Genomic DNA, 115,343 nt, shown 5'->3' with positions numbered 1-115,343 from the left:
TGTGGCTGAGGCTGTTCAAAAGCCTGCGCGCCTGGCCCGCGCGTGCCGGGTCACGAAGCGCTTCCAGGTCACTGAGCACTGCAAGCTCTTTGGCACGGGCACTCATGTCGAAGTCGAGACGGTCCACCATTAAATAAGCGGACTCGGTGAGCTGCAGCCCCGTTTGCTCCTTCAGGCTGGAAATCGAGGATTCACCGATGACAGAGCCAAATATGCAGCTAAGGACAAGCACAAGGATTGCCACGACGATCGCGACCTGCGCCCGCAAGCTATGGAGAGAAGCAAGAATCATCGCGTTTACACCGTGCCGGAGATCGGAAAAGCCGCCGTCCTTAGGTAGTGTTCCACACAAATATCGGCTGAACACCGGGTTTCTGGAGGGGTGGAGGTACGGGCTGATCGCCACGCCCATCGGTCGCGCATCTGCATACACCGTGCAATCAGCCCATTCGCGGTCTGTTCGGGTGATGCCGCGTGGTATTTCGGGTTGCGTTGATAAAGTGCGATTACACTCTCGAAACCAGCTGAATTAGGCAAGCACCTGATCAATGACAGACATAACAGATTCAACCGTCGGCAAGGCTCATGAAACGCTGAGCGATCAACTGACCGAGCCAGGCCACGCGGCCAATCACCTTCCCCTCCCTGAACCCGCAGCCGTGGACCACAAGCACAGCGAGCCGGCCACCGCTTCGGGCAGCCATCCGGCGCAGCAGCGCCAGCGTGCGATTCATCTGTCGCAGGCGGTGCGGCACGAGTTGCAAAAAGCGGTCATCGGCCAGGACGCCGTCATCGATGATGTCCTGACGGCCCTGATCGGCGGTGGCCATGTGCTGCTGGAAGGCGTGCCCGGGCTGGGCAAGACGCTGCTGGTGCGGGCGCTGGCCCGGTGTTTCGGCGGCGAGTTCGCGCGCATTCAGTTCACCCCTGACCTGATGCCCAGCGATGTCACCGGCCATGCCGTGTACGACATGCAAAGCGAGCAGTTCAAGCTGCGCAAGGGGCCGTTGTTTACCCATCTGCTGCTCGCGGACGAGATCAACCGAGCACCGGCCAAGACTCAGGCCGCGTTGCTTGAGGCGATGCAGGAACGTCAGGTCACGCTGGAAGGCCGCGCGCTGCCGGTGCCACAACCGTTCATGGTGCTCGCGACGCAGAACCCGATCGAGCAGGAAGGCACTTACCCACTGCCCGAAGCCGAGCTCGACCGCTTCATGCTCAAAGTGCGCATGGATTATCCCCAGGCTGATCAAGAGCTGGAGATGGTCCGCCAGGTCACCCGTTCGACGCGCTCCGACATGCTCGACATCCAGCCCCTGCGCACCTTGATGCAGGCAAAAGACGTGCTGGCACTACAACGCATCGCCAGTGATCTGCCGGTGGATGAACAGGTCCTTGATTACGCCGTGCGGCTGGCCCGTGCCACTCGCACGTGGCCGGGCCTGACGCTGGGTGCAGGGCCACGGGCGTCCATCGCGCTGATTCGGGGAGCCCGCGCGCGTGCGCTGTTGCGTGGCGGCGAGTTCGTGGTGCCCGACGACGTCAAAGGCTGTGCCCTGGCGGTGCTGCGGCATAGAGTAAGGCTTGCGCCGGAGCTGGACATCGAAGGGTTGTCGGTGGATCACGTGCTCAAGCAATTGCTGGATCAGGTGGCAGCGCCGCGTCGATGAAGCAACTGCTCAAGCCGTCGACACGGATGCTCTGGTGGCTGGCCGTTCTGCTCGGCGTGTCGGTGCTGCTCGGTATTCTGCAGGCATTGGGACGAGGTCCCGTTGCGCGGCTGGACGGCTTTTTCTGGACTTTGCTGTGGGGAATGGCTGCCGTGGCAGGGCTGGATGCGGCATGGCTCTCGCGCACGCCCTCCCCTCGGGTCAAGCGGCATTTGACCGGCAGTCTGGGAATGGGACGCTGGAGCGAGGTGCGGATCGATCTGGAACACGATTCATCCCGTGCGCTGCACATGACCCTCTTTGATCATGGCCCCTCAGAGCCGGACGCTCGCTACGAAACCGAGAATCTCCCCCAGGACGTCGTGCTGCGCCCGCAACGCACGGCCCGGTTGACCTATCGACTGCGCCCGGCCAGTCGGGGGGATTTCACCTTCGAACGGACCGAGATCCTCATGGGCAGCCCGTTGCGCCTGTGGTCATCCCGGCGTTATGTGCCCAACCATGACGTCGTGCGGGTGTACCCCGATTTCGCCCGGTTGCAGAACGGGCAACTGCTGGGCGTCGAGAACTGGCTCAGGCAGATCGGCATTCGCCAGCAACCGCGTCGGGGACTGGGCCTGGAATTTCATCAACTGCGGGAATTTCGTGAAGGCGACAGCCTGCGTCAAATCGACTGGAAAGCCACGGCCCGGCATCGCGCGCCCATTGCGCGGGAATATCAGGATGAGCGCGACCAGCAGATCCTGTTCATGCTCGACTGTGGCCGACGCATGCGCAGCCAGGACGGCGAGCTGACGCATTTTGACCACGGGCTGAACGCCTGCCTGCTGCTGAGCTATGTGGCCTTGCGTCAGGGCGATGCCGTCGGTCTTTCTACCTTCGCGGGCGAACAGGACCGGCATCTGCCGCCCGCCAAAGGCGCCAGTCAGCTGAACGTGCTGCTGAATCACCTCTACAACGTCAACCCCACCCAGCGCCCCGCCGATTATGCGGTGGCGATGGGAACCATCCTCGCGCGGCAGAAACGCCGGGCGTTGGTGGTCTTGATCACCAACCTGCGGGACGAGGATGACGAGCAATTACTCCAAGCGGTGAAACAGCTGAGTCGCCATCACCGTGTGCTGATCGCCAGCCTGCGCGAGGCAGTGCTGGACGATCTTCGTCAAAGGCCGGTACAGACCTGGCAACAGGCCGTTGACTATTGCGGGACAGTCGACCTGCTCAACGCACGCAGCGGACTGCATGAGCGTCTGATCGCCCATGGAATCCCTGTGCTGGATGTGCGCCCCAGTGAGCTGGGGCCCGAGTTGGTGAGTCGATACATGCGCTGGAAAAAAGCCGGCGCTCTGTAAGGCGCCTGGCTTCAGGCGGACGCTTCCAGCGGATAGAAACTGAAGTAGCGCTGCAAGGCCTGAATGAGAACGAAGTATTCCGCCGGCGCCGCTTGCAGGCGAAAACCGGAATCGAATATGCGCGGGGTCTCGTCTTCATGACACCACAGGCAGCTGGCGTCGATATCGATGTTGTACAGGCCGTTCTTGCCATCGGGCACTTTGAGGCGCAGCTGAAAATCGGCCCCTACCAGAATGGGCAGATCGCTGATCAGCATCAGGCCCTGCTCTGACACGTTCCCCAGGCAACCCAACGGTTTATCGGTGTACCGGTTGAACACTTGCAGGTAGTAAGGCAGTTGGTGACGCTCTATTCGTCGTTCATTAAGCATTCGGACACTCGCCCTGAGATGACCATTGAGCATGGCCGCGCTAGTGCTTTGAGATTCGGTTGCACAGAACTGCCAGACCCGTAAAGCCAGAACCCTTCGATGGATAAGCTCATCACGACATCTGACTCATTCGGTACTGGCAAAAGTCACTGACTCCCATGGCTGATCGGCGTTAAACACCCCTATCGAGCTCGCTTTCGGATCAGTGGCACTGCCACCTTCTTCAAAACACTTAGGTCCCTACTCATCGCAGCCTAGCTCAGGTTTGGGCGATATCCACTCGCAACGTGACCGTATATCCACTCGGGTGTAACTAGCGTGAAGCAGCGCGCGGTGTGGCGGGCGGCGCCAGGTTGTCATGGCCCAGCTGATGCAGGGTGTCCAGGCGGGCCTTGGCACGGAACGCATACTCGCTTTCCGGGAACTGAGTGATGATGTACTGGTAGGTCTGCACCGCATCCATGTAGAACTTCTGGCGTTCCAGGCACTGGCCACGCAACATCGACACTTCAGGCTGTACGTAGCGCCGCGAACGGCTTTCCCGATCGACTTTCGACAGGTTGTACATCACCGCGTCACAGTCGCCCTGGGCGTAGGCGCGGTTGGCATTGTTCAAATGGCTGTTCATTGCCCAGCGGGTGCAGCCACCCAAGGCAAGCAGCGCCACTAATATCATCACGATTCGCATGAGAGTCTCCTGTGCTCAGCCCTTGTATCGGCGTATTCCGGGATTTCTTCAAGGCCGATTTGAGCCCCGCCGGCCTGCCGATTGCCCAGCGATCAGGGGGTCAGGTAGTGCAAAGGAACAATGACTACAGAGCAATACAGTAGTAGCCTCTCGCTGCGCTTCATTTAAGGAGTTTGTGCATGACCGTTCGCCGCACCAAAATCGTAGCCACACTGGGCCCTGCCAGTAATTCGCCAGAAGTCATCGAGAAGCTGATTCTTGCTGGCCTGGACGTCGCCCGCCTGAACTTCTCCCACGGCACGCCCGACGAGCACAAGGCTCGCGCGAAGCTGATCCGCGACATCGCCGCCAAGAACGGCCGGTTCGTCGCGTTGCTGGGTGACCTTCAAGGCCCGAAAATCCGCATCGCCAAATTCGTCAACAAGAAGATCGAGCTGAAGGTAGGTGACAAGTTCATCTTCTCCACCAGCCATCCTCTGACCGACGGCAACCAGGACATCGTCGGTATCGATTACCCCGATCTGGTCAAGGACTGCGGCGTCGGCGACGAGCTGCTGCTGGACGATGGGCGCGTGGTCATGCGCGTCGACACGCAAACCGCCGATGCACTGCACTGCACCGTGACCATCGGCGGCCCGCTGTCGGATCACAAAGGCATCAATCGTCGCGGTGGCGGTCTCACAGCTCCGGCGCTGACCGAGAAAGACAAGCAGGACATCAAACTCGCGGCCGAAATGGACCTGGATTACCTGGCCGTTTCGTTCCCGCGTGATGCGGCCGACATGGAATACGCGCGCAAGCTGCGTGACGAGTCCGGCGGAACGGCCTGGCTGGTGGCGAAGATCGAACGCGCCGAAGCCGTTGCCGACGACGAAACCCTCGATGCGCTGATCCGCGCCAGTGACGCGGTCATGGTTGCCCGTGGCGACCTGGGCGTGGAAATCGGCGACGCCGAACTGGTGGGCGTCCAGAAGAAAATCATCCTGCACGCACGTCGCCATAACAAGGCGGTGATCGTTGCCACGCAGATGATGGAATCGATGATTTCCAGCCCGATGCCAACCCGCGCCGAAGTGTCCGACGTGGCCAACGCCGTGCTCGACTACACCGACGCCGTGATGCTGTCCGCTGAAAGTGCCGCCGGTTCTTATCCGGTCGAAGCCGTTGAAGCGATGGCGCGCATCTGCGTCGGCGCCGAGCGTCATCCGACCGGCAAAACCTCCAGCCACCGCGTCGGTCACTCGTTCACCCGATGTGACGAAAGCATCGCGCTGGCCGCCATGTACACCGCCAACCACTTCCCGGGCGTGAAAGCGATCATCGCGTTGACTGAGAGCGGCTACACCCCGCTGATCATGTCGCGCATTCGCTCTTCGGTGCCGATCTACGCGTTCTCCCCGCACCGTGGCACCCAGGCGCGCGCAGCGATGTTCCGTGGCGTTTACACCATTCCGTTCGACCCGGCGGCGCTGCCGGCCGGTCAGGTCAGCCAGTCCGCTGTGGACGAACTGGTCAAACGCGGTCTGGTTGAGCAAGGCGACTGGGTCATCCTGACCAAGGGCGACAGCTACCACACCATCGGCGGCACCAACGGCATGAAGATCCTGCACGTCGGCGACCCAATGGTTTAAGCAAAACCGCAACCCCAAAAAGCCCCGCCTCGTGAGAGTGCGGGGCTTTTTTATTCCCTCTGTCCCGCCCTGACTGCGGTGGGGATAGATGCAGGCCGACTATCACAGTCTGTCTGAGAAAAAGTCAGTTCAGACACGCGCTTTCGACTGTCATTTATGCCAGTAGATTCGGCACAGGCACAGGCCTAGAGTCAAGTTTTCAAAACGCCATCGGAAGGGGAAATCAAATGAACAAGGACGCATTTGTCAGTGGAGGGCCGGATCCGGACTTTGGTACCGATGGACTGGCTAACTTACCGGCTTCCATGGGATATGCCGGCAAGTTGACTTGGGCGCAGGGGAATACCTCATTGGTTGCGGGCTCTTCAAGTAGTCAAGAAGAGAAGTTTCTTGTAACGCGATTGCTGAAGAATGGCACCGTTGACGCCAGCTTCGGCAAAAACGGCGTTATTCAGGATGAGGTCATGGAGCAACAGAGATCTGTGGCAATCGGCGCTTTCGAGGTCGAAGAGGATAAGACGTTAATTGTGGTGACCACCACGACCCTAAGTGCCCCGATCATTCCCTGTGCAACCCGATACTCACGAGACGGCACGCGGGACCAGATTTATGGACAAGGCGGCATATTGCAGCTCCCTTATCCTGACACCCTGAGCAATGACCGACTTCCGGATAACGACCCTCTGCCGGATGTTGAAGCCCAAAGTTATTCACGCCCGTCACCCATGCGAACCGGATTAACACCCACCGGCAAACTCGTAGTCGGCTGGTGGTACTCCCTCGAGAAAAGGACGGTGATTTACCGGATTGATGACACTGGCCAACTGGACACTTCCTTCAATAAGGTGGGCTACGTGACTTACCCTGAGGCGCTGGGGACCAGTTCGCTGAGTGCGCTATTAATGCTGGCGTCGGGGAAGGTCCTTGCCGTTGGCGAGCATAGAGGCGAATCTGGCCACTTCTATCCGTTTTTGGTCCGGTACGATGAGACGGGTGCGCTGGATAAAGAATTTGGAAATGAAGGAAGCGGCTTCGTAGAACTTCGATCGGAACAATATGCCGGTTATATATTGACTGCCTGTATTGAAACCGCAGCGGGCAACCTGATCATTTTTGGTCGGGACTCTGAAGGCAATGCCCGGCTTATCGGTCTTGAGGGCAAAGGCAATATTGATCAGTCGTTTAACCCCGAGGACGTCCCCGACGTTTACCAATGGCTCAGTGCGTCTTACGACGGCAGCAGACTCGTCGCTGCAGGACATACGTCTAACCCCCGCTACCTCATTGTCGCCCGCTACAACACGGATGGCTCTCTCGATCGTGCGTTCGGGACCGATTCAGGCTGGGTACGCCTCGACTACCCCGGCATACCCGAGTCTTCAACTCCGTATGACGTAAAAGCCGTCGATGAAAGGATTCTGGTAGCCGGCGGCAGCTTCGTCACGCGTATTCTCGCCTGAGCGAATGGTGTGAGGAGCAGGCAAAGGGTTGGCGGACCTCAGCCCCTCTCGACAAACTCGTCAGAGAGCACCTGACCTCGGGGCAACCCCGTGATAAACAGCCGCTTCGAAAACGCCTCGACGCTGGTGGGTGATCCGCACACCAGCGCGATGGTCTGCCGGGATGTCACGCGCAATCCGCTCAGCACAGCCGCAAAGGCCGACAGTTCGATCGGCTCCACGGAAATATTTGAGTGCCGGGCCGCCAGCTCGCTCAATGGGCCCGTCAGGTAATGCTCCTGAGCATCGCGCGCCAGATGCAGCACGCGGATGTCTCCCTGATGATCCTGCCGCAACGCTTCGCGCAGCACTCCCCACAACGGTGCTAATCCGGTACCCGCCGCCAGCAGCCATAACGGCCGGTCCTGCCAGTCGGGGTCGTAACGCAGCGAGCCGCCCTGCAATTCGCCGAGGCGGACCGGATCGCCGTTTTTCAGCGTGCGCGCCACATCAGCGAAAGCGCCCGGACGCTGGCAATCGACATGAAACTCCAAAAAGGGATCATCCCCTGGCACGCTCGCCAACGAGTAAGGCCGCGCTACGCCGCTTTCGGTCCACAACACCAAATGCTGGCCGACGCGATAGCGCAACGGTCGTTCGGGGTCTAGTCGCAGGCGTAGCACCGACGGGCTCAGCCAGTCTGCACCGACGACGGTTGCTGGCAGGCCATCGCGCACCGGGTCGAAGACTTCCACCGTCAGATCGTCAACCACCCGACACTGGCACGATAGCCGCCAGCCCTGGCCGCGCCTCGTCGAGTCCAGTGCTTCAGGTTCTGCATCCAGAGGCTCACCGCTGACGCAGCGCACCATGCAGGCATGGCAACTGCCGGCACGGCAGCTGTAGGGGACGGACAGACCGGCGTCGTTCAAGGCGTCAAGCAGATTGGTACCGGGTGCAACCGACCATCTCCGGTCGCCGACCTGCAAATCAGGCATCGGCGTAATCCCAGGCGCCGTGGCAGCGATTGCGGCCCTGGTGCTTGGCGCGATACAGCGACTGATCGGCACGCTGTAAAGCGCGGTCCATGCGGTCACCGCGCTCAATGATGGCCATGCCGATCGACAGGCTTAAATCCAGCTCTGGAAATTCGGGCAGCGTGACGTGGGTAAAGGCCAGGCGGATACGTTCGCAGCATTCGACCAACTGAGCGCGGGTACAGCGCGGAATGAGCAACACGAATTCTTCACCGCCATAGCGGGCCAGGATGTCATCGGCCCGCAGGCACTGAGCGGCGGTTTGGCCAAAGATCTGCAGCACCCGGTCGCCCGCAGCATGACCATGGAGATCGTTGACTCGCTTGAAGTGGTCAAGGTCAATCAGCGCCAGGCCTGCGGTGTAATTGCCGTTCATAAGCTCGAGTTCGCGGGTGGCGATGCGCAGGAAGTGACGGCGGTTATAGAGGTTGGTGAGCTCGTCGGTGGACGCCAGCTCTTCGAGCTGCAACATCATGCCGCGCAAGGTTTCCTGATGCGCCTGCAGAGTGATCCGACGCTGGTGCATGCGGTTGCGCGAGTTCTGGACGAAGCGCGCGAACAGGCACAGCCAGGAGAAGATGATAAACAGCGCGCAGGTCTGCAGCGCGGCGAGCCCCGGATCGTCGAGCTGGTCATGCGCCGCATCCCACAGGTTCAGCCCTATGAAGCCCAGCAAGGCGAGCACTGAGCAGCGAAGGAAGACTTTGGGCCTCAGGTGAAAGAGACCGAACAGCAACACCAGCACATAGAACACCAGAAAAGTGCCACGGGCCGAATCCATATGAGCGAGCACGAACGTCTGCCAGCCCAGCCCCATGAGCACTTGAAATTCGGTCAGGCTCGGATCCTTGAAACGCTGGTTGTAGCCGCCGAAGAACACCAGGCTCAGCACGCCCTGCATCAGAAGCACAGAGACGCTGGCGAGCCAGACGCCAAAAAAAGTCGCGTGGTAGTAGCCGGTGCAATACGCAACCATGACGAGCACGATCAGTAACACGTAGGTGCCGGTTGCCAGGCCAAAACGCTTTAGCCGCAAGCGCTGGATAGATCCGTCTAAAAGAGGCTGGTTGGTCATCGTGTAGGGTTTCGTCCTGTCCGGCCACAGGGGCCTGCTTCGCGCCGCTGGTCGAAGATGTAAGCGAACGCTTCGATCATCCGGGAAGAGTGCCAATGTAGAGGAAACGGCGCGTTTCGCCAACGCGTCCATCGTCCGACGCGAAGATACTGCCGTCTGGGTGTAAGGAATCTGGTACGACTCAACGCGACAGTGGCCGATTCAGGGCGACGTGCCCATGAAACATCGCGTTAAACCTGGTGGCGCACTCTATATATATTTATCCCGGCCTGGACGACTCAAACGCGTAACCTCAGCCCGCACTCAACAACCACGGAAGGTTACCCATGCGAATCGAATTCAAAGATGACGCCAAATGGCTGAGCAAATTCAAGATTGACGTCACGTCCAGCTCGAACAAGCTTTACAACAATGGCAATCAGCAAGTCAAAGTCACGGTCAGCCTGACACCCATCAAAGGACAGGAAATTACCGACCAGCAGATGGACAGCATCTGGATCTTCCTGATAAAGGACGGCAGCGACTATCGCGATCTGGGCGGTGGCTTCGGCCAAGGTGCCGGGCGTTCAGAATGGGCGAATAACAATAACGCCGAGCCGGAAGATTTTTTCAGGGTATCGCTCAAAAAGAATACACAGTTTGAATACTACGCTGCGTCGGGATTTGCCCCTCACAATCTGCTTGAATCCGCAGCGCGGAGCCGGGATTTTTATATCTCCACACTTGCCCATGGTGGCGAACGTTACAAAATCCATGCGGCAATAATGAAAGAAGAAGGCGTTCAATACGCTACCAGCACGTCACGTTTCAACTCACACGTAGAACTGGAGACCCTCAGCTCCCCGCGCCGCAGACGCACCGACTTTACGCTGGAGCGAGTCCATGCTTTCGAAGGCTCCACCGACAACGAGAAGACCGCCGTAGACATTGACGTCTATTACCTGCAGTTTGCCGAGCGGACGTTGCGGATTGTCCACGCCGTCCCGCTGGATGGCGACCAGAGCACTTATTATTACGAAGACTGGAAAAGCGCCGACCCGCTTTTGTCACTCACCGGCATCCACTACAACGAAACCCAGTTTCACTACGGATTCAAACCTGGAGCTGCACGAGACTTCAGCTATCAAAATGTTTCTGTCGCAATAAACAATCGTCCCGGGGCGATGAGCTTTTTACGCATGGAGCTCATCGGCCCGGCTGGTTTGGCGCCCAATGCCCCGGCGTACGGTCCAAAGCGCTGGATAGTGTTTGATCAGTATGGTAATTGGCACGGCATTGAAATGACCCAAAAGAATTCGGGCAACGAGATCGATTTCATCATGCATGACGTGTAAGTCGAAATGGCGCCGGGGCGTCATATCGACCCTCTTATGACGCGCTTTTTTCACTTAATGGCCTACCACTAAAGAGAACTCGCATGTCCTGCATTCATACCCAAGCCAGTAATTTCATGGACTGTATCAAGACCGGCGTTGATGCCCGCACCGGACAGTTCACCATCGCTTTCAAACTGCCTCTACTGCCTGCCAACCATCTGGCCGGCCCCGCTCTTACTCCCACCCTCACTTTCGGTGTACTTGGCTCGACCCGCAACAAAGGGTTCGGACTGGGCTGGTCGCTGGACTTGAGCGAACTCGACCTGCATCAGGATGCGCCGTCGTTGCGCCTGTCGTCAGGTGAGCAGTTCGCCGTCGACCTGGACGACGTCACCTTCACGCCGGGCAGTGAACTCAAGCTGTTCGACGCCAAACTCAAATCGATGGTGGTGACGTGCGAGCAGGAAGATGTGTTCCGAGTGGATCACAAAAACGGTCAGACCGAAATCCTCACCCGACAGCACGACAGCGCGCGCTACCTGACCACCGAGTTGCGCACTCCGGAAGGCAATCGCGTAATCGTCGAATGGGCGCCTCATGGCAATGGCGATTTCATCCTTGAAACGATCCGCGATGAATCCCGGGTCTTGCTCGAGGTGAAAACCGATGGCGCCGAAGTCGTATTCTCGGTGCCGGGACGCGAGGACGAGACGGTGCGCCTGCAACTGGCCAACGACAAACTGAGTGACGTCTACCTGCCTGGAATCGAGACGCCCTTCTCCATCGTCTACGACCATCATGCCCTCGACGCTCAGAACGACCTGCTGCTGCCAACCCGCCTTTCCAGCCCGTTGGGCGCGACCGATTCAGTGATCTGGGCCACCGGCGAAGAAGGCCATCGACTGCCACCCGGTGCACCCTTCGAGATATTGCCCCGGGTTCTGGAGTGGACGCATTCAGCGGGAACGGACGCTACCGCGCTCACCCGCTCCTACGAATGGTCCGGCGCTCACAACTTCCTGGGGTTCGGCAGCGAACAGGCATTCGACTGGCAGCAGGGGCGCGACAACCTCTATCAGGTCGATCAGGATTACGAGTACGAAGTCGTCGAAACCCTGGCCGGCCCTGACGGTGACACACTGTCGACCATCACCCGGACGTGGAACCGCTTCCATTTAATGACCCGCGAAGTGACACGCCGGGGCAGCGCCGAAAACCGCACCGAAACCACCTTCGGCCTTGACCCCGCCGCCGATTGGGATGACCAGCCCGCGTGGTACCAGCTGCCACACCAACAGACGGTCACCTACATCGACCATGGCCGCGCAGGTCTGCAACGCAGCGAGCAAACCGACTATCGCTACGACGTGTCGGGCAACCTCATCTTCACCCGATCGCCCGCCGGTGTAGAAGAGCACAGCGAGTATTACCCTGCCGAAGGCATGCCCGCTTCTGCCGATGGCACCGGTTGTCCGCCCAACGCACTGGGCATGGTCCGGCATCTGAAGAAAAAGACCATCAAACCGGCGCGTCTCGATGACGGCACTTACGGCGGCGCGCCCGTCATCTCCACCACCTACACCTACCAGGCGCTGGCCTCAAAGCTTGAAGGCGGACCGGCGTTCATTGTGGTGAACGGCGAGAACGCTCGGGACGAGAGCAATGGTCGCCTGCTGGAAACCACCACTCAGACCTACGTGACTGAACCGGGACCGCACTATGGGCGCCTCGACAGCAAAGTTACGACACTCAATGGCAAAGCCACCACGACGAGCTTCCGCTATGAGCTGAGTGAGGACGAGCTGAGCACTCATACCACCCTCACCGGTTTCGAGAACACCGAACTTGTGCGCGCGACTCAAAGCTGCGCCCGATCCCTGCTTACGGGAAGGCTTACACGGGAACGCAATCAGGCTGGCGTCGTCTCGCGTTACGTCTACGATGCTCTCGGTCGCATTACGCTTGCGGTGACCGCCGATGACAGCCGCTACGAAGCCCGGCGTACTTCCACCTACCATGTGAACGATCTGAAAGCGCACGATTGCAGGACCGGAAACGAGAATCCGGTGATGGTCGAGCATCATCATTCAACGGGTCAGCGCCGCCGCCAATGGCTCGATGGCGAGGGTCGCACTGTGCGCGTGGAGCTCGAAGATATCGACCACGCCCCTGACGTGTTCCGCGAGATTGCCTGCTGCGTATTCGACGCCGAAGGCCGCACTGTCAGCGAAACGCAACAGGACTGGCTGCGCGATCCAGAGAACCCGGCCACCGTGACCGCACTCAGACTGACGACCCGGACGCACTACCATGACTGGGGCCAGGCGAGCCTGAGCGTTACCCCCGATGGTGTCGAAAGCCATATTGAGCACGATCCGGTGAACCTGACCGTCAATAGCTGGCAACAGAATGGCTCACTCAAGGGGCCAAGTACGCTCACGCAACACAACGCGGCTGGCAGCGCGATCAAGGAACAGCTGTACGACGCCGACGGTGTATTGATTCGGACCAAGGAATGGCAGCGCGACGGACTGGACCGTATTACCCGAACAACCCTCCGGGTACCTGGCGAGGCAGATCGCGTGACGTCCGTTGAGCTGGATGCATACGGACGCATCGTCGAGCAGCGGCTGGCTGACGACACGGTCGTGAACTGGACTTTCGCCGCTCACAGCGACGACAACCACCCCGAAACCATCGCCGTCACCGCGCCCCTTGTCACCCGGGCGCCTTGAGCACGGCGTCCGAGCACCCGAAGTCATGAACGGAAAGCCTGTGGCAAACCGCAGGCTTTCCAATGGATGCGACATTTCGAAGGATCGAAAACATGAACAACTCCACGATAATCGGTCGTCAGACCTTCGACGGCCTGGGTCGTCAGCTTTCGGTGAGCGTCGGAGGCCATACCTCCCGCTTCCAATACCGCGCCGGGCAGCTGCCGCCCTCCTCGACCACGCTCGCCGACGGCAAGGAGGTCCGGTTCACGTATGAGAAGGACCTGAACAACCAATTGCTCAGGGTCGAAGCCGATGGGGACGCCCCGACGGCAATAACCCGGCACGCACAATTCGGGCACCCTTCGACGATCGTCGGTGAACTGGGCAGCCAAGCCTTTGCATTCAGCCCGGGAGGCCAGGAGACCGAAGACCGCTGGACCGTCGACGGGCAGACCCACACCACCGCATGGCGCTACTCGTTCAGCGGCCTGCTGCAGGGCTTTCACGATGCCAAGGGTGTTGCTCATCGGCGCCAGTTCGACGCATCTGGTCGAGTGAGCGCTACCCGCGTTGGCGAGGTGGACACCACCTATGCCTATGACGCCCTGTCTCGACCGGCGACTGTCAGCGTCAGTGTCCCGGAAAGCGGCAGAACCCTGATGACCGCAATCACCTACGACACCCTTGGACGTGAGCACACGCGCACCTTCACCATCACGCAAACGGGCGAAGACGGAAAAGCCGACGTTCGAACCATCACCCAGACCCTTGCGTACACGGGGCTGGACCAGATCGCTTCTCGAACCTGGGCCGAAGGCGCAGCATTCAGCGAGGAGCGCTTCGAATACGATGTGCGCGACAGACTGGTGCGTTACATCGCGGATGAGCACGCGGCGTCACCCGATCCGTACGGCAACCTCATCGTCGAGCAGGTGTTCACCTTCAATGCCTATAACGGCCATGAGAAGGTGGTGAGCACCTACGCTGACGGGAGCCGCGACGAAGCCCGCTTCAGTTATGCCGTCAACGATCCGACTCGTCTGGTGAAAGTCACCCACACCCATCCGTCCTGGCCAGCAGAGGTCACGCTTGGTTACGACGAGTGCGGGCGCGTGATCAGCGACAGCCTTGGCCGCCACATGCACTGGAACGCCCAGGGACGACTGATTGAAATCAGTTCACCGTCAGGCACCTGCAAGTACCGTTACGACCCCAGCGGGCAACTCACTGACCGTGAAGTGGACGGCATCCTGACCCGCGATTTCTACAGCGCCGATCAACTCACCCATCAATGTCGTGACGAAGACAGCATCGAACTCATCGGCGACCTGAGCGCGTTGTTTGCCGTGAACAAAGTGACAGGGGGCATTCGCCAGACCCTCCTGCTGGGTACTGACGCACAGGGCAGCGTGCGCCTTGAGGCCGGCAGAACAGTGCGCACACGACGCTACACCGCCCACGGCGCACAGGCTTCAGACGTTGGCGACCTTGCATTCGGCTATGCGGGCGAGCAGCTCGAACCCGTGTCCGGCCTTTGCATTCCGGGCGGCAATCGACCTTATGATCCGATACTGATGTGCTTTCTCGCACCTGACACCGACAGTCCGTTCGGGCCGGGCGGCATCAATCCATACGCCTGGTGTGGCGGGGATCCGGTCAATCGTGTGGACCCCGACGGCCATAGCTGGGTGAACTACGCCATCGCAGGGGCCGGCCTGGCATTGGGGCTTGTCGCGATGATTCCCGCGGTAATCGCTGCCTTGCCCGTGGCAGCTGCGTTGATCAGTTCCGGGGCGGGCCTGCTGACGACCGGGCAAATAGCGGGGCTTGTCGGTGTGGCGCTGGACATCATCGGCATGGCTACGGGCGTTGCCAGCCTGGCCCTGGAAGCGACCGGCACTGACGGCGCCGCATCCGGCATTTTAGGCGGCGTTTCCATGGTCGCCAGCCTTGCCGGGGCAGGAATCGGCCTGAAGCTGTTTACGCTGAAGAATGCAGGGAGCAGGCTCAAGGCAATGGACATCAAGCAGGGCTGGACCTCGCCCAAACCTGGTCGTCTTGGCAGTGGAGAGCTGCTTGCGCAACACACATCCCGGGGAGTGGACGTCGGTTTCATCGATACCTACCTGGGCTCCAATCGCGCCGCCCTCCTGACACACGGAGATCTGAAACGCGCGCTGCTGATGGGGCCTGATGGTAAAACAATGCGGGCAGCCGACGTCGCAAGAGAGGTCATAGCCCCCCGGCTCCAAGGGCTTGGCGCCGGGGCTGATGAGACGTTCGTGTTGCTGTCGTGCTGGGGCGGGAAGAACGGTGCTGCGCTGGAGATCGCCAAGGAGCTGGGCCGCCCCGTTCAAGGATTCACGGGGAAGGTCTTCGTCAAAGGCTTCGCCAACCTCCAGGTGAACCCGAACGCGGCAAACATACCCACCCAGGCCACCTCCTACCTGGAACGGATGCGTGCGACGGGCAACCCTTTCAAAGCACTGAAAACCACCTACAAGCCGGCGAAATCCAATATTTATCACCCTGACGGCACAGTAGTCGCAGTTTGAATCGTCGACAGACTTGTCTGACATTATCTCGAGGGATTGGAACCATGACCGCACTCTCATCATCGGTCGTCAGACCTTCACTTACAATTCGCTCAACGGTCATGAAAAGGTGGTGACCACCTACGCCGACACACGTGCAGCGGTTCCATGACTGAAGCAGCGCCGACACCCTGCCATTCAGCGCTCCCTGCCGCTAATACCAACGTTTACCCTGCGTCAGGGTGTCGCGCCGGCGGTCAGGCGCTATACTGCCGCGCCTTTTCCTGCCACGGCGCCTGATGGGCAGCCGGGCCGAAGGCCGTTCGCATGAGTGTCCATCACACCCAGCGCGAACAGCCCTATTCAAAGTTCCCGCCTGAGAGAGGAGAACGCCCATGACCGTGATCAAGCAGGATGACCTGATCCAGAGCGTCGCTGACGCGCTGCAGTTCATCTCCTATTACCACCCCGTCGATTTCATTCAGGCCATGCACGAGGCCTACCTGCGTGAAGAATCCCCTGCCGCACGGGATTCCATGGCGCAGATTCTGATCAACTCGCGCATGTGTGCCACCGGCCATCGGCCGATCTGCCAGGACACCGGTATCGTCACCGTGTTCGTCCGCGTCGGCATGGACGTGCGCTGGGATGGCGCCACCATGGGCCTGGACGACATGATCAACGAGGGCGTGCGTCGCGCCTACAACCTGCCGGAAAACGTCCTGCGCGCCTCGATCCTCGCCGACCCGGCCGGCGCTCGCAAAAACACCAAGGACAACACCCCGGCGGTCATCCACTACTCCATCGTTCCGGGCAACACCGTGGAAGTGGACGTGGCGGCCAAGGGTGGTGGCTCGGAAAACAAATCCAAGATGGCGATGCTCAACCCGTCCGACTCGATCGTCGACTGGGTGCTCAAAACCGTGCCGACCATGGGCGCTGGCTGGTGCCCACCGGGCATGCTCGGCATCGGCATCGGCGGTACCGCCGAGAAAGCTGCAGTCATGGCCAAGGAAGTCTTGATGGAGTCCATCGACATCCACGAGCTCAAGGCCCGCGGCCCGTCGAACCGTCTGGAAGAAATGCGTCTGGAGCTGTTCGAGAAGGTCAACCAGCTGGGCATCGGCGCCCAAGGCCTTGGCGGTCTGACCACCGTGCTCGACGTCAAGATCATGGATTACCCGACCCACGCCGCATCGCTACCGGTGTGCATGATCCCCAACTGTGCCGCCACCCGTCACGCCCACTTCGTACTCGACGGCTCCGGCCCGGCTTCGCTGGAAGCACCCCCGCTGGACGCCTACCCCGAGATCGTCTGGGAAGCCGGTCCGTCGGCGCGGCGCGTCAACCTCGACACGCTGACGCCCGAAGACGTGCAGAGCTGGAAGCCGGGCGAAACCGTTCTGCTCAACGGCAAGATGCTCACCGGTCGCGACGCGGCGCACAAGCGCATGGTCGAGATGCTCAACAAGGGCGAAACCCTGCCGGTGGACCTGAAGGGTCGCTTTATCTATTACGTCGGCCCGGTCGATCCGGTCGGTGACGAAGTGGTGGGACCTGCCGGTCCGACCACCGCGACGCGGATGGACAAATTCACCCGCCAGATTCTCGAGCAGACCGGCCTGTTGGGCATGATCGGCAAATCCGAGCGCGGCCCGACCGCCATCGAAGCGATCAAAGACAACAAGGCCGTTTACCTGATGGCCGTGGGCGGCGCTGCCTACCTGGTTGCTCAGGCGATCAAGAAGTCGCAAGTGCTGGCCTTTCCTGAACTGGGCATGGAAGCGATCTACGAGTTCGAGGTCAAGGACATGCCGGTCACGGTTGCGGTAGACAGCAAGGGCGAGTCGGTTCACATCACCGGTCCCGCCATCTGGCAGAAGAAGATCAGTGAAAGCCTGGCGGTAGAAGTGCAGTAAGCGTTTCAATCGCTAAAACGAAAAAGCCCGACCTGCGTGTCGGGCTTTTTTGTGGGCGATGCGTCGCCGTAAAACAATTAACTAGATTAATTTGCGATGGGTGTTATCGCGATTACGCCTACCCCATAACGTGGCGCGATTAGAGGACAACCATTCACTCTATTTTTGCGCAGTCTTATTGCGACGCGCTTTAACGCTCTCCTTGTCTCCAAGCACATCAATATATAGCCCCCGGCATTGAGTTCCATGAACCTGAAATGCGGGCCGCGGCTCAAAATGCCTCCATGCAAAGACTGCTAAGGTTTATCTAACCACCGTGCTGGCACAAGGAAACAGTCATGAGCACACGCAATCCTTCCAAAGCAAAAAAATCAGAAGTCGGCGAATGGCTTAGCACGTTTAAAATCGAATTCACTTCAAACAGCCCCTCTTTGTATGGGAACGGACGACAACAAGTTGAAGTAACTTTGTTAGTGGAAGGCGCGAGGGGCAGTGGCATTACTCAGGAACAGTTGAACACTCTCACGATCGTGCATCGTAACGACCAAGGTGAGTACGCGCCGCTCCCTGATACACAGAGTGAAGATTTAGACTGGTTTGCCAGCCTGACGCGAGACGAACGCTTCGATTACTACGAAGGCTCGGTCCACGGCCACTTCGCCGCACCAGACACCGATGCGGTCCTATCGAAAAGGTTTTACGTGAGCACGGTGGCTTCCGGGGGAAGTGTCATCGAGTTGCACGCCCAAATTGAAATGGCGCCCGACGCGATATTTGTGACCGAGGACACGAATGATTCGAGCATCAAGCTGAGCGCCGTGACACTGCCGAGCTACATCTTTCCCGACCATTACACGTGGGCCAAGACCTGGCAGCAAGGCGATTCCAACGCATCCGCTTTTATCCAGGAGTGGTCGCTGGCCGCGAATCAACCTGCTTTTTCGTGTGCGGAGGAGCGCGCCGGGAATCCCAACGGGATGATTAAATGGCAGCGCAACGCACCGGGTGAATCTGCAGCATCCAATGTCGGTATCGGTTACCCGGGAGACACCGAATTTCGATACAACCCCTCTATTCTCGTTGGGGATGACTTTGCTGCACGCAGACATAAGAAGGTCCAGTCAAATAACAAAAGCCACGTCGTTGTGGTGCTCCAGGCAGATAACAATATCCCTTATAACGCCGGCGGACTCTCGCATCAGGGGCCATGCCGGGTACTGGTCTATGACAAGAACGGTAATACCCATGAACTCGAGTTTTCGTTTGGTACCGAAGGGACGCCATTCGAACAGCGGACCACGCTCAGGGTAAACGTCAACTCCCCCGCCAGAGGCAGCCTTCGGTCAGTCGAGACGACTGTTGGAGCGCCCAGAGATGCATGACGATGTGGCTCGGGCGACCCTCCACCGGCGACTGCAGAACCCCGGCGGCCTCTATTCACAGAGCAGTAATTTTCTGGGTGTCGTGCAGTCTGCGGTCGACTCACGTACGGGTCAGTTCAATCTGGCAGTCACGTTGCCAGCGGTGCATGCCAATCAACTGAGCGGCCCGTCGTTCGCCCTGACCCTGTCATTCAGCCCTCTGTCATCACTGCAAGATCACGGATTTGGTCTGGGTTGGACCGTTCTCGCCTCAGTACTGACGCTGAATCTGGACAGCGCTTTCCTGACGCTTTCGTCTGGCGAGCACTTCGCTGTGGATCGAGAAGCCAGCGGCACCATGATCAACAGCGAGCTGGTATTCGCCGATCACAAACTTAAATCGTTGAAAGTCACCAAGCTGACCGATGACCGCTATCGCATCGACCAAAAATCGGGGGAAACCGAAATCCTCGAGCGACTGGATAAAGGCGATGTTTTCCTGTTGCGCGAGATGCGATCACCGGAGGGCCGCTCGGTGTTTTTCAAGTGGCTCCCATATGATAACGGCTCTCATATGCTCTCTCGCATTTACGATGAAAGCCGGACACTGCTTGAAATCAGCCGGGACAAAGGCCGGGTGTTTTTTCTGTTCGACACTGGATCCGAGTCTCCTTCCACGATCGAGCTATGGCTTCTCAACCGTCAGCTGTCGAACCTGAAACTTCCGGGTATCGATACAACATTTGGTTTCACTTATGAGGTGATCGATCTGGGTGCTGGTCAGGGTTTTCTATTTCCCAGAGAAATAACCGGCGCCTTAGGGGCTGTCGATACGATTACATGGAGCTCGGAGGGCAGCGGGCACAGACTTCCTGACGACGCGCCGGTTGTATATGTCCCTCGAGTCGTGACATGGCAGCAATACACAGGAGATGCTGCGGCGACCCTGAATCATCGCTACCAATGGGTGGGGACTGCCAATCACTATGGCTTCGGCAGCGACGCAGGATTTGTGTGGGAAGACGGCCGGGACAACCTCTACAAGGTCAACAAGGACTATCGCTACTCAGTGGTGGAAACCCTGACTGACCGGACGGGGACTGAGCTTGCCTCCATCACCCGGGAGTGGAATCGGTTTCATCTCCAGACCCTGGAAACCACGGTCCGGGGGCAAGCGCAAGTGCAGGTCAGGACCCTTTATCACGTCGATCCGGACCTGAGCTGGGCGGCGCAGCCGGCCTATTGCCAACTGCCCCATGTCGTTACGACCACGTATTACCAGGATGCCGATCATCAGCGCAGTGAAGACATTGAGTACCGCTATGACGACTACGGCAATGTGATTTACACGCGCTTCCCCACCGGCGTGGTCGAAGAGAATCTCTACTACCCGGCAGACGGCTGCGATGAATGTCCGCAGGACCCGTTGGGTATGGTGCGATTCCTCAGCAAGAAAACCACGATACCCGCCCCTCGACGCGACGCGGCGCCAACGCTGTGCACGACCTATCGTTACGAGAACCTGCCCTCACTCACTGCGCTCGACCCGCCACGCGCCCTGGTGGTTGAAGAACAAGCCTGGAATGAAGCCGAGGGTCAGTTGCTCGAAAGCACCCGGCAGACTTACATCCAGAGCATTGGACCCTATTACGGGTCCATCGAGACATCTGTAACGACGGTCAACGACCTGCCCACCACCACTCGTTACGTCTACACCTCCGAGGCAGATCGGCTTACTACCCAGACCATTGTCGAGGGGTACGATTTCGTCGCAGACGACCCGGTCAGTCGCTCGATCAGTAGTGAGAGCCGCTCACTGCTCACGGGCCAGACGCTGGAAGAAACGAGCCCCGCAGGCGTCATTACCGCCTATGAGTATGACTCGCTTGGCCGAATTACGCAGACCACCATCGCCAAGGGCTCCGCGTATGAAGCCGAACGTACCTGCGCCTATCACCTTGGCGATGCCTTCGTGAAATCCCACCGCCCCAAAACGCTCGTCGCCAGTGCGGCGCTCGAAGAAACAGACGCATCGGGACAACGCAGGCGCTCCTGGCTGGACGGCAAAGGTCGGGTTGTCAGCGTGGAACTCGAAGACCGGAACGACGCCACAGGCACGTTCCGTGAAATCTCACGGACCGGTTACGACCCGTTGGGGCGGGTCATCAGTGAAACGACCCGTGAATGGCAGGCTGACGGCACACCGTTATTCGAGGTCTGCAGTGTGACGGGCTATGACGAGTGGGGTAACGCCAGCGCGTTGACCTCACCGACGGGGGTCGTCAGCCATGTCCGGCGTGACCCCATCAAAATGCGCAGCGTGCAGTGGCGCCAGACCGCTTCCGGCCGACGCACGGGCAAGCTGGTGACCTACAGCAATGTCGCTGGCAGCGTGATCAGGGAAGAGGTCATTGACGATCACAACCATGTGACCCGCGCCACGCTGCTCAAGCGTGACGGGCTGGATCGAGTGGTGGAACAACGGATCAAGGTCCCGGGGCAGGATGACATCGTGACCCGCTACCGCTACGACAGTTACTCCAGAGTCATCGAGCAGGTAATGCCGGATGCAACGTCGGTGATATGGGCCTATGCGGCACATAGCGATGGCGCGCACCCGCAGTCGGTAACAGTCACTCAAGATGAGCCGGAATAGCCGGTTCCGCTGCCCTGTTCCAGACATACCGAACGTAGACGTCACGCCCCACCCATACGAAACCGAGGTAACAGTCATGGCTCAGATTGCGGGTTTGAATCACTTCCAGATCAAAGGCAACGGTTCACCGAAGGACCAGTTTAACTGCCCGATCTACAAAAACGGTCGTCAGCAGATCCAGGTGGATATCGTGATTGATGCCTACGGTGAGTCGGGGGAAATCATCCCTCTAACGCCGACGCAACTGAAAACCGTCAGGTTGATTGACTACGACAGCGGATCAATTGTCGATGGCCAGCTGACTCGCAGTGACACTAAAAACGTATTCGATTTTTATGGCGGTACGCTGCCGCTTGATGCGGGTTCGGTCAACCAAAACATGAGCGTACTCACGTTTTACATTTCGGTGCCCAGCTCGGTGAATTTCGCTCAAAAGCAGGTTGCAGCAGAAATAACCCTGGAGGGAGCAACGTACAGGACTAATGATCACAGTGCTCCACCTGGAGGGGCATTCAACAACGGCGGGTTTAACAGCTCTATCATCGTCAATCCCTTGTCTACTTATTCATTCTGGGCCGCGGACTTCCAGATTGCTAAGTTAGGCCCGATTGGTTCCGGTTATCCCCCGGGAGGTACGGGCCAGTCCAGAGATCTCTACCAGTGGGAGATCACGTTTCGGGACCGGGCCTTTCGCATACTGAGCTCTGATATACCCGACGTCCACTTGACCAACATCTTCTCGCAGTTCGTCAGAAGCGGAACCAACAAGGACACCAAACACTGGGCAGTGCCAGTCCGTGAAGTCGGTAGCATCGTATACCTTGGTGCCGGTCTTGAGGGCAGCTCCGCCCGGGACGTTTATATTTACCCCTATGTAAAGCACGGCGCGGCCTATGCCATCCATGAGGAAGCAACCGAGCTGGCTGGCAATCACTACATCTCTAAAAGGATTATGTACATCGACCACAACGGTTGCGGACACTTTGTTTATCTTCGGCCCAACAACAATGGGACCACGTTTGAAATTGTCGACAGCGCCAGGTTGATTGGCGACGGCTCTCATGATGATGCTCAGCGAGTAGGTGACTTATACCCCACCGTTGTCCCCGTCATCAGCGCTGCAATCACAGCTGGCATCACCGCGGCCATCAAGTCGGTGCTGTCGTCCGTCCGCCGCAGATAGTGCTGAAAGATGATGAGGTGGACTGGATCATGAACGCTCATAAAAAATGCTCCCTGACGCTGGGTGAACAAACTTTCGACGGCCTTGGCCGCCAACTGAGCGTAGTCGTCGGAGATCGCACCACCCAGTTCGAATACAAGGAGGCGCAACTCCCTCCGAGCGCCAATGTATTACCCGACGGCAAGCGTGTGGACTTCACTTATGAGCCCACTCTCGATAATCAGATCCTCAGCATCTGTCCTGCGGGCGAGACCGCCAACACGTTCGCTTACGACGCATCCCTGGCATTGCTGAAGTCGTCCAGCGGTTCGCTGGGCGAGCAAACCATGACGTACACCGTCACCGGCCAGCCCAAAACCGATACCTGGACGGTCGACGGCAAGGAGCATGTCACCACATGGCGTTACGCTCTTGGCGGTTTGCTGTTGGGTTTTGACGATGCCGACGGCGTGACCCATGCGCAGCATTACGACACGTTTGGACGGGTTGACCAGATCACCGCCGACGGCGTGACGATCGACATAACCTACGACGAGTTCAATCGCCCGGAAACCCTTATCAGCACTGATCCAGCGTCATGCAACGTTTTGCAGCAGGCCCTGACCTATGACGGCCACGGTCGTGAGCAGACTCGTACCTTCACCATCAGCCTGAACGGTACTCTTCACAGCATGGTTCAAACCCTGGGATATAACGCCCTCGATCAGCTAACTTTCCGGCAGTGGCAAGATGGCGTGAAAGTCGGTGACGAAACCTTTGCCTACGACAACCGTGGCAGACTCATCCACTACACCGCCAACGACACGGCGGCCCCCACCGATCCGTTCGGCAACAGGGTGGTTGAACAGGTCTTCACGTTCAATGCCCTCAATGGGTACAAAGAAATCACCAGCAAGTTCGCCGACCGCAGTACGGATACCGCCACGTTCACCTACGCCGGCGATGACGATGACCCGACTCAAGTGTTGAGCATCGAGCATAGTCATTCCTCGTGGCCGAGCCACATCGATCTGACCTACGACGCCTGTGGACGGGTTCGCACGTACCGCTTACCGGCGACAGACTCCCGACCGGCCCTTGACCGCATACTGACCTGGGACGCACAGGACCGCTTGATCAAGGTCGATGATAAAACCAGTACCTGCGATTACGGCTACGCCCCCGACGGCCAGCTCACCGACCGCTTGATCAACGGCACGCTGACGCGAAGCTTCTTCAGCGGCGGTCAGGCCACCCATGAACATACTGGCGATCAGACGCTACACATAGTGGGGGATGGCGGGAGCGTATTCGCCCTGAGCAGGCTTACCGCCGGCGTGCGTCAGGGGACCACGCTGCTGGGCTGCGACGCTCAGGGCAGCGTGCGCATCGAGGCAGACAGCGCGGTGCGCACTCGCTCCTACACCGTTCATGGCGCAGAACCCCTTGATAAAGACAACAGCAACCCTTTCGGCTTCGCCGGCGAACGGCGCGAGCCCCTCACCGGCTGGTTCATCCCCAGCGGCTATCGGCCCTACGACCCGATCGTCATGGGTTTTCTTTCCCCGGACAGTGACAGCCCGTTCGGCCAGGGCGGGCTCAACCCCTATGTCTATTGCGCAGGCGATCCGGTCAACCGCATCGATCCCAGTGGTCACGGCTGGCTCACCTGGCTGGTGGCCGGCATCGGTATCGGGTTAGGAGTGGTCGGCACCATTGCCACCTTCGGTGCAGCCGCTCCGGCCTTCGCCGCCCTGGCCGCAGGCGGCATCGGCGCGCTCACTGCCACCGGCGCCGTGGCCATTGGCGCTGCCACCTTAAGCGCGGTGTCGCTGGGCACGGGGATCGCATCAACCGTGCTGGAGGCCACGAACAAGGACAGCAAGGCGGCGAGCATCCTGGGATGGGTTTCGCTCGGCACCGGGCTGGCGGAAGCAGGGCTGAGCATGGCGCCGAAGGCAGCGGCCAGGCTGCGTGCGCGCCTGGGGCGTTCGGCTGGGCGCGCAGTCCGCAAGTCAGGGCGAGGCGCTGGGTCATCTGCGCCGTCCAAGCCCCTGAACTTCGGCACATCCGTCATTCTGTATGAGCGCAAGCCACCCACGTTCAAAGCAAACGGGGATATCGATTACGTTGGCAGCCAGGACGTTGTTTTCCATAAAAACTGGCTGGATACTAAGGTGCCTGCTTTCGAGACCCATGGCGACGACTTCGGTAATCTGATGAACAGTGCAGGCCAAATGCGTCCAGCAGCTGAGGTGGCACACATGGACATCGCACCTGCCCTCCGTGACATGGGCCACCCGCAAGGCAAAGGTTTTGTCTTGCTGGCGTGCGCCGCAGGCAAGTCCGGTGCCGCTCAAAATGTTGCCAACAGTCTGAATCGAACGGTGTCGGCTTATCCCAGCAACATCACCGTCGCGCCCTTGCGGTTAATGGATTTCCTCGAGGTTGGGGATCGAGCAACGACGCTGCCCATGTCTGCAAAGTCTTGGGGAGACACAATCCGCGAATTCTTCGTAGGAGCCCGAGGGTTCAGCGCCCAGCCAGGCTATGAAGTGGCAGAAGCACGGCTTTTTAGACCCAACAATATCGTTTGAAACGTCAGGCCGAAGTGGTCGCCTCAGCCCCGCCGGTCCAGCACATTCACCACCAACCGATCCAGCCAACCCCACACCCGCTCCTGAGCCCGTCGCCACAGAGGTCTGGATTTCCAGCCCTCCAGGGTGATTTCACTGCTGACGGCAAAGTCTTTGGTGAAGCTGGCCGCCACCGCGCTGGTCAGCGCGGGGTCAATGGCTTCGAGGTTGGCTTCCAGGTTGAAGCGCAGGTTCCAGTGATCGAAGTTGCAGGAGCCGACGCTGACCCAGTCGTCGATCAGCACCATCTTCAGGTGCAAGAAGCACGGCTGGTATTCGAAGATTTTAACGCCGGCCTTGAGCAGGCGCGGGTAATAACGATGGCCGGCGTAGCGAACCGACGGATGATCGGTGCGCGGACCTGTGAGCAACAAGCGCACTTCGACGCCCCGCGAGGCGGCTCGGCGCAACGCCCGGCGGACTTTCCAGGTCGGCAGAAAATACGGCGTCGCCAGCCAGATGCGCGTCTTGCTGGTGTTCAGCGAACGCACCAGTGACTGGACGATGTCGCGATGCTGGCGGGAATCGGCATAGGCCACACGGCCCAGTCCATTCCCGCTGACGGGCGCCTTGGGCAGGCGCGGCAGACCGAAGTTTTCAGCCGGCCGCCACGCACGCCGCCGAGGGTTGGCGTGGAACTGGCGGTCGAACAGCGCTTGCCAGTCGATCACCAGCGGCCCACGGATCTCGACCATCACCTCATGCCATTCGCTGCTGTTCAGGTCCGGCCGCCAGAACTCGTCGGTGACGCCCGTCCCGCCCACCACCGCCAGCTCTTTGTCGACCAGCAGCAGTTTGCGGTGGTCGCGGTAGAGGTTGCGCAAGCCCCGCCGCCAATGCACAGGGTTGTAGAAACGCAGGATTACGCCAGCGTCGGTCAGTCGCTTGCGCAGGCTGATCGTAAACGCCGCAGCGCCGAAGCCATCGAACAGACAACGCACGATGACCCCGCGACTCGCCGCACTGATCAGCGCCTGCACGATCGCTTCGGCACAGGCGCCGGCTTCCACCAGATACAGCTCGAGCTCGATCTGCTGCTGCGCCCCTTCGATCGCGGCGATCATGCGCGGAAAAAACGCAGGGCCGTCGATCAGCAGGTTGAACTGGTTTTCTTCACGCCACGGGAAAATCGCGCCCCTCATGGGCGGCTCGCCGTGGCGATCAATAGGCGGGCTTGAGCAGCGCTTGCCGCGCGGGCAGGCGAGGATGGAATGCGAATGGACATGCAGACTCCAGAGGGTGCGATACGCAACCCTATCCGCCTGTCTGACCGCAGGCAAACTTCAACGTTCTACGGCACCGGCGATGACAACCGGCAGCCCTGGCGCGGGCCTTCCCATTGCGCTGTGCTCTCCCGGCCAAGTCCTGTCGCGGTGACGCGCTTGTTCAGGGCGTCCTCGTTTATCGTGCTGGGCAGCCACTGTTTGACGTAGCTGCGACAGTACTCCGCCGGGTTGTTCATGACGAAACGGCACGAGCAATACTCCTTGGCCGTGTAGGCGCTGATGATGCTGGGGAATACCTGCAGCTGTACGCGCCAGTTCCAGATCAGGCCAGCGACGATCAGCACCACCACGATGCCGAAACTGCTGAACGGGCGGCGTAGGATGAATGCTTTGCGAGCGATCATTTGCCACCCTCCCCGGCCACCGCATTCAGCGCCAGCTTGAGCAGTTGGTTGTGGTCATAGCTGCCGTCGCGATCGTCGGCGTAACGAACGATCACCAGTCCTGCGCTGGGGATCACGTACAGCGCCTGCCCCCAATGGCCGAGGGCCGCAAAGGTGTCGGGCGGTGCGTCGGGCCACGGGCCGGGCTTGCCGTCGGCGGTTTTGTTCAGCCACCAGTGACCGCCGGGGGCTTCATCGATCGGGGTCGGGGTCAGGGATTTGAACGGCGTCAGGTTGAAATCAACCCAGGCCTTGGGCAGCAATTGCCGGTCCTGCCAGCGCCCGCCGCGCGCCATCAACAGGCCGATGCGCGCCAGGTCGCGGGCCGTCATGTACGCATAGGACGACCCGACGAAAGTGCCGATGGCATCGCGCTCCCAGGTGGCGCTGGTGATGCCCAGCGGGTCGAACAACGCAGTCCAGGGGTAATCCGCGTAAGACCTCTCACCGACCATGCCTTTCAGCGCAGCAGCGAGAACGGTGCTGTCGCCACTGGAATAGCGATACGAGGTGCCCGGCGCACTGGCGACGCCGTGCTCGGCGGTGAACCGCGCCATGTCTCCACGGCCTCGGGTGTAAAGCATCGCCACGACAGAGGAGTTGAGCGGCGCGTATTCGTAGTCTTCCTGCCAGTCCAGTCCTGAAGCCCAGTGCAGCAGGTCCTGAAGCTTGATGTCGGGATGCGCGCTGAACGGCGGGTAGAACCGGGAGACGGGGTCTTCAAGCTTGAAACGGCCTTCACCCAACGCGACGCCCAGCACGCTCGCCAGAATGCTTTTGCTGATCGACCAGGTCAGGTGCGAGGTGTCTGCCCGGGTCACGCCGCCATAGCGTTCATACACCACTTCGCCATCGTGAATGATCAGCAGCGCGTCTGTGCGCACGCCCTTGCGTTCGACCTCGTCGCGGGGCGGGAAGGCATAAGTCTCAAGGGCGGTGACCGCTTCGTTTCGACCGATCGGCCTCTCCGACCAGTCCGGCGCAGGCCAGGTTTCGGCGGCAGCGGAACAGATGATGAGCAACAGCAGGAAGGCGAATAGCAGACGGCTCATGGAAGAGTCTCGGGCTCGGATGCAGGCAAACGTAGCAGCGAATAATGACAGCCCATTGAACACAACCCCCTGTCACGCAACCATCACCAAAGTTTAATGGTCGTGACACGGCCTCTCCCTAGCCTGAATTCGTACAGCAATGCTCGAACAATCAGTCGACCCGCCTGGACGAAGGCGGGATTACGGAGATGCCGCATGACTCAGATCGCCAGCATTCGAGACACCCGAACCGAACGTCGCCTGCAGGCAGAACGCCTGATCGGTGAGAAGGCCCTGCAGGAAGCACAGGCTTTGCGCTTCAGTGTGTTCAGTGGCGAATTCAACGCCAGGCTCAAGGGCGCCGAGCTGGGCCTGGACATCGATGATTACGACGTTCACTGCATGCACATCGGCGTGCGAGACCTCAGCAGCGGTCGTCTGGTCGCCACCACCCGCTTGCTGGACCACAAGGCCGCCAGCACCCTGGGCAAATTCTACAGCGAAGAAGAATTCAGCCTGCACGGCCTGCGTCATTTGCAGGGCCCTATCCTGGAACTGGGTCGGACCTGCGTTGATCCGTCCTACCGCAACGGCGGCACCATCGCCGTGTTGTGGAGCGAACTGGCCGAGATCCTCAACGAAGGCGCCTACAGCTACCTGATGGGCTGCGCCAGCATCCCGATGCAGGACGGCGGCATTCAGGCCCACGCGATCATGCAACGCCTGCGCGAACGTTATCTGTGCACCGAGCACCTGCGCGCCGAACCGAAGAATCCGCTGCCGACACTGGACCTGCCCAACAACGTGATCTGCGAGATGCCGCCGCTGCTCAAGGCCTACATGCGCCTCGGCGCGAAGATCTGCGGCGAACCGTGCTGGGACGAGGATTTCCAAGTCGCCGATGTCTTCATCCTGCTTAAACGCGACGAGCTGTGCCCTCGCTACGCCCGCCACTTCAAGGCAGCGGTGTGATGAGCAACTGGCGCAGTCATGCGCGCGTGGTGCGGGTGCTGTGGGTCATTGCGCTGGGCCTGAGCATCGCCGGCACCTTTGCCCTGATGGAACGCCTGCGCATCGGCAATTCCATGGCCCGGCGTCAGCGCTGGACCGCCTGGTTCATGGCGCGCCTGAGTGGGGCGCTGCCGTTTCGCGTGAAAGTCAGCGGCAAGCTGCCAAGCGAGCCGATGTTGTGGGTGAGCAATCATGTGTCATGGACCGACATTCCGTTGCTGGGGATGCTGGCGCCACTGTCGTTCCTGTCCAAGGCCGAAGTGCGCACCTGGCCGGTGGCGGGCTGGCTGGCCTTGAAAGCCGGAACGTTGTTCATCCGCCGGGGCTCGGGCGACAGCAAGCTGATTCAGAAACAGATGGGCCAGCACTTGCTCGGCAAGCATTCGCTGGTGCTCTTCCCGGAAGGCACCACCACTGACGGCCGCAGCTTGCGCACCTTCCATGGCCGCCTGTTGTCGAGCGCGATTGAAACCGGCGTGCCGGTGCAGCCGGTTGCCATTCAATATGTGCGGGACGGCCAGCCGGATCAGATCGCGCCCTTCATTGGCGACGACGACCTGCTCTCGCACCTGCGTCGACTGTTTGCCAATGAGGTGAGTGAGGTGCACATCCAGCTGCTCTCGCCGATCGCTTCCCAGGGCAAAGAACGCGCAGCGCTGGCGTTCGAAGCGCAGCAGGCGGTGCAGGTCGCGCTGTTCGGCGAGGCGGTTCAACCGGCAATGGTACGTTCCGCCGCCAAAGCCGCTTGAGCAAACGCCTGAAGCTCAGGGTAAAACGCGCTGAAGTCGTCACTCAACGGTCGATACAGCGCGTGCAACTCTTGATTGACCCCGGCCAACCCTTCCGGCCGTGACAGGCGTCGCGAGATGCCGGCCAGTGCATCGCCCACCACCGAAAACTCGCGGTACGAACCCAGCCAGTCTTGCGCCGCCATGCGCGGTGCAATGAGCGCCAGACGCTCCGGCAACTCAGGCTGCTCGGCCAGCACGCGGTAAACCTTGCGGGTGAAGGTATCCAGCGGCTCGTCGGAATACACGTGCCAGTCCCGTGCCAGGCAATGGTCGAAAAACACATCCAGTGCGATGCCGGCGTAGCGCCGACGGCCATCGGGAAAGCGCCCCAGTGCCTGCTTGATCAGCGGGTGCGAATCGGTGAATGCATCAATGCGTCGATGCAGACGAATCGCGCTTTCGATGTCCGCCGGGAAACGCCCGGGCAGCAGCCCTTTGACGAAGTCGCCGTACAGGCTGCCCAGCAATTGCGCCGAGGTCTGCCCGCCGAGGTGCAGGTGTGCGAGGTAATTCATGGTGCTTGCCTATCGCTGCGAGCCTTATTTCTGCGCCTGATCCCGCCGAATGTGCGGGGACTCATTCGCAATGACGCTCGTACAGTCGCCACATTCATTGCGCGTGTAAAGCGGGATTGCCGGTGAAGGCTCCACCAATACAATAGGCCAGACTCATATCGTTATAACCCGATATAACGATTCGGCCTCTGCTAAGCACCTAATCATATTTGTATATCGCGATTTATAGATATAAGGTTCGCCCCATCGCGATACAGCGCACCTGCACTGAGAACGACATGCCTACTGACATCGATATCGACGAAATCATCAAAGCCCTCGCCCACCCGGTTCGCCGGCAGATTCTGGACTGGCTCAAAGACCCGGTCACGATGTTCCCCGACCAGCGTCACACGATCGATGGTGGTGTGTGTGCCGGCCAGATCGACCAACGCGCCGGTCTGTCGCAGTCGACCGTTTCCGCCCATCTGGCCACGCTGCAACGGGCCGGTCTGATCACCAACCAGAAACACGGCCAGTGGCATTTTTTCAAGCGCAACGAAGACGTCATTCAGGCGTTCGTGCAGCAACTGGCGCAGCGGCTCTGAGCCCTGCGCCACACACCCGCCTTTTCAGGAGACGCAACGTGCCCCTTTCTCTACTCATTCTGGCCCTGAGCGCCTTTGCCATCGGGACGACCGAGTTCGTCATCATGGGCCTGCTCCCCGACGTCGCCAGCGACCTGGGCGTCAGTATTCCCGGCGCCGGCTGGCTGGTGACTGGCTACGCCCTGGGCGTTGCAATCGGCGCGCCGTTCATGGCGATGGCCACCGCCAAACTGCCGCGCAAAGGCGCATTGGTGACGTTGATGGGCATTTTCATCATCGGCAACCTGCTCTGCGCTGTGGCGGCTGACTACAACATCCTGATGTTCGCCCGTGTGGTCACGGCGCTGTGCCACGGCGCGTTCTTCGGCATCGGTTCGGTGGTGGCGGCAGGCCTGGTCCCGGCCAATCGCCGCGCGTCGGCCGTTGCACTGATGTTCACCGGTCTGACCCTGGCCAACGTACTCGGCGTCCCGCTGGGCACCGCACTGGGACAACAAGCCGGCTGGCGCTCGACCTTCTTCGCGGTCACGGTGATTGGCGTCATCGCGTTCATCGGCCTGATTCGCTTCCTGCCGAGCAAACGCGATGAAGAGAAACTCGACATGCGCGCCGAACTGGCTGCGCTCAAAGGCGTGGGCATCTGGCTGTCGCTGAGCATGACCGCGCTGTTTGCCGCCTCCGTGTTCGCGCTGTTCACCTACGTCGCGCCACTGTTGGGCGAAGTTACCGGCGTCTCGCCTTTGGGCGTGACCTGGACGCTGATGCTGATCGGGCTCGGTCTGACCCTGGGCAACATCATCGGCGGCAAACTCGCCGACCGCCGACTGGCCGCCACGCTGATCGGCGTGTTCATCGCCATGGCGGTGATCTCCACGGTGTTGAGCTGGACCAGCACGGCGCTGATTCCGGCGGAGATCACCCTGTTTCTCTGGGCCACCGCCGCGTTCGCCGCCGTGCCTGCCCTGCAGATCAACGTGGTGACCTTTGGCAAGGCCGCGCCCAATCTGGTGTCCACCCTGAACATCGGCGCCTTCAACGTCGGCAATGCGCTGGGCGCCTGGGTCGGTGGCAGCGTCATCGCCCATGGTTTTGGCCTGACCACCGTGCCGCTGGCAGCCGGGGTACTCGCGGTGCTGGCGCTGCTGGTCACGCTGATCAACTTCCGTCAGCGCAACGATGTCGAAATGGCCCCTGTGACGAACTGATTCCCGAATTTGAAACCTGCGGATCCACCTCTTACCGATTGCACTGAGGATTTCACGATGACCACGATTTTTGACCCGATCAAGATGGGTGACCTGGAACTGGCCAACCGCATCATCATGGCGCCGCTGACCCGCTGCCGCGCCGACGAAGGCCGCGTACCCAATGCGATGATGGCCGAGTATTACGTTCAGCGCGCCTCGGCAGGCCTGATCATCAGCGAAGCCACTTCGGTCATGCCGATGGGCGTGGGTTACCCCGACACCCCGGGCATCTGGTCCAACGATCAAGTGCGCGGCTGGGCCAACATCACCAAAGCCGTGCACGCAGCCGGCGGCAAGATCGTGCTGCAACTGTGGCACGTGGGTCGCGTTTCCCATCCGACCTACCTGAACGGCGAAACACCCGTCGCGCCGAGCGCCATCCAGCCAAAAGGCCACGTGAGCCTGGTGCGTCCGCTGTCTGACTTCGTCACCCCGCGCGCGCTGGAACTGGCGGAAATCGAAGAAATCGTCGACGCCTACCGCGTCGGTGCCGAGAACGCCAAGGCTGCCGGCTTTGACGGCGTAGAGATCCACGGCGCCAACGGTTACCTGCTCGACCAGTTCCTGCAAACCAGCACCAACACCCGCACCGATGCCTACGGTGGTTCGCTGGAAAACCGCGCACGTCTGCTGCTGGAAGTGACCGACGCCGCCATTGAAGTCTGGGGCGCTGGCCGCGTCGGCGTGCACCTGGCGCCCCGCGCTGACGCGCACGACATGGGCGACGCCAACCCGGCAGAGACCTTCACCTACGTCGCCCGCGAACTCGGCAAACGCGGCATCGCCTTCATCTGCGCCCGCGAACGTGAACTCGACGACAGCCTCGGCCCGCGCCTGAAAGAAGCCTTCGGTGGGGTGTTCATCGCCAACGAGAAATTCACCAAGAACAGCGCCAACGAGTGGCTGGCGAGCGGCAAGGCGGATGCCGTGGCGTTTGGCGTGCCGTTCATTGCCAACCCTGACCTGCCTGCGCGGCTGGCCAAGGATGCTCCGCTGAACGAGCCTCACCCTGAAACCTTCTACGCCAAAGGCCCCGAAGGCTATCTGGACTATCCGACGCTGTAAGCAGAAAGGACGCGGAGCGTCACGGGATGCATTCCCACGCAGAGCGGGGGAACGATCAGCATGCATGTCCGCGGGGAGCGTTGGAGCGATCAGCAAGCCCGTAGGAGCCGGCTTGCTGGCGAACGCAGCGTGTCAGTCGACATCCTCGAACCTGACTCACCGAGTTCGCCAGCAAGCCGGCTCCTACAGCGGTATCGCGTGCAGTCAGTGAGCCCCGTACAACTAGTAGGACCGGCTTCAGCCGGGAAGCTTTTGATCTGCTTGTGATCAGCTTGTGATCTTCCTGCGCAAAAAGCCCAGTCACCCCCAAACGCGACTTGGGTGCAGGCTGAACGCAGGTTTCGCGCAGTGGGCCGAGCCGCATGGATGCGGCGAGAGCGCCGTCAGGACAGGGATGTCCGTTCGGCGCGGGCCCACGGAGCGAGACCGGAGTGAAGGAACCCGACGAAGTCGGGCCCAACCAGGAGCAAGCACCCTTGGTTACTTGGGGTGCTTTTCCAAGTAACTCGCCGAAGGCGAAACCGGCGGCCGTTAGGGCGCCACTCTCTCGGCATCACTACAAATAAAGGATATACACGCCGTCAACAGGCAATAGACGTACTACTGCCCCCGCGCATTGATCTGCTGCGACAACGTCTGAATCTGGCTTTGCAACGTGTTGATCGTCCGCGTCATCTGCGCACGAAACGCATCGAACTCCTGCAGACTCGCCCCCGACGAAGCAGCCGCCGGACGATTCTCCAACTCGCTCTTCACCACTACCATATCCTGCTCAAGCTGCTCGATCGCCTGACTGCCGTTCGCCTTCTTCAGGTTCGCCACATCCGCCGTCAAACCCTTCAACTGCGTCTCCAGCCGCTCCTGCTCAGCTTGCGCCGACTTGCCATCCGGCATCGCCGCCTTCAACGCCGCCAGCTCAGTCGCTACCGCCTTCAATTGATCCTGCAACTGCTGGTTGACCGCCTGCTGCTGGGCACTCTGCGTACTGATCTGCTCCAGCCGCTTGTCCAGACCGCCCTGCAAACCCGCCACACCCTGCTGCTGCTTGCTCTGATCCGCCAACTGATCCTGCAACTGCTTGATCTGCGCCTTCAACGCCTCGCTGCTGCTCGCCATCGACTCGGTCGCCACCACCTTGCCGGAAATATCCTGCAAGCGTCCCGCCGCCTCCTCGCTGATCCGCGCGAAGCTTTCCTGGGTCGCCACCAACTGCTGCTCCATCAAAGAGACCTGCTGAAAACTCCACCAGCCCAGGCCGCAAAACGCGATAAACAACACAACGATCAGTGTCCACAACGCGCCGGTACCGGGCGCCTTCACCTTTACCACCGGCGTATCGCGCGAATACACGGTCGTGCGCTCGCGGGCACCCGGGGGCGGCAGAAAATCATCGTCATCGTCTTTGGCGCTGAGGCTCGGGACGTCATCGACGTCGTCATAGGGATCTTTGCGCATGGGTTTACCTTTGAAAAAAACCGCTGAATCTGAATGGCTCGCAGTATAACCACGGATGTTGACGCCTTTTACAACGCTCCGCCGTGCTGGGCTTTCCACCAACCGCAGAACTCGTCAAGGGCGGTCCACACACTGACATCGGGCTGATAGTCGAGATAATGCCTGGCGCGATTGATATCAAGCGTGAAATCGCGGCTCATCACCTGCATCCCGATGCGCGACAGCGTCGGTTCAGGTTGCCCCGGCCAGATCAGGCACGCCGCCTCGTTCAAGGCAGCAGCGGTGTACGCCAGGCCATAGGACCGATAACGCCTGACCGGCGGCAATTCCATCTGGCGCATGACGTAATTGACCACGTCCCAGAGGGGAACCGGGGCGCCATTACTGATGTTGTAAGCCTTGCCCAGCGCCGCCCCTGCTGCCAGCAGACTGCTGAGCAGCGCTTCATTGAGGTTTTGGATGCTAGTGAAATCGACCTTGTTCAGGCCGTTGCCGATGATCGACAGGCGCTTCTTCTGCTGCATCTGCAACAGTCGCGGGAAAATGCTGGTGTCACCCGCCCCCGTCACAAAACGCGGGCGCAAGGCGATGACTTCCAGACCGAACTCTTCGGCACCAAACACCTTTTGCTCGGCCATATATTTGGTCGCGGCATAGTGATTGCCGAAGCGCTTGGGGACTTGCTCCTCACGGATATCGAGGTGCGATCGGCCATCGAAATAGATCGACGGCGACGACAGGTGCACCAGCCGCCGGACCCTTTGTTTCAGGCAGGCTTCGACGACGTTTTCGGTGACCTGAACGTTGCCCTGATGGAAGTCCTGGCGTCGTCCCCACGTCCCCACCGCTCCCGCGCAATGGACCACCGCTTCGACGTCGTCACACAGCGCGTGAACAAGCTCCGGATCGCAAAGGTCGCCCTGAATGAACTCCGCGCCGCGCCGTACCAGATGCTCGACACCCTCGGCGCGGCGGCCGTTGACCCGGACGCTCAAGCCTTGCTCCAGCGCGAAACGCGCGAAGCGTCCGCCGATGAAGCCGCCTGCGCCGGTGACCAGAATTTTCATTGCCTGCTCCGTTTAATCGTCTTTCATCTGTAATCGCCACGGCTCTTTTTGCGAACGATCGTGTGTGGGCGCGCTACTCGCGAAGGCAATTCGCCAGACGCAGCTGGGCTAAATGACCCGACGCCATCGCGGGCAAGCGCGCTCCTACAGTGTGTAGCGTCGACTACTGACGTTCACTTGGCGTCCAACGGCACCAGCCATTGCCCCGCTTTTTTTGCCAGATGGTCCGTCAGCTCCGTCAGCAACCGACCGCCATTACGCCAATGATGCCAGTACAACGGCACATCAATGCAGTGGTCGGCCAGCAACTCGACCAACTGACCGCTCGCCAATTGCCCACGGACCTGCAGTTCCGGCACCAGTCCCCAGCCCATTCCGGCTTCGACCATGCGCGTGAACCCTTCGGACGACGGACATAAATGATGCTCGAAACCGCCTTCCACACCCAGCGAAGCGAGGTAGCGATGCTGCAGAAAATCATCCGGACCGAAGACCAGTGCAGGCGATCGGGCCACCGCTTGGGGCGTAACGCCTTGTGGGAAATGCCGATCAATAAAGTCAGGACTGGCCAACGCCCGGTAGCGCATGGCGCCGAGCACTAAGCTGCGCGCCCCCGCCACAGGCCGCTCACTGCCGCACAGGCAGGCGGCTACTTCACCAGCGCGCATGCGTTTGAGGCCGACATCCTGATCCTCGACCACCAGATCAGTGAGTAATTGATGCTCGGCACAGAAGTCCCCGACCGCGAGGGCCCACCAGGTCGCCAGGCTGTCGGCATTCAGCGCGATGCGCAGACGTTCGGGCATGCCGCCTTCGTCCAGGGCGGGCACTACGCTTTGCAGGTCACGCTCCAGCAAACGCACCTGCTGAACATGGTTGAGCAACCGCCGACCGATCTCTGTCGGCGTGGGCGGCGTCGCCCGGACCAGCACTGGCTGGCCGACCCGCGCTTCCAACAGCTTGATACGTTGGGACACCGCGGATTGTGACAGGCCGAGTACCTGAGCGGCACGCTCGAAGCCGGCTTGCTCGATCACCGCCGCCAGCGCGGAAAGCAACTTGTAGTCAAACATCAGTTTTCCTAATGGGTGATGAGCTTTATTGGTTTTTCTTATACCTCCTGTCGACCGACAATCGCCACCACTGATTCACGGCACACACTCAATGGACGGCGAACTCTCAATGACTGGCGAAACCTCCCTCAGCGCCTTGCGGCGCAGCATGGACCCCGAACTGAACGACGGAGATTACGTGTTCTGCACCGTGGCTGACGGCAGCCACGTGCAGGGCGTTGAGGTGATCGGCAGCTTCCGGGAGCGCGAAGGCCTGACCGTTATCCTCGAACGCAGACAGGCCCAGCAGCTGGGCCTGGACTGCGATTACGTCATGGCCTGGATCACCCTGACCGTTCACTCCTCACTCGCGGCCGTCGGGTTGACCGCCGCGTTCGCCAGCGCGCTGGGCCAGGCGGGCATCAGTTGCAACGTAGTCGCGGGCTTTTACCACGACCACCTTTTCGTGGGTAAGGACGACGCGCAGAAGGCCATGACCACCTTGCGCGCACTGGCCGCGAATGCCTGATCCCGCCCATTCATGAACTGATCGAGGCTCGACATCATGTGGCAAAGCTACCTCAACGGCCTGCTGGTTTCCCTTGGCCTGATCATGGCCATCGGCACCCAGAACGCCTACGTGCTGGCGCAAAGTCTGCGTCGCGAACACCACCTTTCCGTGGCCTTGCTGTGCATCGTGTGCGATGCCGTATTGGTGGCGGCCGGTGTGTTCGGGCTGGCCAATGTGCTGGCCCACAACCCCACGCTTCTGGCGGTGGCGCGCTGGGGCGGCGTGGTGTTTCTGCTGTGGTACGGCGCCATGGCTCTGCGCCGCGCGTTGTCGCCGCAGAGTCTCGCCGAGGGCGACAGCGACGGCCAGCGCTCACGCCGCGCGGTATTGCTGACCGCCCTGGCGGTGACCCTGCTGAACCCGCACGTTTATCTCGATACGGTGCTGCTGATTGGCTCGCTCGGCGCGCAACAAGCGGTGCCCGGCGCCTATGTGGCCGGGGCAGCCAGCGCTTCGGTGTTGTGGTTTTCGACGTTGGCGATCGGCGCCGCCTGGCTGGCCCCGTGGCTCGCGCGCCCGGCCACCTGGCGCCTGCTGGACCTGATGGTCGCGGTGATGATGTTCAGCGTCGCGGTGCAATTGATCAGAACGGCGTGAACATCGGTCTGGCCAACGCGCATTTCAGTGCAACGCTCTGGAACCTCTATCCCCTACAGTTGTTGCGTGGTTAAGGTCAGGGGCCGGTGCTATGATCCAGCCCCTGCGCTGCAAAGAGTACAAACTCGCCAGCGTAAGTTCTGTCTGGCCGCCCGTGATCGGCCTTGCGCAAACCGCAACTGACCTGATTAGGAGAATTACCATGGCTTTTGAATTGCCTCCGCTGCCGTACGCACATGATGCTCTGGCACCGCACATCTCCAAGGAAACTCTGGAATACCACCACGACAAGCACCACAACACCTATGTCGTGAACCTGAACAACCTGGTGCCAGGCACCGAGTTCGAAGGCAAGACTCTGGAAGAAATCGTCAAGACGTCCTCGGGCGGTATCTTCAACAACGCCGCTCAAGTCTGGAACCACACGTTCTACTGGAACTGCCTGGCGCCAAACGCCGGCGGCCAACCGACTGGAGCCCTGGCTGACGCGATCAACGCAGCCTTCGGCTCGTTCGACAAGTTCAAGGAAGAATTCAGCAAGACGTCCATCGGCACCTTCGGCTCCGGCTGGGGCTGGCTGGTGAAGAAAGCCGACGGCTCCCTGGCCCTGGCCAGCACCATCGGCGCCGGCAACCCGATCACCAGCGGCGACACCCCGCTGCTGACCTGCGACGTCTGGGAACACGCTTACTACATCGACTACCGTAACCTGCGTCCGAAGTACGTCGAGGCGTTCTGGAACCTGGTCAACTGGAAGTTCGTTGCCGAGCAGTTCGAAGGCAAAAGCTTCACCGCTTGATGAATGCTTGAATGCTCGAATAAAAAAGCCCGGCACGTCCGGGTTTTTTTTCGCCTTCTGTTTGTCGTTTATGTATTGTCTGGAAGCGATAGCCGACTAATATCAAATTCCGTGCTGATTCAAACGGCTGGGCTCAAGTTTTCCCCGCGTACGACCGACAATGTACGGATAGCCTGAGTGGCATGCCTATGAACTGTTTTCCCGATTGATGGGGTCACGCGCACGCCAGAAGCGCCTGACCCGAATGCCTGCATTGCCAGTGCTTGCACCCAGGCAGCCCGCTATCAGCATGGATAAAGGAATGGCCATTTGAAGCTGGAACTCAAACACAGCTTGTCGGTAAAGCTGCTTCGCGTTGTGCTGCTTTCAGCGCTGATCGTGGGGGTCGTGCTCAGTTGCGCACAGATCGTCTACGACGCATACAAAACCCGCCAGGCCGTTGCCTCGGACGCGGCGCGTATCCTCGACATGTTTCGCGACCCGTCGACCCAGGCCGTCTATAGCCTGGACCGGGAAATGGGCATGCAGGTCATTGAAGGGCTGTTTCAGGACAAAGCCGTGCGCCAGGCGTCCATCGGTCATCCCAACGAGACGGTGCTCGCCGAGAAATCCCGCGATCTCGAAGCCACCCCCACCCGCTGGCTGACCGATCTGATCCTTGGCCAGGAAAGAAGCTTCACCACGCAACTGGTCGGCCGCACCCCGTACAGCGAATATTACGGCGACCTGCGCATCACCCTGGACACCGCCACCTACGGCGAAACCTTCCTCACCAACTCGATGATCATCTTCATTTCCGGCGTATTGCGCGCGCTGGCGATGGGTCTGGTGCTGTACCTGGTTTATCACTGGCTGCTGACCAAACCGCTGTCGAGAATCATCGAGCACCTGACCAGCATCAATCCCGACCGCCCCAGCGAGCACCAACTGCCCTTGCTCAAAGGCCACGAAAAAAACGAGCTGGGGGTCTGGGTCAACACCGCCAACCAGCTGCTGGCGTCCATCGAGCGCAACACCACCCTGCGCCACGAGGCTGAGTCCAGCCTGCTGCGGATGGCCCAGTACGACTTCCTCACCGGTCTGCCCAACCGGCTGCAACTGCAGAAGCAGCTGGACAAAATCCTCGTCGACTCCGGAAAAGCGCAGCATCGTGTCGCAGTGTTGTGCGTCGGTCTGGATGACTTCAAAGGCATCAACGAACAATTCAGTTATCAGGCCGGCGATCAGTTGCTGCTGGCGCTGGCCGATCGCTTGCGCAGTCACAGCGGCCGCCTCGGCGCCCTTGCCCGCCTGGGCGGCGACCAGTTTGCGCTGGTTCAGGCCGATATCGAACAGCCCTACGAAGCGGCCGAGCTGGCGCAGAACATCCTCGACGATCTGGAAGCGCCCTTCGCCGTGGATCAGCAGGAGATTCGTCTTCGCGCCACCATCGGCATCACGCTGTTTCCTGAAGATGGCGACAGCACCGAGAAGCTGCTGCAGAAAGCCGAACAGACCATGACGCTGGCCAAGACCCGCTCGCGCAATCGCTACCAGTTTTATATCGCCAGCGTTGATAGCGAGATGCGCCGTCGTCGCGAGCTGGAAAAAGACCTGCGCGAAGCCTTGGCCCGCGAGCAGTTTCATCTGGTCTATCAGCCGCAGATCAGCTACCGCGATCACGGTGTGGTCGGCGTAGAGGCGCTGATTCGCTGGATTCACCCGGAACATGGGTTCGTGCCGCCTGACCTGTTCATCCCGTTGGCCGAGCAGAACGGCACCATTATCGCCATCGGCGAGTGGGTCCTGGATCAGGCCTGCAAACAGCTGCGCGAATGGCACGATCAGGGCTTCAGCGACCTGCGCATGGCGGTGAACCTGTCCACCGTGCAGTTGCACCACGCCGAACTGCCGCGGGTGGTGAACAACCTGTTGCAGATCTACCGCCTGCCGCCCCGAAGCCTGGAGCTGGAAGTCACTGAAACCGGCCTGATGGAAGACATCACCACCGCCGCGCAGCATCTGTTGAGCCTGCGCCGCTCCGGGGCGTTGATCGCCATTGATGACTTCGGCACCGGTTATTCATCGTTGAGCTATCTGAAAAGCCTGCCGCTGGACAAGATCAAGATCGACAAGAGCTTCGTGCAGGACCTGATCGATGACGATGACGACGCAACCATCGTGCGCGCCATCATTCAGCTCGGCAAAAGCCTGGGCATGCAGGTGATTGCCGAGGGCGTAGAGACCGCCGAGCAAGAGGCGTACATCATTTCTGAGGGGTGCCATGAAGGTCAGGGCTATTTCTACAGCAAGCCACTGCCGGCGCGGGAGCTGCTGGCTTACCTGAAGCAAGCCCAGCGCAGCCACAGCGAGGCGCTGTAGCACGCCTGCCTTCCGACACGAAGGCAGCGGCTGTGCAGATTTCTCCTCGCCATTCTGAGGCCGCAGCTTAGCCCTCCCTTGAAACAGCTTGAAATATCTCCCTCCGACTGCCTGGGCAAATGGCCTTTACACCGAATGCAAATCTTTCGCATTATGGCGCAGCATTTTTTGGCGTTCGCCACCGTTCACACCTCTTCTCGATGCAGGATTCCGTCATGATTCGTATGCCCCTGGCAACCGCAAGTCTGCTGGCTGTCGCTATTGCTCTGGCCGGTTGTGATCAAGGCAAGGACAAACCCGCCGCTGCAGCGCCAGCCCCGGCAACTGCCGCAGCCGCTCCGGCGCCAGCGCCGACCTCCGCCGCCGCACCTGCCCAGTCCAGCGAAGCCGCCACCAAAGCAGTGGTCGCCAACTACGCCAACATGGTATTTGCCGTCTTCAGCGACGCCGAATCCACTGCCAAAAACCTCAGCTCGGCAGTCGACGCTTTCCTCGCCACCCCCAATGACCAGACTCTGAAAGCAGCGCGTGCAGCGTGGGTCGCGGCGCGCGTGCCTTACATGCAAAGCGAAGTGTTCCGCTTCGGCAACACCCTCATCGACGACTGGGAAGGTCAGGTGAACGCATGGCCGCTGGACGAAGGCCTGATCGACTACGTCGCAAAGGATTACCAGCACGCGCTGGGTAACCCAGGCGCCACCGCCAACATCATCGCCAACAAGTCGGTGCAAGTGGGCGAGGACAAAGTCGACGTCAGCGAAATCACCCCTGAAAAACTCGCCAGCCTGAACGAGCTCGGCGGTTCGGAAGCCAACGTGGCGACCGGTTATCACGCCATTGAATTCCTGCTCTGGGGCCAGGACCTGCACGGCACCGGCCCGGGCGCCGGCGAGCGTCCGGCCAGCGATTACATTGACGGCCAGGGCGGCACCGGCGGCCACAACGACCGCCGTCGCGCCTACTTGAAGGCCGCCACCGACCTGCTGGTGAGCGACCTCGAAGAAATGGTCAACAACTGGAAGCCGGGCGTCGCCGACAACTACCGCGCCACGCTGGAAGCAGAATCCGCCGAGAGCGGGCTGCGCAAAATGCTGTTCGGCATGGGCAGCCTGTCGCTGGGTGAACTGGCGGGCGAGCGCATGAAAGTCGCGCTGGAGGCCAATTCCAGCGAGGACGAGCACGACTGCTTCAGCGACAACACCCACAACTCGCACTTCTATAACGGCCTGGGCATCCGCAACGTTTACCTGGGCGAATACACCCGCGTCGACGGCAGCAAAGTGACCGGCCCAAGCCTGTCTTCGCTGGTGGCCAAGGCCGACGCCGCGACCGACCAGACCGTGCGCGCCGACCTCGACGCGACCCAGGCAAAGCTGCAGGTCATCGTCGACCACGCCAACAAGGGCGAGCATTTCGACCAGCTCATCGCCGCGGGCAATACAGCAGGCAACGCGGTGGTGCGCGACGCCATTGCTGCGCTGGTCAAACAGACCGGCGCCATCGAGCAAGCGGCCGGCAAGCTGGGCATCACTGACCTGAACCCCGACAACGCCGACCACGAGTTCTGATCCGCTTCAAACCCTGCGGGCCGCGACTTTCACACAAGCCCGACTGAAGTCGGCCCCGCCGCAAACGAATGCCGACCCAACCACGGGCCGGCATTTTTTTCGTCAATCGAAGCTCCAAATCCCACCAAAACGGACCTTATCCAGGGACCGGTCTGTAAGCTTTGTAGGGCATTTCCTGTTCGCGCCTTGTCGGATTGAACACGCCTCCCCCGCCGCTGATCATGCGCACTTCCTTGACCCCACCCTATCCAGGAGGAGACAGAAAGTGCCCAAGAGAAACAATAAAAGGCGCCGCGTCAGCAAGCTTAAAGCCAACGATTACGGTATCCACCTGCTGGTCGGCGTCAAGGGCCCGCGTGCCTGGAAGGTGACGATCTACCGCGATGGCAGGACCTTCAACCGGCTGTTTTCGTTCTCCCGCTACGGCGGCCGTGATCCGGCACGAAAAGCCGCCGACGCATGCCGTGACCAATTACTGCTGGCCCACTTGCCCAAGCTCAGCCGTGACATCCGTCAACGCATCATCGCCACCAACACCAGCGGCTATCCGGGGGTCCATTACCGCTGCTACACCGGCATCGCCTATTGGGTGGCGCGGACCACGCTGCGCAACGGCAGCAGTGTCACCAAGTCATTCAGGGTCGAGCATTACGGCTACGAGCGGGCCAAGGAGCTGGCGATCCGCGAACGCGAACGCCAGCTCGACAGCATTGGCGATTACCGGTCGTTCAAAGTGGTCGAGGGCGAACGGCGCCTGATGCAATTACTCGTGGAAAACCCGGCCTTGGAGATCGCCGGTGCGTGAGTTTTGCCAGCCCGGCGCCTGCCGATGATTTGGTAACAACACGTTACGAGAGGACCTTCAAACGCTAATCCCTCTTATTCATCAAACACGGGGCTGGTAAGCTTGCTCGCCCCGATTTCCTCCCCTTGCAGGACCTGTATGACTGCGCGGTTCCGTCCCTCGTTTCTCCTGCTGATGGCGTTGGCCGTCAGTGGGTGCGATGACGCCCCGCGTTTCACCACCGCCGAGCCCGGCGAGTCGCGATCTGGCGGAGCCACCACCGTCAACAAAAGCGACCGCAACGCGTTTTCCCTGCCTTCGGCCAACCTGTCGCCCACCCGGCGGCTGGACTTCAGCGTCGGCAACAGTTTCTTCCGCAACCCTTGGGTGATCGCCCCCTCAACGACCACCGCCCGTGACGGGCTGGGTCCGCTGTTCAACACCAATGCCTGCCAGAACTGCCACATAAAGGACGGTCGTGGTCACCCGCCCGAGCCCGGCGCCGACAACGCCGTGTCGATGCTGGTGCGCCTGTCGATTCCCGACGATCCGGCATTCGCCGAGCACATCAAGCAATTGGGCCTGACGCCCGAGCCTGTGTACGGCAGGCAGCTGCAGGACATGGCCATCCCCGGCGTGACGCCCGAGGGCAAGGTGCGGGTCGATTACGATTCGATGACCGTGCATTTTCGCGACGGCACCGCGGTGCATCTGCGCCGCCCTACACTGCAGATCACCCAGCCCGGTTACGGCCCGATGCACCCGCAGACGCGAGCTTCCGCGCGCATCGCCCCGCCGATGATCGGCCTCGGGCTTCTGGAAGCCATCCCTCAAGCCGCGATTCTCGCGAACGCCAACCCGAACGATGAACAGGGCACCGGCATCACCGGCAAAGCCAACTGGGTGTGGGACGACGCGCAGCAGAAACCCGTCCTCGGTCGTTTCGGCTGGAAAGCCTCGCAGCCGAGCATCAACCAGCAAAATGCCCACGCACTGGTGGGGGACATGGGCCTGACGTCCACCCTGATGCCGGCCGACGACTGCACGCCGTCACAGACCGCGTGCCTTGCCGCGCCCAACGGCAACGGCCCTGAAGGCGAGCCGGAAGTCAGCGACAACATCCTGCGGCTGATCACTTTCTACACCCGCAACCTCGGCGTGCCGGCGCGTCGCAACGTGGCCAACCCGCAGGTGCTGGCGGGCAAGAATCTGTTTTTCAAGGCGGGATGCCAGCAATGCCACACGCCGCAATTCACCACCTCCGCCGATGCCGCCGAGCCTGAGCTGGCGAATCAGGTCATTCGCCCTTACACCGATCTGCTGCTGCACGACATGGGCGAAGGCCTGGCCGACAATCTCAGCGAATTTCAGGCCAGCGGCCAGCAGTGGCGCACGCCGCCGTTGTGGGGCATCGGCCTGACGCAAGCCGTCAGTGGCCACACACAGTTTCTGCACGACGGGCGCGCCCGCAACCTGATGGAGGCCGTGCTCTGGCACGGTGGCGAGGCGCTGCCGGCGCAACGTCAGGTGCTGGCTTTCGACGCGGAACAACGCGCGGCGCTGTTGGCGTTCCTGAATTCTCTCTAACGTATTTCTGAAAATAAGGAGTCGGGCATGTTCCGCCCCAAGTTGTTGCTCACCAGCCTCGCCGCACTGGCACTGGGCGCGTGCGCGCCGTCAGACCCGCAAGCCGTGACGTCTGCCGCCATCGCCAGTCAGGTGATCCTGCCGACCTACAGCCGTTGGGTCGATGCCGACCGGCAACTGGCGATCAGTGCGCTGTCCTACTGCCAGGGCAAATCCGACCTGGACACCGCCCGCGCCGACTTCCTCCACGCACAAAAAGCCTGGGCCGAGTTGCAACCGCTGCTGATCGGGCCGCTGGCCGAAGGCAATCGCGCCTGGCAGATTCAGTTCTGGCCTGACAAGAAGAACCTCGTCGGTCGGCAGGTGGAGCAACTGGTCACCGCACAGCCGCAGATCAGCGCCGACGCCCTGGGCAAATCCAGCGTGGTGGTTCAGGGCCTCTCGGCGTATGAATACATCCTGTTCGACGCCGACATCGACCTGGCCAACGCCGAGCAGAAAGCCCGCTATTGCCCGCTGCTGGTGGCCATCGGCGAACGTCAGAAAGCGCTGGCTGAAGACATCCTCAACAGCTGGAACAGCAACGACGGCATGCTCGCTCAGTTGAGCAAGTTTCCCAATCAGCGCTATGCCGATTCCCACGAAGCCATCGCCGAGTTGCTGCGCGTGCAAGTGACCGCGCTGGACTCGTTGAAGAAAAAGCTCGGCACCCCGCTGGGCCGTGGCACCAAGGGCGTGCCGCAGCCGTTTCAGGCCGAAGCCTGGCGCAGCAAAGCCTCCCTCAGCAGCTTGCAGGCGAGTCTGGCCAGCGCGCAGACGGTCTGGGCCGGCGTTGACAACAAGGGTTTGCGCGGGCTGTTGCCCAAGGAGCAGAAGCCTTTGGCCGACAAGATCGACGCCGCCTACGCCGAGAGCAATCGGCAGTTGGCCGCGTTGAAACCGCCGCTCGGGGATCTGCTGGCTACCGAAGAAGGCCGTCAGCAGCTCAACGCCTTCTACGACAGCCTCAATGTGGTTCATCGCCTGCACGAAGGCGAGCTGGCCAAAGCGTTGGGCATTCAATTGGGTTTTAACGCCAATGATGGTGACTGATATGTTGCGACGTCAGGCTCTGGGTCTGGGCAGCCTGCTGCTCAGCGCCGTCACGTTTGGCGGCTGGACGCTGTTCGCGAAAAAAGGCGAAAGCCCGCTGCTGCTGTCCGCCCGGGACGATGGCAACGGCCAGCACTTCGCCGTGGGCTATCGCGTCGACGGCACGCAGGTATTTGCCACCGCCGTCGCTCAACGTTGTCACGACATCATCAATCACCCGAACCTGCCGATCGCGCTGTTCGTCGCGCGCCGGCCGGGGACCGAGAGTTACCTGATCGACCTGCGCGACGGTCGACTGCTGCAGACCATCACCTCGCAACCCCACCGGCACTTCTACGGCCACGCGGTCATTCACAAGGACGGCGAATGGCTGTACGCCACCGAAAACGACACGACGGAACCGGGCCGTGGACTACTGGGCGTGTATCGATTTGTGGATGAGCGGCTGCAGCGCACCAGGGAGATTTCCACCCACGGCGTAGGCCCCCACCAAGTGTCATGGATGCCGGACGGCGAGACCCTCGCAGTCGCCAACGGCGGCATCCGCACCGAGGCCGAGAGCCGTGTCGAGATGAACCTCGACGCCATGGAGCCCAGTCTGGTGCTGATGCAGCGCGATGGCACGCTGCTGAGCAAAGAGACGTTGTCGCAGCAGATGAACAGCGTGCGGCATATGGCGATCGCCAGCGACGGCACCATCGTCGCGGGGCAGCAGTTCATGGGGCCTTCCCACGAATCCGCCGAGCTGCTCGCCATCAAGCGGCCGGGCCAGCCGTTTCAGGCATTCCCGGTGGCCGAGCAACAGCTGCAGGCGATGGCGCACTACACCGCCAGCGTCGCCATCCACAACGACCTGCGGCTGGTGGCACTGACCGCGCCGAGGGGCAACCGCTTCTTCATCTGGGACCTGGACAGCGGCGCGCTGAAGCTCGACGCACCGCTGCCTGACTGCGCCGGCGTGGGTGCGGTGGCGAACGGCTTTGTCGTGACCTCGGGACAAGGGCGCTGCCGATTCTATGACTGCCGCGAGGCAGTGCTGGTCGCCAAGCCGCTGGAGCTACCGGCGGGGTTGTGGGACAACCATTTGCATTTGGTTTGATCGGGAATGGAAGTCCTGCTCACTGCCACTGGCAACCAAACCGCGACACGACTAACGTGCTCGCCTGATTCATCGGTTTTCCAAGGAAGTGGAATATGTTGCGTCGCCGCATGTTGATCATGTTGGGCATTGTCCTGCTCGTGGTGTTGGCCCTGGGCGGGTACAAGGCGTTTTCGGTCTATCAGCAGATACAGCAATTCACGGCGCCGAAGCCGCCGATCAATGTCGCGGTGGCCGTTGTCGAGGAGCGGCCGTGGCAGAACCGTCTGCCCGCCATCGGCACGCTCAAGGCATCTCAGGGCGTGGATCTGTCGCTGGAAATCGCGGGCACGGTCAAGGCCGTGCAGTTCGAGTCCGGCCAGAAGGTCAAGGTCGGTCAGCCGCTGCTGCAGCTCGACAGCGATGTTGAGAAAGCCCTCCTTGGCACTGCCGAAGCGGACCTCGGTCTGGCGCAGGTGGAGTATGGACGCGGCAGTAAACTGGTGGGCGAGTCGGCCATTTCCCGTGGCGACTTCGACAAGCTCGCCGCCACGCAGAAGAAAGCCGCTGCCACCGTCGCACAACTGAATGCCTCGCTGGCGAAGAAGCGCATTCTTGCGCCCTTCAGCGGCACCATCGGTATTCGTCAGGTCGACGTTGGCGACTATCTTGCCAGCGGCACGGTAATCGCCACGCTCCAGGACCTGACCAGCCTGTACGCCGACTTCTTCGTGCCGGAGCAGATGCTGCCGAAACTGGCCCTCGGCCAACAGGTGCAGGTGAGTGTCGCGGCCTACCCGGAGCGCGTATTCACTGCGCGTATCAGCGCCATCAACCCCAAGGTCGAAGACACCACCCGCAACGTGCTCATTCGCGCCACCCTGCCCAACCCCGACAGCCAACTGCTGCCCGGCATGTTCACCAGCCTGCAGGTGCTGCTCGGGCAGGACACGCCGCAATTGGTGCTGCCGGAAAGCACGATCACCTACACGCTGTACGGCAACTCGGTCTACGTCGTCGTGCCGAAAAAGACCGCCGACGGCCAGCCGGAAAAGAACAGCAAGGGCGAGCCTCAGCTCATGGTCGAGCGACGCTTCGTTGAGACCGGCGAGCGTCGGGGCGGGCTGGTGATTATCAGCAAAGGATTGAAAACCGGCGAGCAAGTGGTCACCGGCGGCCAGCTGAAACTGGATAACGGCGCCGCCGTAGCCATCGCGGCTGACCCGGCGACAGCGGCTAAAACCACTCCGGCGGCGCAGGACAGTCAGCCAAAAGCTGACTGATCAAGGAATCGATCATGGCCTTTACAGACCCGTTCATCCGTCGCCCGGTGCTCGCCAGCGTGATCAGCCTGCTGATCGTGCTGCTGGGTTTTCAGGCGTTCAGCAAGCTGACCATCCGCCAGTATCCGCAGATGGAAAACGCCCTGATCACGGTGACCACGGCGTACCCCGGCGCCAACGCCGAAACCATTCAGGGCTACATCACTCAGCCCCTGCAGCAGAGTCTGGCGAGCGCCGAGGGCATCGACTACATGACCTCGGTCAGCCGGCAGAACTTCTCGGTCATTTCCATTTATGCGCGCATCGGCTCCAACAGTGACCGTCTCTACACCGAGCTGCTGGCCAAGGCCAACGAGGTCAAGAACAAGCTGCCCCAGGACGCCGAAGACCCGGTGCTGAGCAAGGAAGCCGCTGACGCGTCGGCGCTGATGTACATCAGCTTCTACAGCGCCGAGCTAAGCAACCCGCAGATCACCGATTACCTGTCCCGGGTCATTCAGCCGAAGCTGGCGACGCTGCCGGGCATGGCCGAAGCGGAGATTCTGGGCAATCAGGTATTCGCCATGCGCCTGTGGCTCGATCCGGTGAAGCTCGCCGGTTTCGGCCTGACCGCCAACGACGTCACCGAAGCCGTGCGCAAGTACAACTTCCTGTCCGCGGCGGGCGAGGTGAAGGGCGAGTACGTGGTCACCAGCGTCAACGCCAGCACCGACCTGAAATCCCCCGAGACCTTCGCGGCCATCCCGCTCAAGACCGTGGGCGACAGCCGCGTGCTGCTGGGCGATGTGGCGCGGGTGGAAATGGGCGCCGAGAACTACGACACGGTCAGCTCGTTCGACGGCACGCCGTCGGTGTACATCGGCATCAAGGGCACGCCCAGCTCGAATCCGCTGGACGTGATCAAGGAAGTGCGGCGCATCCTGCCAGAGCTGGAAGCCCAGTTACCGCCGAGCCTCAAGGCGTCCATCGCCTATGACGCCACGCTGTTCATTCAGGCCTCGATCCATGAAGTGGTGAAAACCCTGATCGAAGCGGTGCTTATCGTTATCGTCGTGGTGTTCCTGTTCCTGGGCGCCCTGCGTTCGGTGCTGATCCCGGTGATCACCATCCCGCTGTCGATGATCGGCGTGCTGTTCTTCATGCAGTTGATGGGCTATTCGATCAATTTGCTGACGCTGCTGGCGATGGTGCTGGCCATCGGGCTGGTGGTGGACGACGCCATCGTGGTGGTGGAGAACATTCACCGGCACATCGAGGAAGGCAAGACGCCGTTCAATGCTGCGATCGAGGGTGCTCGCGAGATCGCCATGCCGGTGGTGTCGATGACGATCACGCTGGCAGCGGTGTATGCACCCATCGGTTTTCTGGAGGGACTGACCGGCGCGCTGTTCAAGGAATTCGCGCTGACGCTGGCCGGTGCGGTGGTGATTTCCGGGATCGTTGCGCTGACCCTGTCGCCGATGATGTGCGCCGTGCTCCTGCGCCGGGAAGAGAATCCCAGCGGCCTGGCGCACAAGCTCGATCACGCCTTCGAGAGCCTGAAAGGCCGTTATCAGCGCGTCCTCCATGGCACGCTGAATACGCGGCCGGTGGTCATCGTGTTTGCGGTGCTGGTGCTGTGCCTGATTCCGGTGTTTCTCAAGCTGAGCCAATCGCAACTGGCGCCGGACGAGGACCAGGGCATCATCTTCATGATGGCCACTGCGCCGCAGCCGACCAACCTCGATTACATGAATAAATACACTGACCAATTCATCAGCATTTTCAAAGCGTTCCCGGAGTACTACTCCTCGTTCCAGATCAACGGTTTCAATGGGGTGCAGACAGGCGTCGGCGGGTTCCTGCTCAAGCCATGGGATGAGCGCAGCCGCACGCAAATGGAGTTACTGCCCGAGGTGCAGGCCAAGCTCAATGGCATCACCGGGCTGCAGGTGTTCGGCTTCAACCTGCCGTCGTTGCCCGGCACCGGTGAGGGCCTGCCGTTTCAGTTCGTGATCAATACACCGGGCGACTACGCCGCGCTGCTGGAGGTGACAGATCGCATCAAAAAACGCGCCGCCGAATCGGGCAAGTTCGCGTTTCTGGACGTTGACCTGGCCTTCGACAAACCGGAGGTGGTGGTCGACATCGACCGCGCCAAAGCCGCGCAGATGGGCGTGTCAATGCAGGACCTTGGCGGCAGTCTGGCGACGCTCCTCGGCGAGGCGGAAATCAACCGTTTCACCATCGACGGGCGCAGTTACAAGGTCATCGCGCAGGTTGAGCGGGCCTACCGCGACAACCCGGCCTGGCTCTCGAATTACTACGTCAAGAACGCCGACGGCAAGATGCTGCCGTTGTCGACGCTGATCACTGTCAGCGATCGGGCCAGGCCCCGGCAGCTCAACCAGTTCCAGCAGCTCAACTCGGCGATCATTTCCGGCTTCCCGCTGGTGAGCCAGGCTGAGGCGATTGAGTTGGTGAAACAGATCGCCATCGAAGAGTCGCCGCCGGGTTTTGCCTATGATTACGCCGGCGCTTCCCGCCAGTACGTGCAGGAAGGCAATGCGCTGTGGGTGACGTTCGGCCTGGCCCTGGCGATCATCTTTCTGGTGCTGGCCGCGCAGTTCGAGAGCTTCCGCGATCCGCTGGTGATTCTGGTGACAGTGCCGTTGTCGATCTGCGGCGCGCTGATTCCGCTGTTCCTCGGCATCTCGTCGCTGAATATCTACACGCAGGTGGGTCTGGTCACGTTGATCGGGCTGATCAGCAAGCACGGCATTCTGATCGTCGAATTCGCCAATCAGCTACGCCGCGACAAGGGCCTGACTGCGCGGGAAGCGGTCGAAGAGGCAGCGGCGATACGCTTGCGTCCCGTGTTGATGACCACCGCCGCGATGGTGTTCGGCATGGTGCCGCTGATTCTCGCGACGGGCGCGGGCGCAGTCAGCCGGTTCGACATCGGATTGGTGATTGCCACGGGCATGTCGGTGGGGACGTTGTTCACGCTGTTTGTGCTGCCGTGCGTGTATACGCTGCTGGCTAGGCGCGATGAGGCGCGGCCTGATGCCGATGGCAACGCGATTGCCGCCACGAATGCCGAAGCCTGACACAGATCTGTAGGAGCCGGCTTGCTGGCGAACGCGACCGTCCAGATACATCGTCGGCGTTTGTCGTAACCGGTTCGCCAGCAAGCCGGCTCCTACAGATCACATCACGCCGACAGATCACATCAAGCCGATAGATCCCATCAAGCCGATGCCCTGAGTACAGGAGGCGCGCCAAGCACTGACACTTCCGGCAGCAACAAAAAAGGCCCCGATTTTTCGGGGCCTTTTGGTCAATGCAGCAGAAAGAAATCAGCCTTGCGGTCCACTCCCCTGGGCCAGGCCGAACATCAACAGGAGCAGATCATGATCGGGCCGGGCCGTGTCAGACATCCTGGCCACCCGAGGCAGCGGGCAATGGCCTTCGCCATGCACCGCGCTCAAAATCTTCGGCCCGGGCTGATCCCAGGCGGCCAAAGCGATGGACGTCACTCCCAATGCCCCGACCAAAAACAAACCTCGCGCCATTTCTAACTTCATCGCTGTAAACCTTTGATGGGCCTGCCAAACGCGGTCTCGTAAAAGTAGACCAGCTTGGTCCAGTCTGCTGGCTGAAACGACGAGTGGCGACGCAGCTGTTTCATGTCGTGCTGTGCGGCGGCATAGGAGGTGAGGCGCTGGCGGCATTTCTCGAGATCGAGCAGCGCGACTTCAGCCTTGGCATTGGCACCCTCGCCCACAACGCGAACAAAGACGTGCTTGATGTAAATGCAGCTGTGCTGCCAGCGACCCTTGTGCATACGGGCCAGATTGCCGGCGATTTCCTGCAGCATCTGCTCGTAGACCGCTTCGCCGTGCTGCTCGCGACCGCCGGCACGCAGCCAGTTTTCGAATTCGTCGAAACCGTCCAGCGACGCCGTGACCAGCAATGCGCGCCATTCGTTGTTCTCATCGCGCTCGGCACCGCAGAACACCATGCGCGGCACATTGACGTCGAGCTGACGGAGGCCTTCGAGGGCATCGCGCTCACGCAGCACGGTCGGACGGCCAAACGGGTGCAGCCAGCTGCGATAGATATGGCCGGTCTGGCGCTTCACATACAGCAGCCGACCGTTTTCCGAGACGACACGCTGCACGCCACTTTCACCGCCACGGCGCACGTTGGGCTCTTCCACCCATTCGCCTCGCGTGTTCCAGAAATAGGCGAAGCGGTCCTTGGCAGGAACGGCTAACTCTGTTGCGAAATCCACGGCCATCCTGTTCTTACCTCTTACGTAATAGATACACACGCCACATGGCGTACATCGGCAGGAAATCCAGGCGCTCCTGAATCCGAAACCCTGCCTGTTCAAATTCGGCTTCAACGGTCGCAACCGGCAGCACGAAGCGGTTCTGGTAATCATGTTTGGGTCGCGACCCTTCGGCGCGGCGTCGCTTCCAGGCCTTGAAATTGCCATCCACCCACAGCGACACGATCACGCTGTCCCGGCTCACCCGATGAAACTCCTTCAGCAGCACGGCGCGGTCTTCCGGCTTGCCGATGTGGTGCATCAAGCGCATACAGAAGATGCTGTCGACGGCGTTGTCCGGCATCTCGATGGCAAACGCCGATGTCTGCAACGGCTGGACCCGCTTGACGACCTCGGCAGGTTGCGACTCGCAGGCAATCTTGACCATCGATGCCGAGTTGTCCGCCCCGATGATCACCCGGTTGGCTTTCTCGGCCAGCACCGGCCAGAAACGTCCGGCGCCACAGGGCAGGTCCAGCACCAGACCCGGTTCGCCCGCCAACGCCAGCGCGCGTCGAGCCAGTTGTTTATCCCGGCGATCCGACAAGCGTCTGGCCAATCCATCGTTGTGTTTGCGCAAATACCTTTTAGCGTGTTCGTCGTCGTATTTACGTGAAAAATCCAGCTCGATCCGCTTGCTCATGACTGCATCTCCTGAATTGAGATGGCCAAACTAGGCAGCGGACCGTCACGCTCAGGTCACATGAATGTGAAAAAAACGTACGAAAAAGTGAAGTTATGTTACGAGATTTTTCAAGGACTTAGGGCCAGCATACGGCCATATCCCGATGAACTTCAGCACTTTTACACAGGGGATACATTCGTCGACGGCAACCGAATTGGCTCCCTGGCAGGCCGCAACCCCATGTCCACGCTGAATCTACAGCCGTTGGGCTCCATGGTGTCCAGGCTCACCGACCACCCCTGGTTTTCGCAGATTCGCTGCACCAACGACAGTCCCAGGCCCAAACCTTCGCCCCGTTGCTCGGTGCCGCGCACGAACGGCTGAAACATCGCCTCACGTTTTTCTTCCGGGATACCCACGCCGGAATCCTCAACCATGAACCCGCCTTCACGCAGCGTCAGGCGGATAAAGCCGGTGTCGGTGTAGTGCAACGCGTTGCGCAGCAAGTTGCCCATCACGGCATAGAGAAAGGTGGCGTTGTAGGCAGTTTCGGATGGCTCGCCGGGCAGGTATTCCAGGGTCAGCCCTTTGCGTTCGATCGGTTCGCGCCACAGGCTGATCAGCTGTTGGGCGGCACCTTGCAGCGTCAGTTGCGGATGCAGGGCAAGATCGTCCCGTTGAGTGCGGGCCAGCATCAGGAAGGTTTGCACCAGATCGCGCATCTCCTCGCACGCCCGCGCCACGCGTTCGACCTGGGCCCGTGCGCGCTGGTCCAGCGCCGGGTTTTCCAGCAGCAGCTCACAGGAGCTCGCCAGTACCATCAAGGGCGTGCGCAGCTCGTGGCTGACGTCGCTGGTGAACATCCGTTCGCGGTTCAGGGCATCACGCAGACGGCCCAGTGTGGCGTCGAAGGCCACGGCCAGCTCACCCACTTCGTCAGCGGCGTAATCAGGGGCCAGGGGCGGCGCGAGGCCGAGCAACTGATCGCGATGACGCACCTGCCGCGCCAGGCGCACCACCGGCGCCATCACCCGACGCGCCAGTATCCAGCCGAGAAAGACCGCCAGCGCCAGGGCCAGGACAAAACCCACCAGCACGACGGCGAACAGCACGCGCTCACGCTCTTCGAAATCGCTTTGATCCTGGAGCAGGACGTAGTGGCGACCGTCGACGATCTCAACCATGGCGTGATAGGACAACGGCCCGCGAAAGACTTCGTGAAAGCCCGGCTCCAGATGACGCAGATCCTTCGGCAGCTCGAAATCCCCCGGGCCGCCGCTGAAGTAAAACAGCTGATCCGGTTCCGGGCGATGGTTCCAGTCGTTGACGCTGTCCATCAGCAGCAGACGCGTCAGGTCGCCGCCCAATCCGGCCGAAATCAGCTTTTCTTCGACCAGGTGCACCGTCGCGACAATGCCCATGGCGAAGCACCCGGCAACCAACGCACTCATCAGGGCGAAGGCGATGATGATTCGTTGGGCGAGGCTCTGCTTAAACTCCATCACGCCCCTCGGCGAGGCGGTATCCGACACCGTGGACGGTCTGCAACAGCGGCTTGGCGAACGGCTTGTCGATCACCTGACGCAATTGGTGAACATGGCTGCGCAAGCTATCGCTGTCCGGGCAATCATCGCCCCACAGCGCTTCTTCCAGGACTTCACGACGCAGCACGTGAGGGCTCTTCTGCATCAATACCGCGAGCAACTTAAGGCCAACCGGGTTAAGTTTGAGCAGACGCCCTTCGCGGGTCACTTCAAGGGTATCCAGGTCGTAGATCAGATCGGCCACCTGCAGGGTACGCCGCCCGCCGCCTTGGGCACGACGCAATACAGCCTCGATGCGCGCCGCCAGTTCCGACAGCGCGAACGGCTTGAGCAGGTAGTCGTCCGCACCGGAGCGAAACCCTTGCAGCCGGTCGTCAAGCTGGTCTCGGGCCGTGAGCATGATCACCGGCGTGTCGCGACGCGCGTCTTCACGCAGGCGCTTGCACAGGGTGTAGCCGTCGATGCCGGGCAGCATGATATCGAGCACGATCAAGTCGTAATGCTCGGTGGCCGCCAGGTGCAGGCCAGACAGACCGTCTTGCGCGCAATCGACCGTGTAACCCTTCAAGCCGAGGTAATCGGCGAGGTTTGCCAGAATGTCGCGGTTGTCTTCAACCAGCAGAATTCTCATGGCGTGTTTCTCCCTATGCGGCGTGGCGAGACCCGGGACACGGCGCGAGATGCCGCTCAACAAGGTCAGAGTTGGCGGCAGCTTACGGCGATGCGCGCTCAAGGGCCAGCACCGACGTGCATAACGTTTTTTTCACTCGCGGTTCACGGCGCCGCGACAGCGTTCTGCTCAGACTTCGCACCGCTCCGGCTCTGTATACTCCCCGCTCTCCCTCGCCCACTACACGGGATTTGCCATGTCACACGCACTCGCACGGCCCGCCTCACGCCCGATCAATTTCTGGATTTACCTTGGCATCCCGGCCGTGACCGCCCTGGTCCTGATATTGCTGGAATTGACCTCGCTGGACATGGACATCGCCAAACTGGCCTATGACCCGGTGGCGGGCGAGTTCATCGGGCGGCACAGCTTCTTTCTTGAGGACGTGCTGCACGACCGCGCCAAACAGGCCGTCATCGCCATCGGCGTGCTGTCCTTCGTCAGCTTCATCGCCTCGTTCTTTGTCAGCGTGCTGAAGCCCTGGAAACGTGAACTGGGCTGCATGGTGCTGTCGATGGCGTTGTCCACCAGCTTCGTCACGCCGGTAAAAGTCGTGACATCGGTGCAATGCCCGTGGAGCCTGAAAGAATTCGGCGGCCAGGAAACCTACAGCGAACTCCTCAGCCCCCGCCCGCAAACCGACAAACCCGGCCGCTGCTGGCCCGGCGGTCATGCCGCGACGGGCTTCACCTTGTTCGCCCTGTTCTTCGTCTTCCGCGACCGCAAACCCCGCCTGGCCAAAGCAGGCCTGATCTTCGCGGCGGGCCTGGGCACCGTCTTCTCCATCGGCCGAATGCTTCAAGGGGCGCACTTCTTCTCCCACAACATCTGGACAGCGGTGTTCTGCTGGCTGCTTTGTCTGGGGGCGTATTACTTCGTGCTGTACCGGCCGGCGAAGAAGAAGGACGTGGCGGTGAATGGAGAAGTGGTTTCAGGGTAATCGCTTCCAAAGTGACGCAGAGCGTCACGGGATGCATGCCCACGCAGAGCGTGGGCACGATCCAGATCGCTCTCATCCGGGCACGGCCAATATGTAGGAGCCGGCTTGCTGGCGAACGCGGTGGGTCAGCCACGAAAGTGTGGCCTGACGCGTTGCATTCGCCAGCAAGCCGGCTCCTACAGAGGAATGCATTCACTCACTGAGACCGGCTTTAGCCGTGAAGCCGTTGATGTGCATCTGCCTTTGATCTGCTTAAACGCGCTTTTGATCTTCGTACACAAAAAGCCCAGACGACACAAAACGCGACTTGGGTGCAGGCTGAACGCAGGTCTCGCGCAGTGGGCCGAGCCGCATGGATGCGGCGAGAGCGCCGTCAGGGCATGGATGCCCGTTCGGCGCGGGCCCACGGAGCGAGACCGGAGTGAAGGAACCCCGACGCAGGAGGGGCCAAACCAGGAGCAGGGCCTTTTTGGTTACTTTTTCGGCTCTTGGAAAAAGTGACCCGCCGTAAGGGCGGAAAGGTGAATCAGCGGCGCCACGGGTAATGGATTTGAAGAGACACAAGACCCAAACCGCGCCCATAAAAAAACCCCGCCTAAGCGGGGTTTTTTCTACATCGGGGTACGGCTGGCTTACATCATGCCGCCCATACCACCCATGCCGCCCATATCAGGCATACCGCCACCAGCAGCCTTCTCATCAGCCACATCAGCGATCATCGCCTCAGTGGTGATCATCAGACTGGCGATCGACGAAGCAGCCTGCAGAGCAGAACGCGTCACCTTGGCCGGATCGAGAATACCCATCTCGATCATATCGCCGTACTCGCCGCTCGCGGCGTTGTAACCGTAGTTACCAGTACCCTGCTTGACCTTGTCGACCACAACGCTAGGCTCGTCGCCCGAGTTCGCCACGATCTGACGCAGAGGCGCTTCAACCGCACGACGCAGCAGAGCGATACCGACGTCCTGATCAGCGTTGTCGCCACGCAGTTCGGAGATCGCCTGCAGCGAACGAACCAGAGCAACGCCACCGCCAGGCACCACGCCTTCTTCAACGGCTGCACGGGTTGCGTGCAGGGCGTCTTCAACGCGGGCTTTCTTCTCTTTCATCTCAACTTCGGAACCAGCACCGACCTTGATCACTGCAACGCCGCCCGACAACTTGGCCAGACGCTCTTGCAGTTTTTCTTTGTCGTAGTCCGAAGACGTGTCGCCGATCTGCTGACGGATCTGCGCGATACGACCGTCGATGTCGGCACGAACGCCAGCACCGTCGATGATCGTGGTGTTTTCTTTGTTCAAGATAACGCGCTTGGCATTACCCAGGTGTTCCAGGGTAGCGGTTTCCAGGCTCAGGCCGATCTCTTCCGAGATAACGGTACCGCCAGTCAGAACGGCGATGTCCTGCAGCATGGCCTTGCGACGGTCGCCGAAGCCAGGGGCCTTGACCGCTGCAACTTTCACGATACCGCGCATGTTGTTCACGACCAGAGTCGCCAGCGCTTCGCCTTCAACGTCTTCTGCCACGATCAGCAAAGGACGGCCAGCTTTCGCAACGGCTTCCAGAACGGGCAGCATTTCGCGGATGTTGGAGATCTTCTTGTCAACCAGCAGCAGCAGCGGGCTGTCCAGCTCGGCAACCATGGTGTCCGGCTTGTTGATGAAGTACGGGGACAGGTAGCCACGGTCAAACTGCATGCCTTCAACAACAGACAGCTCGTTCTCCAGACCCGAACCTTCTTCAACGGTGATAACGCCGTCTTTGGTCACTTTTTCCATGGCTTCGGCAATGATGTCGCCGATGGAATTGTCCGAGTTGGCCGAGATGGTGCCGACCTGGGCAATTGCCTTGGTGTCGGTGCACGGCTTGGACAGCTTCTTCAGCTCGGCAACAATGGCGATGGTCGCCTTGTCGATGCCGCGCTTCAGGTCCATCGGGTTCATGCCGGCAGCGACGGCTTTCAGGCCTTCGTTGACGATGGCTTGAGCCAGAACGGTGGCGGTGGTGGTACCGTCGCCAGCGTCATCGTTCGCACGGGAAGCAACGTCTTTGACCAGCTGCGCGCCCATGTTTTCAAAACGGTCTTTCAGCTCGATCTCTTTGGCGACCGACACACCGTCTTTGGTGATCAGCGGAGCGCCGAAGCTTTTTTCGATGATGACGTTACGGCCTTTTGGGCCCAGGGTTGCTTTTACTGCGTCGGCCAGGACGTTGACACCAGCCAGCATTTTTTTACGGCCAGCATCGCCGAATTTAACTTCTTTAGCAGCCATGATCGTTATTCCTTAAATACTTTTGTAGTAACGGGAAATGGGGTATCAACTCAGCCTTCGACGACCGCGAGAATTTCGTTCTCGCTCATCACCAGCAGGTCTTCGCCGTCTACTTTCACAGTGTTGCTGCCGGAGTAAGGGCCGAACACCACTTTGTCACCCACTTTCACGGCCAGCGCGCGTACTTCACCGTTGTCCAGGATGCGACCGTTGCCGACAGCGAGGATTTCGCCACGGTTAGGTTTTTCAGCAGCCGAACCAGGCAGCACGATACCGCCAGCAGTTTTTGTTTCTTCTTCGCTGCGACGGATTACGACGCGGTCATGCAGAGGACGAAGCTTCATTGTCGATCTCCTAATTATGGTTTTTAAACGCCCGGTGCGAACACCGGCGGGTTAAAACATCCGGGCTTGCCGGTTACGGTTCGCGAGCGAACCGCAGAATACGGTCTGACGAAACGCGCCAGAAACCTTGCGGTGACCCATACATAAGGGCGAGCAAGCCGAATTCAAGGCTGACCCCAGAAATTTTTTGAAGGAAGTGGGGTCGCGAAAACAGACACGGCACCCGCAGGTGCCGTGTCGTGGTGGCGTTGAATCACTTTTTATCCAGTGGCTCGAATTCGCCCTCGATAACTTCACCCTCGATGACCTCAGGGCGGCGTGCTTCAGGACGGGCAGCACCGGGGTGCATGGAACCCGCCGAATTCGCCGCATGCATGTTCTCGGCAAACGCACGCTGGCGCGCGGCCTGGGCTTCGGCGCGGTTGCGCACCTTGCCGACGATCAGGCGGCGGGTAAACGGCATCAGGAACAGCAGGCCCAGCACGTCACTGATAAAACCAGGCAGCACGAGCAAACCACCGCCGATGGTCATCATCAAACCGTCGAGCATCTGCTGCGCCGGGAGTTCGCCACGGGCCAGACTCTGCCGGGCACTCAGCGCGGTGGCCACGCCGGCAATCCGCACCACGAAAACACCGAGCATCGACCCGGCAACGACGAGCAGGAAGGTCGGCAGGAAGCCGATCGACATCCCGACTTTCACCAGCACGAACAGCTCGAGCACCGGAAAAAGCAATAAAAGCAGAAGAAAAACGCGCATCAAAGTGAGTTCCTAAACGGAAGAAGGCTTCCAGTAGACCTTACGTGAAGTCGCAAAGTCGTTAATTCAAGCCTCGGCGTGTTCACGTGCGGGCCATTTTTCAGCGTGAGCCAGTTGCACCAAGGCCTGGCGGACGTGTGTCGGCGTATTACAGGGCTCAGCGAAGGCTAACCAGTGCAGACTTTGACCCACGCGCAAGTGCATGCCCTCGCTGTCGATGCCCACCAGCGTAGCAGGCTCGGTCTTTGGCAAACCGGCCAGTTCGACGTAGTGGGCAATGGCTTTGGCGTGGTCAGCGTTCATGTGCTCGACCATGCTGATCTCCGCCGACCCGGCAAATGGATTCGCCAGCGCCGCGTCGTCCAGCCAGTGAATCGCCCCAAAGCCGCCGATAAAGCGATAGCGCACCGGTTTCAGCACCCAGAAATCAAAATCATGGGCGCTGTGGTAACTCTCAGATTCCGGGAAATAGCGGTAGTAGCGCTGAGCGGCGGCGTCTACCCGGGCCGCGTCGCTGATCTTCTCGGCCTCGGCCATCAGTGTGACGCGACCGACTGCCTGCACATCTTCGGCGCCGCGCTCGCCCACCAGCAAAGAGCATTTGGCGTCGAGTTGCAGGTTGTGGGTGTGTTGCGCGATGCGGCTGATGAGGATCAGCGGACGGCCCTGGTCGTCCAGGCAATAAGGCACCACCGAGCCAAACGGGTAGCCGGGCATCGACTTGGAATGGGTCGACAACACGCCACGGTATTCCTTAAGCAGCAAGGCTCGTGCTTGCCGGTTGGCGCTGGCGCTCATGTGGTGCTCCTGAACAGTAAAACGAAGGCATCGAGGGACGCGAAGCAGCAGACGGCGACGCATGCCACACGATAATCGTTATCGTCGGAAGGTGCCAGATTGAGCGGGGGTGACGATTTTGCGGAGGGTTCGCGTAAAAGATAATGCGTTAAAACGGAAGCCAGCCGGCGTGCGCAGATCAGGGAATGATCTGCGCACGCTCAAGTGCTGATAAGACGGCTCTTACCAGGAAACACCAAAGCCGGCGGTGTAGCGGGTCTTGTCCAGGTCGCCGTTGTCAGAGCCGCTGATGATGTCCTTCTCGGCCTTGAGATTGAGGGACGCCCATTCGGTGACTTTGTAACGCAGGCCCACTTCCGTCTCAAGGCTGTAGTCAGCCACGCCACTGATAGGCTTGCCGACTTCGCCGTTGGTGAAGAACTCGACTTTCTTGCCGATCAGGTAGCGGTTGTAGTCCCAGGTGCCGGACACGGAATAGAAGTTGTCCTTCTCGCCGTTGGAATATTCGAAATCGGTGCGGTTAAGCAGCGCGCCAATCTTGAACGCGCCCAGTTCGTCATCCCAGAACTGGTAGCCCGGACCGGTACCGACAGTGCGCTGACGGGCCAGGTCTTCGATGGTGTCGCGCTTGTAGGTGATACGACCGTCCCAGAACCACTTGTCCGTGAAGAACCGGTCGACCGAGTATTCGGCGTCCCAGTTATTGGTGGTGGTCAGGCTGTCCTGGGACTCGCGGTTGTACTCGCCCTTGGCGTTGTGGCGCCACTGGCCATGGGTCGCGGAGGTCTTGAAGGCGATGTTGTAATCATCGGTGTCGTTCTCGGCGCGCTGGAAGTCCAGTGCAGCATCGACGTTGCCCTTCCAGACCAGATCGGTGACCACAGGCTTGGGCTTGATGATCTGCTGGATGCTCGCCAGCTCAATCGTCTTCGGCGCATCGCCGTTGGCCAGCGTGACCTTGCCGTCTTCGGCCGGCTGCAGCGACTTGGACACTTCGCCGGTGGTGGCGTCCTGCTTCACCAGAAGGTGCTGATCACTTTCCAGCGTCTTGATTTCCTTCCAGTCCAGCGGGACGTCGCCTGCATATTTGGTGTTGATCAGCAGCTTGCCGCCGTCGAAGAACTTGATGGTCCCCGTCATCTTGTCACCGTTTTTCAACCAGACGGTGTCGGCGAGCAATGGGGTAGAAGCACTGGCAATAGCAACGCACAACAGGGTTCTGGACAACATAAGCAACGACAAGGCTCTGGTTCGAGGAAAATCGGGCATTATCCGGATGGACAACGTCTGGGCAATCGGCAGACCGCCGACACAGGTATCACTGACAGTAGGAAGTTTCCCTAGTTCCTTATCGAAAATTCCCGTTCATCCCTTTTACAGGAACGAAAGCGTGATCGAACAATCTTCCGCGCACGACGACCCTGCCGGTCTCTCACCTGCAGAGGCACGTCGCACGGCGTTATACCTTACGTTGCATCAAGTACCGGAAGGCAAAGTGGTCAGTTATGGGCAACTGGCCGAGCTGGCCGGTTTGGGACGAGCGGCGCGCTTCGTTGGCAGAGCCTTGAGCCAGTTGCCGGACGGCAGCACCCTGCCCTGGCACCGGGTGATTGGTGCCGGCGGGCGCATCAGCCTGGCGCCTGAAACCCTGTCCGGGGAGGAGCAACGCGCCCGTCTGCGAGCCGAGGGCGTGACCATCCGTAACAATCGTGTGGATATGCAGCGTCATGGCTGGCGCCCGACAGAGCACAACGGTTAGAGTGCGCGCTTTGTTTACGTAACCTGAGGCAGATTCCAGCCCATGCCCCGCAAAACCTGGCGCGCCGCGCTCGCCGCATATGCCAGCCCCTCCACGTTTGTGCTCCTGTTGCTCGGCTTTGCCGCGGGCATGCCCTACATGTTGGTGTTCTCAACGCTTTCAGTCTGGCTGCGTGAAGCCGGCGTCGCGCGTGAAACCATTGGCTACGCCAGCCTGATCGGTCTGGCCTATGCCTTTAAGTGGGTCTGGTCGCCGCTGCTCGATCAATGGAGCCTGCCGTTGTTGGGCCGGCTCGGCCGACGTCGCTCATGGCTGGTGCTTTCGCAATCGCTGGTGACCCTGGGCCTGATCGGCATGGGGTTCTGTGATCCGCAGCAGCATCTGTCGTGGTTGATTGCGATTGCGGTGCTGGTCGCGTTTTCATCCGCGACCCAAGACATCGCCATCGACGCTTACCGCCTGGAAATCGCCAGCGACAGCCAGCAAGCGACCCTCGCCGCCAGCTACATGGCCGGCTATCGCGTCGCCGCCCTCCTCGCCACTGCCGGCGCGTTGTACTTCGCCGAAGGCTTCGGTTCGACCGGCTTCGCCTACAAACACTCGGCCTGGGCCGGCACGTACGTGCTGTTCGGCCTGCTCATGGTGCCGGCGCTGATCACCAGCCTGATCATGCGTGAGCCGTCCGTGCCGATCCGTACCCAGCTGTCAGCCGTACGCTACGGCTTCGCCCATCAACTGGCCTCGGTGTTCGTGCTGATCATTCTGCTGGTCTCGGTGCCGGCCATGTTCACCCAGCTGTACAACACCGATTTCGCCAGCGTGCTGTTTCAGGGGACGACCTGGAAAGACCTGCTGATGGAAGACCGCGCTTTCCTGCGCGCGATTCTCTACACACTGCTCACCGTGGCCTGCCTGTCGTCCATGGGCCGCCGCGGTCTGGCGCCGGTGCTGACGCCGATCAACGACTTCATCCTGCGTTATCGCTGGCAGGCCTTTCTGCTGTTGGGCCTGATTGCGACGTATCGGATGTCCGACACGGTCATGGGCGTGATGGCGAACGTGTTCTACATCGACCAGGGTTTCACCAAGGATCAGATTGCCAGCGTCAGCAAGATCTTCGGCCTGGTGATGACGCTGGCCGGCGCGGCGTTTGGCGGCCTGGCGATCGTGCGTTTCGGCATTCTGCCGATCCTGTTCATCGGCGGCATCACGTCGGCGGCCACCAACCTGCTGTTCCTGATGCTGGCCGACATGGGCCCGAACCTGAAAATGCTGATCGTCACGATCTCGCTGGACAACTTCAGCTCGGGCCTCGCGACATCGGCGTTCGTGGCGTACCTGTCGAGCCTGACCAACCTCAAGTTTTCGGCCACTCAATACGCGCTGCTCAGCTCGATCATGCTGCTGTTGCCGCGTCTGATCGGGGGTTATTCCGGGGTCATGGTGGAAAAGCTGGGGTATCACAACTTCTTCCTGGCAACCGCGCTGATGGGCGTGCCGACGCTGTTCATGATCGCCCTGCACTGGGCGCAGGAAGCACGCCGGGAGGCGCGGGAAGAAGCGGAAGAAAGCGAAGAACCTGCCAAGCCTGCGGATTCAATTCTATAAGGCGCTGGCGAACCTCATTCTGTAGGAGCCGGCTTGCTGGCGAACGCGGTAGGTCAGGTACCCGCAATGGTGAGGGACATACCCGGTTCGCCAGCAAGCCGGCTCCCACAAAGCCATTCGAGACCCGATCAATCAGATGGCGACACTTGGCCCTGCAAAACATGGCGGACCCACTCAACAAAAAGCCCCGCACTCTCACGAGTCGGGGCTTTTTGTTTTCTGCGATCGAGCGTTACGCCTTTGCGGGCTGCTCGTCCTGCACCACACGAATCACCCGTTGCGGGAACGGGATGTCGATGTTGGCCGCGCGCAGGCGGTCGCGGATTTCCGCGTTGAAGCGGTTCGACACGTCACCGAAATCACCGGTTTTGGTCCACACACGCAGGGACACGGTAATCGAGCTGTCGCCCAGTGCCGCGACCACCGCCTGTGGCGCCGGGTCCTGCAAGATGCGCGGATCATCCGCCATGTCCATCAACACTTGCAGCGCCTGCTTGAGGTCAGCGTCGTAGTCGATGCCCACGTCAAAGGTGATCTTGCGCGTCGGCTGGCGGTTGGTGTTGGTGATAATGCCGTTGGACAGGTTGCCGTTGGGCAGGATCACCGTCTTGTTGTCACCGGTGCGCAACACGGTGTGGAAGATCTGAATCCCGTCCACGGTGCCAGATACACCCTGCGCTTCAATCCAGTCGCCAATGCGAAACGGACGGAACAGCAGAATCAACACGCCGCCAGCGAAGTTCGCCAGGCTGCCCTGCAAGGCCAGGCCGATGGCCAGACCCGCCGCACCGATCGCAGCGACGAATGAGGTGGTTTCAACCCCGATCATCGAGGCAACGCTGACGATCAGCAGGATCTTCAGAATGATGTTGGTGATGCTGCTGATGAAGCCCTGCAACGCCAGGTCGACGTGACGCAGCGCCAACAGCGCTCCCACGCGGGAAGTCAGTCTATTGATCAGCCACCAGCCGACCAGCAGGACGACCACTGCCAGCAGCACCTTGCTGCCGTATTGCATGACCATCGGGATCCAGGCCTGAGACGCTTTCACCAGATGGTCTACCTGGCCGTTTAAATCCAAGTCCATCTATTTCTCCTCGGGGTCGCGACATGGAAGGCTGAAGCAACGGTGCCGAGTGGGCCCGTTATTTCAGCGAGACCTGCATTCGGACGCACAGGAACCCCTCGGGTTCCTGTGCCAACATGAAATCGCAGGGCAAATCGCGGGGGGAATCAGTCGCGGAAGTTGTTGAATTGCAGCGGCATGCCGAATTCATGACCACGCAGGGCGGCGATTGCTTCTTGCAAGTCATCACGCTTCTTGCCGGTAACGCGCACTTGCTCGCCTTGAATCGCGGCCTGAACCTTGAGCTTGGCCTCTTTGATGTGAGCGACGATCCTCTTCGCCAACTCCTTGTCGATGCCTTCCTTGAGGGTGGCTTCCTGCTTCATGACCTTGCCGGACGCGAAGGGATCTTTCAGTTCCAGGCACTGCACATCGATCTTGCGCTTGACCAGGGCCAGTTTGAGGATCTCGATCATCGCTTCCAGCTGAAAACCTTCTTCAGCGGTCATCTTGATCAGCAGGTCTTTTTCCGTGAACTCGAAGCTGCCCTTGCCTTTGAGGTCGTAGCGGCGGTCCAGCTCTTTGATGGCGTTGTCGACGGCATTCGTGACTTCGTGTTTATCCAGTTCGGACACTACGTCGAACGAGGGCATGTAGATTCTCCAATTGATACGGCGCGGCTCAACATGTGGATGGAGCACGCCTGACTTGACGGTATGAAAGCCCGGTCATTATAACGAGACTTTTCCCACGTTCATGTGAGCCTGCGATGTTGATTTCGTTTTCCTTGCGCACCGAGATCTTCGTCATCGGGCGTCATTTCTTTTGAAATCCGTGTGCTGGCACGTTCTGGGCGCGGGCAGTCTGGGCAGTCTCTGGGCCACGCGACTGGCGCGGGCGGGTCTGCCGGTGCGGCTGATCGTGCGCGACGAGGCCCGACTGGCGGCCTACAACACGCAAGCCGGTCTGGCGCTCAACGAAAACGGTCAACGCCAGAGGTTTGCCATCCCGGCGCAGACGGTCAGCGCAGATGAACCCATCCAGCGCCTGCTGGTGGCGTGCAAAGCCTACGACGCTGAACGCGCGGTTGCAGCCGTCGCCCATCGCCTGACCGACAAGGCTGACGTGTTGCTCCTGCAAAACGGTCTCGGCAGCCAGGACGCCGTGGCCGCGTCGATTCCTGGTGCACGCTGCATCTTTGTCTCCAGCACCGAAGGCGCCTACCGCGATGAAGACTGGAGCGTGGTGTTCGCCGGACAGGGTTCCAACTGGCTGGGCGACACACAGCACGGCACGGCGCCGGCCTGGCTGGACGAACTCAAGCAGGCGGGCATCCCCCATCAGTGGACAGCTGACATCGCCGAACGCCTCTGGCGCAAGCTTGCGCTCAACTGCGCGATCAACCCACTGACCGTGTTGCACCAATGCCGCAACGGCGAGCTGCAGGCTCATGGGGAAGAAGTCACTGCGCTATGCGTCGAACTCGGCCACGTGTTGCACTGCTGCGGTCAGCCCGGCGCGGCTGATGGTTTGCTGGAGCAAGTGCACCAGGTGATTGCCGCCACCGCCGGGAATTACTCCTCGATGTATCAGGACGTCGCTCAGGGCCGTCGCACCGAGATCCGCTACCTGCTCGGGCAGGTCTGCACCACGGCGGCGGCCCTCGATTGTGCCGCACCAACGCTCAACCAGCTACGCTTGCGGTTGATCGAACACCTCAACGCCCGGGGCCTGCCCAGCGACTGACGGGTTTGCTCAGGGGCGGAACAGCGCTAACCTGCCCGCTCCTCATTCCGGTGACCTGCCCCATGCCATTGCGCCAGCGCCTCGAAAACCTCCCGGTTGGTCAAAAGCTTCTGGCCGCCTTGCTGGTGTTGCTGACCACCGTGCTGGTGGTCGCCAACCTGACCTTCATCAGCGCCGCCTATTACATTTCCCAGGAAGCGATGGCGCCCCAGGCATTGCAAACGATCGGTCGGCTGATCAGCAATCCCGGGTTGTCCGAGCAAGCCCTGTCCTCGACCTACAACGCCCAGGCGCTGCTCAAGGAACTGAAAAACTACGGCCCGTTGCGCGCGGCGGCGGTCTACGACAGCAGCGGTACACGTCTGGCGCAGATGCAGCAAGGTGACAAACTGCGCATGCCTGACCACTATCGGGATCTGGAGAGCTGGCGCATTACCGAGTTTCGCAACACTCAGGTCATCCCCATTCCCAAAGCCGGGCAAGCCCAGGGGCATCTGTTGCTGGTCGCCAGCAGCGAATTGCCGACCGCGTTCTACACCGGCACGCTGACCGCCAGCATCGGCATCCTGATATTCAGCATCCTGCTCTGGGCCGGCGTTGCCCGGCAGATTCGGCGCTTTATCACCGAGCCGATCTATCAGCTTGAAGACCTGTCGCGGCGGGTCACCCGCGAGGAGAACTACGCGCTGCGGGCGACGCCCGGTAACAAGGACGAAATCGGCTCGCTGGCCGAGGCGTTCAACACCATGCTCTCGCGCATGGAAGCCCGTGAGCAGCAGCTCAGACGCGCCCGCGACGACTCCCAGGAAGCCTACGATCAGGCGCAGGGTCTGGCGGAAGAAACCCGCCACACCAACCGCAAGCTGGAGCTTGAAGTTCAGGTGCGCAGCAAGATCGAGAAGAAGCTCACGGGGTTTCAGAACTACCTCAACAGCATCATCGACTCCATGCCGTCGGCGCTGATCGCACTGGACGAGCAGCTGTACGTCACCCAGTGGAATCAGGAGGCCGGCGCCCTGTCCGGCACTCCACTGGACGAAGCGCTCAACCAGCCCATCTACTCGGCGTTCCCGCCGATGCGGGCGTTTTTGCCGCAGATCAAGCAGACCGTCGAGCGTCACACCGTCACCAAGATCGAGCGCGTGACCTGGGTCAAGGGCGAAGAGTCGCGCCATTACGCCCTCACCTTCTACCCCCTTACCGGCGATGCCGGCCGTGGCGCGGTGATCCGCATCGATGACATCACCCAGCGCCTGTCGCTGGAGGAAATGATGGTTCAGTCGGAGAAAATGCTCTCGGTGGGCGGACTTGCCGCCGGCATGGCCCACGAGATCAACAACCCCCTCGGTGCGATCATGCACAACGTGCAGAACATTCGCCGTCGGCTGTCGCCCGATTTGCCGAAGAATCTGGCGCAGGCCGAGCAGGAAGGCACCGAACTGGCGGCGGTCAATCAATACCTGATCGCGCGCGAAGTGCCGCAGTTGCTTGATGGCATTCAGTCGGCAGGGGCGCGGGCGGCGAAGATCGTCAGCCATATGCTCAGCTTTAGCCGACGCAGCAACCGCCAGTTGGCGCCTTGTGATCTGCCGGCACTGATTGATCAGGCCGTGGAAATCGCCAGCAACGACTTTGACCTGACCATCGGTTTTGACTTCAAGGGCCAGAACATCATTCGCCAGTTCGATCCTGGCCTGGGCCCGGTGCCGGCGACGGCCAACGAACTGGAACAAGTGCTGCTCAACCTGCTGAAGAATGCCGCTCAGGCCATTCACCAGCGCGAAAATCCCGGCGAGCCGGGGCGCATCATTTTGCGCACGCGGCTGAACCCGCCGTGGGCGGAAATCCAGGTCGAGGACAACGGCATCGGCATGCCGGAAAGCGTGCGCAAGCGCACCTTCGAGCCGTTCTTCACCACCAAGGAAATCGGCCAGGGCACGGGCCTCGGGTTGTCGGTGTCGTATTTCATCATCACCAACAACCACAAAGGCCAGATGGAAGTGCATTCCACCCTCGGCCAGGGCACCTGTTTCACTTTGCGTCTGCCGCTGGTGGACAATTCGATAGATATGCCTGCACCACAGGTCATTGGTCAGAACGACCGGGAGTAGAGCCATGGGATTTCGCTTGTCGAAAATTTACACGCGCACGGGTGACACCGGCGAAACGGGTCTGGGCGACGGCCGTCGGGTGCCGAAGGATCATCCGCGGGTCGAGGCCATCGGGGAAGTTGACTCGCTGAACAGTCAGGTCGGCGTGTTGCTGGCCGGCCTGACGGCGGCAGTCGCGACTCATCCGGCGTTGCAGGAAGTCATCGACGTATTGGCGCCGTGTCAGCATCGGTTGTTCGACCTGGGCGGCGAGCTGGCGATGCCGGAATATCAGGCGCTGAATGCAGCGGAGATCGAGCGTCTGGAAACGGCGATCGATCATTGGAATGAAGAGCTGGGGCCACTGGAGAACTTCATCTTGCCGGGCGGCTCGACGCTGATCGCTCAGGCCCACGTTTGCCGGAGTCTGGCGCGTACAGCGGAGCGACGCTGTCAGCACCTGAACGCGGTCGAGCCACTGGCCGGGTTCGGGCTGGCGTACATCAATCGGCTGTCGGATCTGCTGTTTGTCGCGGCACGGATCATTGCCCGGCGTGAGGGGGTAGCGGAGATATTGTGGGAGCCTGCGAAGAAGCCGCAGTGATCACACAGAACGGTGCCTGTCGGATTCACTACTGAAGACGGACACCGCTTCTGTAGGAGCCGCCGGGGTGGCGCTCCACCTTGCTGGCGAACCCGTCCGGTCAGAAAGATCGATGGCGCCTGACACGCTGGGTTCGCCAGCAAGCCGGCTCCTACAGGGGTTTCGGCATCACCTTGATCCTGGGGGAGCGCTGAGACTTGCAATCGCGGGCAGGCGCGCTCCTACCATGTGATCCTCTTCAGCCCTGCGGCCAAAACGCTCTGATCCCCGCCACACCTTGGGCGCCACATTCCCACGCTTGCTGACGATCCGTCGGCCCTACCCCGCCCAGCAGATAAACCGGCTTGCTGAAGCCTTCGATCAATTCGCGGGCCTTCTCCCAGCCCAGCGGCTGCGCATCAGGATGGCTTTGCGTCGGCAGCACGGGCGAGAGGGTGACGAAATCCACGCCCATCTGCTCGGCCAGACTCAACTCTTCGGCGTCATGACATGAAGCCGCCAGCCAGCGGTCTTCAGGAAACGGCCGACCTTTGCTGGCGTATTTGCGCAGCTGTTCGCTGGTCAGGTGCCAGCCCGCCGCCGGAAAGTCACCCAGCCATTCGCGCGGCCCTTTGAGCATCAACTGCGCCTTGCCTGCGCACAGTCCGACCGCGTCAACCGCCACGTCACGGTATTTCGGGTCGTACATGTTCGGCGCACGCAGCTGAACCAGCTTTATGCCGCCAGCCACCGCGGTGCGTATGCCGCACAGCAGCTCCGGCGTTTCCAGATCGTCCGGGGTGACCAGGTATTCACCTGGCAAACGCGCCGCAGCCACAATCGGCCTGTTCGCTGCCGGAAACTCGTACTCGGCCAGTTCACGCTGGGACACCCAGGCCAGCGGTTGCCCTTCAGCACCGTGGGGCTCGCCGGTAAACGACGAGACTTCCCAGACGTCCAGCAACACCTGTTTGTCCGGGTAGTCGTGCTTGATCTGGATCAGCGGACGCGCCGCCGTGACGACGATGCCGAGCTCTTCATGCAGCTCGCGGGACAGCGCGGCTTGGACCGACTCATCGGCCTCGACCTTGCCGCCGGGAAACTCCCACAAGCCGCCCTGATGCTGTTTGTCGGCGCGTCGGGCGATGAGGATCTTGCCGTCGGTGCCACGGATAACCGCCGCGGCCACATGGATGCGTTTCACGTTCAACTTTCCTCCAGACCCGCCTGCTGCCAGCGCTTGAACTCAGGCCACTGATAAATCGTTTCGACGTAGGCTGCCGCGTCCGCTGGCAGTTGCACGCGATAGGTACGAAAACGCACGGCGACCGGTGCGAAGAACGCATCGACGATGCCCGGCGTGCCGAACAGGAAACCCTCGTTCACACCCGACACCGCGCGGCATTCACGCCACAGCGCAACCATACGGTCGATGTCTGCCTGAGCTTCGACCGCAATGACTTCCAGCGCCTCGTTCTGACGTAAATCCATGGGCAAGCGCGAGCGCAGTCCGACAAAGCCGCTGTGCATCTGCGCGCACGCCGACCGAGCCTGAGCGCGGGCGGCGACATCCGCCGGCCACAGACCTGCATCGGGGAAGCGCTCCGCCAGATACTCACAGATCGCCAGAGAATCAACGATGGTGCCGTGCTCGCACTTCAGCGCAGGGACTTTACCGGTCGGCGAATGCTCCAGAATCAGGCGCGTGGTGTCGGCCTGATTCAGGCGAATCACCTGATCGGTGAACGCCTCGCCGGTCAGCGCAAGCGCCAGCCACGGACGCAACGACCAGGAGGAATAACGTTTGTCGCCGATGATCAGGTGCAGGCTCATGTCTTGGCTCCGTTGAAACCGGTGGACTCGCTCATGACTCAGGTGCGGTATTCCGCGTTGATCTTCACGTATTCGTGCGACAGGTCGGTGGTCCAGATGGTCTCGCTGCAATCGCCACGGCCCAGCTCGATGCGGATGGTGATTTCTTCCTGCGCCATCACCAGCGAGCCTTGCTCTTCAGTGTAGGTGCTGGCGCGAGCGCCTTTGCTGGCGATGCACACGTCACCCAGAAACACGTCGATCTTGCTGACGTCGAGGTTCGGCACGCCCGCGCGACCCACGGCCGCCAGAATCCGGCCCCAGTTCGGGTCGGAGGCGAACAGCGCGGTTTTGATCAACGGCGAATGCGCCACGGTGTAACCCACGTCCAGGCATTCCTGATGATTGCCGCCGCCGTTGACTTCGACGGTCACGAACTTGGTCGCGCCCTCGCCGTCACGCACGATGGCCTGAGCGACGTCCATGCAGACCTCCAAGACGGCTTTTTTCAGCGCTTCAAACAGCGGGCCCTTGGCTTCGGTGACAGCGGGCAGGTCGGCCTGGCCGGTGGCGATCAGCATGCAGCAGTCGTTGGTCGACGTGTCGCCATCGATGGTGATGCGGTTGAACGACTTGTTGGCGCCGTCGCGAATCAGGTCCTGCAGCACGCTGGGTGCAACATTCGCGTCTGTAGCGATGTAGCCCAGCATGGTCGCCATGTTCGGACGAATCATGCCCGCACCTTTACTGATGCCGGTTACGGTGACGGTCACGCCGTCGAGCACGAACTGGCGGCTCGCGCCCTTCGGCAACGTGTCGGTGGTCATGATGCCGGTGGCCGCCGCGGCCCAGTTGTCGACGGACAAATCATCCAGCGCCGCCTGCAGCGCGCCTTCGATCTTCTCGACAGGCAATGGCTCGCCGATCACGCCGGTGGAAAACGGCAGCACCGCTCTGGCATCCACCCCGGTGATCTCGGCCAGCTTCGCGCAGGTGCGCTCGGCGGCAGCCAGGCCCAGTTCCCCGGTACCGGCATTGGCGTTGCCGGTGTTGGTCAGCAAATAACGCACAGTGCCTCGCACGCGCTGCTTGGCGAGAATCACCGGCGCCGCGCAAAAGGCGTTCAGGGTGAACACGCCTGCGACACTGGAGCCTTCGGCGCAACGCATGACTACAACATCTTTGCGCCCCGGGCGCTTGATGCCGGCGGAAGCGATGCCAAGTTCAAAACCGGGAACCGGGTGCAGCGTCGGCAAAGGACCAAGACCAACAGCCATGAAGTGCGCTCCTTGAAAGACAGTCACGCCATGCGGCACCGCCGACACGGCTCGATTGATTGAAAAACGCCGCGACGGCTGAGCCGGTCGCGGCGTGATTTTACAGTTCAGCTACAGCCCGTCGCGGTTCACGACTCAGTTGATCTGACCGTGACAGTGCTTGAATTTCTTGCCCGAACCACACCAGCACAATTCGTTGCGACCCAGCTTCTGGTCGTTGCGAACCGGCGACAGTGCGGCGGCTGCGGCAACCGCTACGTCTTCGCCCTCTTCAGCGAGCAGGTCCGGCTGATCCAGACCCGGCGCTTCGGCGTGCTGGAACTGCATGCGCTGCGCCAGCTCCTCGGCTTCCCGACGCAGACGCGCCTCTTCCTCGGCCGGATCTTCGCGGCGAACCTGAACGTGGGACAGCACACGAATGGCGTCGCGCTTGATCGAATCGAGCAGCTCCTGGAACAGGGCAAACGACTCGCGCTTGTATTCCTGCTTCGGGTTCTTCTGAGCGTAACCGCGCAGGTGAATACCATGACGCAGGTGATCCATGGTCGACAGGTGGTCTTTCCACAGATCGTCCAGCACGCGCAGCAGAATCTGTTTCTCGAAGGTGCGCAACGCTTCGGCACTGGCCTGGTCTTCCTTCTCGTTGTAGGCCGCCAGAATGGCTTCCATCAACTTCGGACGCAGGGTGTCTTCGTTCAGGTGATCGTCTTCGTCGAGCCACTGCTGAATCGGCAGCTTCACACCGAAATCGCTGTTCAGCGCGGCTTCCAGGCCCGCGACGTTCCATTGCTCAGGCAACGACTGCGGCGGGATGTGCGCGGAAATGGTGGCGTCGAGGACTTCTTCGCGGAACTCGGCAATGGTGTCACCAATGTTGGTCGCAGCCAGCAGGCTGTTACGCATGTGGTAGATCACTTTGCGCTGTTCGTTGGAGACGTCGTCGAACTCGAGCAATTGCTTGCGGATATCGAAGTTGCGACCTTCGACCTTGCGCTGCGCTTTTTCGATCGCGTTGGTCACCATGCGGTGCTCGATCGCTTCGCCGGACTGCATGCCCAGCGCCTTCATGAAGTTCTTCACCCGGTCAGAGGCGAAGATGCGCATCAGGCTGTCTTCCAGCGACAGATAGAAACGGCTCGAACCGGTGTCACCCTGACGACCGGCACGACCCCGCAGCTGGTTGTCGATACGGCGGGATTCGTGACGCTCGGAAGCGATAACGTGCAAACCGCCCGCTTCGATCACTTGCTGATGGCGCTTCTGCCAGTCAGCCTTGATCTGCGCGATCTGCTCAGGGGTCGGGTCTTCCAGGCTGGCTACTTCAACTTCCCAGTTACCGCCCAGGAGAATGTCGGTACCGCGACCGGCCATGTTGGTGGCGATGGTCAGCGCACCCGGACGACCTGCCTGGGCAATGATTTCAGCTTCTTTCTCGTGGAACTTGGCGTTCAGAACCTTGTGCTCGATGCCTTCCTGCACCAGCAGGCGGGACATGTGCTCCGAGGTTTCAATCGTCGCCGTACCCACCAGCACCGGACGTTGCTCGGCCAGACAGGCCTTGATGTCGGTGATGATCGCCGCATACTTTTCTTCGGCGGTCAGGTACACGAGGTCGTTGAAGTCTTTGCGCGCCAACGGCTTGTTCGGCGGAATGACCATGACGGCCAGGGCGTAGATCTGGTGGAATTCGAACGCTTCGGTGTCCGCCGTACCGGTCATGCCGGACAGCTTGTTGTACAGACGGAAGTAGTTCTGGAAGGTGGTCGAGGCCAGGGTCTGGCTCTCGGCCTGAATGTTCAGGCCTTCCTTCGCTTCGATGGCCTGGTGCAGGCCTTCGGACAGACGACGACCCGGCATGGTACGGCCGGTGTGTTCGTCGACCAGCAGGATCTGGCCGTCCTGAACGATGTACTCGACGTTGCGATGGAACAGCTTGTGCGCACGCAGACCGGCATAAACGTGGGTCAGCAGACCGAGGTTATGCGCGGAATACAGGCTCTCGCCTTCCGCCAGCAAGCCGACTTCGGTGAGCATTTCTTCGATGAACTGGTGACCGGACTCGTTCAGCTCGACCTGACGGGACTTCTCGTCGATGGAGAAGTGACCCTGTTTGGTGACCACGCCTTCCACTTCCTCGATGTGCTGCTCGAGCTTGGGGATCAGCTTGTTGATTTCGGTGTAGAGCTTGGAGCTGTCTTCGGCCTGACCGGAGATGATCAGCGGCGTACGGGCTTCGTCGATGAGGATCGAGTCCACTTCGTCGATCACGGCGAAATTCAGTTCACGCTGGAATTTGTCTTCCAGGCTGAACGCCATGTTGTCGCGCAGGTAGTCGAAACCGAATTCGTTGTTGGTGCCGTAGGTGATGTCGGAAGCGTAAGCGGCGCGCTTCTCTTCCGGCGGCTGGAAAGGCGTGACCACGCCTACGGTCAGACCGAGGAATTCATACAGCGGGCGCATCCAGTTGGCGTCACGACGGGCCAGGTAGTCGTTCACCGTGACCACGTGCACGCCTTTGCCGGACAGTGCGTTGAGGTAGACCGCGAGGGTCGCGACGAGGGTTTTACCCTCACCGGTACGCATCTCGGCGATCATGCCTTCGTGCAGTGTCATGCCGCCGATCAGCTGTACGTCGAAGTGACGCATGCCCATCACGCGTTTACCCGCCTCGCGGCAAACCGCGAAGGCTTCGGGCAAGAGCTGGTCGAGGGTCTCACCTTTGGCTATGCGGGCCTTCAACTCGTCGGTCTTGGCGCGCAGCTGTTCGTCCGAGAGGGCGAGCATTTGCTCTTCGAAGCTGTTGACGACCTGGACCGTCTTGAGCATGCGCTTCACTTCGCGCTCGTTCTTGCTTCCGAAAAGTTTTTTTAACAAAGGTGCAAACATATCGAAAGGATCTTCCACACATAGGGATGGAGGGCGGCCCCGTGAGTCGCCCGAGCAGCCCTCATGGCCGCATGCGAACGAGCATTCTACCCGGAAATGGTGGTGAGGAAAGTGGCGTTATTCCACGATGCTGGCACAGCAATGTTACGGGGCAGAAGTACAATAGGGTCATTTCCCGTGACTTCAACCCATGGGGGTGAGAAGTTTTATTAATGTTTTTTCATCATTGCGCCGTGCATTTGCACCTGAAACGGCCTGACCTGAAGGTGCTTCAACCGATTCTGCTAAGATCACACCCTGGCAACACTAGGCACCCCATCATGGCATTTCGTCCCCTACCGGCTCGCGCACCGGCTGTTCTCCTGCGCGAAGCCCGGCCGCTCAAAGCCATCTTCAACCACGCTCAGCGCCTCGCGCACTTGCAGCGTCTGCTGGAAAGCCAGCTGCAACCCGCCGCCCGCGAGCACTGCCACGTCGCGTCCTGGCGAGAAGGCACCCTGCTGCTCATCGTCACCGACGGCCACTGGGCCACTCGACTGCGCTATCAACAGAAGCGTCTGCAACGGCAACTGGTCGCGTTCAAGGAATTCGCCAACCTCACCCGCTTGCAACTGAAGGTACAGCCCGCAAGGACCCATCGAATCGCGGCCGGGCATACGCGGGATCTTTCGGTTGCGGCGGCGGAGACCATCACCGCGACGGCAGAAGGCATCACCGACCCGAAACTGCGTGCTGCGCTGGAGCGGCTGGCGGCGCATGCGGCGCCGAAAGAGGCTGGGCAATCATAAGCTCAGAAAATGGCGGCGCTCGCACTGGCCTCTTCCCGGCTAAAGCCGGTCCTACTAACAACGCGTGCAGTCAGTCAACACCGTATGCCTTAGTAGGACCGGCTTCAGCCGGGAAGCTTTTGATCTGCTTCTGCCTTTGATCTGCTTTGATCTTGATCTTCTTACACAGAAGGCCCAAACACCGCAGAACGCGACTTGGATGCAGGCTGAACGCAGGTTTCGCGGAGTGGGCTGAGCCGCATGGATGCGGCGAGAGCGCCGTCAGGACATGGATGTCCGTTCGGCGCGGGCCCACGGAGCGAGACCGGAGTGAAGGAACCCTGACGAAGGAAGGGCCAAACCAGGAGCAAAGCGTTTTTGGTTACTTTGGGGCGCTTTTGCCAAAAGTGACCCGCCGTAAGGGCGGAACCATAATTCCAGCAAACACAAAAAATGGATCTGTACGCTATCTAATTCAATCATCCATAAAAAAGGCCACCCGAAGGTGGCCTGAAAACATCAAAAACTAGGAAGAAGAGACTGTTTACACCGCCGCAACGGGGCGCATGTAAGAGATCGGTGCGGTGCTGGCATCTTCGAAGGTCACAACTTCCCAAGCGTCTTCCTGAGCGATCAACGCACGAAGCAAACGATTGTTCAGACCGTGTCCCGACTTGAAGCCCTGATACTCGCCGATCAGACTGTTGCCCAACAGATACAGGTCACCGATGGCATCCAGAATCTTGTGCTTCACGAACTCGTCTTCATAACGAAGACCGTCCTCGTTCAGCACGCCGTCCTTGTCCACGACGATCGCGTTTTCAACGCTGCCGCCCAGAGCCAGGTTGTGCTTACGCAGATACTCGATGTCTTTCATGAAACCGAATGTCCGCGCACGGCTCACTTCTTTAACGAACGAAGTGCTGGAAAAATCCACACAAGCCGTCTGTGTACGGTTCTTCAGATAAGGGTGATCGAAATCGATCTCGAACCCTACCTTGAAACCTTCAAACGGTAAGAACTTGGCGGACTTGCCGTCTTCTTCTACGCACACTTCTTTAAGTATGCGGATGAATTTCTTCGGTGCGTCCTGTTCTTCCAGGCCAGCCGATTGAATCAGGAATACGAAGGGACCTGCGCTGCCGTCCATGATTGGAACTTCGGAGGCAGAAAGTTCAACGTAGGCGTTATCGATGCCAAGGCCGGCCATGGCCGACAGCAAATGCTCGACCGTATCGACCTTCACGTCGCCATTGAACAGCGTCGTGGAGAGCGTGGTGTCACCCACATTCAACGCGTGGGCGTTGATCTGGACCACCGGCTCAAGGTCGGTACGGAAAAACACAATGCCAGCGTTCACAGGTGCTGGTTTGAGGGTCAGGTAAACCTTCTCCCCCGAGTGCAGGCCGATACCTGTGGCACGGATAATATTTTTCAGGGTGCGTTGTTTAATCATGGCATTGGCCGCTTCAGCGCGTATCGCGAATTAGTATCAACAAAGGCTGGCGATGATAGCAGACCCCGCCTTTGCTGAACACCAATCACCCTTATACCCCTGATAGAACCCATTAGTCAGCCTGACGACGCAGGAACGCTGGAATGTCCAGGTAATCCAGATCGTCTTGCGGATTCATCTTCGCTGCGGCGGTTGCGCCCGCGTGTGCCTGATTGCGCATCACGGTTGGACGATCCAGATCGCGGTAGTTGACCGAAGGCAGCTCCTGGCGTGCGGCGTGTTGCTGCGCAGGTGCGGCTTGAGCGGTCTGCAGGGTGTTGTCGATGACCTTCACAGGCTTCTCGATTTTTGCACCCAGGCCGGTGGCAACCACCGTCACGTGCAGCTCGTCGCGCATGTCCGGATCGATAACGGTACCGACCTTGACCATGGCGTGCTCGGAGGCGAACGCTTCGATGATGCTACCCACGTCGGAGTACTCACCCAGAGACAGGTCAGGACCGGCGGTAATGTTGACCAGAATGCCGCGAGCACCTTGCAGGTTCACGTCTTCGAGCAATGGGTTGCGGATGGCCGCTTCGGTGGCTTCACGCGCACGGTTCGGACCGCTGGCGCAGCCAGTGCCCATCATCGCCATGCCCATTTCGGACATCACGGTGCGTACGTCAGCGAAGTCGACGTTGATCATGCCCGGACGCTTGATGATGTCGGAGATACCGCGAACGGCACCGGCCAGTACATCGTCAGCCTTGGCGAAAGCCGACAGCAGGCTGGCGTCTTTACCGAGGATGGTCAGCAGCTTCTCGTTGGGAATGGTGATCAACGAGTCGACGCTTTCGGACAGCGCGCGGATGCCTTCATCGGCGATCTGCATGCGCTTGCGGCCTTCGAACGGGAACGGACGCGTCACGACCGCAACGGTCAGAATGCCCATTTCCTTGGCCACTTCGGCAATGATCGGTGCAGCACCGGTACCGGTACCGCCGCCCATGCCGGTGGTGATGAAGACCATGTTGGTGCCTTGCAGCACTTCAGCGATACGCTCGCGGTCTTCCAGTGCAGCCTGACGGCCGACTTCAGGGTTCGCACCTGCGCCCAGGCCTTTGGTCACGCCGGTACCCAATTGCAGAATGGTACGTGCACCAATGTTTTTCAGGGCCTGAGCATCGGTGTTGGCGCAGATGAACTCGACGCCTTCGATGTTGCTTTTGACCATGTGATTGACTGCGTTGCCGCCGCCACCACCAACGCCGATAACTTTAATTACCGGGCTTTGTGGGATGTTGTCTACGAGCTCGAACATGTTCCCTCTCCTTCAGTTCTCTAGTTTTATGTCGCCTGTTGCCTGCCTACCACTTTTTGAATCTTAGAAATTTCCCTGAACCCAGCGCTTGAGACGCTCTAACACTGGAGCTTTCGGTTCATCGCTATAACTGCTACCGGAGCCGGAAAGGCCGGACAGCGAGATGCCGTCAGACTGCTTTTGCAGTCCGTACAGCAACAGGCCGACGCCGGTTGAGTAGATCGGGTTGCGAACGACGTCCGCGAGCCCTTTGACGCTGTGCGGCACGCCGAGGCGGACCGGCATGTGGAAGATCTCTTCGGCCAGTTCGACCGCGCCTTCCATTTTCGAGGTGCCACCGGTCAGCACGATGCCGGCCGGGATCAAGTCTTCGTAGCCGCTGCGACGCAGCTCGGCCTGAATCAGGGTGAACAGCTCGTCATAGCGCGGCTCGACCACTTCGGCGAGGGCCTGACGGGACAGCTCACGAGGCGGACGATCGCCGACGCTTGGCACTTTGATGGTTTCGCCGGCGCCGGCCAGTTTGGCCAGGGCGCAGGCGTAGCGGATCTTGATTTCTTCGGCGTACTGGGTCGGTGTACGCAGCGCCATGGCGATGTCGTTGGTCACCTGGTCGCCGGCAATCGGGATGACCGCGGTGTGACGGATCGCGCCTTCGGTGAAGATCGCGATGTCGGTGGTACCGCCGCCGATGTCTACCAGGCACACGCCCAGTTCTTTCTCGTCGTCGGTCAGCACCGAGTACGCCGAGGCCAGTTGCTCGAGGATGATGTCGTCGACTTCGAGGCCACAGCGGCGCACGCATTTTTCGATGTTCTGTGCAGCATTCACCGCGCAGGTCACCACGTGAACCTTGGCTTCAAGACGCACGCCCGACATGCCCAGTGGCTCGCGAACGCCTTCCTGGTTATCGATGACGTAGTCCTGTGGCAGCGTGTGCAGCACGCGCTGGTCAGCCGGGATCGCCACGGCCTGGGCAGCGTCGAGCACGCGTTCAAGGTCGGCCGAGCTGACTTCTCGGTCGCGAATTGCCACGATGCCGTGGGAGTTCAGGCTGCGGATGTGGTTGCCCGCAACACCGACGAACGCCGAGTGAATCCGGCAACCGGCCATCAGCTGCGCTTCTTCTACGGCGCGCTGGATCGATTGCACGGTGGATTCGATATTCACCACAACGCCCTTCTTCAGGCCGCGGGACGGATGAGTGCCGATACCGACGATTTCCAGCGTGCCATCAGCCGCGACTTCGCCTACCAGCGCCACCACCTTGGAGGTGCCGATATCCAATCCGACGATCATTTTGCCGCTTTGCACGTTTGCCATGGGTCCTGCCTCTTATCAATTCTTCGCGACGGCGGGTTTGTCCGTCGTTGGCGCGGCTGCCTGTTCGCGCCAACCAACGGCCAGGCCGTTGTTGTAACGAAGGTCGACTCGCGCAATGTTCGTGATCTGGTCTTTCAGTGTCTTGTCGTAGATGGCGATAAAGCGGCGCATCTTCTCAAGCAGATTGCCTCGTCCCAGCAGCAGCTCCAGGCCTGGGCCTGCAGTGCCTGCGCCGGTGGTCAGAAACCAGCTGCCTCGCTCACGCAGTTCCAGGCGAGCGATGGAGAACCCCAACGGGCGCAACATCTGGCTCAGGACCTGGTACTGCTGCATCACCTGCTGTTGAGCCCGTTGAGGCCCGAACAACTGCGGAAGGTGTTCGTAATTGGCCAGTTCACGCGGGGTGAATGCCTGACCCTGGTTGTTCAGCAGGGATTGATCGCCCCAGCGCGCAACCGGTAATTGTTCTTCCAGACGGATCACGACCTGATCAGGCCAGACGCGGCGAACCTCGGCGTGGGCAATCCACGGCATTTGCTCAAGCTCGGTGCGCATGCCGGCCAGGTCGACATTGAAAAAGCTCGTCGCCACGTACGGCGCAATGCGCTGTTGCACGGCCTGCTGGCTGATGTAGCTCAGGTCGCCCTGAACGTTGATCCGGGAGATCGGACGGTCGGCGTACGGCAACAGACGCTGGGCAGCTTCGTACGTCCCGAACCCCAGCACGACCAACAACACCGGCCACATCAGGCTGCGCAGGAAACCGAAATTCGGTCGCGGCATGCGCGACGACATGGGCTCCTTGGCGACCATGCGGCTGGCACCACGCGGCACCGGCTTGTTGCGGCCGGCGGCGGATTGCTGATGACGAACCGTTGCGCCATGCATGATTTACCCTCGCACCTGGACGCTGTCGGCCAGAATCGCTAACACCAACTGTTGGAAATCGAGCCCGGCCGCACGCGCAGCCATAGGCACGAGGCTGTGGTCAGTCATGCCGGGCACGGTGTTCACTTCCAGCAACCAGAATTTGCCGTCGGCGTCCTGCATGACATCGGTACGCGCCCAGCCGGCAATGCCGACCGCTTCACACGCCCGCGCCGTGAGTGCCTTGAGTTCATCTTCTTTGGCTGAGTCGAGGCCGCACGGGATCCGGTACTGGGTATCGGAAGCCAGGTATTTGGCGTCGTAGTCGTAAAAACTGTGGGGAGTGCCCAGACCGATGGGCGGCAAGACCTGCCCACGCAGAGAGGCGACGGTGAACTCCGGACCTTCAATCCATTGTTCGACCAACACTTGCGAATCATAGGTACGGGCGGCGTTCCAGGCGGCGATCAATTCGTCGACGCCGGTCACCTTGGCCATACCGATACTGGAACCTTCATGGGCGGGTTTGACGATCAAAGGAAAGCCCAGTTCCGTCGCCGCAGAAATACAATCTGCTTCGCTGCTCAGCACGGCATGGCGGGGCGTCGGCAAGCCGAGACTCTGCCAGACCTGCTTGGTGCGCAGCTTGTCCATCGCCAGCGCCGACGCGAGTACGCCGCTGCCGGTGTAAGGGATTTCCAGGCACTCCAGCAGACCTTGCATGGTGCCGTCTTCCCCGCCGCGACCGTGCAGGACGATGAACGCGCGATCAATTGTTTCGCTGACCAGCCGCTGCAGGAAATCCTCGCCCAGGTCGATACCGAACGCGTCAACGCCTGCGCTTTGCAGGGCTTCAAGCACCGCACTGCCGGATTTCAGGGAAACCTCCCGCTCCGCGCTCTTGCCGCCGAACAGCACGGCGACGCGACCGAAGCGTTTCGGCTCCAGCGTCGAGAACAGGGCGGACTGCAGGGCGGCTGTCATTTCAGCTTACCTTCGGTTGAGGCCACGATGGCACCGGTGAACAGCGGGCTTTTCAGCAATTGCGGTGCAAGGCCGCCAATGTCGCCGGCGCCCTGGCACAGCAGGATGTCGCCGGCGCGAAGCAGCGGTTTGACCAGCGGGGCCAGCTCGACGCCACGCTCGATGTAGATCGGATCAAGCTGACCGCGCTGACGAATGCTGTGGGCCAGCTGACGGCTGTCCGCGCCCGGAATCGGTTCTTCACCGGCCGGATAGACTTCCATCAGCAGCAGCACGTTGGCTTCGTTGAGCACCTGCACGAAATCGTCGTACAGATCGCGGGTACGGCTGTAGCGGTGCGGCTGGTAGACCATGACCAGACGACGGTCCGGCCAGCCACCGCGCACGGCATTGATCACGGCAGCCACTTCACGCGGGTGGTGTCCGTAGTCATCCACCAGCATCACGTTGCCGCCTTCGACTGGCAGTTCGCCGTATACCTGGAAGCGCCGGCCAACGCCCTGGAAGCCCGACAGCCCCTGAACGATGGCTTCGTCAGAAACGCCCTCGTCTGTGGCGATGGCAATGGTTGCCAGCGAGTTCAGCACGTTGTGCTTGCCCGGCATGTTGACCGACACGTCCAGTGGCTCGCGGTCACGACGCAGCACGGTGAAGTGTGTGTGCATGCCGTCCTGGCGCACGTTGATCGCGCGCACGTCGGCGGCGTCATCAAAGCCATAGGTCATGATCGGACGCTTCACCGAAGGCAGGATGTCGCGCACGACAGGATCATCGATACAGACCACGGCCAGACCGTAGAACGGCAGGTTGTGCAGGAATTCGACGAAGGTCTTCTTCAGTTTGTTGAAGTCGCCTTCGTAGGTCGCCATATGGTCGGCGTCGATGTTGGTGACCACGGCCACCAGCGGCTGCAGGTGCAGGAAGCTCGCGTCGCTTTCGTCGGCTTCGGCGATCAGGTAACGGCTGGTGCCGAGCTGCGCGTTGGTGCCGGCAGCGTTCAGGCGACCGCCGATCACGAAGGTCGGATCAAGGCCGCCCGCCGCGAACACCGAGGCGATCAGGCTGGTGGTCGTGGTTTTGCCATGGGTACCGGCGACCGCGATGCCGTGGCGATAGCGCATCAGCTCAGCCAGCATTTCAGCGCGTGGCACCACAGGAATGCGACGCTCAAGGGCCGTCGCCACTTCCGGGTTGGAGGTGTTCACTGCGCTGGACACCACCAGCACGTCAGCCGTCGAAGCGTTTTCCGCGCGATGACCAATGAAAATCTGCGCGCCGAACGATTCGAGACGCTCGGTCACGGGGGAAGCCTTGAGGTCGGAACCGGATACGTCATAGCCCAGGTTCAGCAACACTTCAGCGATGCCGCACATCCCCACGCCGCCGATGCCCACAAAGTGGATACGACGGATGCGGCGCATTTCCGGCTGTGGCATGGCGCGTTGATTCTCAACCATGGGCCACCTCCAGGCAGATATCGACGACGGTGTTGGTGGCGTCAGGCTTGGCCAGTTGGCGAGCCGTGACGGCCATGCGGTTCAATTGTTCGGGTTGCATCAAAACCTCTTTCAGGCGAGCGGCCATCTCGGCGGCGCCAGTTGTCGCTTGCGGCATGACGAAGGCAGCGCCCTCGCGAGCCAGATATTCGGCGTTGCGCGACTGGTGGTCGTCGATCGCGTGGGGCAAAGGCACCAGCAATGACGGCAATCCGGCAGCAGCCAGTTCACTGATGGTCAACGCACCTGCGCGGCAGACCACCAGATCCGCCCAGCCATAGGCTTGGGCCATGTCTTTGATGAACGGGGCGACCTGCGCCTCGACACCGGCGGTGCGGTAACGCTCGGCGGTCACTTCATCGTGATGCTTGCCGGCCTGATGAAACACTTCAGGGCGGATGTCGGCAGGCACTTGCGCCAGAGCTTCCGGCAGTAATTTGTTCAGCGGCTCGGCGCCCAGGCTTCCGCCCAGCACCAGCAAACGCGGCCGGCGACCGATCAGCGTCTGGCGCGGCGTCTCGAAAAACAGCTCGGCACGCACCGGATTACCGGTGGTACGGCGCTTGGCCGACGCGGCGAATGTCTGCGGGAACGCTTCACAGACCCGCGCGGCGAACGACGACAGGCTGCGATTGGCCGTACCCGCTACAGCATTTTGCTCGTGGATGATCAGCGGCACGCCAGCCAGCTTGGCCGCCAGACCGCCTGGGCCTGTCACGTAGCCACCAAAGCCGACGACGCAGACCGGCTTCAACTCAGCCACGATCTTGCGCGCCTGCAACAACGCCTTGATCAGCATGAACGGCGCCTTGAGCAGCGGCAGTCGACCCTTGCCACGCAACCCCGTGACATTGATCAGGTGCAGCTTCAAACCTGCGGCGGGCACCAGTTCGTTCTCGATGCCGCGCGGCGTCCCGAGCCAATGCACGGTGTAACCGCGGGCCTGGAACTCACGGGCGCACGCCAGCGCCGGGAACACGTGTCCGCCGGTGCCGCCCGCCATGATCAAAACGTTACCGGCGGCCATGGGTCGGCTCCTCGGCAAAGTCGCTTTCCTGGAACTCGGCCTCTTCACTGCCCATGTTGTTGCGCGATTCCCACTCGATACGCAGCAACAGGCCCAGGCTGGCGCAGCAGATGATCAGCGAACTGCCGCCGTAGCTAAGGAACGGCAGGGTCAGACCCTTGGTTGGCAGCAAGCCAACGTTCACGCCAATGTTGATCAGGAACTGACCGATCCACAGGAAGGCCAGGCCATACGCGGTGTACGCGGCGAAGAACTGCTTGGCGCGCTCGGCCCACATGCCGATGTACATCGCACGGATACTGACGAACACGAACAGTGCGACGGTGGCGAGGGAGCCCACAACGCCCAGCTCTTCGGCCAGTACCGAGAACACGAAGTCGGTGTGCGCTTCGGGCAGATAGAACTGCTTCTGCACGCTGTTGCCGAGCCCGACGCCGAACCACTCGCCGCGACCGAAGGCGATCAGCGCCTGGGTCAGCTGGTACCCGGAACCGAATTGATCGGACCACGGGTCGGTGAAGGTAATCAGACGCGCCATCCGGTACGGCTGCGCCTGAACCAGCACGAACACAGCGCCGACCGCCAAAGCCACCATCAGACTGAAACGGAACAGGCCGACGCCACCGAGGAACAGCATCGCCGCCGCCGCGCCCATCATCACGACCGTGGCGCCGAAGTCCGGCTCCATCAGCAACAGGCCAGCCATGGGTAGCAACACGATGAAAGGCTTGAAGAAGCCCATCCAGCTCTCGCGCACTTCCTGCTGGCGACGAATCAGGTAACCGGCGAGGAAAATCACCACGAAAACTTTGGCGATTTCCGACGGCTGTACGTTGAACATGCCGAAGCCGATCCAGCGCATCGAACCGTTCACCTCACGCCCGATGCCGGGCACGATTACCGCGATCAACAGGCCGAATGCGCCGATCAGCATCAGCCAGCCCAGCCGCTGCCAGGTGGCGACCGGCACCATCATGGTCGCGACGCAGGCGATCAGGCCGAGCACCAGATAGATCAGGTGACGGGTCATCATGTACAGCGCGTTGCCCGACTGAACGGCGGCCACTTCCGACGACGCGGAAGTGATCATCACCAGGCCCAGCCCCAGCAACGCGAGGCAACCGGCGAGCATCGGGAAATCAACGTCAACGCCGCGGCCGCTGATGATCGGCGACGGGTACGGCTTGATCACGCCAAAAATCATGACAAGTCCCCCACGGCCTGGGCGAACAGTTGTCCGCGCTCTTCGAAATTCTTGAACATGTCCAGGCTTGCGCAAGCAGGCGACAGCAACACGGCGTCCCCTTCCTGCGCGATATCAGCAGCACGTTGCACGGCTTCTTCCAATGTAGTGACGCGTACCAGAGGCACCGAATCGCCGAAGGTCGCGGCGAGCAGATCCGCATCGCGGCCCAGCAGGACCACGGCGCGGCAATGGGCGGCAACCGGGGCTTTCAGCGGGGTGAAATCCGCGCCCTTGCCATCGCCGCCGGCAATCAGCACCAGCTTGCCGTCGATGTCGGCGCCCAGGCCTTCAATCGCCGCCAGTGCGGCACCGACGTTGGTCGCTTTGGAGTCGTCGTAGTAATTCACGCCGTTGAGCTCACGCAGCCATTGGCAGCGGTGAACCAGACCGGCAAATGTCTTGAGGCTGGCAAGCATGGCGTCGAACGGCAAACCCACCGCATGACCCAGCGCCAGCGCAGCCAGAGCGTTGGCCTGATTGTGGCCACCACGGATTTTCAGCTCGCGGACCGGCATCAGGTTGTCGAACTGGAAGGCCAGGTATTTCTCGCCGTTCTCTTCGCGCAAGCCGAAGCCGTTTCTGTCGGGCTTGTTCAATCCGAAGGTCCAGCACGGCACACCTTCGCCGATCAATGGACGAGTCAACGCGTCCTGACGATTGACCACCACCTGCCGCGCGCCGCGGAAGATCCGGTGTTTGGCCAGGTGATAAGCCGGCAGCCCGGCGTAGCGGTCCATGTGGTCTTCGCTGATGTTCAGCACGGTCGCCACTTCAGCGCCCAGCTGATCGGTGGTTTCCAGCTGGAAGCTCGACAGTTCCATCACATACAGCTCGACGTCGTCGCTGAGCAGATCCAGCGCCGGCGTGCCGAGATTGCCGCCCACCGCAACACGCTTGCCCGCTGCCGCCGCCATCTCGCCCACCAGCGTGGTGACCGTGCTTTTCGCGTTCGATCCGCTGATGGCCACGATGGGGGCCCTGGCATTGCGCGCGAACAGCTCGATATCGCCGGAGAGCTTCACGCCGCGCATCGCCGCTTGTTGCAGCGCCGGGGTTGCCAGCGCCAGGCCGGGGCTGACGTACAGCTCATCGGCGCGGCACAGAAACTCGACGTCCAGCTCACCACAGCGCACTTCGACCTGCGGGTAGTCACGGCGCAAGGTCGCGAGTTCTGGCGGATGCTCCCGCGTATCGGCGACAGCAAACGACACACCCCGGTTCGCCAGGAAGCGAACCAGGGACATGCCGCTCTTGCCGAGGCCGACAACGATGCGGAAGTGGTCAGAAGCGATCAGTGACACTCGTTCTACCTCAGTTTCAACGTGGCAAGGCCGACCAACACCAGAATCACGGTGATGATCCAGAAACGGACGATCACGCGCGGCTCGGGCCAGCCCTTGAGTTCAAAGTGGTGATGGATGGGCGCCATGCGGAAAACGCGGCGGCCGGTCAATTTAAAGGATGCGACCTGAATAACGACTGACAGGGTTTCCATGACGAAGACGCCGCCCATGATGAACAGAACGATTTCCTGACGCACGATCACAGCGATGGTGCCCAATGCCGCGCCCAGTGCCAGTGCACCGACGTCGCCCATGAACACCTGAGCCGGATAAGTGTTGAACCAGAGGAAGCCCAGGCCCGCACCGATCAACGCACCACAGAACACAATCAATTCGCCCGCGCCCGGCACGTAAGGGATCAGCAGGTATTCGGCGAACTTCACGTTGCCCGACAGGTAGCAGAAGATCCCCAGCGCGCCGCCGACCATCACCGTTGGCATGATTGCCAGGCCGTCAAGGCCATCGGTGAGGTTCACGGCATTGCTGGAGCCGACGATCACGAAGTAGGTCAGCACGACGAAGCCAATGCCCAGCGGGATACTGAAGTCCTTGAGCATCGGGATCAGCAGCGTGGTTTCCACCGGCGATTGCGCAGTCATATAAAGGAAGATCGCCGCGCCCAGGCCGAACACCGATTGCCAGAAGTATTTCCAGCGGCTCGGCAGCCCGCGCGAGTTCTTCTCGATCACCTTGCGGTAGTCGTCGACCCAACCAATGGCGCCGAACAGCAAGGTAACGATCAGCACGACCCACACATAACGGTTGCTCAGGTCAGCCCACAACAAGGTGGCGATGCCGATTGCAGACAGAATCAGTGCGCCACCCATGGTCGGCGTGCCGGACTTGGACAGGTGCGATTGAGGTCCGTCGTTGCGCACGGATTGACCGATCTGCTTGCTCTGCAGGGCGCGGATCATCCACGGGCCAAGGCACAGGGAAAGTGACAGTGCAGTGAGCACGCCCAGAATCCCGCGCAGGGTCAGGTACTGAAAGACCGCGAAGCCTTTGTAGAACTGTTGCAGATACTCGGCCAGCAGCAGCAGCATTAATGTTTCTCCAGGCGTGTTCCGCATAAGGCCGCTACGACGTTTTCCATCGCAGCGCTGCGTGAACCTTTAATCAAAATGGTGGTGTTTTCATCGTGCTCGGCGCCGAGCGCTTCGATCAGCTCGGCCTGAGTTTCAAAATGGCGGGCATCCTGCCCGAAAGCCTTGACTGCATGGGCCATCAACGGACCGACGGCATACAGTGCGTCGACTTTGCCGACTGCGTATTCGCCGACATCGCGATGCCCCTGCTCCGCCCAGGCGCCCAGCTCACCGATATCGCCCAGCACCAGGACCTTGCGGCCCGGGAAACCGGTGAGGATGTCGGTCGCGGCAGCCACGGACGTGGGGTTGGCGTTGTAAGTGTCATCAATGATGCGCATACCGTTCGGCGCAAGTTGCGCGACGGTGCGGCCCTTGACCGGCTGGACGTCGTTAAGCCCGGCAACGATCCCCGCGAGCGAAACGTCCAACGCATGGGCAGCAGCAGCGGCGGCCAGGGCGTTGGCAACGTTGTGCGTGCCCAGCAGATTCAATTGCACCGGGGCGGAGCCGTTCGGGGTGTTCAGCGTGAACGCCGGGCAACCGCGCGCATCAATGCCCAGGTCGCTGGCATAGAAGTCGGCACGGCTGTTTTCGAGCGCAAAGCTCAGCACCTTGCGTGAGCCGGCGCGGGCCACCCAGATGTCAAACGCCTTGTCGTCGAGGTTCAATACGGCAACGCCACGGGCGTCCAGGCCTTCAATGATCTCGCCCTTGGCTTCGACGATTTTTTCCGGGCCACCGAACTCGCCCACGTGGGCAGTCCCGGCGTTGGTCAGGACAGAGACGTGGGGCTTGGTCAGGCTGGCCGTGAAAGCGATCTCGCCCACACGGGATGCGCCCAACTCAATCACAGCAGCGTCGAATTCCGGCGCCAGTTCCAGCAGCGTCAACGGCACGCCCAATTCATTGTTCAGGTTGCCGCGCGTCGCCAGCACAGAACCGCGCGTGCGCAGGATACTTGCAAGCATTTCCTTCACGGTGGTCTTGCCGCTGGAGCCGGTGATCGCAGCGACCGGCTTGTCTATAAAGGCATTGCGGTTCAGCGCGCCCAGTTGCGCGAGGGCTTTGCGGGTGTCGGTGACGATCAACTGCGGCAGCGAACTGCCCGGGATCTCGCGCTCAACCAACGCGCCCACTGCCCCTTTGGCCGCTACCTGATCGAGGTAGTCGTGACCATCGAAACGCGGGCCGGTCAGCGCCACGAACAACTGGCCAGGGATGATCGCCCGGCTGTCGATGCTGACACCGGAGAAACTGCAGTCATGACCCACACGACGGGCGTCGAGCGGCACGAGCAATTCGCTGAACGAGAGCGGCTTAAGCATGTGCGGCCTCCCAGGCGTCGAGCGCTTTGGTGGCTTCTTCCAGATCGGAAAACGGCTGACGCTGTCCGTTTATTTCCTGGTAATCCTCGTGGCCCTTGCCCGCCAGCACGATGACATCGGCAGCGGACGCCTGAGCAATGATCTGCGCGATGGCCTGACCGCGACCGGCAACGAAATCGACTGCGTTAGCCGAGACGAACCCGCCACGGATGTCATCAAAAATACGGGTCGGGTCTTCGCTGCGCGGATTGTCGTCAGTGACCAGCACTTTATCGGCCAGGCGCTCGACCACTTCGGCCATTAGCGGACGCTTGCCGCGATCGCGATCACCGCCGCAACCGAACAGGCAGGTCAACTGGCCTTTGGCATGTGGGCGCAGGGCGGCGAGCACTTTTTCAAGGGCGTCAGGGGTGTGGGCGTAATCGACCACCACCAGCGGACGCGAGCCACCGCCCAGACGCTGCATCCGGCCAGCAGGACCTTCCAGCGTCGGCAGGACTTTAAGAATGTCATCCAGCGGGTAATCGAGCCCCATCAAAGCGCCGACCGCAGCCAGCACGTTGCTCAGGTTGAAACGGCCCAGCAGGCTACTGCGCAAGGCATGACTGCCCTGGGGCGTTACCAGGGTCGCGCGAACGCCATCGTCATCGAAATGCGCATCACGGCAGAACAGGTAGGCGCTGCTGTCTTCCAGGCTGTAGCTAATCAGACGCGAAGGGTGAGACGCCACCGCGAGCTGGCGACCAAACGCGTCGTCAAGATTGATCACACGGCAGCGCAGGTCATTCCAGGCGAACAGCTTGGCCTTGGCGGCAGCATAGGCCTCCATGGTGCCGTGGTAATCGAGATGGTCACGGGACAGATTGGTCATCACCGCCACGTCAAAGGCCAGCGCGGTCACCCGGCCCTGATCCAGCCCGTGGGACGAGACTTCCATGGCAACCGCTTTGGCCCCGGCCCTTTTCAGGTCATAGAGCGTCGACTGCACGGAGATCGGATCCGGCGTGGTGTGAATGCCGCTTTTCAGCTCGCTATAAAAGCCGGTGCCCAGCGTGCCGATGATGCCGCAGTGCTGCCCCAGCTTGTCCAACGCCTGCGCCACCAACTGAGTCACGCTGGTTTTGCCGTTGGTCCCGGTCACGCCGATCAGGTTCAGGTTGCGGCTCGGGTCACCATAGAAGCGCCCGGCGAGGTCGGACAGCTGTGCCCCGAGCCCCTTGACCGGCATCATCGGGATGTCGGTGATCGGCAGCACCTTGGCGCCTTCGGCTTCATAAGCGATGGCCGCCGCGCCGTGTGCAATGGCGTCGGTGATGTGCTCACGGCCGTCGACCTTGAGGCCTGGAATCGCCAGAAACAGATCGCCCGGACGCACTTTGCGGCTGTCCAGGGTCAGTTCGCGAATCAGCAGATCGCGATTGCACTGGGCGAACAGCTTGCTCAAATTCAAAGACATCAGCCACGTCCTCCCTTGACTGGGGCGGCGGCGGGCGCAGCGTTGGCTTGTTGCTCAGGCGGGACAGGCGCGAGGTTGTCCGGGCGCACGTTCATCAAGCGCAGCGTGCCCGACATCACCTTGCTGAAGACTGGAGCGGAAACCAGACCACCGAAGTAGCCGCCTTTGCTCGGCTCATCGATGACCACAACGACCGCGTAACGCGGGTTGCTCATCGGGCCGAAACCGGCGAACAGGGAACGGTATGAGTTTTCCGCGTAACCCTTGGTGCCCACGGAAGTCTTCCGTGCGGTACCGGACTTGCCTGCCACGTGATACGACGGAACGCGCGCACGGTAAACGCCGCGCGGGTCTTCGATCACTTGCTGCAACATGCCCTGCACAGTTTTGGCCGTCGCTTCCGGAATGGCCTGCACCGACTCGGCGGGCGTGTCGGTCTTGAGAATGGTCAGCGGCACGATCTTGCCGTTGTTGGCCAGTGCCGCATAGGCATGCACCAACTGCAGCGCTGTCACCGACAGGCCGTAGCCGTACGACAGCGTTGCGGTTTCAGCCTTGCGCCACTCGCGGTAGTTCGGCAGGTTGCCGACCCGCTCGCCCGGGAAGCCGAGGCCGGTGTACTGGCCCAGGCCCACACGCTGCATGGCATGGAAAATCGCTTCGCCACCGACGTCGAACGCCACTTTACTCATGCCGACGTTACTGGAGTTGATCAGGATGCCGGTCAGGTCGAGGATCGGGCCTTCGGTTTTGGTCACGTCACGGATGGTGTATTTACCGATCTGCAACGTACCCGGGTACACCTCCACCTTGTCGCTCGGTTTCCAGCGACCGCTTTCCAGCGCGGCGGTCATGGAGATCGGCTTCATGGTCGAACCCGGCTCGAACACGTCGATGATCGCGCGGTTACGCATCGCGGCCGGCACCATGGTGCGACGGTTGTTCGGGTTGTAGGTCGGCTGGTTGACCATCGCCAGCACTTCGCCGGTTTTCACATCCATGATCACCAGGCTGCCGGCCTTGGCGTCGTTTTCCTGAATGGCGTTACGCAGCTCGCGGGTCGCCAGGTATTGCAGGCGCAAATCAATAGACAAAGCCAAGGTCTTGCCGGCCTTGGCGTTTTTCTTCACTTGCAGGTCTTTGATCATCCTGCCGCGCCGGTCCTTGATGACCTGCCGCTTGCCGGGGACACCGGCGAGCCAGTCTTCATAGGCCAGCTCTACACCTTCACGGCCGTGATCATCGAGGTCGGTAAAGCCGACCATGTGCGCGGTGACATCGCCCGCAGGGTAGAAACGACGGAATTCTTCCTTGCCGTAAACGCCCGGGACTTTCAGATCGAGTACCGACTGACCCTGCTCCGGGGTCAGGCCACGGACCAGATAGATGAATTCTTTGCTTGCCTGCTCATTGAGGCGATCCGTCAGTGCCTTGGGATCCTGCCCCAGTGCCTGCGCAAGCTGGACCCACTTGGTCTTGTCGGCCTGCATTTCAGACGGGTTTGCCCAAATGGTGGTGACCGGCGTACTGACGGCAAGGGGCTCGCCGTTGCGGTCGGTGATCAAACCACGGTGGGCAGGAATCGAAACGGTACGCAGGCTGCGCGCATCGCCCTGTTCGATCAGAAAGCGATGGTCGATGACTTGCAGGTCGACGATGCGGTAGCAGATCGCGATGACCATGACCGACAGCAGACCGACCACGACGCGGAACCGCCACGGGTAGAGCGCCCCTTCGAGTTTCATCATGGCGACACCATCCGGATATCGGCGGCGTTCGGGATGCGCATTTTCAGCTGATCGGTAGCCAGGGCTTCGATACGGCTGTGGGCAGTCCAGGTGCTTTGCTCAAGAATCAGGCGCCCCCACTCGGCCTGCGCCTTGTCGCGCACGCTGAGTTCACCGTAAAGGGAGTTGAGCAGCTGACGGTTCCAGTGCGCGCTGTACGCTACACCGATCGCCGAAACCAGCACGGCGATGAACAACATCAGCATGAAGAAGCTGCCGCCCGGGAGGGGCTTGAAGAAACCGCGGCTCATCGGAGTTTCTCCGCGACGCGCATGACGGCGCTGCGCGAACGCGGATTGGCGCGGGTTTCATCATCGGAAGCGAACTGCGCCTTGCCGATCAGCTTGATACGAGGCTCGAAAGCCTGATGACGGATCGGCAGGTTGCGTGGCAAGTTGTCGGCTTCGCCCTTGACCAGCTTGCGCATGAACAATTTGACGATGCGGTCTTCCAGCGAGTGGAAGCTGATGACCACCAGACGGCCGCCGACTTCGAGGGCTTCCAGCGCAGCATCCAGACCCGCTTCCAGATCGCCCAGTTCGTTGTTGACGTGAATGCGCAGCCCCTGGAACGCGCGGGTCGCAGGGTTCTTGCCCTTTTCCCACGCCGGGTTGGCGACTTTCAGCACTTCGGCCAGATCGCCGGTGCGCTCGAACGGTTGAGTCTCGCGACGGGCCACGACGGCACCTGCCATGCGGCGTGAAAAACGCTCTTCGCCGTATTCTTTGAAAACGCGGGCGATTTCTTCGGCGGGCGCGGTATTGACGAACTCGGCTGCGCTGACGCCGCAGGACGGGTCCATGCGCATGTCGAGGGGGCCATCGTTCATAAAGCTGAAACCGCGCTCGGGGTCGTCCAGTTGTGGCGACGACACACCGAGATCCAGAAGAATGCCGCTGACCTTGCCCGCCAGTCCGCGCTCTTGAGCTTCGGCGCCCAGCTCGGCAAAGCTGCGCTGCACAATGACAAAGCGGCCGTCTTCGGCCGCCAGCGTTTGCCCGGTGGCAATCGCTTGGGGATCTTTATCGAATCCGAGAAGCCGACCCTCCGGACCCAGGTTCTGCAATATAAGGCGACTATGTCCGCCACGACCAAAGGTGCCATCCAGATAGCAGCCATCGGCGCGCACCGCGAGAGCCTCGACGGCTTCTTCGAGCAGTACGGTGATGTGGGTAAAGCCGCTATTCGTAGTCACAGGATCAAATCACGCAGTTCATCGGGCATCGCACCCGGTTTTTGAATGGCCGCAAGGTCCGCATCAGCAAGTGCGTTCCAGGCGTCCTCATCCCACAGTTGAAACTTGTTGAGCTGGCCTACCAGCATCACTCGCTTGTCGAGCTTGGCGTATTCACGCAAACGTGGTGGCACCAGGAAACGCCCACTGCCGTCCAGCTCCAGATCTACCGCGTTACCAATCAACAGCCGCTGCAGACGGCGGTTTTCTTCACGAAATGTGGCGAGTTCACGCAACTTGGCCTCAATCAGCTCCCACTCGGGCAGCGGATAGATGCACAAACATGGATCGACGGTATCAATGGTGACGATCAACTGCCCTGCGCTACGCGAATCCAACTCGTCACGGTACCGGCTCGGCATAGCGAGACGGCCCTTTGCGTCGAGATTGATTGCGTTTGCACCACGGAACACAGGCGCGATCTCCAGATATTATCTTTTTGAGCCAAAAAAACCCACTTCACGCCACTTTCCGCCACTCGCGCACACTATAGGAATGCGCCCACCACACCGTCAAGGCGACTTCACGAGGAAAACCCTTATAGGACGGATATTTAGGAGCACTTACGAAGGAGATGTGGCGGATTTCGGATCGGTCCTACGGATATTTCCGAGGATGAACAAACGGATGGCGTACGAAGTTAAAGTGATTTGTGAGGTTTAAGATTTTTTTGGTATTACCGGAAGGGATAAATCGTACAAACGGGGGGGAAGAAAAGGAGGTGGAGAGTCGATCTGTAAGCCGGGTTCTGTCGAGGACAGTCATTCCTCTACGATGGCCATCACTGGACATCTTTAGCAACCTACCCGGTTCCAGCGCGGGCCACGCCTTGGAACCCTATTTGGTCTTGCTCCGAGTGGGGTTTACCTAGCCACGAACTGTTGCCAGACGTGCGGTGCGCTCTTACCGCACCTTTTCACCCTTACCGGCACCGAAGTGCTTAGGCGGTTATTTTCTGTGGCACTTTCCGTAGGCTCACGCCCCCCAGGCGTTACCTGGCACTCCGCCCTATGGAGCCCGGACTTTCCTCCCCCCTTCATTGCAGAACAATGAAAGGCAGCGACTGTCCAATCGACTCTCCGCCGCCAAGGTTAATGGGAGGGCGGCTCAAGAACAAGCTTTAATCGGGCTTCCGGCTATTTGCCACGCTGCCCGCGACATCCCGTCACAGGCCTTTCTGTTTGTCCAGCGCCACCTGATACAGCAGGTTCTTGCGTACCCCAGTGATCTCCGCTGCCAGTGCGGCCGCACGCTTGAGGGGCATTTCTTCCAGCAGAAGATCCAGCACTCGCCGCGCCTCGGCGCCAATCACATCCTCACCTTCGGGCTCGCTCCAGCCTGCCACCAGCACAACGCACTCGCCTCGCTGCTGATTACTGTCGCCCTCTACGAAGGCACGCAACTCGGACAGCGGCAGCCCCTTGAGGGTTTCGAACGTTTTGGTCAGTTCGCGCCCGAGTACGGCGGGACGGTCCCGGCCGAAGATTTCTTCCATGTCCTGGAGGCATTCGAGAATGCGATGGGGCGCTTCATAGAAGATAAGCGTGCGCGGTTCTTCTTTGACGAGTTCGAGCCGCGCCTTTCGGCCCACCGACTTGGCCGGCAAGAAGCCTTCGAAGATAAAGCGGTCCGACGGCAAACCCGCCGCCGAGAGTGCCGCGATCAAAGCGCAGGCGCCCGGGACCGGGATCACCTGGATGCCTGCTGCCCGGGCCTGACGCACCAGATGGTAGCCGGGGTCGGAAATGAGCGGCGTGCCGGCATCGGATATCAGCGCAACGTTATCGCCCGCCAGCAGACGCGTGATGAAACGGCTGCCCTCCTCGCGCTCGTTGTGCTCGTGACAGGCAGCCAACGGCGTGGGAATGCCAAAGTGCTGCATCAGCCGTAACGAGTGACGGGTATCCTCGGCGGCAATCAGCGAAACATCGCGCAGCACCTTCAAGGCACGGGCGCTGATGTCATCCAGGTTGCCGATCGGCGTGGCCACCACATAAAGCGCGCCTGTCGTGGAATTCGAAGCACCTGGAGCAGTCAAAGCGCACACCTCATGTTGTGTAAAAGCCTGCATTGTACAGGCTGCGGACGACAAAACAGGTCGTCGCACCCCGTGAGTCCAGAAAAGCAGTTTGAACGCCAGCAACAAGGCAGCGACTCCGCGACAGTCCGACTCACGTCAACTGACGCGCCCGGAGACGACCAATATCGCCGCTTTAACGCCTTCAACGTCGCGCCCTGGCCAGTGCTTGGGTACACTTCCACGCTAATTTGCTCGAGTACCAGGAACATACACATGATCGCTTGCCTGCGGCTGTTCTCTGCCCTCTGCCTCGCTGCCCTCCTGGCTGCGTGTGCCGGTTCGCCCTCCTCCAGCCTTGGCGAACTGCCTCGCTCCCCCGATGCCAGCATCGAACAACTGCTCGAACAAGCTGCTGCGGCAAAGTCGCCGGATCAGGCAGCGTTGCTGAAACTGACGGCGGCCGACCTGGCAGCGTGCCAGAACAACCCGAGCCGCGCCGCGAGCATCCTTGAGCAGGTGCAAATGGACCAGCTCAAGACCGACAAACAAATCTACGCCAACACCCTGTCTGCCGAACTGGCACTGGGTCGCAGCCAGCCGAAAGCCGCGCTGACCGCTCTCAATCACCCGAGCATGCAGCATCTGGGCGAAATGCCGGTTGACCTGCAAACCCGTGCCCACACCGTTCGCGCCCGGGCTTTCGAAGCAGATGGGCAAACTCTCGCAGCTGCGAGCGAGCGCGTGTTCATGGGCCCGTTGCTGCAAGGCGATGCCTTGAACGCCAACAACGACGCCATCTGGACGCTGGTTGCCGCATTGCCACCCGAGCAGCTGCAAAGCTCGGCCAACGATGACATGGGCGGCTGGCTGAGCCTGGCCCGCGCGGTCAAGGGCGCCGGCACGCTGGAACAGCAGCAGGCGGCCATCGACAACTGGAAGGCGCAGAACCCGCAGCACCCGGCGGCGCGTCAGCTGCCGACTGCCCTCGCGCAATTGCGCGACCTGAAGAGCCAGCCGTTGACCAAAATCGCTTTGCTGCTGCCGCAAGACGGTCCGCTCGCCTCGGTCTCCCGCGCCCTGCGTGACGGCTTCATGGCCGCGAACTATCAAGCGCAGCAGGCCGGCGAGAAGCCACCTGCGATCGAAGTATTCGACAGCTCCCGCGTGACCTCGATGGACGCCTTTTATGCACAAGCCAAGGCTGCAGGCGTGCAACTGGTGGTCGGCCCGCTAGAGAAGCCACTGGTCAAACAGCTGAGCGCTCGCCCTCAACTGCCGATTACCACGCTGGCGCTGAATTACAGCGATTCCGCCACTCAGGGTCCTGCCGAGCTGTTCCAGTTCGGTCTGGCTGCGGAAGACGAAGCCCGCGAAGTGGCGCGCCGCGCCTGGGCCGATGGCAAGCGCAGTGCGGTGGCCATGGTGCCGAAGGGCGAATGGGGTGATCGCGTGCTGGAGGCCTTCCGTCAAAGCTGGCAGGCCAAGGGCGGTACCTTGCTGGGTGCTGAACGCATCGATCAGCCGGTCGCACTCGCTCAACAGGTTGCCGATCTGTTCCAGCTGCGCAACAGCGAAGGTCGCGCCCAGCGCGTGCAGAGCGCCACTGGCACGCAGATGGCCGCGCAGCCTTCCCGTCGCCAGGACGTGGACTTCATGTTTCTCGCTGCAACACCTCAACAGGCTCAGCAGATCAAGCCGACCATGGTGTTCCAGTACGCTGGCGATGTTCCGGTCTATGCCACTTCGCACCTGTTCACCAACAGCGGCGACCCGGCGATGTACAACGACCTGAACGGCGTGCGCTTCTGCGAGACCCCGTGGTTGCTGAACGCCAACGACCCGCTGCGCCAGCAAGTGACCGCTCAATGGCCACAAGCCTCCGGCAGCCTCGGCCGTCTCTACGCCATGGGGATCGACGCGTACCGTCTGGCGCCACGACTGACTCAGCTGAAAACCATGCCTGACAGCCGCATCGACGGTCTGTCCGGCAGTCTTGCGATTGGTCAGGGCCAACGCATCGAGCGTCAATTGCCATGGGCAGAGTTTGTTGACGGCAAGGTCCAGCGCCTGCCGGACACCGCGCCTTGACCTCAGGCAACACCCGTCAAACTGCAGGGCGCGAGGCCGAAGCCTACGCCCTGCGTCACCTGCAACAGCATGGATTGCAGCTGATTACCCGCAACTGGTCATGCAAACGCGGCGAGCTTGATCTGGTCATGCTCGACGGCGATACAGTAGTATTCGTCGAAGTTCGGTATCGTCGCCACGCCGGTTGGGGTGGCGCACTGGAAAGCGTCGATTTTCGCAAGCAGGAAAAGCTCACGCTGGCGGCTCAATCCTTTCTGCAAAGCGAGGTGCGCTGGGCCGATTCACCGTGTCGCTTCGACGTCGTCGCGATCAATGGCGACCCCGGTACATCCCCCGCGCTGAATTGGCTGACTAACGCGTTCGATTGCTGAAAACGCGATGATTCCGTGGGATTGCAGCGTAAGATCGGCCGCCTTCCCGGCTAAAGCCGGTCCTACTGCACCAACCCAACGAACCTCACTGGCTCTTTTGCTCTTTGCTTTGCGGGCTGCACAGTTTTGTGCCGGGACGCCGATGACTTATCGGACGCCGTCCCGACCAGCCGCCCCTATTAAGGTTTTCATAGATGGACATGCAATCCCGAATTCGCCAGCTTTTTCAGGCCAGCATCGACACCAAGCAACAGGCGATGGATGTTGTTGCACCCCACATCGAGCAAGCCAGCCAAGTGATGGTCAATGCCCTGCTCAACGAGGGCAAAATGCTCGCCTGCGGTAACGGCGGTTCGGCTGGCGATGCCCAGCACTTTTCCTCAGAGCTGCTCAACCGTTTCGAACGCGAGCGACCAAGCCTGCCCGCTATCGCGTTGACCACCGACACCTCCACCATCACCTCCATTGCCAACGACTACAGCTACAACGAAATCTTCTCCAAACAGATTCGTGCGCTGGGCCAGCCGGGCGATGTGCTGCTGGCGATTTCCACCAGCGGCAATTCGGCGAACATTATTCAGGCCATCCAGGCCGCACATGATCGTGAAATGATTGTCGTAGCCTTGACCGGTCGCGATGGCGGCGACGTTGCGTCGTTGCTGTTGCCGGAGGACGTTGAAATCCGCGTCCCGGCAAAAGTGACTGCACGGATCCAGGAAGTCCACCTGCTGGCGATCCACTGCCTTTGCGACTTGATCGACAGCCAACTGTTCGGGAGTGAAGAATGATATCCAAACGTCTTAGCCTGCTGGCCCTGACGCTCTGCCTGGGCATCAGCGGATGCAGCTCGGTGATCAACGCCAGCCGCGAAGCACCGATCGACGACGATCGCGGCACACGCACCTTCGGCAGCAAGATCGACGACTCGCTGATCGAGACCAAGGTCTCCGTCAACATCGCCAAGGCCAACCCTGATCTGGACAACGCCTCGCACATCGTGGTGACCAGCTTCAACGGCATCGTCCTGCTGGCCGGCCAGACACCGCGCGCCGACCTCAAGCAACTGGCCGAGCAGACCGCCAGCCAGGTGCAGAAGGTCAAGAAGGTCAATAACGAGCTGCAAGTGACCGGCCCGTCCTCGATGCTCGCGCGCAGCAATGACGCCTGGCTGACGAGCAAGATCAAAACCGAGATGCTCACCGACAGCACCATTCCTGGCTCGCGCATCAAGGTTGTGACTGAAAACGGCATCGTCTACCTGCTGGGCCTGCTGACCCAGGCAGAAGCCACCCGCGCCACCAACCTGGTGCAAGGCGTCGGCGGCGTGCAGAAAATCGTGAAGCTTTTTGAGTACATCGACTGACGGTGTGGCAGATTTGCCGAAGGTTTTTAAGCCCTCCACGTGAGGGCTTTTTATTGCAGCGCTTTTGGTCCGAGTGCCAGCAGCATTTAACGAGAAGTGGGTCTACATCGATGGTAGCCCTGGCAGACTGGCCCGAGCCGCTTCAGCCTCCAGACGCGTTCGCTATTCAGCCCGCATGGCAAGCAAATAGAACCGACGCGGACGCATGTAGGCAAACCTCCAGAAACAAAAACCCCGACTCAAGGCCGGGGTGGGTGTTTCGTGGTCTTTGCAAAAAGTCTTAAGCTTTCGCTCATTGGAACTCATCGCCAACCTAGGGAGTGATCCTATGGGTGGGTGACATGCATGTCAACCCACATTCCCACAGGCGCCTCGCTGAAAGGAAGCCGAGCATGCCGCACACCGTCCAGTATAGACCTGTGCTGATTGATCAGATCATCAGCTCTCACCGAATCTCCAGCTACGCCAAAGTTTTCTCCGTTAGCAATGACGTGGAGCTGGTTGGCGCTTACCTATGGAATTCCCATGTCTGCGCCTCCCTCTACCCGTTGCTCAGTGCAGCTGAAGTCACGCTGAGGAATGCGATTGACTCTGCACTCACGGCTGACGTCGGTAAATTCTGGTGGAAAAAAGGCAAGCTTCGCTACAGAAGCTATACCGCAGGCGTCGTGAACACGCCGCAGCCTGTTGAATATTTGGCCAATAATTTCCAGTCAGCCTTCAAGATCGCCAGAAGGGAAAAAGGGAAACGACCGGGCAGCGGTGGCGCTCCCGATCACCAAGAGATCGTTTCACAAGCCGATTTTTCCACGTGGGAATTCGTCCTTGATAATGAATTCATGGGCAACAATCTCATTTGGCCGAAGAATCTGGGACAAGTGTTTAGAGGCACATGGCCTACAAGTGCGGGCATGCTTCAGGTCTGCAAAGACCGCGTTTCGCTTGTTCGCAACTTTCGTAACCGAGTGTTCCACCATGAGCCGGCCTGGAAGCGCTTCGGCGTTACGGACGAGCAGCAAGCAGTGGCTCATTTACATGAAAAAATCGACAAAATTGTCGAGCTGATTTCATGGATTTCGCCAGAGAAAATTGATCTGCTAGAGAAAAGCGGCGTGATCCGAACTGCCTATCGGGCGTGCTCGGTCGCCGAAATTGAACGGTTTAAATGTCGGTCAAAGACGAGTGCGATCAACAGCATGACTAAGCTCATCAAAGTTGCTGAAGCTGCCAGCGTCCGCAACGAGGTCATCAAAATTGAAATCTACGGAAAGCGCAAAGTGACATACACGATTCAGCGAACCTGAACCAGGCTTGGATGGGCAGCCGCCACTCGGCGCGCACAAAAAAGGCGATCCCTCGGGATCGCCTTTTTCGTTACTGCAGAAACGACTTACTTGACCACTTTCAGACTCGGCCGGCCGGTAGGGCGTGGCGGCTCGTCGTTCGGTGGCGGCATGTCGTCTTCGACGTCCAGATGTTCATCTTCATCCACAGCAGGCTCCAGATCGAAGACCATGCCCTGCCCGTTCTCCCGGGCATAAATGCCCATGATGGCGGCAATCGGCACGTACAGGCTGTGGGGAACACCGCCGAAGCGGCCTTCGAAACTCACCGCGTCGTTGTCCATGTGCAGATGGCGAACGGCGCTCGGCGAAATGTTCAGGACGATCTGCCCGTCATTGGCAAAGCCTTGCGGGACTTGTACCGCCGGGTACTCGGCATTGACGAGTACGTGGGGTGTGCAATCGTTATCGACGATCCACTCATACAAAGCGCGGATCAGATAAGGGCGACTGGAGTTCATCAAACGGCTCCTAAGGCCTTAGCGCATGTCGCGTTCGACACCAGACAGACTTGCCTGAAATGCCTCACGCGCAAATTGGCGCTCCATATAATCAAGCAGCGGCTTGGCGGGCCGCGGCAATTCGATACCCAGAATCGGCAGGCGCCAGAGTATGGGCAATAGACAGCAGTCGACCAGACTTTGCTCGTCGCTCAGGAAAAAAGGCTTATCCGCGAACAACGGCGACACGCCGGTCAGACTTTCGCGCAGCTCCTTGCGCGCCTGAACACGTGCGGCTTCTTTGCTGCGCGAGTCCAGGATCAAATCCACCAGACCGCACCAGTCGCGCTGAATCCGGTGGATCAGCAAGCGGCTGTTGGCACGCGCCACCGGATAGACCGGGAGCAGCGGCGGATGGGGATAACGTTCGTCCAGGTATTCCATTACCACCGTCGACTCGTACAACGCCAGGTCACGATCGACCAGGGTTGGCACGCTGCCGTACGGATTCACCTCGATCAATTTGGGCGGATGACGGCCCGCGACAACTTCAATGATCTCGGCGCTGACACCTTTCTCGGCGAGCACAATGCGCACGCGATGGGAATAGTGGTCGGCGGGGTCGGAGTAACAGGCCAACCGATTGGTCACGCCCATGGCGGTCCTCCTCGCTTGTAGATATTCAAAAAGCAGAAATACGGATGCGCCGCGAGGGCGCTTTCGGCGACGTCCACGATGATCGGGTGTTCAACGCGGGCGACAAGATAGCTCATTTACTCAAGGTAGATTCTGCAATCTTCAGCCCGCCACTATACCTGCTCTGCCCTCATTACCTGAAACAGCGCAGCGGCAAGCGGCGCAGACCCGCGAATCAGACGTCCGCTCAGTGGATGTCTTTCCAGAATTCGCGCTTGAGCAGGTAGGCCAGGATGAACAGCACTGCGAGATAAAGCAGCACGTAGGTGCCGATGCGCTGATGCTGCAGCTTGTCCGGGTTGGCCGAGTAAGCGAGGAAGGTCACGAGGTTCTTCACCTTGTCGTCGAACTGCGCTTCGGTCAGCGCGCCCGTGCCGGGGACGATGACCAGTTGATCGCAGGCTTCGTGACTCAGGGTCGGGTCGGTGTGTTTTTCCCCGCCGTCAAGGCGCTGAGCTTCCCTGCAACCGAGCCTCTGACGCCCCTGAAGCCCTTCCAGCACGTTGGGCATGGCAACGTTGGGGGAAATCCTGTTGTTCACGCCCCAGGGCCGCGTCGGGTCCTCGTAGAAGGCACGCAGGTAGCCATAGAGCCAGTCAGTTCCGCGAACGCGGGCGACAAGGGTCAGATCGGGCGGCACTGCGCCAAACCAGTTTTTCGCATCCGCCGGCTGCATGCCGATGGTCATGTGATCGCCAATTTTCGCCCCGGCAGGCGCCAGCTTTTCCAGCATCCGGTCGTGGGTGATGCCGAGATCGTCCGCGACGCGCTCATAGCGCTGAAACCGGGCGCTGTGGCACCCCATGCAGTAATTGACGAAGGTCTGCGCACCCTCCTGCAGGGCCGCCTTGTCGGACACATCGATGTCGACGCTTTCAAGGTCCGCGCCATGCTCAGCGGCGAACGACAGCGTCGGCAACAGGGCAATGAGCAAGACGGCGAGGAGCGTTTTCATCAGCTCGTCACCCTGTCCGGCACCGGCTTCGTCCGCTCCATTCGCGTGTAGAACGGCATCAAGATGAAGTAGGCGAAATACGTGAAGGTGCAGACCTGCGCCAGCCATGCACGCCCCGGGCTTGGCGGCAATACGCCCAGCACCCCAAGTGTTACGAAGGACACGCAGAACAGCAGCAGCCAGACGCGGCTCAGCCAACCCTTGTAACGCATCGATTTGACCGGGCTGCGGTCGAGCCACGGCAGCACGAACAGCACGGCGATGGCCGCGCCCATGGCCATGACGCCGAGAAGCTTGTCCGGGATGGCGCGCAAGATCGCGTAGAACGGCGTGAAGTACCAGACCGGCGCAATGTGCTCCGGGGTCTTGAAGGGGTTCGCCGGCTCGAAGTTGGGTTTCTCTAGAAAGTAGCCGCCCATCTCGGGGAAGAAAAACACCACCGAACAGAAGATGAACAGAAACACCACGACGCCGAGCAGATCCTTGACCGTGTAGTACGGGTGAAAGGGAATGCCGTCCAAAGGGTTGCCGTTCTCGTCCTTGTATTTCTTGATGTCGACGCCGTCAGGGTTGTTCGAACCCACTTCATGCAGCGCCAGGATATGCAGCACGACGAGGCCGACGATCACGATCGGCAAGGCCACGACGTGCAGCGCGAAGAAGCGGTTGAGGGTGATGCCGGAGACCAGATAATCCCCGCGAATCCACTGGGCAAGGTCGTTGCCGATGATGGGGATGGCGCCAAACAGCGAAATGATCACCTGCGCGCCCCAGTACGACATCTGCCCCCACGGCAGCAGGTAGCCCGTGAACGCTTCCGCCATCAGCGCCAGATAAATCAGCATGCCGAAGATCCAGACCAGCTCGCGCGGCTTCTGATACGAGCCGTACAGCAGGCCGCGAAACATGTGCAGGTAGATGACGATGAAGAACGCCGACGCGCCGGTCGAATGCAACAGCCGCAGAATCGAGCCGTATTCAACGTCACGCATGATCGACTCGACCGAGGCAAAGGCGCCCTCGGCCGTGGGCGTGTAACTCATGGTCAGCCAGATGCCCGTGAGGATCTGGTTGAACAGCACCAGCAGCGCCAGGACACCGAAAATATAGAAGAAGTTGAGGTTCCTGGGCACGTAGTACTTGCTGAGGTGGTTTTCCCACATTGAGGTCGCAGGAAAGCGCGCATTGATCCAGTCCATGAGCTTGCTCATCACCCTTGCTCCTGATCGACACCGATGACGATGATTGAGTCCGACTCGTAGGAATGCGGCGGCACTGGCAGATTCAGCGGTGCAGGCTGCGATTTGTAGACGCGTCCGGCAAGGTCGTACCTGGATCCGTGACAGGGGCAGAAATAACCGCCGACCCAATCCTTGCCCAAGTCAACGGATGCGACTTCGGGACGAAAAGTAAGCGAGCAGCCAAGATGGGTACAAATGCCGATCAACAGCAGGATTTCAGGCCGGATCGAACGGAGCACCGGATCGACGTAGGCAGGCTGTGTGGAGTCGTTTGATTCGGGGTCGGAAAGCTGGCCGGTGATCTGGCCCAGAGCGGAAAGGATTTCTGGCGTGCGACGCACAATGAACACCGGCTGACCGCGCCACTCGGCGATCATCTGCTGGCCCGGCTCGATCTTGCTGATGTTGACTTTGACGGGCGCTCCCGCAGCCCTGGCTTTGGCACTCGGGAACCAAGAACCTACAAACGGTACGGCGGCGCCGACTGCTCCAGCTGCGCCCACCACAGACGTGGCCGTCACAAGGAAGCGACGCCGGCCCATATTTACGACGTCATTGCCCATGGCGCCCTCTCCCGTCAGCATCCGAGTCCTCCTTGACTGGGTCCTCGGAATCCATAAAAGACAGCCATAAAAAAACGCCCAGCTTCGTATAGAAACTGAGCGTTCTTTTTGAACGGAAGCGAATTAACGCTTCGAGTACTGCGGACGCTTACGCGCTTTACGCAGACCGACTTTCTTACGTTCAACTTCGCGAGCATCGCGAGTTACGAAGCCTGCTTTGCGCAGAGCGCCACGCAGGGTTTCGTCGTATTGCATCAGAGCGCGGGTGATACCGTGGCGGATTGCGCCAGCTTGACCACTCACACCACCGCCGATGACAGTGACGTAGATGTCGAATTTTTCGACAGTCTGAGTCAGTTCCAGCGGCTGACGAACTACCATGCGGGCAGTTTCGCGACCGAAGAACGAGTCCAGGGAACGGTTGTTGATGGAGATGTTACCGGTGCCCGGACGCAGGAAAACGCGAGCGGTTGCGGTCTTGCGACGGCCAGTGCCGTAATTTTGAGTCGCCGACATAATGAACTATTCCGTTAAAACTTCAGTTCTTGGGGCTGCTGAGCAGTATGAGGGTGTGCAGCGCCCGCATAGACTTTCAGCTTACGATACATGTCGCGACCCAGCGGGTTCTTAGGCAGCATGCCTTTGACCGCGGTCTCGATCACGCGCTCAGGAGCTTTGGCGATCAGCTTTTCAAAGTTGATCGACTTGATCCCGCCCGGGAAACCGGAGTGAGAGTAGTAGATCTTGTCGGTGGTCTTGGCACCGGTCACACGGATCTGCTCGGCATTGATCACGACGATGTAGTCGCCGGTGTCAACGTGCGGAGTGTATTCCGGCTTGTGCTTGCCACGCAGACGGCTCGCGATTTCAGTGGCCAGACGACCCAGGGTCTGACCAGCAGCGTCGACGACGAACCAGTCGCGCTTTACTGTTTCCGGTTTAGCGGTAAAAGTTTTCATTCTTTATAGCCTCAAAGGCCGCCCTGAAAAATAGACGGCGGAGCATACTCATTAGTACGGTCTTTGACAAGTCAAAGGCCGCCGGGCACGAACGCTATAGGGGGCTCGGGTCAGCGCGTTCGATCGCAGCGGTTTCTTTTGGCGCGGGGCATCACTCCAGCGACAAAGAGGAGCGGAATTATGCAGATTGCGAAAAAAATTTCAACCTGCTTTTATGGCTCTTTTAAACAGGAGAGCCAAATGGACTACCGCCAACTGGGCAGAACCGACCTCAATGTCAGCGCAATCTGCCTCGGCACCATGACCTGGGGCGAGCAGAACAGCCAGTCCGAGGCCTTCGCGCAGATCGAACGGGCCAAGGCCGCCGGCATCAATTTCATCGACACCGCCGAGATGTATCCGGTCCCGCCGAAGAAAGAAACCTACGCCAGCACCGAGACGATCCTCGGCAACTGGTTCAAGCAGAGCGGCGACCGTGCCGAATGGATCCTCGCCAGCAAGATCGCCGGTCCCGGCAACGGCATCGATTACATCCGTGACGGTCAGCTGAAATTCAACCGTGATCACATCGTCGCGGCGCTGGACGCGAGCCTGAAGCGCCTGCAGACCGATTACCTCGACCTCTATCAATTGCACTGGCCTGAGCGCAGCACCAACTTTTTCGGCAAGCTGGGTTACAACCACAGTGAGGAACAGTTCACCCCGCTGCTGGAAGTGCTCGAAGCGCTGGACGAGCAGGTCAAGGCCGGCAAGATCCGCCACGTGGGTCTGTCCAACGAAACACCGTGGGGCACCATGAAGTTTCTCGCCGAATCGGATGCCCATGGCCTGACGCGCCCCGTGTCCATTCAGAACCCCTACAACCTGCTCAACCGCAGTTTCGAGGTAGGTCTGGCGGAAGTGGCGATTCGCGAGCAATGCGGCCTGCTCGCGTACTCGCCCATGGCGTTCGGGATGTTGTCCGGCAAATACGCCGACGGCGCCCGCCCGGCCAAGGGCCGCCTGAGCCTGTACAGCCGCTTCACGCGCTACTTCAATCCGCAATCGGAAGCGGCCTGTGCGCGCTACGTTGCGCTGGCTCGCGAGCACGGTCTTGATCCGGCGCAGATGGCCCTGGCGTTCGTCACCAGCCGCAGCTTCGTCACCAGCAACATCATCGGTGCCACGACGCTGGAGCAGCTGGACAGCAACCTGGCGAGCGCGGAACTGGTGCTGTCGGATGAAGTGCTGGCGGGCATCGAGGCGATTCACAAGGATCAGCCGAATCCTGCGCCTTAACCGGTGATTAATTGTAGGAGCGCGCTTGCCCGCGAATAGCGTTTGATCAGTCACTGACGGTTTGACTGACCTACCGCCATCTCGCGGGCAAGCGCGCTCCTACAGTCCTGTGTCGACCGTCAAAGCGACCGGGCAATAATCTCTTTCATGATTTCGTTGGTGCCTGCATAAATCCGCTGCACCCGCGCATCGGCCCACGCCCGGGCGATCGGGTATTCCCACATGAAGCCGTAGCCGCCATGCAGCTGCACGCATTCATCCAGAACCTTGCACTGCAGGTCGGTTGACCAGTATTTCGCCATGGCTGCCGTTGGTACGTCCAGCTTCCCTTCCAAGTGCAACTCAAGGCATCGATCAATGAACGTGCGACCAATCTGAACTTCGGTGGCAATTTCGGCCAGTTTGAAGCGGGTGTTCTGGAAGTCGATGATGGCCTTGCCAAAGGCCTTGCGATCCCGTGTGTAGTCGAGCGTCCATTGCAAGGCGGCTTCGGCGGAGGCGATCGCACCGATGGCGACCGTCAGACGCTCTTGGGGCAGCTCCTGCATCAAATACGCGAAACCCATCCCGGCCTGACCCAGCAGGTTCTCTTTGGGCACTCTCACGTCCTGGAAGAACAATTCCGACGTGTCCTGCGCCTTCATACCTACCTTTTCCAATCGCTTGCCCTTCGCAAAGCCCGGCGTACCCGCTTCCACGACAAACAGACTGGTCCCCTTCGCGCCCGCCTTGGGATCGGTCTTGGCAACGACGATCACCAGATCAGCGAGAAACCCGTTGGTGATGAAGGTCTTCGAACCATTGATGACGTACTCGTCGCCATCCAGCACCGCGGTGGTCTTGACCCCTTGCAGATCGGACCCCGCGCCGGGCTCGGTCATCGCGATGGCAGTGACCAGTTCCCCCGAGACCAGTTTGGGCAAATATGTGAGCTTCAGGGCTTCACTGCCGTAATGCAGGATATACGGCGCGACGATGTCCGAATGCAGGGAAAAGCCGATGCCGGTCAGGCCGAGGCGCGAGATTTCCTCGATCACCACCGTGGTGTAGAGAAAGTCCGCGCCCATGCCGCCGTATTCTTCCGGCAGGTGCGAACACAACATGCCCTGCTCCCCCGCCCGGTTCCACAACGTGCGATCGATGTGACCCTGCTTTTCCCACTGGGCATGAAAGGGTGCCGCATGCTGTTCGAAGAACTTGCGGACGCTGTTGCGGAAAAGCTCGTGCTCTGAGCTAAAGAGTGTTCTGGCGAGCATGGATGCACCTGGCGTGAGGGATTGTCGGACAATATTTCAACAAAGCGTAGGCGCCGTAGGTTGACGGCGACACTGGACACATCCGACAAAAAATAAGACGATCACGCCGTTGCTTGACCACTTTCCCATATAAGAACAAAAGACTATGTCTATCCAACTCAACACGCCGTTGCGGCGTGTCAGCATTCTTGCGATCGATGGAATTTTTGCCTCCACGCTCATGCAAGCCAAAGACTTCTTTCACCTCGCCAGCCTGCGCTACGGCAAGCAGTTGGGACAGGGCTTCAAGCCGGCCTTCGAAACCCGACTGGTCAGCCCGGACGGCAAGGAAGTCCGAAGTTTCAGCGACGTCGTCATCCCTGTAGACGGTGTGCTTGAACACAGCGATATCATCATCCTTCCCGCTTTCGTCGAAGATTTCGACACCCTGCGTGAACGCTATCCGCAAATCCTGCCGTGGCTGCGTGAGCAACATGCGCGCGGCGCCGTGCTGTGCGGTGAAGCCAGCGGCGTGTTCTGGCTTGGGGATGCGGGGCTGCTCGATGGCAAGGAAGCGACCACCTACTGGCGGTTTTTCAACGAGTTCGCCGAGCGTTTTCCGAACGTGCTGCTGAATCAGGAAAAGCACCTGACCGACGCCGATAACCTGTATTGCGCAGGCGGCACGATTTCAGCGTGTGATCTTTATATCTACCTGATCGAGCGCTTCTGCGGCGCCCATGTCGCACAGACCGTCGCCCGTGACATTCTCTATGAAGTGCAGCGCAGCTACGCGCCGGGACGGATTGGTTTTGGCGGGCAGAAACTGCACCAGGACGTGATCATCCTGCAGATTCAGCACTGGCTCGAGGAGCACTTCGCCGACAAATTCCGTTTCGAGGATGTGGCCCGCGAGCACGGCATGAGCATCCGCAACTTCATGCGCCGCTTCCAGACGGCAACCGGCGACAAGCCGCTGCACTACCTGCAACGCTTGCGCATCGAAACCGCTAAGGGCTTGCTGTCGGGCTCACGCAAGAGCATCAAAACCATCAGCTATGAAGTGGGATACGACGACGCCAGCTTCTTCGCGCGCCTGTTCCGCCAACACACCGACCTGTCACCGAACCAGTATCGGCAGCAGTTTCAGCAGGCGGCCTGAAACGAAAAAACCCTGCGGACAGGCAGGGTTTTGGCTGATTCGGATTGTAGGAGCCGGCTTGCTGGCGAATGTAGTGTGTCTGCACTCAATAAGGCGACTGACACGCCGCGTTCGCCAGCAAGCCGGCTCCTACTGGTCTGCGTTCCGACAAGATTTTTCTGAACGCCCCCGACTGAGTGGCATCAGGGTTTATGGGCCCGTGACAGGAATTCGTGGGACTGCATTTCCAGCAAACGGCTGAGGGTGCGCTGGAATTCGAAGTTCAGGCGGCCACCTGTGTACAGGTCTTTCAGTTCGACTTCCGCCGAGATGATCAACTTGACGTTGCGGTCGTAGAACTCGTCGACCATGTTGATGAACCGGCGCGCAATGTCGTCGGTGGTCACGCTCATCTGCTCGACGCCACTGAGCAGCACCGCATGGAAGATCTTGCCGAGTTCGATGTAGTCGTTCTGGCTACGCGGGCCGTCGCACAGCTCACGGAAGTCGAACCACGCCACGTCGTCGCAGGTACGAATCGCCTTGATCTGCCGATTCTCGATGATCAGCACATCGTTCTCGATGGCCTTGGTGCATTCCGGGGTCAGCGCACGGAAGCTCTTGCGCAGGCTCTCCTCTGCCGCTTCGTTCAGCGGGAAGTGGAACAGCTCGGCCTGCTCCAGGTGACGCAGGCGATAATCGACGCCGCTGTCGACGTTGACGATCTCGGTGTTCTGCTTGATCAACGCAATCGCCGGCAGGAAGCGCGCACGCTGCAGACCGTCCTTGTAGAGACCGTCCGGAACGATGTTCGAGGTCGCAACCAGGGTCACGCCGTTCTTGAACAGCTCTTCCATCAGCGTGCCGAGGATCATCGCGTCGGTAATGTCCGATACGAAAAACTCGTCGAAACAGATCACCCGCGCTTCTTCGGAAAACTGCTTGGCGATCAGGGTCAGCGGGTTCTTCTCGCCCTTGAGGTTTTTCATTTCCTCGTGCACACGCTTCATGAAGCGGTGGAAGTGCGTGCGGGTCTTGTCTTCAAACGGCAGCGCTTCGAAGAAAGTGTCGACCAGGTAGGTCTTGCCCCGGCCCACACCGCCCCAGAAATACAGCCCTTTCACAATCGGGGCTTCTTTCTTGCCGAACAGCTTGCCCAGCAATCCCGGCTTGCGGTCAGGGGCGGCGACCAGATCGTCGTACAGACGCTGCAGATGGCGCACCGCATTCTCTTGCGCGGCGTCGTGGAAAAAGTCCGGACGCTTCAGGTCAGCTTGGTATCGTTCTAGAGGGGTCATAGTCGCTTGCAAAGGCAGCAAAAACGGGCCGTCACTGTAGCGACGGCCCATTGGAATGGCAATTAATCCTGTTGTGGCGCCAGCGCCAGTTTCAGGCTCTCGATCGCGGCATCGCGGGCGGCGGCGTCGGCGAACGCCGGGCTGTCGGCAACACAGGCATCACTCAGCCACAGGGTGAAGGCATCACCTTCGGGCCGGATGTCCAGCGTACCGCCCTGCTGCAGCTGCTTGGTCACAGCGCCAGCCGCCTTGCCGTCGGCGAAGTTGCGCGACAGCAGCAATTGCTCGCCATCGGCCGCCAGCAGCCGGAAGCGGAAACTGCCGTCGTCTTCACGGAAACTGACAAAGCGCGCGCCCTTGCTGGCCTTCTTCTTGGTCGCCGTGGCGGTTTGCGCGGCGGTGCGGAATGAGCGCAGGCCGACCGCTTCGCGCAGCTCGCCCAGAAACGGCGTGGCCACACGACGGGCCTTCTCGGCGCCCGCTTGCAGGATGTCTTCCAGGTCAGCGGGGCGCTCGATCAGGCGATGGTAGTGCTCGCGTGCTTCGCCCAACTCGGCGTCCAGCAACTGGAACAGGCGCTGCTTGGCATCGCCCCAACCCAAGCCCTGCAGCAGGTCGGCGCGGAACTCGTCGCCTTGTTCTTTGCTGGCGAATGCCTGGTACAGCGTGAACAGGTGCGACGTGTCTGGATCCTTGGCTTCGCCCGGCAGGCGCGAGTCAGTGACGATGCGCGAGATCGCCTCTTTCATGTCTTTGGCACTGGTAAAAAGCGGCACGGTGTTGTCGTAGCTTTTCGACATCTTGCGACCGTCCAGGCCAGGCAGGGTCGCGACGCTTTCTTCGATCAGCGCTTCCGGCATCACGAAGAACTCTTTGCCGTTGCCGAACAGGTGATTGAAGCGCTGACCGATGTCACGCGCCATTTCGACGTGCTGGATCTGATCGCGGCCCACAGGCACTTGGTGGGCGTTGAACATCAGGATGTCGGCGGCCATCAGCACCGGGTAGCTGAACAGGCCCATGGTGATGCCGGCGTCCGGGTCTTCACCGGCTTCGACGTTCTTGTCCACCGAGGCCTTGTAGGCGTGGGCGCGGTTGAGCAAGCCCTTGCCGGCCACGCAGGTGAGCAGCCAGGTCAGTTCGGGGATTTCCGGAATGTCGGACTGGCGATAGAACGTCACGCGATCGACGTCCAGCCCTGCCGCGAGCCAGGTAGCAGCGATTTCCAGACGCGAGCGCTGAATGCGCAGCGGGTCATCGCATTTGATCAGCGCGTGGTAGTCAGCCAGAAAGTAGAACGAGTCAGCATCGCTCTGGCGGCTGGCAACGATGGCCGGGCGAATGGCGCCGGCGTAGTTGCCCAGGTGCGGTGTGCCGGTGGTGGTGATACCGGTCAGGATACGAGTGGTCATGGCTAGTCGCTTATTTTGGGTGCTGCGATCAATTCGAAAGGCGCGGCAGAATCAGATCCTTGAGATCGGTCAGCTTGCCGTGAAAAAAGTGCCCGCATTCTGCCACTTTCAGCAGCTTATGGGGGCGCTGAAGCGTGTCAGACCATGCGTACACAAGTTGTGGGTCAACGACCTCGTCGGTGTCGGGCTGAATGATCGTCAAAGCGCCCTTCTGCGGCAATGCCTCCATGTTGGCTATGCGCATCACGGCAGGCGCGACCATGAACAGATGCTTCAAGATTTCGCCCTCAGCCTCAAGCCGCCCGCCCAGGGTGGCCGCCACGAAACCACCGAAGGAAAATCCCAGCAAGGTCATGGGCAGGTCGGGATGTTTGTCGCGCAGCCAGCTCGCCGCCGCCTGTGCGTCGTCGACTTCACCCTCGCCCATGTCCGAGTTGCCGGCGCTGGCGCCAACGCCGCGATAGTTGAAGCGCAGAGTGATAAGACCGGCATCACGCGCCGTGCGCTGCAGGGTCGAGATCACTTTATTGAGCATGGTGCCACCCTGAACCGGGTTAGGATGGCATATCAGCGCGATGCCTTTGGCCTCGTCCAGATCGAGGTACAACGCTTCGAGTTGGCCCGCCGGGCCATCGATGAATACAGGGGTCTCACGCATGAGCAAGAATGAACTCCGTGACCTTCAATTGGGTCGACTCGTCTAGCTGATTGTCTGTGGCTGGCAAGCTGGCGACGCGTCGCCGCTATACAGCGCAGGTTCGAGCCGTTAACGTAAAGCAAAGCCGTTTATAGAGGAAGGACTCGTGGATTACTCGCTCTTAGTTTGGTTGCTGCCGACCATCGCCCTGGTGGTTGGTGTGATCATCGGTTTCTTCGTGGCGCGCGCGCTGCCCAATGCCGTGCCTAACGGGACTCAGCGCCAGCTGGATGACGTTCAGGAGCGTTTCGATACGTATCAGAACGAGGTCATCACCCACTTCAACAGCACCGCCAATCTGGTGCAGAAGCTGTCGCAGAGCTACCACGATGTTCAGGAGCATCTGGCCGAAGGCGCCAACCGCCTGGCCACCGACGACATCACCCGTCAACGCCTGCTGGCTGCGCTGCACCCGGAAGCGCTCCATCCGCACCGCGATCGCCTGACGCCACCGCGCACGGCCGCTGAACCGCCTAAGGACTACGCGCCCAAGTCGCCCGACTCCCCCGGCATGCTGGACGAGCATTACGGTTTGAAGAAGTAACGCGACTCGAAACACCAAAAGCCCGCCCCTGAGGTGATCAGGGGCGGGCTTTTTTGTGGGCTTTTGGCTCATTGCAAGCCGGTATGTACGAGTTCCACGCCGGCCATGCCATCCCGATACGCCGGAGCAGTGTAGGAGCGCGCTTGCCCGCGAACGCAATGTATCTGTGCCCTCAACGTCATCTGACACACCGCCTTCGCGGGCAAGCGCGCTCCTACACTGGAATTGCGCCAGGCACCCCATCTGCGACCGGCCTAAATCCGTAGGAGCCGGCTTGCTGGCGAACCGGTGTTTTCATCCAGGATGATGGTCCACGGCCGGGCAACAAAAAACCCGCCATCATTGGCGGGTTTTTTGTACAGCGAACAGCGTTTAGATCACGCCGCGGGTCCGCAGCAGATCCAGCACCTGTTTGACGCTTTCTTCGACATTCAGCGACTGCGTGTCGATAACCAGGTCGGCGTCCAGCGGGACGTCATACGGGAAGGATTCACCCGGGATGTTGTCCTTGTCGGCGGCGTAGAGCCCTTGGGGATCACGCTCGCGACAGACTTGCGGCGATGCCTGAACGTACACGGTGATCAGTCGATCATCGCCGATCAGGGCCTTGGCATTCTGCCGACCGCCCGCGTCCGGCGCGACGAACGCCGCGAGGGTCAGCAGGCCCGCTTCGTTGAACTGACGCGCAACGTGGGCGGCACGACGCCAGTTCTCGGTGCGACCGGCGCGATCCTGCGGCAAGCCCTTGTTAAGGTCGTGGCGCAGGTTCTGGCCATCAAGGACGAACACCCCACGGCCCATGTCGAAAAGCTTGCGCTCCACGGCATACGCCAGCGTGCTCTTGCCTGCACCCGACAAACCGCTGAACAGCACGGTCGCCGGCTTCTGGCCGAAGCGCTGAGCGCGCTCTTCAACAGAAACATGGGCCAGCGCGCCGTGATGGCTTCCGCTACCCGCGACCACCGGCTTGGCGATGATCATGCCCGCCGCCACGGTGCCATTGGTCAAACGGTCGATGACGATGAACGCGCCCGTGGTGCGGTTGCTGTCGTAGCCATCGAGGGCAATCGGCGCGTCCAGTGCGATCTTCACGCGGCCGATTTCATTCAGCTGCAGCGAAC

At 60.5% G+C, this 115,343-nt stretch carries 99 protein-coding genes and 1 other RNA gene (1 of these 100 running past the window's edge); 43 read left to right on the top strand and 57 right to left on the bottom strand.

The window, feature by feature from the left end:
• Positions 1–593 precede the first annotated feature (593 nt).
• On the top strand, positions 594–1,670 hold the full coding sequence (locus tag EC919_RS06585; protein WP_432213799.1) for an AAA family ATPase: 1,077 nt from the start codon (positions 594–596) through the stop codon (positions 1,668–1,670).
• Positions 1,667–3,022: a DUF58 domain-containing protein gene (locus EC919_RS06580; RefSeq protein WP_133772325.1), complete on the top strand. Its 1,356-nt coding sequence runs from the start codon at positions 1,667–1,669 to the stop codon at positions 3,020–3,022. The genes EC919_RS06585 and EC919_RS06580 overlap by 4 nt, the downstream gene beginning before the upstream one ends.
• Before the next feature lie 11 nt (positions 3,023–3,033).
• On the opposite strand, the gene EC919_RS06575 is transcribed toward EC919_RS06580, so the two are convergent.
• A complete protein-coding gene (locus EC919_RS06575; protein WP_133772324.1) occupies positions 3,034–3,393 on the bottom strand; it encodes a PilZ domain-containing protein in 360 nt (119 codons plus the stop codon).
• Between the two features lie 313 nt (positions 3,394–3,706).
• Positions 3,707–4,081, bottom strand: a complete 375-nt coding sequence (locus EC919_RS06570; RefSeq protein ID WP_074884629.1) for a tetratricopeptide repeat protein — start codon at positions 4,079–4,081, stop codon at positions 3,707–3,709.
• Positions 4,082–4,260: 179 nt separating this feature from the next.
• Here EC919_RS06570 and pyk point away from each other — a divergent pair, with 179 nt between their 5' ends.
• Together pyk and EC919_RS06560 are read left to right on the top strand one after the other, a co-directional pair.
• A complete protein-coding gene (gene pyk / locus EC919_RS06565; protein WP_133772322.1) occupies positions 4,261–5,712 on the top strand; it encodes a pyruvate kinase in 1,452 nt (483 codons plus the stop codon).
• A gap of 227 nt (positions 5,713–5,939) precedes the next feature.
• Complete coding sequence (locus EC919_RS06560; protein ID WP_133772320.1) at positions 5,940–7,172, top strand: hypothetical protein; 1,233 nt, start codon at positions 5,940–5,942, stop codon at positions 7,170–7,172.
• A gap of 38 nt (positions 7,173–7,210) precedes the next feature.
• Here EC919_RS06560 and EC919_RS06555 read toward each other — a convergent pair whose 3' ends face one another.
• Positions 7,211–8,149: an iron-sulfur-binding ferredoxin reductase gene (locus tag EC919_RS06555; RefSeq protein WP_133772317.1), complete on the bottom strand. Its 939-nt coding sequence runs from the start codon at positions 8,147–8,149 to the stop codon at positions 7,211–7,213.
• Complete coding sequence (locus tag EC919_RS06550; protein ID WP_133772604.1) at positions 8,142–9,263, bottom strand: GGDEF domain-containing protein; 1,122 nt, start codon at positions 9,261–9,263, stop codon at positions 8,142–8,144. Before EC919_RS06550 ends, EC919_RS06555 begins: the two co-directional genes overlap by 8 nt.
• 326 nt (positions 9,264–9,589) lie before the next feature.
• Between EC919_RS06550 and EC919_RS06545 the strand changes: the two genes are divergently transcribed.
• The 8 genes from EC919_RS06545 (at position 9,590) to EC919_RS06510 (ending at position 25,525) form a co-directional block, all read left to right on the top strand.
• Positions 9,590–10,597: a hypothetical protein gene (locus EC919_RS06545; RefSeq protein ID WP_133772315.1), complete on the top strand. Its 1,008-nt coding sequence runs from the start codon at positions 9,590–9,592 to the stop codon at positions 10,595–10,597.
• A gap of 83 nt (positions 10,598–10,680) precedes the next feature.
• Positions 10,681–13,314: an RHS repeat domain-containing protein gene (locus tag EC919_RS06540; protein ID WP_133772313.1), complete on the top strand. Its 2,634-nt coding sequence runs from the start codon at positions 10,681–10,683 to the stop codon at positions 13,312–13,314.
• A gap of 92 nt (positions 13,315–13,406) precedes the next feature.
• A complete protein-coding gene (locus EC919_RS06535; protein WP_166650499.1) occupies positions 13,407–15,851 on the top strand; it encodes an RHS repeat domain-containing protein in 2,445 nt (814 codons plus the stop codon).
• A 374-nt stretch (positions 15,852–16,225) separates the two neighbouring features.
• Positions 16,226–17,749 carry a fumarate hydratase gene (locus tag EC919_RS06530; RefSeq protein WP_081567934.1) on the top strand — a complete coding sequence of 508 codons (1,524 nt, stop codon included), beginning with the start codon at positions 16,226–16,228 and terminating at the stop codon, positions 17,747–17,749.
• 338 nt (positions 17,750–18,087) lie between these two features.
• Positions 18,088–19,131, top strand: coding sequence for a hypothetical protein (locus EC919_RS06525; protein ID WP_133772310.1), 1,044 nt, complete (start codon positions 18,088–18,090; stop codon positions 19,129–19,131).
• Positions 19,124–21,766 (top strand): RHS repeat domain-containing protein, encoded by a 2,643-nt coding sequence (locus EC919_RS06520; protein ID WP_133772308.1) that lies wholly within the window; start codon positions 19,124–19,126, stop codon positions 21,764–21,766. The genes EC919_RS06525 and EC919_RS06520 overlap by 8 nt, the downstream gene beginning before the upstream one ends.
• 76 nt (positions 21,767–21,842) lie before the next feature.
• Entirely contained in the window at positions 21,843–22,949 is a 1,107-nt protein-coding gene (locus EC919_RS06515) for a hypothetical protein (RefSeq protein ID WP_133772306.1), read from the top strand.
• 17 nt (positions 22,950–22,966) lie between these two features.
• The gene (locus tag EC919_RS06510; RefSeq protein ID WP_133772304.1) at positions 22,967–25,525 is read left to right on the top strand and encodes an RHS repeat-associated core domain-containing protein; all 2,559 of its coding nucleotides are present in this window, start codon (positions 22,967–22,969) and stop codon (positions 25,523–25,525) included.
• Between the two features lie 23 nt (positions 25,526–25,548).
• On the opposite strand, the gene EC919_RS06505 is transcribed toward EC919_RS06510, so the two are convergent.
• The 3 genes from EC919_RS06505 to EC919_RS06495 form a co-directional block, all read right to left on the bottom strand.
• Positions 25,549–26,706 (bottom strand): phospholipase D-like domain-containing protein, encoded by a 1,158-nt coding sequence (locus EC919_RS06505; RefSeq protein ID WP_133772302.1) that lies wholly within the window; start codon positions 26,704–26,706, stop codon positions 25,549–25,551.
• 149 nt (positions 26,707–26,855) lie between these two features.
• Positions 26,856–27,194 carry an amidase gene (locus tag EC919_RS06500; protein ID WP_133772300.1) on the bottom strand — a complete coding sequence of 113 codons (339 nt, stop codon included), beginning with the start codon at positions 27,192–27,194 and terminating at the stop codon, positions 26,856–26,858.
• On the bottom strand, positions 27,191–28,285 hold the full coding sequence (locus EC919_RS06495; RefSeq protein WP_133772297.1) for a serine hydrolase domain-containing protein: 1,095 nt from the start codon (positions 28,283–28,285) through the stop codon (positions 27,191–27,193). Before EC919_RS06495 ends, EC919_RS06500 begins: the two co-directional genes overlap by 4 nt.
• Positions 28,286–28,480: 195 nt before the next feature.
• On the opposite strand from EC919_RS06495, the gene olsB reads away from it, so the two are divergent.
• Entirely contained in the window at positions 28,481–29,236 is a 756-nt protein-coding gene (olsB, locus tag EC919_RS06490; protein ID WP_133772295.1) for an L-ornithine N(alpha)-acyltransferase, read from the top strand.
• The gene (locus EC919_RS06485; RefSeq protein WP_133772293.1) at positions 29,236–30,024 is read left to right on the top strand and encodes a lysophospholipid acyltransferase family protein; all 789 of its coding nucleotides are present in this window, start codon (positions 29,236–29,238) and stop codon (positions 30,022–30,024) included. The genes olsB and EC919_RS06485 overlap by 1 nt, the downstream gene beginning before the upstream one ends.
• Here the strand turns inward: EC919_RS06485 and EC919_RS06480 are convergent.
• Positions 29,985–30,581, bottom strand: a complete 597-nt coding sequence (locus EC919_RS06480) for an ACP phosphodiesterase (RefSeq protein ID WP_133772291.1) — start codon at positions 30,579–30,581, stop codon at positions 29,985–29,987. The two genes, EC919_RS06485 and EC919_RS06480, sit on opposite strands and share 40 nt — an antisense overlap.
• Before the next feature lie 278 nt (positions 30,582–30,859).
• Between EC919_RS06480 and EC919_RS06475 the strand changes: the two genes are divergently transcribed.
• From EC919_RS06475 to EC919_RS06465, 3 genes are read left to right on the top strand one after another with little or no spacing between them, the layout of a single operon-like run.
• Positions 30,860–31,168 carry an ArsR/SmtB family transcription factor gene (locus EC919_RS06475; RefSeq protein WP_133772289.1) on the top strand — a complete coding sequence of 103 codons (309 nt, stop codon included), beginning with the start codon at positions 30,860–30,862 and terminating at the stop codon, positions 31,166–31,168.
• Between the two features lie 38 nt (positions 31,169–31,206).
• Entirely contained in the window at positions 31,207–32,373 is a 1,167-nt protein-coding gene (locus EC919_RS06470) for an MFS transporter (protein ID WP_133772287.1), read from the top strand.
• Positions 32,374–32,430: 57 nt separating this feature from the next.
• Entirely contained in the window at positions 32,431–33,480 is a 1,050-nt protein-coding gene (locus tag EC919_RS06465) for an alkene reductase (protein WP_133772285.1), read from the top strand.
• A gap of 600 nt (positions 33,481–34,080) precedes the next feature.
• Here EC919_RS06465 and EC919_RS06460 read toward each other — a convergent pair.
• The 3 genes from EC919_RS06460 to EC919_RS06450 all read right to left on the bottom strand — a co-directional run bounded on the left by EC919_RS06460 (position 34,081) and on the right by EC919_RS06450 (position 37,075).
• Positions 34,081–34,935, bottom strand: a complete 855-nt coding sequence (locus EC919_RS06460) for an ATPase (RefSeq protein WP_133772284.1) — start codon at positions 34,933–34,935, stop codon at positions 34,081–34,083.
• 68 nt (positions 34,936–35,003) lie between these two features.
• Entirely contained in the window at positions 35,004–36,002 is a 999-nt protein-coding gene (locus EC919_RS06455) for an NAD-dependent epimerase/dehydratase family protein (RefSeq protein WP_133772282.1), read from the bottom strand.
• 173 nt (positions 36,003–36,175) lie between these two features.
• The gene (locus EC919_RS06450; protein WP_133772279.1) at positions 36,176–37,075 is read right to left on the bottom strand and encodes a LysR family transcriptional regulator ArgP; all 900 of its coding nucleotides are present in this window, start codon (positions 37,073–37,075) and stop codon (positions 36,176–36,178) included.
• Positions 37,076–37,184: 109 nt separating this feature from the next.
• On the opposite strand from EC919_RS06450, the gene EC919_RS06445 reads away from it, so the two are divergent.
• The 11 genes from EC919_RS06445 (at position 37,185) to EC919_RS06395 (ending at position 51,863) form a co-directional block, all read left to right on the top strand.
• A complete protein-coding gene (locus tag EC919_RS06445; RefSeq protein ID WP_133772277.1) occupies positions 37,185–37,583 on the top strand; it encodes an ACT domain-containing protein in 399 nt (132 codons plus the stop codon).
• A gap of 36 nt (positions 37,584–37,619) precedes the next feature.
• Positions 37,620–38,222, top strand: a complete 603-nt coding sequence (locus tag EC919_RS06440) for a LysE/ArgO family amino acid transporter (protein WP_133772275.1) — start codon at positions 37,620–37,622, stop codon at positions 38,220–38,222.
• A gap of 202 nt (positions 38,223–38,424) precedes the next feature.
• Positions 38,425–39,021: a superoxide dismutase gene (locus EC919_RS06435; RefSeq protein ID WP_065992213.1), complete on the top strand. Its 597-nt coding sequence runs from the start codon at positions 38,425–38,427 to the stop codon at positions 39,019–39,021.
• 309 nt (positions 39,022–39,330) lie between these two features.
• On the top strand, positions 39,331–41,382 hold the full coding sequence (locus EC919_RS06430; protein WP_133772273.1) for a putative bifunctional diguanylate cyclase/phosphodiesterase: 2,052 nt from the start codon (positions 39,331–39,333) through the stop codon (positions 41,380–41,382).
• 215 nt (positions 41,383–41,597) lie between these two features.
• Complete coding sequence (locus EC919_RS06425) at positions 41,598–42,950, top strand: imelysin family protein (protein ID WP_133772271.1); 1,353 nt, start codon at positions 41,598–41,600, stop codon at positions 42,948–42,950.
• Between the two features lie 265 nt (positions 42,951–43,215).
• Positions 43,216–43,755 (top strand): AP2/ERF family transcription factor, encoded by a 540-nt coding sequence (locus EC919_RS06420; RefSeq protein WP_166650498.1) that lies wholly within the window; start codon positions 43,216–43,218, stop codon positions 43,753–43,755.
• A 138-nt stretch (positions 43,756–43,893) separates the two neighbouring features.
• Positions 43,894–45,321 carry a di-heme oxidoredictase family protein gene (locus tag EC919_RS06415; protein WP_133772267.1) on the top strand — a complete coding sequence of 476 codons (1,428 nt, stop codon included), beginning with the start codon at positions 43,894–43,896 and terminating at the stop codon, positions 45,319–45,321.
• Between the two features lie 27 nt (positions 45,322–45,348).
• On the top strand, positions 45,349–46,413 hold the full coding sequence (locus tag EC919_RS06410) for an imelysin family protein (RefSeq protein WP_133772265.1): 1,065 nt from the start codon (positions 45,349–45,351) through the stop codon (positions 46,411–46,413).
• Between the two features lies 1 nt (position 46,414).
• Positions 46,415–47,512 carry a DUF1513 domain-containing protein gene (locus tag EC919_RS06405; protein WP_133772263.1) on the top strand — a complete coding sequence of 366 codons (1,098 nt, stop codon included), beginning with the start codon at positions 46,415–46,417 and terminating at the stop codon, positions 47,510–47,512.
• 95 nt (positions 47,513–47,607) lie between these two features.
• Complete coding sequence (locus EC919_RS06400; RefSeq protein ID WP_133772261.1) at positions 47,608–48,774, top strand: efflux RND transporter periplasmic adaptor subunit; 1,167 nt, start codon at positions 47,608–47,610, stop codon at positions 48,772–48,774.
• 14 nt (positions 48,775–48,788) lie between these two features.
• Positions 48,789–51,863, top strand: coding sequence for a multidrug efflux RND transporter permease subunit (locus EC919_RS06395; protein WP_133772258.1), 3,075 nt, complete (start codon positions 48,789–48,791; stop codon positions 51,861–51,863).
• Between the two features lie 249 nt (positions 51,864–52,112).
• On the opposite strand, the gene EC919_RS27350 is transcribed toward EC919_RS06395, so the two are convergent.
• From EC919_RS27350 to colR, 5 genes are all read right to left on the bottom strand, one after another.
• Positions 52,113–52,340 (bottom strand): hypothetical protein, encoded by a 228-nt coding sequence (locus tag EC919_RS27350; protein WP_133772256.1) that lies wholly within the window; start codon positions 52,338–52,340, stop codon positions 52,113–52,115.
• Complete coding sequence (locus tag EC919_RS06385) at positions 52,337–53,056, bottom strand: lipopolysaccharide kinase InaA family protein (protein ID WP_133772254.1); 720 nt, start codon at positions 53,054–53,056, stop codon at positions 52,337–52,339. The genes EC919_RS27350 and EC919_RS06385 overlap by 4 nt, the downstream gene beginning before the upstream one ends.
• Before the next feature lie 7 nt (positions 53,057–53,063).
• Positions 53,064–53,732 (bottom strand): class I SAM-dependent methyltransferase, encoded by a 669-nt coding sequence (locus EC919_RS06380; RefSeq protein WP_133772252.1) that lies wholly within the window; start codon positions 53,730–53,732, stop codon positions 53,064–53,066.
• Positions 53,733–53,893: 161 nt separating this feature from the next.
• The gene (locus tag EC919_RS06375) at positions 53,894–55,216 is read right to left on the bottom strand and encodes a sensor histidine kinase (RefSeq protein ID WP_133772250.1); all 1,323 of its coding nucleotides are present in this window, start codon (positions 55,214–55,216) and stop codon (positions 53,894–53,896) included.
• A complete protein-coding gene (gene colR, locus EC919_RS06370) occupies positions 55,206–55,889 on the bottom strand; it encodes a two-component system response regulator ColR (RefSeq protein ID WP_037014624.1) in 684 nt (227 codons plus the stop codon). The genes EC919_RS06375 and colR overlap by 11 nt, the downstream gene beginning before the upstream one ends.
• Positions 55,890–56,124: 235 nt before the next feature.
• Between colR and EC919_RS06365 the strand changes: the two genes are divergently transcribed.
• Positions 56,125–56,868, top strand: a complete 744-nt coding sequence (locus EC919_RS06365; RefSeq protein ID WP_133772248.1) for a phosphatase PAP2 family protein — start codon at positions 56,125–56,127, stop codon at positions 56,866–56,868.
• Between the two features lie 632 nt (positions 56,869–57,500).
• On the opposite strand, the gene groL is transcribed toward EC919_RS06365, so the two are convergent.
• From groL to EC919_RS06340, 5 genes are all read right to left on the bottom strand, one after another.
• Positions 57,501–59,144, bottom strand: coding sequence for a chaperonin GroEL (groL, locus tag EC919_RS06360; protein WP_133772246.1), 1,644 nt, complete (start codon positions 59,142–59,144; stop codon positions 57,501–57,503).
• Positions 59,145–59,194: 50 nt separating this feature from the next.
• Positions 59,195–59,488 (bottom strand): co-chaperone GroES, encoded by a 294-nt coding sequence (locus EC919_RS06355; RefSeq protein WP_037014630.1) that lies wholly within the window; start codon positions 59,486–59,488, stop codon positions 59,195–59,197.
• Between the two features lie 253 nt (positions 59,489–59,741).
• Positions 59,742–60,248 carry an FxsA family protein gene (locus tag EC919_RS06350; protein ID WP_133772244.1) on the bottom strand — a complete coding sequence of 169 codons (507 nt, stop codon included), beginning with the start codon at positions 60,246–60,248 and terminating at the stop codon, positions 59,742–59,744.
• A gap of 66 nt (positions 60,249–60,314) precedes the next feature.
• Positions 60,315–61,046, bottom strand: coding sequence for a HugZ family protein (locus tag EC919_RS06345; protein WP_133772242.1), 732 nt, complete (start codon positions 61,044–61,046; stop codon positions 60,315–60,317).
• Positions 61,047–61,268: 222 nt separating this feature from the next.
• Positions 61,269–62,276 (bottom strand): DUF481 domain-containing protein, encoded by a 1,008-nt coding sequence (locus EC919_RS06340; protein WP_133772602.1) that lies wholly within the window; start codon positions 62,274–62,276, stop codon positions 61,269–61,271.
• Between the two features lie 160 nt (positions 62,277–62,436).
• Here EC919_RS06340 and EC919_RS06335 point away from each other — a divergent pair, with 160 nt between their 5' ends.
• Both EC919_RS06335 and EC919_RS06330 read left to right on the top strand, forming a co-directional pair.
• Entirely contained in the window at positions 62,437–62,805 is a 369-nt protein-coding gene (locus EC919_RS06335) for an MGMT family protein (RefSeq protein WP_243842210.1), read from the top strand.
• Between the two features lie 42 nt (positions 62,806–62,847).
• Positions 62,848–64,413, top strand: coding sequence for an AmpG family muropeptide MFS transporter (locus tag EC919_RS06330; RefSeq protein WP_133772239.1), 1,566 nt, complete (start codon positions 62,848–62,850; stop codon positions 64,411–64,413).
• Between the two features lie 232 nt (positions 64,414–64,645).
• On the opposite strand, the gene EC919_RS06325 is transcribed toward EC919_RS06330, so the two are convergent.
• A complete protein-coding gene (locus tag EC919_RS06325) occupies positions 64,646–65,494 on the bottom strand; it encodes a mechanosensitive ion channel family protein (protein ID WP_133772600.1) in 849 nt (282 codons plus the stop codon).
• A 152-nt stretch (positions 65,495–65,646) separates the two neighbouring features.
• Entirely contained in the window at positions 65,647–66,132 is a 486-nt protein-coding gene (locus EC919_RS06320; protein ID WP_133772237.1) for a YajQ family cyclic di-GMP-binding protein, read from the bottom strand.
• A 172-nt stretch (positions 66,133–66,304) separates the two neighbouring features.
• Between EC919_RS06320 and EC919_RS06315 the strand changes: the two genes are divergently transcribed.
• The 3 genes from EC919_RS06315 (at position 66,305) to EC919_RS06305 (ending at position 69,919) form a co-directional block, all read left to right on the top strand.
• On the top strand, positions 66,305–67,225 hold the full coding sequence (locus EC919_RS06315; protein ID WP_243842209.1) for a putative 2-dehydropantoate 2-reductase: 921 nt from the start codon (positions 66,305–66,307) through the stop codon (positions 67,223–67,225).
• Positions 67,226–67,287: 62 nt separating this feature from the next.
• The gene (locus EC919_RS06310) at positions 67,288–69,336 is read left to right on the top strand and encodes a sensor histidine kinase (protein ID WP_133772235.1); all 2,049 of its coding nucleotides are present in this window, start codon (positions 67,288–67,290) and stop codon (positions 69,334–69,336) included.
• Positions 69,337–69,340: 4 nt separating this feature from the next.
• Positions 69,341–69,919 carry a cob(I)yrinic acid a,c-diamide adenosyltransferase gene (locus tag EC919_RS06305; protein WP_133772233.1) on the top strand — a complete coding sequence of 193 codons (579 nt, stop codon included), beginning with the start codon at positions 69,341–69,343 and terminating at the stop codon, positions 69,917–69,919.
• A gap of 238 nt (positions 69,920–70,157) precedes the next feature.
• Here the strand turns inward: EC919_RS06305 and EC919_RS06300 are convergent, their stop codons facing one another.
• From EC919_RS06300 to secA, 4 genes are all read right to left on the bottom strand, one after another.
• The gene (locus EC919_RS06300; protein WP_133772231.1) at positions 70,158–71,102 is read right to left on the bottom strand and encodes a Nudix family hydrolase; all 945 of its coding nucleotides are present in this window, start codon (positions 71,100–71,102) and stop codon (positions 70,158–70,160) included.
• A gap of 2 nt (positions 71,103–71,104) precedes the next feature.
• Complete coding sequence (locus EC919_RS06295; RefSeq protein ID WP_133772229.1) at positions 71,105–71,731, bottom strand: glutathione S-transferase family protein; 627 nt, start codon at positions 71,729–71,731, stop codon at positions 71,105–71,107.
• Positions 71,732–71,769: 38 nt separating this feature from the next.
• Complete coding sequence (gene argJ / locus EC919_RS06290) at positions 71,770–72,987, bottom strand: bifunctional glutamate N-acetyltransferase/amino-acid acetyltransferase ArgJ (RefSeq protein ID WP_133772227.1); 1,218 nt, start codon at positions 72,985–72,987, stop codon at positions 71,770–71,772.
• A gap of 135 nt (positions 72,988–73,122) precedes the next feature.
• Positions 73,123–75,873, bottom strand: a complete 2,751-nt coding sequence (secA, locus tag EC919_RS06285; RefSeq protein ID WP_133772225.1) for a preprotein translocase subunit SecA — start codon at positions 75,871–75,873, stop codon at positions 73,123–73,125.
• 320 nt (positions 75,874–76,193) lie between these two features.
• Here secA and EC919_RS06280 point away from each other — a divergent pair, with 320 nt between their 5' ends.
• Positions 76,194–76,661 carry a DUF721 domain-containing protein gene (locus tag EC919_RS06280; RefSeq protein WP_133772223.1) on the top strand — a complete coding sequence of 156 codons (468 nt, stop codon included), beginning with the start codon at positions 76,194–76,196 and terminating at the stop codon, positions 76,659–76,661.
• Positions 76,662–77,184: 523 nt separating this feature from the next.
• Here the strand turns inward: EC919_RS06280 and lpxC are convergent.
• The 18 genes from lpxC to rsmI form a co-directional block, all read right to left on the bottom strand.
• On the bottom strand, positions 77,185–78,096 hold the full coding sequence (lpxC, locus tag EC919_RS06275) for a UDP-3-O-acyl-N-acetylglucosamine deacetylase (protein ID WP_065992158.1): 912 nt from the start codon (positions 78,094–78,096) through the stop codon (positions 77,185–77,187).
• 112 nt (positions 78,097–78,208) lie between these two features.
• On the bottom strand, positions 78,209–79,399 hold the full coding sequence (gene ftsZ, locus EC919_RS06270) for a cell division protein FtsZ (RefSeq protein ID WP_133772221.1): 1,191 nt from the start codon (positions 79,397–79,399) through the stop codon (positions 78,209–78,211).
• A 63-nt stretch (positions 79,400–79,462) separates the two neighbouring features.
• On the bottom strand, positions 79,463–80,722 hold the full coding sequence (ftsA, locus tag EC919_RS06265) for a cell division protein FtsA (RefSeq protein ID WP_037014678.1): 1,260 nt from the start codon (positions 80,720–80,722) through the stop codon (positions 79,463–79,465).
• A gap of 15 nt (positions 80,723–80,737) precedes the next feature.
• On the bottom strand, positions 80,738–81,610 hold the full coding sequence (locus tag EC919_RS06260; RefSeq protein ID WP_133772219.1) for a cell division protein FtsQ/DivIB: 873 nt from the start codon (positions 81,608–81,610) through the stop codon (positions 80,738–80,740).
• Positions 81,611–81,613: 3 nt separating this feature from the next.
• Positions 81,614–82,573, bottom strand: a complete 960-nt coding sequence (locus EC919_RS06255; protein WP_133772218.1) for a D-alanine--D-alanine ligase — start codon at positions 82,571–82,573, stop codon at positions 81,614–81,616.
• A complete protein-coding gene (gene murC / locus EC919_RS06250) occupies positions 82,570–84,030 on the bottom strand; it encodes a UDP-N-acetylmuramate--L-alanine ligase (RefSeq protein WP_133772215.1) in 1,461 nt (486 codons plus the stop codon). The genes EC919_RS06255 and murC overlap by 4 nt, the downstream gene beginning before the upstream one ends.
• Entirely contained in the window at positions 84,023–85,096 is a 1,074-nt protein-coding gene (gene murG, locus EC919_RS06245; RefSeq protein ID WP_133772213.1) for an undecaprenyldiphospho-muramoylpentapeptide beta-N-acetylglucosaminyltransferase, read from the bottom strand. The genes murC and murG overlap by 8 nt, the downstream gene beginning before the upstream one ends.
• The gene (gene ftsW / locus EC919_RS06240) at positions 85,083–86,300 is read right to left on the bottom strand and encodes a putative lipid II flippase FtsW (protein ID WP_133772211.1); all 1,218 of its coding nucleotides are present in this window, start codon (positions 86,298–86,300) and stop codon (positions 85,083–85,085) included. The genes murG and ftsW overlap by 14 nt, the downstream gene beginning before the upstream one ends.
• Positions 86,297–87,643: a UDP-N-acetylmuramoyl-L-alanine--D-glutamate ligase gene (gene murD / locus EC919_RS06235; RefSeq protein ID WP_133772209.1), complete on the bottom strand. Its 1,347-nt coding sequence runs from the start codon at positions 87,641–87,643 to the stop codon at positions 86,297–86,299. The genes ftsW and murD overlap by 4 nt, the downstream gene beginning before the upstream one ends.
• A 5-nt stretch (positions 87,644–87,648) precedes the next feature.
• Entirely contained in the window at positions 87,649–88,731 is a 1,083-nt protein-coding gene (mraY, locus tag EC919_RS06230) for a phospho-N-acetylmuramoyl-pentapeptide-transferase (protein ID WP_037014691.1), read from the bottom strand.
• Complete coding sequence (locus tag EC919_RS06225; RefSeq protein WP_133772207.1) at positions 88,731–90,101, bottom strand: UDP-N-acetylmuramoyl-tripeptide--D-alanyl-D-alanine ligase; 1,371 nt, start codon at positions 90,099–90,101, stop codon at positions 88,731–88,733. Before EC919_RS06225 ends, mraY begins: the two co-directional genes overlap by 1 nt.
• Positions 90,094–91,557, bottom strand: coding sequence for a UDP-N-acetylmuramoyl-L-alanyl-D-glutamate--2,6-diaminopimelate ligase (locus EC919_RS06220; protein ID WP_133772205.1), 1,464 nt, complete (start codon positions 91,555–91,557; stop codon positions 90,094–90,096). The genes EC919_RS06225 and EC919_RS06220 overlap by 8 nt, the downstream gene beginning before the upstream one ends.
• Positions 91,557–93,302 carry a peptidoglycan D,D-transpeptidase FtsI family protein gene (locus EC919_RS06215; RefSeq protein ID WP_208294954.1) on the bottom strand — a complete coding sequence of 582 codons (1,746 nt, stop codon included), beginning with the start codon at positions 93,300–93,302 and terminating at the stop codon, positions 91,557–91,559. Before EC919_RS06215 ends, EC919_RS06220 begins: the two co-directional genes overlap by 1 nt.
• Positions 93,302–93,595 (bottom strand): cell division protein FtsL, encoded by a 294-nt coding sequence (ftsL, locus tag EC919_RS06210; protein WP_037014701.1) that lies wholly within the window; start codon positions 93,593–93,595, stop codon positions 93,302–93,304. Before ftsL ends, EC919_RS06215 begins: the two co-directional genes overlap by 1 nt.
• On the bottom strand, positions 93,592–94,539 hold the full coding sequence (gene rsmH / locus EC919_RS06205) for a 16S rRNA (cytosine(1402)-N(4))-methyltransferase RsmH (protein WP_133772201.1): 948 nt from the start codon (positions 94,537–94,539) through the stop codon (positions 93,592–93,594). The genes ftsL and rsmH overlap by 4 nt, the downstream gene beginning before the upstream one ends.
• Complete coding sequence (mraZ, locus tag EC919_RS06200) at positions 94,536–94,991, bottom strand: division/cell wall cluster transcriptional repressor MraZ (RefSeq protein WP_037017349.1); 456 nt, start codon at positions 94,989–94,991, stop codon at positions 94,536–94,538. The genes rsmH and mraZ overlap by 4 nt, the downstream gene beginning before the upstream one ends.
• Positions 94,992–95,299: 308 nt before the next feature.
• Positions 95,300–95,657, bottom strand: an RNA gene (gene rnpB, locus EC919_RS06195) — RNase P RNA component class A.
• Between the two features lie 86 nt (positions 95,658–95,743).
• Positions 95,744–96,649, bottom strand: coding sequence for a 16S rRNA (cytidine(1402)-2'-O)-methyltransferase (gene rsmI, locus EC919_RS06190; protein ID WP_133772199.1), 906 nt, complete (start codon positions 96,647–96,649; stop codon positions 95,744–95,746).
• A 222-nt stretch (positions 96,650–96,871) separates the two neighbouring features.
• Here rsmI and EC919_RS06185 point away from each other — a divergent pair, with 222 nt between their 5' ends.
• The 5 genes from EC919_RS06185 (at position 96,872) to EC919_RS27085 (ending at position 101,724) form a co-directional block, all read left to right on the top strand.
• Positions 96,872–98,686, top strand: a complete 1,815-nt coding sequence (locus EC919_RS06185; protein ID WP_133772197.1) for a penicillin-binding protein activator — start codon at positions 96,872–96,874, stop codon at positions 98,684–98,686.
• Positions 98,683–99,057 carry a YraN family protein gene (locus tag EC919_RS06180; RefSeq protein WP_133772195.1) on the top strand — a complete coding sequence of 125 codons (375 nt, stop codon included), beginning with the start codon at positions 98,683–98,685 and terminating at the stop codon, positions 99,055–99,057. The genes EC919_RS06185 and EC919_RS06180 overlap by 4 nt, the downstream gene beginning before the upstream one ends.
• 194 nt (positions 99,058–99,251) lie before the next feature.
• The gene (locus tag EC919_RS06175) at positions 99,252–99,845 is read left to right on the top strand and encodes a phosphoheptose isomerase (RefSeq protein WP_065992135.1); all 594 of its coding nucleotides are present in this window, start codon (positions 99,252–99,254) and stop codon (positions 99,843–99,845) included.
• Complete coding sequence (locus tag EC919_RS06170) at positions 99,842–100,420, top strand: BON domain-containing protein (protein WP_133772193.1); 579 nt, start codon at positions 99,842–99,844, stop codon at positions 100,418–100,420. The genes EC919_RS06175 and EC919_RS06170 overlap by 4 nt, the downstream gene beginning before the upstream one ends.
• 392 nt (positions 100,421–100,812) lie before the next feature.
• Positions 100,813–101,724, top strand: a complete 912-nt coding sequence (locus EC919_RS27085) for a CAAX protease (RefSeq protein WP_166650496.1) — start codon at positions 100,813–100,815, stop codon at positions 101,722–101,724.
• 86 nt (positions 101,725–101,810) lie between these two features.
• Here the strand turns inward: EC919_RS27085 and EC919_RS06155 are convergent, their stop codons facing one another.
• The 7 genes from EC919_RS06155 to rplM form a co-directional block, all read right to left on the bottom strand.
• A complete protein-coding gene (locus EC919_RS06155; protein ID WP_133772192.1) occupies positions 101,811–102,224 on the bottom strand; it encodes a ClpXP protease specificity-enhancing factor in 414 nt (137 codons plus the stop codon).
• A gap of 18 nt (positions 102,225–102,242) precedes the next feature.
• On the bottom strand, positions 102,243–102,860 hold the full coding sequence (locus EC919_RS06150; RefSeq protein ID WP_133772189.1) for a glutathione S-transferase N-terminal domain-containing protein: 618 nt from the start codon (positions 102,858–102,860) through the stop codon (positions 102,243–102,245).
• Between the two features lie 226 nt (positions 102,861–103,086).
• Positions 103,087–103,854: a cytochrome c1 gene (locus EC919_RS06145; protein ID WP_133772187.1), complete on the bottom strand. Its 768-nt coding sequence runs from the start codon at positions 103,852–103,854 to the stop codon at positions 103,087–103,089.
• Positions 103,854–105,065, bottom strand: a complete 1,212-nt coding sequence (locus EC919_RS06140; protein ID WP_133772185.1) for a cytochrome b — start codon at positions 105,063–105,065, stop codon at positions 103,854–103,856. Before EC919_RS06140 ends, EC919_RS06145 begins: the two co-directional genes overlap by 1 nt.
• Positions 105,065–105,658, bottom strand: a complete 594-nt coding sequence (petA, locus tag EC919_RS06135; RefSeq protein ID WP_133772594.1) for a ubiquinol-cytochrome c reductase iron-sulfur subunit — start codon at positions 105,656–105,658, stop codon at positions 105,065–105,067. Before petA ends, EC919_RS06140 begins: the two co-directional genes overlap by 1 nt.
• Positions 105,659–105,781: 123 nt before the next feature.
• Positions 105,782–106,174 (bottom strand): 30S ribosomal protein S9, encoded by a 393-nt coding sequence (gene rpsI / locus EC919_RS06130; RefSeq protein ID WP_065992123.1) that lies wholly within the window; start codon positions 106,172–106,174, stop codon positions 105,782–105,784.
• Positions 106,175–106,188: 14 nt separating this feature from the next.
• Positions 106,189–106,617, bottom strand: a complete 429-nt coding sequence (rplM, locus tag EC919_RS06125) for a 50S ribosomal protein L13 (protein ID WP_019693576.1) — start codon at positions 106,615–106,617, stop codon at positions 106,189–106,191.
• A 240-nt stretch (positions 106,618–106,857) separates the two neighbouring features.
• Here rplM and EC919_RS06120 point away from each other — a divergent pair, with 240 nt between their 5' ends.
• Positions 106,858–107,895: an NADP(H)-dependent aldo-keto reductase gene (locus EC919_RS06120; RefSeq protein WP_133772183.1), complete on the top strand. Its 1,038-nt coding sequence runs from the start codon at positions 106,858–106,860 to the stop codon at positions 107,893–107,895.
• Positions 107,896–108,014: 119 nt separating this feature from the next.
• Here the strand turns inward: EC919_RS06120 and EC919_RS06115 are convergent, their stop codons facing one another.
• A complete protein-coding gene (locus tag EC919_RS06115) occupies positions 108,015–109,151 on the bottom strand; it encodes an acyl-CoA dehydrogenase family protein (protein ID WP_133772181.1) in 1,137 nt (378 codons plus the stop codon).
• Positions 109,152–109,371: 220 nt separating this feature from the next.
• On the opposite strand from EC919_RS06115, the gene EC919_RS06110 reads away from it, so the two are divergent.
• Positions 109,372–110,292: a GlxA family transcriptional regulator gene (locus EC919_RS06110; protein WP_172612965.1), complete on the top strand. Its 921-nt coding sequence runs from the start codon at positions 109,372–109,374 to the stop codon at positions 110,290–110,292.
• A 182-nt stretch (positions 110,293–110,474) separates the two neighbouring features.
• Here the strand turns inward: EC919_RS06110 and zapE are convergent, their stop codons facing one another.
• The 3 genes from zapE to EC919_RS06095 all read right to left on the bottom strand — a co-directional run bounded on the left by zapE (position 110,475) and on the right by EC919_RS06095 (position 113,639).
• Positions 110,475–111,569, bottom strand: coding sequence for a cell division protein ZapE (gene zapE / locus EC919_RS06105; RefSeq protein ID WP_133772177.1), 1,095 nt, complete (start codon positions 111,567–111,569; stop codon positions 110,475–110,477).
• A 62-nt stretch (positions 111,570–111,631) separates the two neighbouring features.
• Positions 111,632–112,981: a tryptophan--tRNA ligase gene (locus tag EC919_RS06100; protein WP_133772175.1), complete on the bottom strand. Its 1,350-nt coding sequence runs from the start codon at positions 112,979–112,981 to the stop codon at positions 111,632–111,634.
• A gap of 28 nt (positions 112,982–113,009) precedes the next feature.
• Positions 113,010–113,639: an alpha/beta hydrolase gene (locus EC919_RS06095; protein WP_133772173.1), complete on the bottom strand. Its 630-nt coding sequence runs from the start codon at positions 113,637–113,639 to the stop codon at positions 113,010–113,012.
• 145 nt (positions 113,640–113,784) lie between these two features.
• Here EC919_RS06095 and EC919_RS06090 point away from each other — a divergent pair, with 145 nt between their 5' ends.
• Positions 113,785–114,222 carry a YhcB family protein gene (locus EC919_RS06090; RefSeq protein WP_133772171.1) on the top strand — a complete coding sequence of 146 codons (438 nt, stop codon included), beginning with the start codon at positions 113,785–113,787 and terminating at the stop codon, positions 114,220–114,222.
• Positions 114,223–114,594: 372 nt separating this feature from the next.
• Here the strand turns inward: EC919_RS06090 and cysN are convergent, their stop codons facing one another.
• Positions 114,595–115,343: the 3' end of a sulfate adenylyltransferase subunit CysN gene (cysN, locus tag EC919_RS06085; protein ID WP_133772169.1), read on the bottom strand. 1,150 nt of this gene lie beyond the right edge of the window; the window shows 749 of its 1,899 coding nt (coding positions 1,151–1,899); its start codon lies beyond the right edge, outside the window; it ends in the stop codon at positions 114,595–114,597.

Source organism: Pseudomonas graminis, from assembly GCF_004364335.1.
Lineage (GTDB): Bacteria > Pseudomonadota > Gammaproteobacteria > Pseudomonadales > Pseudomonadaceae > Aquipseudomonas > Aquipseudomonas graminis_D.
The sequence above is the reverse complement of the archived record's forward strand: the minus strand, read 5'-3'. Positions and strand labels throughout refer to the sequence as shown.

What these genes read in the sequence shown, in the direction of transcription:
- EC919_RS06120 (WP_133772183.1), top strand. Translation starts at nt 106,858, where the DNA reads ATGGACTACCGCCAACTGGGCAGAACCGACCTCAATGTCAGCGCAATC.
- EC919_RS06435 (WP_065992213.1), top strand. Translation starts at nt 38,425, where the DNA reads ATGGCTTTTGAATTGCCTCCGCTGCCGTACGCACATGATGCTCTGGCA.
- EC919_RS06140 (WP_133772185.1), bottom strand. Translation starts at nt 105,065, where the DNA reads ATGAGCAAGCTCATGGACTGGATCAATGCGCGCTTTCCTGCGACCTCA.
- EC919_RS06355 (WP_037014630.1), bottom strand. Translation starts at nt 59,488, where the DNA reads ATGAAGCTTCGTCCTCTGCATGACCGCGTCGTAATCCGTCGCAGCGAA.
- EC919_RS06535 (WP_166650499.1), top strand. Translation starts at nt 13,407, where the DNA reads ATGAACAACTCCACGATAATCGGTCGTCAGACCTTCGACGGCCTGGGT.
- murC (WP_133772215.1), bottom strand. Translation starts at nt 84,030, where the DNA reads ATGGTTGAGAATCAACGCGCCATGCCACAGCCGGAAATGCGCCGCATC.
- EC919_RS06255 (WP_133772218.1), bottom strand. Translation starts at nt 82,573, where the DNA reads ATGACAGCCGCCCTGCAGTCCGCCCTGTTCTCGACGCTGGAGCCGAAA.
- EC919_RS06500 (WP_133772300.1), bottom strand. Translation starts at nt 27,194, where the DNA reads ATGATCGCTCGCAAAGCATTCATCCTACGCCGCCCGTTCAGCAGTTTC.
- EC919_RS06560 (WP_133772320.1), top strand. Translation starts at nt 5,940, where the DNA reads ATGAACAAGGACGCATTTGTCAGTGGAGGGCCGGATCCGGACTTTGGT.
- EC919_RS06295 (WP_133772229.1), bottom strand. Translation starts at nt 71,731, where the DNA reads ATGAGCCTGCACCTGATCATCGGCGACAAACGTTATTCCTCCTGGTCG.
- EC919_RS06260 (WP_133772219.1), bottom strand. Translation starts at nt 81,610, where the DNA reads ATGCATGGCGCAACGGTTCGTCATCAGCAATCCGCCGCCGGCCGCAAC.
- zapE (WP_133772177.1), bottom strand. Translation starts at nt 111,569, where the DNA reads ATGACCCCTCTAGAACGATACCAAGCTGACCTGAAGCGTCCGGACTTT.
- EC919_RS06410 (WP_133772265.1), top strand. Translation starts at nt 45,349, where the DNA reads ATGTTCCGCCCCAAGTTGTTGCTCACCAGCCTCGCCGCACTGGCACTG.
- EC919_RS06445 (WP_133772277.1), top strand. Translation starts at nt 37,185, where the DNA reads ATGACTGGCGAAACCTCCCTCAGCGCCTTGCGGCGCAGCATGGACCCC.
- EC919_RS06495 (WP_133772297.1), bottom strand. Translation starts at nt 28,285, where the DNA reads ATGAGCCGTCTGCTATTCGCCTTCCTGCTGTTGCTCATCATCTGTTCC.
- EC919_RS06395 (WP_133772258.1), top strand. Translation starts at nt 48,789, where the DNA reads ATGGCCTTTACAGACCCGTTCATCCGTCGCCCGGTGCTCGCCAGCGTG.
- mraY (WP_037014691.1), bottom strand. Translation starts at nt 88,731, where the DNA reads ATGCTGCTGCTGCTGGCCGAGTATCTGCAACAGTTCTACAAAGGCTTC.
- EC919_RS06545 (WP_133772315.1), top strand. Translation starts at nt 9,590, where the DNA reads ATGCGAATCGAATTCAAAGATGACGCCAAATGGCTGAGCAAATTCAAG.
- argJ (WP_133772227.1), bottom strand. Translation starts at nt 72,987, where the DNA reads ATGGCTGTTGGTCTTGGTCCTTTGCCGACGCTGCACCCGGTTCCCGGT.
- EC919_RS06550 (WP_133772604.1), bottom strand. Translation starts at nt 9,263, where the DNA reads ATGACCAACCAGCCTCTTTTAGACGGATCTATCCAGCGCTTGCGGCTA.
- EC919_RS06480 (WP_133772291.1), bottom strand. Translation starts at nt 30,581, where the DNA reads ATGAATTACCTCGCACACCTGCACCTCGGCGGGCAGACCTCGGCGCAA.
- pyk (WP_133772322.1), top strand. Translation starts at nt 4,261, where the DNA reads ATGACCGTTCGCCGCACCAAAATCGTAGCCACACTGGGCCCTGCCAGT.
- EC919_RS06280 (WP_133772223.1), top strand. Translation starts at nt 76,194, where the DNA reads ATGGCATTTCGTCCCCTACCGGCTCGCGCACCGGCTGTTCTCCTGCGC.
- EC919_RS06185 (WP_133772197.1), top strand. Translation starts at nt 96,872, where the DNA reads ATGATCGCTTGCCTGCGGCTGTTCTCTGCCCTCTGCCTCGCTGCCCTC.
- EC919_RS06170 (WP_133772193.1), top strand. Translation starts at nt 99,842, where the DNA reads ATGATATCCAAACGTCTTAGCCTGCTGGCCCTGACGCTCTGCCTGGGC.
- murG (WP_133772213.1), bottom strand. Translation starts at nt 85,096, where the DNA reads ATGGCCGCCGGTAACGTTTTGATCATGGCGGGCGGCACCGGCGGACAC.
- EC919_RS06380 (WP_133772252.1), bottom strand. Translation starts at nt 53,732, where the DNA reads ATGAGCAAGCGGATCGAGCTGGATTTTTCACGTAAATACGACGACGAA.
- EC919_RS06155 (WP_133772192.1), bottom strand. Translation starts at nt 102,224, where the DNA reads ATGAACTCCAGTCGCCCTTATCTGATCCGCGCTTTGTATGAGTGGATC.
- EC919_RS06345 (WP_133772242.1), bottom strand. Translation starts at nt 61,046, where the DNA reads ATGAGCGCCAGCGCCAACCGGCAAGCACGAGCCTTGCTGCTTAAGGAA.
- groL (WP_133772246.1), bottom strand. Translation starts at nt 59,144, where the DNA reads ATGGCTGCTAAAGAAGTTAAATTCGGCGATGCTGGCCGTAAAAAAATG.
- EC919_RS06175 (WP_065992135.1), top strand. Translation starts at nt 99,252, where the DNA reads ATGGACATGCAATCCCGAATTCGCCAGCTTTTTCAGGCCAGCATCGAC.
- EC919_RS06220 (WP_133772205.1), bottom strand. Translation starts at nt 91,557, where the DNA reads ATGTCTTTGAATTTGAGCAAGCTGTTCGCCCAGTGCAATCGCGATCTG.
- EC919_RS06150 (WP_133772189.1), bottom strand. Translation starts at nt 102,860, where the DNA reads ATGGGCGTGACCAATCGGTTGGCCTGTTACTCCGACCCCGCCGACCAC.
- EC919_RS06100 (WP_133772175.1), bottom strand. Translation starts at nt 112,981, where the DNA reads ATGACCACTCGTATCCTGACCGGTATCACCACCACCGGCACACCGCAC.
- EC919_RS06505 (WP_133772302.1), bottom strand. Translation starts at nt 26,706, where the DNA reads ATGAGGGGCGCGATTTTCCCGTGGCGTGAAGAAAACCAGTTCAACCTG.
- EC919_RS06375 (WP_133772250.1), bottom strand. Translation starts at nt 55,216, where the DNA reads ATGGAGTTTAAGCAGAGCCTCGCCCAACGAATCATCATCGCCTTCGCC.
- EC919_RS06485 (WP_133772293.1), top strand. Translation starts at nt 29,236, where the DNA reads ATGAGCAACTGGCGCAGTCATGCGCGCGTGGTGCGGGTGCTGTGGGTC.
- EC919_RS06515 (WP_133772306.1), top strand. Translation starts at nt 21,843, where the DNA reads ATGGCTCAGATTGCGGGTTTGAATCACTTCCAGATCAAAGGCAACGGT.
- EC919_RS06385 (WP_133772254.1), bottom strand. Translation starts at nt 53,056, where the DNA reads ATGGCCGTGGATTTCGCAACAGAGTTAGCCGTTCCTGCCAAGGACCGC.
- EC919_RS06440 (WP_133772275.1), top strand. Translation starts at nt 37,620, where the DNA reads ATGTGGCAAAGCTACCTCAACGGCCTGCTGGTTTCCCTTGGCCTGATC.
- ftsA (WP_037014678.1), bottom strand. Translation starts at nt 80,722, where the DNA reads ATGGCAAACGTGCAAAGCGGCAAAATGATCGTCGGATTGGATATCGGC.
- EC919_RS06225 (WP_133772207.1), bottom strand. Translation starts at nt 90,101, where the DNA reads ATGCTTAAGCCGCTCTCGTTCAGCGAATTGCTCGTGCCGCTCGACGCC.
- EC919_RS06095 (WP_133772173.1), bottom strand. Translation starts at nt 113,639, where the DNA reads ATGCGTGAGACCCCTGTATTCATCGATGGCCCGGCGGGCCAACTCGAA.
- rpsI (WP_065992123.1), bottom strand. Translation starts at nt 106,174, where the DNA reads ATGTCGGCGACTCAAAATTACGGCACTGGCCGTCGCAAGACCGCAACC.
- EC919_RS06305 (WP_133772233.1), top strand. Translation starts at nt 69,341, where the DNA reads ATGGGATTTCGCTTGTCGAAAATTTACACGCGCACGGGTGACACCGGC.
- EC919_RS27085 (WP_166650496.1), top strand. Translation starts at nt 100,813, where the DNA reads ATGCCGCACACCGTCCAGTATAGACCTGTGCTGATTGATCAGATCATC.
- ftsW (WP_133772211.1), bottom strand. Translation starts at nt 86,300, where the DNA reads ATGATTTTTGGCGTGATCAAGCCGTACCCGTCGCCGATCATCAGCGGC.
- EC919_RS06425 (WP_133772271.1), top strand. Translation starts at nt 41,598, where the DNA reads ATGATTCGTATGCCCCTGGCAACCGCAAGTCTGCTGGCTGTCGCTATT.
- EC919_RS06460 (WP_133772284.1), bottom strand. Translation starts at nt 34,935, where the DNA reads ATGCGCAAAGATCCCTATGACGACGTCGATGACGTCCCGAGCCTCAGC.
- ftsZ (WP_133772221.1), bottom strand. Translation starts at nt 79,399, where the DNA reads ATGTTCGAGCTCGTAGACAACATCCCACAAAGCCCGGTAATTAAAGTT.
- EC919_RS06350 (WP_133772244.1), bottom strand. Translation starts at nt 60,248, where the DNA reads ATGCGCGTTTTTCTTCTGCTTTTATTGCTTTTTCCGGTGCTCGAGCTG.
- EC919_RS06525 (WP_133772310.1), top strand. Translation starts at nt 18,088, where the DNA reads ATGAGCACACGCAATCCTTCCAAAGCAAAAAAATCAGAAGTCGGCGAA.
- EC919_RS06465 (WP_133772285.1), top strand. Translation starts at nt 32,431, where the DNA reads ATGACCACGATTTTTGACCCGATCAAGATGGGTGACCTGGAACTGGCC.
- EC919_RS06450 (WP_133772279.1), bottom strand. Translation starts at nt 37,075, where the DNA reads ATGTTTGACTACAAGTTGCTTTCCGCGCTGGCGGCGGTGATCGAGCAA.
- EC919_RS06115 (WP_133772181.1), bottom strand. Translation starts at nt 109,151, where the DNA reads ATGCTCGCCAGAACACTCTTTAGCTCAGAGCACGAGCTTTTCCGCAAC.
- colR (WP_037014624.1), bottom strand. Translation starts at nt 55,889, where the DNA reads ATGAGAATTCTGCTGGTTGAAGACAACCGCGACATTCTGGCAAACCTC.
- EC919_RS06400 (WP_133772261.1), top strand. Translation starts at nt 47,608, where the DNA reads ATGTTGCGTCGCCGCATGTTGATCATGTTGGGCATTGTCCTGCTCGTG.
- EC919_RS06330 (WP_133772239.1), top strand. Translation starts at nt 62,848, where the DNA reads ATGCCCCGCAAAACCTGGCGCGCCGCGCTCGCCGCATATGCCAGCCCC.
- EC919_RS06570 (WP_074884629.1), bottom strand. Translation starts at nt 4,081, where the DNA reads ATGCGAATCGTGATGATATTAGTGGCGCTGCTTGCCTTGGGTGGCTGC.
- EC919_RS06405 (WP_133772263.1), top strand. Translation starts at nt 46,415, where the DNA reads ATGTTGCGACGTCAGGCTCTGGGTCTGGGCAGCCTGCTGCTCAGCGCC.
- EC919_RS06145 (WP_133772187.1), bottom strand. Translation starts at nt 103,854, where the DNA reads ATGAAAACGCTCCTCGCCGTCTTGCTCATTGCCCTGTTGCCGACGCTG.
- secA (WP_133772225.1), bottom strand. Translation starts at nt 75,873, where the DNA reads ATGTTTGCACCTTTGTTAAAAAAACTTTTCGGAAGCAAGAACGAGCGC.
- EC919_RS06215 (WP_208294954.1), bottom strand. Translation starts at nt 93,302, where the DNA reads ATGAAACTCGAAGGGGCGCTCTACCCGTGGCGGTTCCGCGTCGTGGTC.
- olsB (WP_133772295.1), top strand. Translation starts at nt 28,481, where the DNA reads ATGACTCAGATCGCCAGCATTCGAGACACCCGAACCGAACGTCGCCTG.
- EC919_RS06320 (WP_133772237.1), bottom strand. Translation starts at nt 66,132, where the DNA reads ATGCCCTCGTTCGACGTAGTGTCCGAACTGGATAAACACGAAGTCACG.
- EC919_RS06580 (WP_133772325.1), top strand. Translation starts at nt 1,667, where the DNA reads ATGAAGCAACTGCTCAAGCCGTCGACACGGATGCTCTGGTGGCTGGCC.
- EC919_RS06520 (WP_133772308.1), top strand. Translation starts at nt 19,124, where the DNA reads ATGCATGACGATGTGGCTCGGGCGACCCTCCACCGGCGACTGCAGAAC.
- rplM (WP_019693576.1), bottom strand. Translation starts at nt 106,617, where the DNA reads ATGAAAACTTTTACCGCTAAACCGGAAACAGTAAAGCGCGACTGGTTC.
- rsmI (WP_133772199.1), bottom strand. Translation starts at nt 96,649, where the DNA reads ATGCAGGCTTTTACACAACATGAGGTGTGCGCTTTGACTGCTCCAGGT.
- EC919_RS06415 (WP_133772267.1), top strand. Translation starts at nt 43,894, where the DNA reads ATGACTGCGCGGTTCCGTCCCTCGTTTCTCCTGCTGATGGCGTTGGCC.
- EC919_RS06540 (WP_133772313.1), top strand. Translation starts at nt 10,681, where the DNA reads ATGTCCTGCATTCATACCCAAGCCAGTAATTTCATGGACTGTATCAAG.
- ftsL (WP_037014701.1), bottom strand. Translation starts at nt 93,595, where the DNA reads ATGAGCCGCGGTTTCTTCAAGCCCCTCCCGGGCGGCAGCTTCTTCATG.
- EC919_RS06340 (WP_133772602.1), bottom strand. Translation starts at nt 62,276, where the DNA reads ATGTTGTCCAGAACCCTGTTGTGCGTTGCTATTGCCAGTGCTTCTACC.
- EC919_RS06475 (WP_133772289.1), top strand. Translation starts at nt 30,860, where the DNA reads ATGCCTACTGACATCGATATCGACGAAATCATCAAAGCCCTCGCCCAC.
- petA (WP_133772594.1), bottom strand. Translation starts at nt 105,658, where the DNA reads ATGGGCAATGACGTCGTAAATATGGGCCGGCGTCGCTTCCTTGTGACG.
- EC919_RS27350 (WP_133772256.1), bottom strand. Translation starts at nt 52,340, where the DNA reads ATGAAGTTAGAAATGGCGCGAGGTTTGTTTTTGGTCGGGGCATTGGGA.
- EC919_RS06110 (WP_172612965.1), top strand. Translation starts at nt 109,372, where the DNA reads ATGCAAGCCAAAGACTTCTTTCACCTCGCCAGCCTGCGCTACGGCAAG.
- EC919_RS06575 (WP_133772324.1), bottom strand. Translation starts at nt 3,393, where the DNA reads ATGCTTAATGAACGACGAATAGAGCGTCACCAACTGCCTTACTACCTG.
- lpxC (WP_065992158.1), bottom strand. Translation starts at nt 78,096, where the DNA reads ATGATTAAACAACGCACCCTGAAAAATATTATCCGTGCCACAGGTATC.
- EC919_RS06365 (WP_133772248.1), top strand. Translation starts at nt 56,125, where the DNA reads ATGTCACACGCACTCGCACGGCCCGCCTCACGCCCGATCAATTTCTGG.
- EC919_RS06530 (WP_081567934.1), top strand. Translation starts at nt 16,226, where the DNA reads ATGACCGTGATCAAGCAGGATGACCTGATCCAGAGCGTCGCTGACGCG.
- EC919_RS06555 (WP_133772317.1), bottom strand. Translation starts at nt 8,149, where the DNA reads ATGCCTGATTTGCAGGTCGGCGACCGGAGATGGTCGGTTGCACCCGGT.
- EC919_RS06310 (WP_133772235.1), top strand. Translation starts at nt 67,288, where the DNA reads ATGCCATTGCGCCAGCGCCTCGAAAACCTCCCGGTTGGTCAAAAGCTT.
- EC919_RS06455 (WP_133772282.1), bottom strand. Translation starts at nt 36,002, where the DNA reads ATGAAAATTCTGGTCACCGGCGCAGGCGGCTTCATCGGCGGACGCTTC.